This window comes from Streptomyces sp. NPDC027663, assembly GCF_055566415.1.
This window is the reverse complement of the sequence record NZ_JBVHSK010000017.1, coordinates 1-111,433: the sequence shown is the minus strand read 5'-3', so window position 1 is coordinate 111,433 and position 111,433 is coordinate 1. Positions and strand designations below refer to the sequence as shown.

The window sequence follows — 111,433 nt, the reverse complement described above, 5'->3', positions numbered from 1 at the left end:
GCCCGCGACCTCAACCGCTTCTTCACCGCCCTGGTCAACGGACGGCTGCTGAAGCCCGCCGAGCTCGCTGCCATGCGGACCACAGTCCCGGTGCCGCAGGACAGCGGCCACCCGGCAGGCACCCGGGACGGCCTGGGCCTGTTCTTCACCCCCCTGTCCTGCGGCGGCGGTTACCTCGGGCACGGAGGAAGCGGCTTCGGCTATGTCATCCGGGCAGCGACAACCACGGACGGACGGCGCACGATCACCGTCTCTGCGCACAGCCGCTCCGCGGACCCGCAGATCGCGGCCCTTCAGGAGGACGCACTTCGCAACCTCATCGACCACGCTCTGTGCCGCACCACCTGACCATGCACTCGGCGCCGGCCTCAGACCGTTCGTGCCGCACGCGTGACTGCGGCGCACTCTTCGGGAGCTCCGACCACCGCTCCAATCACAAGTAGCGCCACAGGTGTTGCACACGATACTGTCGTCCGCACCGGCGCTGAGCTGCACAAAGTGGTCTCCACTCGCCTCGCGCCACACGGTTACCCCCAGAGAAGACGGCGGACGGCCTGGGCGTCCTCAGTTGTCATTCCGAGTCTTCGTGCCGCCGTGGAGAGAGCGATCTGTTCGTGGCGGTTGGGCCGATGAAGCCGTTCGATGTCGATGCTCGCCGGGTCCGGTCCGGGCAGGTGGAGCGAGCCGAGCAGGGCCAGATGCGGGTGCCGGGTGGTGGGCTCGTCGGTGATGCCGCTGCGCAAAGGGGATAAGGGTGTGGGGCATGGGACGGCACGCTGGAACTTCACCAACCCCCGGTGGACCGCACCGACGAACGACATCACCCTGAGCCAGCCGTCTGTTCGATGCGACAACGCCCTGCCCGGCACCTCCAAGATCGGCTGCGTGATGCCGTACATCCCGGAGATGGTGTACGCCAAGAGGGGGGAGTACCCGGATCGAGCTGAGCGTTCGACCTGCAGGGCAGTGCCACCAAGTATTCAGCCGCGAGTCAGTAGAACCAGACGACCAGGCGTACGTTCTCGGCTCCATGGACCTCGCTGAGGATGCGCATGACGCTCCAGACGCGGCCCATAACTCCGCGCCTTGGCCTGGCCCTCGCATGGGACCAGGCCAAAAGGCCGTTATCCGCTACCGCTCCCGGGCCTGTCTCCGAAGAACCTCCGCCATGACCGTCCCAGCACCCCGTCCTTCCCGGCTTGAAGAAGTGCTCTCAACAGCGCGAGTCCGGTCTTCCGGAGCCCTCGCCACCTACCTTCCGGCCGGCTATTCCACGCTCGGCCAAGGCCTGGATCTCACGCACGTGCTGGCCGCCAGCGCTGATTCGATCGAGATGGGCGTGCCGTACACCTTTCCCGAGCGCCCCATTGTCCGGGTCGCGGGCGACCTGCGATGACGTATGGCATACATGTACGTGACGCGGTGGACTGCCAAGGCGTCGCACCGCGAGCCGAGTTGGAGAATGCACGGCCCACGCCTGGTGCCTTCTCGGTGGCTGGCTATCCGGATCTGCGTAGCGGTGTCGAGACGTTCGCCGCCTTCACGCAGAGCGGCGCCACGGTGCTGGAGGTGGGCGCTCCCGCCGTTGATCCGTGGCTCGACGGCCCGGTTATTGCCGCCGCGCATCGCCGCGCGCTTCGTGGCGGCGACGGGGTGAGTAGCACGCTGGAGACGGTGCGGCAGATGTCCACCCTGTCGGACAGGCCCGTGATCACGACGATGTATTGGGCGACGGTGCTGACTTATGGGCCGGCGCGGATGGCTCCTGACCTCGCTTCGCAGGGGCTGCCAGATGCCTCGTTCCCGACGTGCCACCCTCGTACGCGGCGGCCTGGGCCATGGTGGCTGCCGAGGCCGGGATTACCGCGCCCCTCTTGCCCGGTCGCGGGGCTTCGCCCAGCGAGATGGGCGCCACGTGCCGGGCCGCGACCGGCTTCGTCTATGCGCCCGCGGGGGCGGGGCAGCGGACGGGCTACTCGACCGGGATCGATCTCGACGATCTGGTCTCGTTCGTCGGGGCAGCTCGTCGCCTCGCGTCGGCGACTGCGGTCCTCACCGGCATCGGCATCTCCACCCCTGAGCTGGCCGCATCGGCCGTTGGGCAGTGCAGTGTCGCCGGGGTGGTGATCGGTTCACCGCTGGTGAGTGCGCTCGCTGACGGAGGGCTTGATCGAGCGATCCGGGTGCTGGGACGGTTCGCCACCTTGATCAGCCAGGCCCGGGGGGGTGACCCGTGCGCGACAGCCCGTCGTAGCGGTCGGGGCGGTAGCCGTCGGCGACCATGCAAACGGGGCACGCCACCTGCATCCCCGATAGGCCACGTGAGTCGGGCACACTGGCCGGGTCGGGTCCGCCCTTCTATATCCAACCTGTGTTGTTCCTAGAATGGCCTGGTGGAGGACATTGACGCGATCGCGGCGTTGCAGGATCCGGTGCGGCGTCGCCTGTACGAGTACGTGGCGGCGCAGGGCCGCGAGATCGGGCGCAACGAGGCCGCCGAGGCGGCCGGGGTTGCGCGCACGCTCGCTGCGCACCATCTGGACAGGCTGGTCGAGGTCGGGCTGCTGGAGAGCGGCAGCCGCCGTCTGTCGGGCCGCTCGGGGCCGGGGGCGGGCCGTCCCGCCAAGGTGTACACGCGGGCGCAGGCGGAGTTGTCGGTGTCGCTGCCCGTCCGCGACTACCGCACTGCCGCCGAGCTGCTCGCCGAGGCGGCCGAGCAGGCCGGGCTGGATGCCGGACTGTGTGCGGCGGCGCGCCGCCGGGGTGAGGTCCTGCGTGGCTCGGCGGCGCCCTGCGGCGGTCTTGAAGAGGCCATGGAGATGCTGGCCGCCCGCGGCTACGAACCACACCTGGAAAGCCCCGAAGACGCCAAAGGGGTGTCGGGGGCGGCCGCCAGTGTCGTGCGTATGCGCAACTGCCCCTTCCATGCCGTCGCCGAACGCTTCCCGCCATTGGTCTGCGGCATGAATCTCGCTTTGCTGGAGGGGCTGTTCGGCACGGACGGCCCCGTCCGCGCCCGCATGGACCCCCGACCGGGCGAGTGCTGCGTGGTGGTCGACAATTCTAAAAACAACATTGATTGACATAGAAATGTGGGCCATGCTGGGATGAGGACATGACCGCATCCGTGCATGCCGCCCACCTCGCCCACCTCAACGTCGCCACGCTCCGACACCCCCTTGACGACCCGCGCACGGCGCCGTTCGTCAAGATGCTCGACCCGGTCAACGCCTCCGCCGACGCCGCGCCCGGCTTCGTGTGGCGGCTCGTGGAGGAGGGGGCGGCCGACGCCACCGGCCTGCGCCCGGCGGGCGACGACGTCATCGTCACTCTGTCGGTGTGGGAGACCCAGGAAGCCCTGTGGGACTTCACCTACCGCAGCGGGCACCTGGAGGCCATGCAGCGGCGCCGCGAATGGTTTGAACGGCATGTCGAAGCGCACCTGGTGCTCTGGTGGGTCCCCGTCGGCCACCTCCCGACCGTCGACGAGGCCCTGGAGCGGCTGGCGGACCTGCGGGCGCACGGGCCGTCCCCCCGCGCGTTCACCTTCGCCTCCTCCTACACCGCAGCCGAGGCCGTCCAGCACCTTGAGGTCGCGCCGCCAAACGCAAGCTGAAGCAATTGCCTGATCCACAGGTCGACTACGTCCAGGCCCCCCAAGCCTGAGCTGCAGGCCTGGCCCGCTCCTCGCCGGCAGACGGCGAGAAGCGGCCGCAGCGGTGTGATTGCCGCTGATCATCACAGACGTGTTGGCTCGAGCCGCGTGATCGGCCGCCCCTTGTCGAGGGCCGGTGCGGCGTATGCGCCCGGGCGTGAGGGGAACCCGGGGACCGGCAACCAGACCGTGCCGACCTCAGACGGGCTGCGCCCGCCGGACAGGAACCGGTATGACAGCCTTCGACGACGCCATCGACCTCCACTTCATCGGCAACGCCACGGTTCTGCTGCGGTTCGGCGGACTGACCCTGCTGACGGACCCCAATCTCCTCCACCGCGGCGAGCGCGCCCACCTGGGATACGGACTGGTCAGCCGCAGGCTCACCGAACCCGCCCTCGACGCCGCGGACCTGCCCCGCCTGGACGGCGTCGTCCTCTCGCACCTGCACGGTGACCACTGGGACCGCCGCGCCAGGAGCCACCTGGACCACTCGCTCCCGATCGTCACGACACCGCACGCCGCACGCCGGCTGCGCACCCTGCAGGGATTTCACCGGGCAGGAGACCTGCGCACCTGGGAGAGCTGCACGCTGCGGCGCGGCACCGCGCAGGTCCGTGTGACCTCGCTGCCCGGACGGCACGCCCTGCACCCGGTGCTGCGCCGCCTGCTGCCGCCCGTCATGGGCAGCATGCTGGAATTCGGCCCGGCCGCCGGGCCGGTGCTGCTGCGCCTGTACGTCTCGGGCGACACCCTGCTGTTCGACGGCCTGGAGGAGATCGCCCGCCGCTTCCCCGCCACCGACCTGGCCGTCCTCCACCTGGGCGGCACGCAACTGCCCGGCGGCTTCGTGGTGACCATGGACGGCGCACAGGGAGCTGAACTCGCCCGGCGCCTTGCCCCCGGCCGAGTGCTTCCCGTGCACTACGACGACTACACCGTCTTCCGCTCACCGCTCGAGGACTTCCTCACCGAGGCGCACCGGCTGGGATTGGACGAACGACTGCTGTCCTGCCCCCGGGGCCGGCACGCACGTCTGGTCCCGGGCGGCGACCGGCCTACCGTCGGCTGAGAGGCGGCGCTCCCCCTCAGCGCCCTGCCATGCGATCGCGCCGGGGGGCGAGGACCCCAGCCGCCCGCCGGGGGCTTGTTGACGCCTTCCCAGCACAGGGCCTTCACAGCACTCCCTCCCCACCGGCGCGGCGGCTGAGCAGCCCCACCAGCTTGCCGCCCGGGGTGTTGTGCGTGATCGGCGGTGCATGGGAGTGGTCGAAGGCCCGGGTGTGGGCCAAGCTCCACCGCCTGGTCCTCGACGAGTTGGGTGCCCGCGGTGAGCTGGACTGGTCCCGTTGCGCGATCGACTCCGTGAACATGAGGGCTGAAAAGGGGGAGCTGACAGGCCCGAATCCTGTGGACTGAGGCAAGTACGGCTCGAAGGTCCACCTGATCACCGAGCGCACCGGTCTGCCCCTGTCCGTCGGCATCTCCGGTGCCGACGTCCACGAACAGCCAGGCCCTCATTCCGCTGGTACAGGGCATCCCGCCGGTCCCGTCGCGTCGCGGCCGACGGCGGCGCCGGCCGGGCAAGCTCCACGGCCACAAGGGCTGCGACACACCCTCATCTGCTACCGAAGACTCACACCGCGGACTCGGCCTATGGCCAGGAATGGCGGCTGGGAGTACCAGCCGCTGAACTCCTGCGGTCGGCGTCCGGCCGGGCGCCGGTGTCCGGTCAGGCCGTGGAGACCGCGCACTGGCCGCGGTCGGCCGTCGTGGGGCCGGCGGAGGTGGGCCGGACGTCGAAATCGAAGATGGCGGTGGGGAGGTACAGCGAGCAGCAGGCGTTGGGAATGTCCACGATCCCGCTGATGCGTCCCTCGATGGGGGCGGCGCCGAGGATCAGGTAGGCCTGCTCTCCTGAGTAACCGAACCTCTTCAGGTACTCGACGGCGTTGAGGCAGGCGCGGCGGAAGGCAACCGTCGCGTCCATGTAGTAATTGGTGTCGGTGTCGTGGTCCACGGAGATCCCGATGAAGGACATGAACTCCGAGTACCGCGGCTCGACGTTGCCCGGCATGAAGACGGGGTTGGTGTTGATGCCGTACTTCTCCATGCCGCCCTTGATCAGGTCGACGTGGAAGTCGATGTAGCCGCCCATCTCGATGGCGCCGCAGAAGGTGATTTCCCCGTCTCCCTGGCTGAAGTGCAGGTCACCGCCCGACAGCTTGGCGTCGTTGACGTGTACGGGGTAGAAGACCCGGGCACCGCGCGTGAAGTTCTTGATGTCGTGGTTGCCGCCGTTCTCCCGTGCGGGAACGGTGCGTGCTCCTTCCTCGAGGATGCGCTGGGCATCGGATCCGGTCGCCTTTCCCGCGAGTCCCCCGTCGGCATCGGGCGCGAGCCCCAGCGGGGGGATCCGGTCGGGGTCGGTGTCGATCAGCGCCTGCTCGCGCCTGTTCCAGCTCGCCAGTAGGTCCGCGGAGGGGGCGGTGCCGAAGAGACCGGGGTGGGTGATGCCGGTGAAGCGGACACCAGGCAGGTGCCTGGACACCGCCTGCTGACCGTGGAAGTCCCAGATCGCCTTGTAGGCGTCCGGGAAGTAGTCGGTCAGGAATCCTCCGCCGTTGGCCTTGGCGAAGACGCCGGTGTATCCCCAGCCCTGACCGGGTGCGTCCCCGACCTGCTGCGGTACGGGCCCCAGGTCGAGGATGTCCACGACGAGCAGGTCGCCCGGCTCCGCGCCTTCGACGCCTATCGGCCCGCTCAGCATGTGCGTGGCCTTCAGGTCGACATCGCGTACGTCGTTGGCGGAGTCGTTGTTGCCTATCTGCGCGTCGGTCCATTCGCGGCATTCGAGGCGGAACTCGTCCCCCGGGCGGACCATGGCGGCGACCGGAACATCCGGATGCCACCTGTTGTGTCCCGGGACGGTCTGATCGCGCATGGACTTGCTCTGGTCCACAGTGAACTTGACTTCGGGCATGACGGCTTCCTTGGTCCTTCTGAATCGGTCACACGGATGCACCCGGGCCGGCCGGCGTCGTGGTGGCGGGCGCCGGTTGCCGCGATGCACGGGTGAGCGGCCACAGCGCCGCGAAGACGACGACGGCGAAGACGCCCAGTGCGATGGCGGTCTCGTCGGGGTGTTTCCAGTAGCCGGAGAGCAGCAGAGCGGCGGGGATCACGCCGGTGACCCAGCCCTCGATCGCCGTGACCCAGCCGACGTAGCTGCCGAGCCTGTCCAACTTGAGGCCGAGCAGCAGGAAGAACAGGAACCACAGGAACGCCCAGTAGAGCCAGATCACCCCGAACGGGTTGTCCTTGACAAGGTGGAAATTGACGAACGAATACCCCAGGGCGGCGACTGCCACAAAGAGCGAATAATAGCCGACACCATCGGTTTCTATACCGGCCAGGAGACAGATTCCCACATAGAGGTAGGTGAATCCGAAGAGATAAATCCCGGACGCCGCCAAAATCTTCTTGGGGTCGCTGTCGGCGGCAAAGATGAGGTACGTCGGCGTCAGCACCTGGAGTGCACCGACGAAAAGGTTGAAAACCGCTGCCGAGCGGGGATCGACCTTCTTGAGGAGGAGCAGTCCGTTCAGGAAGAGCACCGCACCGACGAAGAGCAGTCCCACGTTCGCCACAGGACGCACCTCCCAAGTCCTTCAGGGGCGCGGCAACTCGGAGGGCGCGGGGTGCGATTGCCTGCGCACTCTCCTGCCGGGCGGCACTTCGGAGACCACCTCCGGGGCCTCACGGGACTGCTCCTCGCGGGCATAGACGGCGGCGACCTCCTTCGAGGTCCGCGCGAGAGAGGGGGCCGAATACACACGCCGTGCGGCGCCCCCGCAATCGGGACAGCCCGAGGACTTGGGTGCCGCGCCGATCGGCAACTTCACATCGAAAGTTCCGCAGCGGATGCATCGATATTCGTAGGTTGCCATCAGCAGCCTCCGACGCGTTCCTTTGTCCTTTCCAGGAGACGTCTCGTAAATCTCCGTGTCAAGTGGATGATGAACGGAGGAAGATCCATCTCACCCACACTTCCTGTGAGCCGACTCACCCTCCAAGCCCTGGACTGGCGCAACCCGGGTCTTTAATGTCCTTAAATAAGGTTTTCCCTTCTCGGAGGTGGATCAGTGAGCAGCATGGACGCCGTATGGGTCCGTGGCGTGAACGGCATTCAGATGCATCACGTGACCGACCTCCAGGACGCGAGCAGGTTTCTCGGCAACGCCGCGATGGCGCTGCGGGCCGCACACGTGAGGACCGGCACCGACCACTACGCCGGCATCGCCGCCGATCTCAAGAGCCTGGCGGAGCGCGTGCGGCAGCTGGAGGACGAGGCGCGGTCGAAGATGCACGACCTGCACTCCACCGATCCCGAGCGGTTCGCCCGCTGCAGGGACGGCCACGAGCCGTGGCCCGGCGAGATCCCCGCGGGGTTCATTCCGCGGCACACCTGCAAGGACGAGTGCCTCTACCACGACCGCGGGGTCGTCGACGCCCTCATGCAGTGCACCTGCGGCCAGCCCCCGTGCCGCGCGTGCGAGATCGGCGGGAAGCTCTAACGAGTTGGTGCGTGATAGCGGGCGAGCCGTGTTTGGCCTGGTCGTGGCCGGTTTTCAGGTGGTGGTGCGGTCGGAGACGAGGCCGGCGATGGCTCGGTAGGTGTCGGGCAGGTGGTCGCGGCGGTGGGCCCAGCTCGTCAGTCGCTTCCAGCGTTTGTGGTCGGCGAGGGCGTGTTCGACGGTGATGCGGTCGGAGGAGTGTCCGTGGCGGTCGCGTTCCCACTGCTGGACTCTGCCGGGCAGTGCTCCAGGACGCGGTTTTCTTGGCGGTGTGATCGCTTGCCCGCGGTGGTCGCGGCTCAGGCCGAGGTAGCCGCCGTCCAGAAGGACCTCGACGTCGGGGAAGTGCTGGAAGCAGACGGCGATGCCCTCGTTGCGTGCAGCCGTGGCATCGTGCATACGACCAGGCCGCAGGGTGTCGGTCCATAACGTGCGGCCCCGCCAGTCAGCGATGACGGTGGCCTTCATGGTGTTCTGTTTCTTCTTCCCGGAAACGAATGTGCGCCGTCCGCCGCGGCCGGCCGGTGGTCGGCGGACCTGGATCTCGGTGGCATCCAGCCGCAGCTCGATGCCTTCGGCCTGGGCGTAGGCGAACACGTCGGCCATGGTCCGTAACCGCAGGCCGGGACGGTCGGGGACCGCGCACCCCCGCTCGGCCAGAAGCGTACGTATCTCTGCGATCGCACGGGTGATGGTGGAGCGGTCGACACCGAACAGCAGCCCCAGTACCGAGTGCGGCAGGTCGTGCCGCAGATGGATCAGCGTGGCCACCAGCCGGTCGACGAAGACCAGCTGGTGGCGGGCGCCGGCTCCCGCGGCCCGCTTCCTGGCCCCACCTCGTGCAGCATGGCGACGGCCCTCGACCCCGGCTTGCCACGGCACCGCCAACTCTTCGACCAGACGCGCGAGATGACGTCGAGAGATCCCCGTGAACAGCCGATGCGCCGACACCGCCCGATTGACCATGATCGCCACAGACGGATCATGCCACCGGCCAGGCACAATGCCTCAACCCGCTATCACGCACCAACTCGTAACAAGCCTTCTCGATTGGCGAGTCCTCGGTAGCAGATGAGGGTGCAGGCGATGCTGGTGAAGGCCAGGAAGTGACTGGCTTGGCGCTCGTAGCGGCGGTGCAGGCGTCGGCATCCCGAGAGCCAGGCCATGGTGCGTGCGATGTGTGGTGTGATGCCGCGGCCGCGTATCCATCGCCGAAGGTGGTCGTAGTCGCAGCCCTTGTCGCGGTGGAGCTTGCCCGGCCTGCGCCGCCGTCGGCCGCGACGCGACCGGACCGGCGGGATGCCCTGTACCAACGGCCGGCCGCCATGGCAGGCAGCCCGGTCGCTACTCCTCCTGGACGTCCTCGGGACGGACCCCGGCTGCGTCCAGGGCTTCGCCCATGTCCCAGCTCTTCGCACCGTGAGTGGACTCCTTGCCGGCGTCCTGCTCGTCGCGCTGGTCGATGATGTCGTCCGTCGTCGTGATCTAGGGAGCGGCCGACTTGTCGGGCGCGACCGCAGCCCGACCCTCGACTACCTCCACCAGCGGGAACGGGCCCTGAAGCAGGTGGTGCAGCTGGTCTTCAGCCATGCCTTCGCGGAAGAGACGGTGCTGTGACCCGCCGTACGAGCCTCGGTCCCGGACGGCGAAGAACTGACGGACCGTGGTCGAGGAAGAGCATCAGCAGATCGACGATCTCGTAGCGGACATCGAACGCCTACCTGCCGGCGATCCCGAGCGGGAGGAACACGCGGGCTGGGACCGCAGCCCGGTGACGGCAAGGACGGCGCCTTCGGCCTGCAGACGTCGGCGCAGGTGCACCAGGAGGTGCAGCCCGCTGGAGTCCATGAAGGACACGCCCGACAGGTCCAGATGCAGCGGCTGGCCGCCCACCGGACGCCGGAGGCGGACTGTGCCAGTTCAGGACAGGTCTGCAGGTCCATTCGCCGCACACGGTGATCACAGTGCCCCGGATTGCGGATGCACCTTTTGCGCCGTACGACAGGACCCCTTCGCGACCGGCTGGGCAAGGCCGTGACCAAGGACGCCCTCACGGTCGTCGGCCACCCGTGGATGCCCGCGCTGTTCGTGCTCGTCTCCGCCCTGACGGGCGCCGCGGTGCTGCGCGCGGGCATGCGGCGCTCGCCTTCACCGACCGCACCGCCTACGTCGCACAGGTCCTCTCCGGCTCCGCGCCGCTACTCCCCGCCGTATGCCTTCGCACCGACTGGACCGCCTCGGATGTCGGCCTCGCCATGCTGTCCGGCGCCCTCGCCGGTGTCGTTGCCTGCCTGGCGGTCTGGCCGCCGCACTCGTCCGCCGCCCTCCAGACCCTGCTGCGCCCGGGCGCGGCGGTGCCGGCGGCCCGCCGCCTGCACCAGGACATGTCGGGGAGGACGTCGCCTGGCTGGCGGTGGGTGTCGTCGCGCTTGCCGCACTGGTGGGCCTGCCGCTGACCTTTTCGTGAAACAGTCCCTGCGCCTTCAGTGGCGTCGGGGTCGCGGAAAGGGCTCAGGCCCCGGCCAGGCCCCCCGGCCTCGATGCTGAACAGGTAACGGCCCAGGAAGTTGACGCGCCGGTCCTTGAGCGGGGAGAGACGGGGGACCTCCTCGTCCTTGATGTCGTTCCCCTCGGCCCGGAGCAGGGCGACGGCGGCGTCGGCGGGTGCCCGCAGCACACGGCGTCGAGGACGAGACGCCAGCGCGGCGAGCGGGGCGTCGGGCAACCGACACAGCCGCCTGCTACTCAGCACACATCCCAGGCGGGAAGGGCGTGACCGGCCTGGCAGGATTTATCGCGCAGCGCCCCACAGCCAGTTGAACCACTGGCCGCTCGGCTCCCCGAGTGGCGAGCGACAATCGAGGTCCCGGGGCAGGGACAGCACATACCGCCGCACTATTACCCCAGACCCTGCCCGGATTCGGGCAGGATTCTTGAGCTTTCTCAGTCGTGACCCCTATCGTCTGTGCCGCCGCTCGTTCAGCATCAGTCAGTTGTTCGGCACCTTCCGGAAGCCAGCCGCCGCGTCAGTGCAAGTCACGCGGACCGTGAAATGGGAGCGTCACGATCGATGGGCTGCACCTCAGCGCCAGCTGGGTCGGAGAGTCCACCTTCGACGGTCAGGGTCGCTACCGCACCGCCGCGGACCCTACTGACCGGCGACGGAAGCCGTTCCGCCCACGGGGAGCACACCGCCGCCAGCACCGACGGTGTGCCCGCGTCCTCACGCTCCCGTATCCCCACCACCGTCATCCCCTCCACGGCATGTGACCGGGGATGCGGTCGCTTCGGCGTCGGGGCACGGCCGACCCGGAAGCCAACTGACCACAACCCCTGAAGGCGGTATCCCATCAAGTCCACCGGCGGTGAGCTGTTGAGCGCGGTCGCCATCGATGCCCGGGGCCTCGCCGGCGACAGGCTCTACGCGGTGCGGGACACCGAGGGGAAGTTCGGTTCGGGCAAGACCACGCGCCGGTTCCGGCGGATGCCGGGGCTGATGCGGCTGCGGTCCCGGTACCCCGGAGGAGTGGTCACGGAGGTGCCCGAATTGCTGGGCCCGGACAGCGTCCCGGTAGCCGATCCCACCGACTACGTGCGGCGCTACCTGGACCGGAACGACGTCGAAGTGGCTCGCGAGGGCACGGTCTCGCACTTCGACCAGCTTCCGCTGAGCCTCCTGACCACTGCCACACTCGACTGGGTCCGCGCGGCCGTTCCGGGCGTGCCGGTCGATGAACGCCGGTTCCGGCCGAACCTGCTGGTGCGGACACCGCCGGGCACACCTCCGTTCGTGGAGGACGAGTGGCTCGGCAGCACCGCCCGGATAGGCGACGCCCTGCGCATCAGGTTCGAGCGCTCCAGCGAGCGATGCGTGATGACCAACGAGGCCCAGCAGGACCTGCCGCACTCCCCGCTGATCCTCCAAGCCATCGCGCGGGCCCACGACATGAGACTGGACGCCCTGGCCACGATCACGCACTCCGGACGTGCACGACTCGGCGACACGATCGAATTGATCTGAGAGGACATCTGCGTTCTGCCGGGGCGTCGGGTTGTGCCAGGAGACGGTGCTCTCGCCCGGTGAGACGGCGGCCCATGCAGTGGGTCAGGGAGAGCTGAATACCGCGAGCGCCATGCGGTCGAGCGCGGGATCAACCGACTGAGACCGTGTCCTACATGGTCGTTGGCCGTTGAGCTAGGCATGGGGCGGGGTCCATGACGCCGGCCGGACGTCGGCTGTCGCTGACTGCGCCGGCGTGTCCTGTCCCACTCTTTCTGGCTGTCGTGACCTGGTGGGGTGTTGGCTGACCGCTTTCCTCGGGGTGGGACAGACCTGCTCGCCGAGACTCCCACCCACCCGTCGCCGTCACGCACGCCCCCCTCATGCGGTCCTGACCGGTGCGGCACAATCGCAGTCAACTGGGCGGACAACGGTGGGGGTGGGAACGTGGGGCGTTTTGGCTCGCGAAGCCGACGTAAGGGAATACCGAACGAGCCGGCGCTACGGGCTGCGGCTGCTGAGAATCCCGGTGGCAGCGTCGCCGAGATCGACCCGACGTATATCGACGACCCGAACGGCTACGTACCTCCCGAGGCGATCCGCGGCGCCTGGTTGGTGGACAGCAGCGGGAAACTGACCGGTGAGTACCAGGAGAATCCCCGTCACGGGGTGCCACAGGACGACTTCGGAAAGCTCACTGACCCTGATCACTGGCTTGGCTGGCTCGGCGATGATCCCGCGACCGCCGTCCGCAAGGGCATCGAAGAGTCCTTGCGCGCCCAGGTGGCAGACGCAGTGGTCGAGTGGGTCAAGATCCTTGAAACACCCCGGTTTCTCACCGGTGGGCGTCGAGATTCCGAGGACGAACAGCTCATGCTGGTCACCCGGGCGGCACTCGCCGCGCCGTTTGCGTTGTCCGTGCGCACAGCGCAGCACGGGCGTTCCATACTCCTGGGGGTGTTCTCCTGGGCGGCGGTGAACCTCTCACCACCCGGAGTCCGCAAGGACCGGCACTGGTTCGACCTGGGCGTCGACCTGGACTGGGCCGGTGAACGACTTCAAGGGCGGATCTACGAGGTTGACGGTGGGGACGGCACCGCCGAGCGGTAGAGCGGCAATGCCACGCCGTACCGGTGGTCATGACGCCGTCGCGGCCGACCTTACGCAGGGCGGTGGCGGGGCGCCGGCTCCGTCCCACGGCCGGCAACGGAGCGGGCGTTGCAGCTTCCCGCTCCCGGCTTCATGAGCCTGAGATGAGGGGACGTACTGCGTCCCGGAGGCCGGCCTTGTGATGTCACCAGTTGCCTGGGCAGATGCAAACGCCGGTCCGCCCTCGGCCTGGGGCCGGCAGGGGCATCCCGCTGCGGCCCCGGCCCCTTCAGAAGGGTTCGGCGGCCTGAAGGAGATCCTGCGGAAGGTAAGGGGACTCGACGCGGATGGCCCAGCCGCGGCGGCGGCCGTGGCAGGCCAGGGCGAGGATGTCGAGGTTGACGGAAGCATCCGGATCGTCGGCGCGGTCGGCGACCTGGTAGTAGTCACGGTGGGCCTCGAGCGCGTCGGCCAGGGCCAGGTTGAAGCTCTCTTCGTCACCCTCCACGAGTTGTGACAGCAGTACGGCCGGCGGCATGGCGAAGCCCCAGTCCTTGGCTTTCTCGGCCTGCTCCAGCGCCCGCTGCGCGGCCGGTTCGGGATCGGTGCCCTTGAGGTAGGCGTGGAGGGCTTCGCGGTACGCGCTGAAGGCGGAGCCGTCCGGGCGGGCGAAGGCGGGGCCGGTGAGGACCAGCGGGGCGAGGTCCTCGCGTGCGCCGGTGATGAGGGCGAGGGCGGTGGCCGTCTGCCAGTTGCCGGCGCCGGCCTCCTCGCCCCGCGCGGCCGGGTAGCGCAACGTGCGGCCAGCGATGGTCACCTCGGCTTCGGTGCCTGGTTCCGCGAGGGCGATACGGAAGAGGGCCGCCCCCATCTGGGAGGCCAGCCGGAGATTCTCGAGCAGGGCGTCCGTGACCGAGGAGTCCCCCGCACGCCACTTGAAGAGACGCTCCTGATCACCGAGGACCCTGCCGAGCCGCCAGACGGCTAGGGGGCCTCCGTCTACAGGCGTGAACGCCTTCTGGATGTGTTCGTCGTACATGGCCTCGGTCTGCGAGTTCACCGTCCGCTCGCAGATCGGCCGTTTCACCACCAGCGTGCCCGCGGCGAGTGCGGCGACCGCGTCCGGGCGCCGGTTCCGGCCGAACCCGCCGACCCGGGGGCCTCGGGCCTCGAAGCCGGTGATCAGCGCGTGCGGGAGGTAGTCGGTGCGGACAGCCGGGGCCCAGCCCAGGGTCCGGTACGCGAGCGCGGCGAGGGCGATGGGGACAAGCGGGAGAAGGCTGCTCGGGGAGGCCGCGGGGCCGTGCAGGGTGGCGTGCCTGGCCAGGAGGTCGGCCAGAGCGGCATCGAAGGCCGCCCGGTCCTCGGCGGCCAGGGCGCGCAGCGTGAGCAGCGCCGCACTGTCCGTCCGGTCCAGGAGCGGCTCGCCGGTCTCCCGGGCGCGGGTTCGGACGCGGTCCAGGGCCGCGTCGACGGCAGTGAGCTTGGCCTGCGCGCTGGGCGGGTACTCCTCGTCGTCGCCGGTGTCGTCCAGGACCACGGCCGTCAATCCGGTGGCGACCTCCCCGATGGGCGTCCCCTGCGCCTTCTCGGCGAACTTCTCCCGGGCGAAGTGAAAAGCCTCACCGTGCCACTTGGCCTTGTCCCTGAGGACCGCCAGGCAGAGAGCATCGATCCACTCCCCGGGCGTGACGCTCTCCTCGGGGGCATCCTCACCGGGGTCGTAGCTCATGCCGAAGTTCACGTACTCCAGGAAGACCTGGAAGCTGCAGTGCGGGTGGTAGGCGGCGTAGGCGACGGCGCCGGCCGCTGCTTCGGATGCGTCCTTGAGGGCTGCCTTGGCCTCCGGGGTGTCGAGGTCGGGTGTCTCGACGGAGAGGGCGCCCAGGTAGTCGAGGAACTCGTCTGCGATCGACTGCCATTCGTAGGTGGCCATCCGGCCGCCCCTCGACATGGATCGCACCTGCCCCCCGATGCGGTTCGTGAAGTCCTCGCGTGCTGCCGACACGGCGGCCCCGCCCACCTGGTGACGCTCTATTCGCACTGCCCTGCTCCTTGATCGATCTCTGCGACAGCCAGCCTAGGTGCGGGATCTGACAGGCCGGCGACCGACTGCTGTGACCGGGGCCCTGGCCGGGCCGCGGGGTCCGTGGCAGGTGTGTCAGCGGCGGTGCGTACCGTGCCGCCGCTGGAAACCTCGTGAGCCGCCGGGATGGCCCGAGACTTCCCGCGCCCGTGCTCCGCCGAGGCCGGGCCGACCGACCACCTCCCGCGCGTAGTCCTGCGCTGCTGGTCAGCCGGGGCAGCGCGGCGGGAGGGCGGGCCGGGTGCGAAAGGCGTAGGAGAGAAAGAGTGCACCTCTCACCGCCGGTCGAGCCGATGCCGGCCCGATCCGTGACAACGCTGCCACCAGCCGGGACAAGGCTCATGCTGTTCGAGCAGAAGGTCGCCGGGTTCCGTGTCCTCGTGTTCACCGGTCCGGAGCCGTACCTTCAGTCCAGGCGCGGCGCCGGCCCTGGAACTCCTGACGGAATGCGTCGTGTGCAGCGTGGCTGGGTCCTTCGTGGCCCATACCGAGGTGTCCTAGAGTCGCCGCATGCGGCGAAGGACTGGACTGGCGATAGCTGGGGTTGCAGCCCTGGCCTGGGACGAGTGGTTGAACTGGCGCTGGTCTCGAGCGCTCGTGGGGAGTAGCGGGGGCGCCTCCGCGGCCGTGGTGGTGTTGGGGTACCGGAATCCCCAAGCGATGCCGAACGTGATCCCGGTGGCGAGTCCGTGCTGGAATCCGCTCCATCACCGTTGACGGTGTGCACGGGACCTGCGTGATCTTCAGCGGCGGTGCGACCAGCAGCGGCGCCACAGAGGCCCAGCTGATGGCTGACTATGCGAAGTCGGTGCTTGAGTTCGACGGCACGGTGCTCCTCGAAGACCAGAGCACGACGACGTGGGAGAACGTCACGAACGTGATCCCACTGCTTGAAGACGTGGATCACATCAAGATCGCCTCCCAGCCAGCCCATGCGCTCAAGGCCCGTGCCTACGTGCGGCGACAGCGCCCCGATCTTGCAGAGAGGCTGGTGCGCGCGGATGACTACCGTCCTGGCGAGTGGATGGTCGTCAAACCGTTGATGGCTCTGTACGGACTTTGAACACTCCGCGGCCTCAAGGCCGACGAGCGGAAGGTCTCGCTGTAGGCAGCCGCTGTCGCTTGGCCTCACGCATGGTGGTTCTTGAGCCGGCGCCAGCAGATGATGCTGCACTCCAAAGCGAGGAGGGCTTCGTGGATGTCGTCGCGGATCTCCCAGCGGATCCGCAGGCGGCGGGACCAGTGCAGGTGGGCGAACGCGCGCTCCACGACCCAGCGTCGGGTGCCCAAGCCGAAGCCGTGCTCGGTGCCGCGGCAGGCGATCAGCGGTTTCACGCCGAGATCCCAGACGAGACGGCGGTACTTGTCGTGGTCGTAGCTGCGGTCGGCCAGTAGCACGTCCGGGCGGCGCCGAGGCCGGCCGCGGTTGCCCCGCACCGGCGGCACAGGGTGCAGAAGCGGGATGAGCTGGGTGACGTCGTTATGGTTGCCGCCGGTCAGGTTAACGGCGAGTGGGATGCCGGTGGCATCGGTGATCAGGTGGTGCTTGCTGCCCGTCCTGCCCCGGTCGACAGGGCTTCGTCCGGTCTTGGCTCCCCTTCAACGCTCGGATACGAGAGCCGTCGACCCTCGCCCGGCAGAAGTCCAGGGCGTTCGCGCTGCGGAGCTTGGCCAGGAGAACCACGTGCAGTCGGCGCCATACCCCGGCCTCGGTCCACGCGGCCAGGTGGCGCCGACAGGTCATACCCGAGCCGAAGCCGAGCTCCTGCGGTAGGTGTTCCCAGGCGATCCCGGTGTGCAGCACGAACAGGATGTCCTGGAACACCAACCGGTCCGGATGCCGCTTGCGCCCGGCATGCCGGGCCCGACGCTCCACCTTCGGCAACAGCGGCTCGATCACCGCCCACAGCTCGTCGTCAACTTCCCACGGCTCCAGCCGCGCCACCCCGCACCCCCAGATCACCAGCTGCGGAGTGACCCAACCACCTCAGAGATCATTTCGTCAGGAGTTCTTGGGGAGTGGTCAGAGCTCGGGTGCCAGCAGGGTCAGCCGAAGCCGCGCAGCGACAGCCAACACCACTGGGATGGCGTACCACCACTTGTGCAGCCACTCCGCCTTGACGAACACCCACGTCAGCAGCGCCATCACAGCGGAGAAGGCAAGGCCGATGCTGGACGCGATGCCGGAGTTGGTAACGGCCTGCTGGTCCCAGGAGCCATCCGGCTCGACCACGTAGCCCGTGAGCACGACATAGCCCGTCACCAGCGCTCCTAGAGCCAGAACAACGGCGCACAGGCCACTACCGACCCAGCCGAAGGACCTCGGTCGTCGGCTCTGACGAAGATCGGTCGCCGATCCCACACCTGGGCTCACCCCAGTACCTCCTTCGCGTCGTCCAGCTTCCGGTCGAGGCCCCGACCGTATCCCTGGGCGTTCGGGTCCTGGTAGGAGGGGCCGCCGTTGCAGCGGGCGGCCAGTTCCTGCATCTGTTCCGGTGGTACGTCGGCGAACCCGCTCTCGGCCTTCAGCTGGGCCAGGTATTCCGAGGCGATGAAGATGTTCTTCGCAGGGTCCTTGATCGCGCTCACGACCTGGTCTCGTTGTATGTCGGTCAGGTGATGCGGGTCGTAGCCGAGCACCTCGGCAGCGCGGCGGACCTGGACGGACAGCGGACCCATCGACGTTTTATCGGGATCCTCCAGGCCGGGCAGTAGCTTTCGCCCTTCGTAACCCGCGTCGTCAATCCAGCCAGGGTCGCCCTCGACCTCCTGCCAGGCGATGCCGGCAACCATCTCAGGCGGCAGGCCCGCATCCTTTGCGGCCTTGATGAGCTCCCTGTTGGCAGAGATGTACTCCCGTCGACCGTCGTCCGAGTTTGACCACAACCAGTAGTTGTTCCCCTGGGCCTCGGGCAGCCCGTCGATATGGGTCTCGGTCCGCGAGAGGATTTCGTTGGCCACGACATTCCGGCCCGTGGTCGGAATGTCGTCCATCTTCGGGCCCGCTCCCGGAAGCTGGGCATAAGGGTTGTCGTTCGTCTGCCGAGCCTCGGCCTGCAACGGCCCCAGGTTCTTCAGGAACTGTCCCGGATCTGCAATGGGGCTCTTGAAGTCGGGCAGGGACCGGTAGGCCGCCTTGACCTCGGCGATGCAGTTTTCGCGCGCCTCGGACTCCACGCGCAAGGCGTCGCCGTAGTGGTCCTTGGTCTGGTGGTAGTAGCGCTCGGCGTCCTCTCGGATCGCGTCGACGTCGACGTCGACGGTGAGTTCCGCGAACCAGTCCAGCACGCCGGTGCTGTCCCGCGGATCCTCCCACTGCCGCAGGGGCCCGGCGGCGCGCGGTCGGGGTGATGGCCGTGGCTTCCTTGGGCATCACCTCCGACGGTTTCGTCTCTGTGTGCTTGCCGCTCTTGTAGTGGCTCTTGGCCGTGGTGACCGCCTCAGCGTAGGAGGTGAGAGCATCTGCCACCTTGCGGAAGGCGCGCGAGAGAGCATCGGTGAGGTCCTTCGCCTCGCTCAAGCGTTTGGCGTAGAGCTCGCGCGCCTCGCTCTGCCAGTCCCCTTTGACCGCCTTGCGAAAGGCGTCGTCTGCAGTGTCGATCAACTTGTGTAGACGCGTGAACTCGGCGGCGCTGAGGCCGATGAGCGCCGGGTTGGCGTCCTCCAGGAACTCGGCGTCCTTGCGGTAGGTCACAGCAGATCAACGGTCCCCGGCTTCGATGTAGCGTCCCGACACCAAGACGGGGTTCAACTGCCTGCGCACCGCGTCGTCGTACTGTGCGTATGTGTTGTTCGCCGACTTGAGCTTGCTGGACAACGCTGCCAGCGCACGACCGCGTCGGTGTACTGGTCCTTGGCGTAGCGGGCAAAGGTCTCGACGTTCGAGGCAACGTCGGGATGAGACCGAGGGGCACGGCACATGGTCGCGTTCTTGCCGTCCATCCCCCCCTCGTACAGGACTCCGGCGATCTCCACCAGCAGATGCGAGCTTCCGTCGATGGAGTCCGCACTCACGGAGAACCGTCTCCGTAGCCACCCGAACCAGTGGACGCGCCACCGCCTCCGTCAGGCACCGCCTGGTTCAGTTGCATGTGCGCCGACTGCTGTTGCCGGGCAAGTGCGTCTGCCTTGAGCTGGATCCATTCCTCTTCCCACGACACCATGCCCGTCCCCCGTCCGGTTGCCGCAATTGCTCGAGCACACGTGCTTCTCACCCACAGGTGTGCCATGAACAGGCAAAGAACGATCAGGGTGAAGCGGACTGCTGGCCGTCAACTCGCGCGACTGCCAAGCGATTCACCAGCTCTAGCGTCTGAAGTCAGGAATCTTGGACGTCAGGCCGCAGGAACTCGTATGCGACTACTGGATCCTAGGCCCCTTGTGTACGGGTTCGGCCTCCACATCGGCACAGCGGTTAGAGCCTGTCAGTTGCTCGAATCGTTGCCCCGGTGGATGGGACAGGGGCACCGGGCGGGCGAGCAGGTCGCGGGCGTGACGTACCTGTTCGTCGGTCATGGCCGGCGGGCGGCCGAGTCGGGCGCCGCGGGCGCGGGCGGCGTCCAGGCCCTCGTTGGTGCCCTGTACGATGAGTTCGCGGATGAACTCCGCCAGAGCCGCGAAGACGTGGAAGACCAGGCGCCCGCCGGGCGTGGTGGTGTCGAGCGCCTCGTGCAGCGAGGTGAAGCCGATGCTGGCTTGCGCAGGCCGGACACTATGGCGATGAGGTCCTGGATGGAGCGGCCGAGCCGGTCCATCGACGGGACGACGAGGGTGTCACCTTCGCGGAGGTAGTCGAGGGCCTTCCACAGTTCCTCGCGTTCGGCGTTCTTGCCGGACTGCTTGTCGGCGAAGATCCGGATGCACCCTGCTTCGGTGAGTGCGTGGATCTGTCGGTCGAGTAACTGTCCCTTGGTGGACATGCGTGCGTATCCCACGAGGCCGCCGGTCCGTGCGGCCGGAACGGGTGCGAGGAGATCGGCGGTGTCGTCGTCCTGGGTGGCTGCACCGCCAGATCGTACAGAAAAGGGTGCTCCTCAAGTTGTTGAGCACATCGACTTTCTGACGCCGTTTCATGGGCATGATCCGGCGTCGATCCGACCGCGCGCCGCCGCTTGTCGATCTCGCTCCTCAATCGGTCGGTTCTTGAGCGTGCCCAATTTGCTCATCTAAACCTTTTCCCCTCAATAGTGTGAAGGATGGATAAATAGTCTTCCGGGGCGATGGCACTGGCTGAACCTGAGGGGGCGGCGGAGTTCTCGCTGCTGTTACTCGACCGCTCGTTTGGGAGTTCCGTGTGTCCTGACCATGATCTCGACGTCGACACACCCTCCGCCCTCTCCTCCACACCTGCTGCGCGCTCTCTCGCCGTGGACCGGGCGGTGCCGCAGTCGGTTGTCCGTGTCCGGGTGCACCGGGAACGGTGCCGTCGGGTGCTGGAGCAGCGCCACTGTGCGGTGCTGGGGCTGTCCCCGTTCAATTCCTTCTTCACCCCGCAGGCCATCCGGTCTTTGGTGGCCTGGGCCGATGCGCGGTTCGAGCATGTGGAGGTGATGCTGCCGGGTTTCGAGGCGGCGTTCGGGCCGATCGCTGGCGGGATGGAGCCGCGTGCCGCGGTCCGCCGCACGCTGCACTCGGTCAGGACCCTGCGCGGGGCGGCCAAGACGGCGTTTGCCCGGGTGGGCCGCGAGCCGCGGGTCCACACTTGGACGAGCAAGGCCGCCGATCCGCATTACCGGGCGCTGTACCGTGCCGGCGCCGATGCCTTCCACCACTCGGCCCTCTTTCGCGACCTGTGCGAACAGACTGTCCGCGCCTATCTCCGCACGGCAACCGGCCGCGCCCCCAGCGCCGACGCCATGGCCCGCAACCTCGACTATGTGCTGGCCGAGGTGCCCTACCTTCTGGATGCCGCGGGCATCGTCGGCGCTGACAGTGCGGTCTTCTGCTACCCCAGACCCTGGCCCTTGCAATTTGCCCTCTTCGACGGCCGGGTGCCCCAGCTCATCCCGGCCCATCGCCACGGCTTCGTCCAGGTCACCCTGGAGACAGTCCCGCAGCACCAGGAGAGTTCCGATGACGATGTCCGGTGACGTCCTCGACTGGCCCTTTCCCCCCGGTCCGCACGGCACGCCCCCGGCGCTGTATGCCACGCTGCGCAGAGACCGTCCCGTCTGCCCGGTGCGCATGCCTTCTGGTGAGGTCATGTGGCTGCTGACCCGCCGCGAGGAAATCTGCGCCATCGCCAGCGACCACCGCCGCTTCACACGCAACCTCACCTACCCCGGCGCCCCCCGCATCGCGGGCGAGGACTTCAACAGTGTCCCCGGCGGCATCTTCAACCTCGACCCGCCCGACCACACCCGCATCCGCACCATCCTGGCCCCCTACTACACACGGAGCGCCGTCACCCGCTATGCGGAGGTGATCCGCAGGCTGGCCCGCGGCCTGCTGGACGAGTTGGCCGCAGGGCCCAACCCGGTGGATCTGATGACCGGCTTCGCCGAGCCGCTGGCTCTGCGTTTCAATTGCGACATACTGCGCATCCCCCTGGAACTGCGGTCCCGCTACCTGGAGTGCTTCCGCACCCAGACCTCCCAGACCGCCGACGGTGCCACCATCGCGGACGCTACCGCGCAGATCAGCGCCCTGGCCCGCACCGTGGTCGACACCCACGACGGCACGGTCACGGCCGAGCACCCCATCGGTGCCCTGCTAGCCGCCCGCAGAGAGGGGACCATCAGCGAGGAGGAGCTGATCGGCACCATCGACTACCTCATGGTCACCGGCGTCGACCCGCTCATCTCCCCGACCGGCACCTTTGTGGTGACCGTGCTGCGCCACCCGGGCCACCGCCACGGCTTGGCCACCGACCCCGAGCGTTGGCCCGCCACGATCGAGGAACTGCTGCGCTACCACCACAACGGCTACCTCTCCAACCCCCGCGTCGCCACCCAGGACGTCATCCTGCACGGCCAGACCATCCGCGCCGGACAGGCCGTCATCACCCCATTCCTGGCGGCGTGCTGGGACCCGGCAACCTACCCCAAGCCGGCCAAGTTCGACCCCGGCCGTAAGACCGACGGCTCCCTGACCTTCGGCCACGGCGCCCACTACTGCCTCGGCTCCAGCCTTGCCCGCCTCTACCTGAACATTGCCCTGCGGGAGCTCTTCACCCGCCTGCCCACCCTGGCCCTGGCCATCGCCATCGACGACATCCCCTGGGACGAGGACATCCTCTTCACCCGCCCCGCACTGCTGCCCGTCACCTGGTGAAATAGGCAAGGAGGCCCCGTGGCCAGCCCCTTCGACGCCCTCGCCGAAGCCTACGAACGCACCGCTCAGCAACTGCCGTTCCGCGAGCACATCGAGGCCCACAGCCTCCTGGCCGTCATCGGCGACGTCGACGGTCAGGCCGTGCTCGACCTGGGCTGCGGCTCCGGCCTCTACACACGCCGCATCAAACAGCTCGGAGCCGCCCGCGCGGTTGGCGTCGACAGCTCCCACGGCATGCTCGACTACGCCCGCCGCCTCGAACAGCAAACCCCCCTGGGCGTGACCTATCTGCACCACGACGCTGCCCACCAGGGCCCAGCCCCGCAGACCGATCACGCCTTCGACCTCGTCGTCGCTGTCTACCTGACCCCCTATGCCGCCAGCCACGACGACCTCACCGCCATCTGCCGGACCGCATACCGTGCTCTGCGCCCCGACGGCCGTTTCGTGGCAGCCTGCCTCAACCCCGACTTCAACACCACGCCCGGCTGGTACCGCCCCTACGGCTTCGACCTGACCTGCACCAGCACGGCCGACGGCGCCCCCGTCACCCTCCACGGCCACATCCTCGGCCACGAGTTCGACCTCACCGGATACCGCTGGTCCACCGTCGCCCACGAAACCGCCCTCACGGCCGCCGGCTTCCGCCACACCAACTGGCACCACCCCAGCGTCTCCACCCAAGGGCTCCGTCTCCACGGTGATATCTACTGGAAGGCCTACCTCGATTTCCCCCACACCCTTATCACCGAAAGCACCGTCCAACCGGCACCATGACCCGTCGCAGGCGGTCCCCCCTGGGACGCGCACGGGAGCTCATATACGCGGCACGAGTGGCTCATCAGGCCCGGGGCGGCTGACCGGCAACGAAGGGGTGGTCACGCTCAATCGGGCCGAGCTTCGAGGCGCCGCCGGGCGAGTCGAGCTCGGCGAAGAACTCGCCGTTCGCCTCGTGGTAGCCCTTCCACTGAGGCTCATGAGAAAACGCAACATGCCGAAAACGCGCAACACATCAAGAGTCTTCCCTGAGTTGCTCGTGGACGACGCCGGACAGTTACTGGAACCCAAGGGCAGTTGCCCGTGCACGACCATCGCTCTGCGGCAAAGGGAAATGAGCTCTGCCATGCGCGGCGGTGGTGTCCCGAAGCGATTCGGGATCGAAATTTGTCAGTGATGGGACAGGGCGATGGGAGTGGCAATCAGCATGGCAACCGTTGACTTTGACGTAGTCGTGGTCGGTGGCGGTCCGGGTGGGAGTACAGCGGCCACCCTCACCGCCCTGGACGGCCACAGGGTGCTCCTTCTGGAGAAGGAGACCTTCCCCCGGTACCAGATCGGCGAGTCGCTACTGCCGTCCACCATCCACGGTATCTTTCCGCTGCTCGGCGTGAGCGAGGACATCGAGAAGGCGGGATTCACGCACAAGCGGGGCGGTACGTTCCGATGGGGTGCCAGCCCGGACCCGTGGACGTTCGCCTTCAGTTCCTCGCCGCGGCTCTCCGAGTTCGGATCGTTCGCCTACCAGGTGGAACGCGCGAAGTTCGATCAGATCCTGTTGAAGAACGCGGCACGCGTCGGCGTCCAGGTCCATCAGGGAGCGCGCGTGACCGAAGTGCTCCGCTCCGGCGAACGCGTCACCGGCGTGCGCTACTGCGACGCCGACGGTGAGCACGAGGCCACCGCCACATACGTGGTCGACGCCTCGGGCAACACAGGCCGGCTGCACAACGCAGTGGGCGGCCGCCGTGAGTACTCGCCGTTCTTCCGCAACGTGGCAGCGTTCGGCTACTTCGAGGGCGGCGGACGGATGCCCGAACCCAACTCCGGCAACATCCTCGCGGCCGCCTTCGACCGGGGCTGGTTCTGGTACATCCCGCTGACCGACCAACTCACCAGCGTCGGCGCGGTGGTGAGGCACGAAGAGGCCGCCACAATCCAGGGAGACCCCGAGGCCGCGCTGCACAGCCTGATCGACGAGTGCCCCATCGTCCGTGACCTGCTCGGTGACGCGAAGCGGTGCCGCCGGGAGCCGTACGACAAGGTACGGGTGCGCCGGGACTACTCCTACGACCGGACCGCACTGTGGTGCCCGGGCATGGTCGTGGTCGGCGACGCCGCCTGCTTCATCGACCCGGTCTTCTCCTCCGGAGTCCACCTGGCCACCTACAGCGCGCTCCAAGCGGCACGGTCCATCAACGCCGTACTGGCCGGAATCGCCGACGAGGAGCGGTGCTTCCAGGAGTTCGAGACGCGCTACCGGCATGAGTTCGCGCTGTTCCGGGACTTCCTGATCTCCTTCTACAAGATGAACGTGGTCGAGGACTCCTATTTCTGGGAGGCCAAAAAGGTAATGGAGCACGAGGGCAGCGCCTTGGAGGCATTCGCCGAACTGGTCGGCGGCGTCGCATCGGAGATTGACTTCTCCCGGGTCGGATTTCCCGAGGAGACAAAGCCGAACCCGATTCCGGTCGAGGTATTCGACGCCATGGCCATCGGAATGGCGGCAGGCATCAAGGAAATGCGTGGCGACGCATCTGCGCGGCTTGAGAAGCCCGCCCCCGGGGCCCTCATCACGTCGCCCGACGGCAGGCGTTGGGCCATCGCGGAGTACTGAGGTTGAACTCGCAGTGGCGGGCCAGCCGATCATCCGGAACACATGATCAGTCCGGTCTCGGTGAGGCAGCCGTCGATCAGCTCTGCCCGGTTACGGCAGCTGTAGATAGCCGTCGGTGTCCTTCTCTGGTCATGGGGTGGTGTGTCGGCGTCACCGTCCCCGCGTCGGCCGCGCGGGCCAGCAGGTGTTCGACGGGCTTGCTGGTGGCGTAGGGCCGCAGCCGGGAGCGGAGGTTCTTCAGGGCCGTGGTGGCGCGGGCCAAGCTGAAGTGCGGGTACCCGAGCCGAAGCCGAGCGGGCGCGAACAAGTAACCGTGCCGATGGAGCGATGGACGCCGGCCAGCCACGCAGCAGGAGCGCTGATGCCCCGGGCCACGGCCTCCGGGCACGACCGGCGTAACAGCGGAGCGCCGTTCTGGGCGGCAGCCGGCAGGTCAGCGCCTGGACCTGACCTGGGCCGCCTGCAGCGGTGCGGACGTCCGCGGACGGCCGCCGCGTTGACGGACCTTGAGCCCAGGCAGGCGCCCTCGGAGAACCGGCCCCGCCCGCGGCGCACGGTCTCCAGGTGCAGTCCCGCCTCCCCGGCGATGCGCGCGTTGGAGTGTCCGTGCGCCGCGTGCAGCGCCACCTGCGCGCGCACCCGCAGCCGGTGCTCGGCCCTGTGGCCGTGGGCCGACTTCTTCAGCCGCCGCCTCTGCGAGGCGGTCAGCGATATCGGCCGGGCGGTGACAACGGGCGCGGCAGGCAGACCGATCAGGGGAAGCGGACCGCGACGTCATGAGGGTGACTTGGTCATGCGGTTGGGTGGTGGAGGGAGTCCAGGACGGCCAGTTCGTCCTCGGAAAGGCGCAGAGAGCCGGCCGCCACGTTCTGGGCGAGGTGGCCGAGGTCGCCGGTGCCGGGAATGGCCAGGACGTGAGGGCCGCGGTGCAGCGTCCACGCCAGCCGGACCTGGGCTGTGCTCATCCCGCGGAGGCGGGCGACGGCGTGGAGCCTGCTGCTGTCGTCGGCAGGCGCGCCGGCCGTGCGTCCGCTGCCGGCGATCGAGTAGAACGGCACGAACGCGATGCGTTGTTCACCGCAAACTCGCAGGAACTCCTCCTGTTCGGGCGAGGCGCCGATGCCGTACATGTTCTGGACGCAGACCACCGGTGCGATGGCCTGAGCCTCGGCGAGGTGGTGGGGGCGGACGTTGGACAGGCCCAGGTGGCGGATGAGTCCGGCGTCGCGCAGTTCGGCGAGCGCGCCGAAGCGGTCGGCGATGGAATCGGTGCCGACGATGCGCAGGTTCACCACGTCGAGGTGGTCGCGTCCGAGCTGGCGCAGGTTCTCCTCGACCTGGCCGCGAAGCTGCTGGGGGGTGGCGTGCGGCAGCCAGTTGCCTGAGGGATCTCGGCCGGGTCCGACCTTGGTGACGATGACGAGGTCGTCCGAATAGGGCGCGAGGGCACGGTTGATCAGCTCGTTGGCCGAGCGCAGCGGCGAGAAATAGAACGCGGCGGTGTCGATGTGGTTCACGCCGAGTTCGACCGCCCGGCGCAGCACCTTGATCGTCTGGTCGCGGTCGCGCGGGACGGCGTCGGGTGTGAGCGCCTCGCCGTGCTGGGGCAGGCGCATGGTGCCGAAGCCGACCCGGTTGACCGTGCGGTCGCCGAGCTTCCAGGTGCCCGATGCCGCTGCGGTGATCGTGTGTGAGGTCATGGCGGGATGATCGGTGGACGGTAGCCTGGCGGGCCATTGTTTAAGGCATGCCTGAATCCATTGAGGGGCGACTGTCGTGGCAGAGCTGGCGTTCTCAGCGAACGATCTCGCGAAAGTGCGGTTCGCCGTCTCGCCGATGTGGGAGGTCGCGCCCAGCTTCCGGCTGCTGACGTCGAACACGGCGCATCCGGTCCACCGGCCCTGGGCCGAGCAAGTGCGGCCACGCGTGATGGCCGCCGGCCTGGACAGAGGATGGCTTGCCGAGCTGATCGGGCCCGCCGGGTACGTGCCCGACTTCCTCAACCCGGCTCCCGCACAACCGGCCCCCACACCGGAGGCAGAATGGGACGCGATCCGGGCCTCCTCCGCCGACCGGGTACGCCAGGACCTCGACCACCTCGCCCGCCATCAAGGACATCTCGGCCCCCGACTGCGGATCCTGCATGCCGACCCGTCCGCTCGCCTGACCAAGGTCGTACGAGAGATCGAAATGTACTGGGAGCTGGCGCTCGCCCCTTACTGGGCACGGATCAGGGCCGTACTGGACGCCGACATCTTCCACCGGGCCCGAACGGTCGCCGAGCACGGCGCGGGCCACCTTTTCAACGACCTGCACAGCTCCGTGAGTTGGGGCGACAACACGCTCACACTGGTCCGCCGGAAACGGAACATGCCCCGGCAGTCCGCGGGCGCGGGACTCCTGCTGATCCCGTCCGTGTTCACCGGGCCCGGTCTGCGCACCCGGGTGCGACCGCCGGACCCGCCACAACTCGCCTATCCAGCACGTGGTGTCGGCACACTATGGGAGACGCGGTCTGCCATCGGCGCCTCTGCCCTCGCCCCCGTCCTCGGCCGCTCACGAACTCTGCTGCTGAGCGAACTGGAGACCCCGGCCTCCACCACCGAACTGGCCCACCGAACCGGACTGTCGCCAGCCGGGGTATCCCAATACCTCACGGCGCTGCGCAACGCGGGTCTGGTCAGCGCCCATCGCGCCGGCCGTTCCGTCCTCTACGCCCGCACCGCTGCCGCCGATACCCTCCTCGCAGCCGCCTCCTGCTGAAGATCCGGACGTCACTCCCCGAAGAACTTCCGGAGCCAGCCAAATGGCCGTTCCGCTCGGGTGGTCGGGGGCGAACAAAGTGGGCCCTGGTGCGGGATCTGCTGCCGGTCACGGGATGGCCGGTCGGGGCGGGCGGAGGGCTACTGCCACCGGCAGCGCCCGTCGATCGGGCACGGCGGGGCATGCATTCCTGCGACTGTCAGGCAGCGGTGCGACTGGAGCGCATGGGCCCGCACGGGGGACCGCGCAATCCGGATCAGCACCCGCTCACGTGCACAGAATTTGAACATGTTCAATAATGCTGCCAAGATGACGCGCACCGGTTCGAGGACTGGTCGAACCCAGGTAGTGGGTGAAGCTTGCGGAAAGTGTGGGGGTGGCGTGAGTTGCGTTGCTATCGGGCAGTCCTGGTCTTTGTTCCCGTCGCGTTCGCCCTCGTCGCATGTGGCAGGTTCGCTTCTCCCCCGGTCCCTGGCGGCAAGCCGGCCGAGCTACCCCGATCGCAGACCGCGACCGTGTGGGGTGACGGCACGGGCGGCAGGCTGGAGCTGAAGCCGGATGGAACGTTCACAGCCGATGATGTCTGCGGTGATTACGACATCGACGCCTACGGGCCGGAGAACGAGCCGCGGTCGGGATCGGGTACCTGGGACGAGGAGGACTCGGAGGGACAGAGCAGCGTCACGGTGTCGTTCGAAGCCGATCGCGTGACCTCCACCTATGAGGCCCTGCGAGACGGCAGGACACTGAAGCTCTGGACATATGTCGGAGATCCCGACGACGGCCATTCCCTCTGCATCCTGACCCTGCGGTAGCTGAACCCCTGACCACTACTACCGTGTCAGATCCGTCATCCGAAGCAGAGATCAACGTTCTTGTCGATGCACACACGAAGCACCGCTGAAAGCCGCTGGGCGTCCTCGATGTGTCTCTCCATGCCGGCATCGAGAGGTTCCGACACCCACTGTCCGAGGATCGCCTCCAACCTGGGGCGAACAGCGGCGCACTCCTGAGGGGACAGATCCTTGCTGTGATCGTCTGGATGATCGAGGAACGGTTCCAGCTCGGTCGAGACCTCTGCCCATGGCCGGTCTCCGCCGAAGCCGATCATCTCGCCGAGGTCGAAGCCTTCAACATGAGCCAGCTGGCGACGGAACTGAGCGAAGCCTCCATACGAGAAGCAAGCGTCCAGTCCATCGAGGTCATCACCGTCACCGGGGAACAGACACAGCCCCATGGCTCCCCTTCTCTCGGATGCACATGATCGGGGCCTTCGGGCATCGATGGCAACGGAGTATCGGGCGGCCTGCCGCACTGCCGTCAGCTCGCCGTACATAGGGCAGGTATCTCCGTACTCGGTGAGCACTCACCGGAAGTACGCCGGTGACCCGGAGTTCGGGCTCATCGATCCGCGGCGAACAGCCTTCCCGGAGCGGGAACAAGCAGCTCAAGCGGGCCTTGTTCCGATCGGCGTTCGCGGCGCTCGGTGACCCGGCCTCCCCGGCCTACTACGACAGGAAGATCACCCAGGGCAAGCACCACACCCAGGCCCTGCTCCGCCTCGCCAGCCGAGCCGACGTCCTCTTCGCCATGCTCCGCGACGGCACCTTCCACGAACCGCGGCCGTCAGCCCCAGTCACCTGACCTGCGGGTCTGCAAGGAGAACGACTCGGTCAGCCTCGACGTCGAAGCCGAGCACCGGATGGCCGTACTCGCTCTCCGGGTCCATGAGTACCGGCTTGCCCAACCGCCGCCCGATCTCACGAAGGAAGCCGCAGAACACATCAAGTCGATCCTGGCCCTGCAACTCCCGCAGGTCGACGTCGACTTCGTCCTCGGCATGGAAACTGAAGATCGCCAGCACATCGGCCGTCGGCCAGACCCGCAGGGCCGGGCACTCGGCATCCGCCGCACGGGACAGCACGGCCTCCGCCCGGGGCACCGGAAGCACCGTCTCGCCCTCGGAGTACCGGCACTCCCAGCCCTTCTCCGCGACAAGGCCGAGGACCACCTGCCAGTCCTCCACCGACGCATTCGGGACACACACATCCGGCAACGACCCCATCAGGTCCAGGTCGAAAAAGCACTCACGTCATCCCGCACAAGGTCACTCACCCCGCCATGCTGCCCGGACCGCCATCCCGACGCACCCCGTGTCCCTTGACCAAGGACAGAGGGGAATCCCAGGCCACCACCATCGTCCCCCCCCTCGGAGGCACATGACGGTCCCTGGCTGCCGCACCGCCGAGCTCTAGCCCCGACGGGTCGACCACGAGACGAGGGAGCGCCGGGCCGGGGGGATCTTGGCGCGCTGGCCCTGGTAGAACATGGTCGATGGGTATCCAGGAGCGCGAGCGGAAGGTGTACCGGCCGCTGCGGCGGGCCGGCCTCGAGGTGATCCCGGACGCCGTGCCGGACGGCACGATGCCGTTGGTGTGGGGATACGGCCGCGATGACATCGTCGACGGTTTCTCGCACCGGTACGAGACCCCACGGCTCATCGAGCGTCTCAACGAGGATTGGTATGACCTGGCGGTTTCCTCGGGCCTTCTCGACCACCGGCGCGAGTTCCTCGTCCTGCTTCCCCACGGCACCCACACGCACCAGGCCGTCCTGCATGAGCAGAACCAGCACTATGGCCGCCGTGCCGCACCGGCGGTCTGGACCCGGGTCCGGCTCCTGGACCGCTGGGACATCATGGGCCGGGGTGCGGCATCAGCGTTCCTCGGCATACGTGCGGGCCACCCGGGCTTCGGCATGATGGCGCTCGACAGCAGCGTGTACATCAGCTGCTCGACGGGCGAGATCGGTGTCGACGTAAGTGCGGTGGCCCACCCGGCCCGCTCTGAGAACATCCTGCAATACCTGGAATGGTACGCACATTGGGACTATCCCCGCGCCGACAAAGAGTTGCAGAAGCGGATCGCCGTCTGGCTCGCAGGCCGCGCACCGGGGACCGTCAGCTGTTCCGACCGATGACCACGCGGTCCCCCGCGGCGACGTCGGCAAGATTGTCGCCCTCCAGCTGATCATGTGACTGCTCGTTTGCCGAATCGTTCACGTGGTCATGGGGCGGGGTGACCTGACGGATGCCGGATGGGAGCGGCTTCGGCCATTCCTGCCGGTCAGTAACGGACGTTGCGGCCGGTGGCGGGATCACCGGAAGGTGCTCAACGGGATTCTGCACCGGGTGGGGGCCGGCGTGCATTGGCGTGACCTGCCTGAACGGTTTCGGCCCTTGGCAGACGGTCTGTGAGCTTGGCCTGGTCGAAGCACACGCACTCGTCCCGGCAGGAAGCGCGCCCCACAGATGCCGGGTCCGATGTATCGCCCCACCGGTTCACAGAGAGTCCCGGCTCTCCCGCTTCCACCATGTGGCCAAGATACGGATCTCCATCGGGCCGACCCAATGCTTGATGGCCAGTGGAACCCGTTCCCCGAGCCGCCTCCAACGGTGGGCAGGCGGCCGGGTTCGTCGTCACACCAGTCCCGGAACCCGCGAACCCGCGCGTTTCAGCCACACCCCCAGCCCAAGAAGGGCTCCCCGGCACTCGGCCACCATGCCAGCGACAACGACATCGACGCCGCCTTACGCATACTCACCGCCTCCCTCGAACCGCACACTCCAATAGACCTCCACGGCGCGGACCTGTCCCGCGTGAACCTGCGCGGCGCGCACTGGTCGGTGTGAAGCACTCGACACCTGCGAACGATCCCGGCGTTCATCGGCTGGAGTAGGTCTGGGGCTGGCAGGCTGCCGGGCATGGATGCAAGCGGCCCGCGCGGCGGGGTGTACGGGGCAGACCATGACAGCCCGGACCCGGGTCCTGAGGAAGGTCACGAGTACATCAAGTTGGTGGGCGGTCCTCCGGCGGGCTCCTGCTGGATGTCACCGGCATCCTGCCGAGGGACCGCTACGGGGCGGCACTGATCGCGGAGGCTGCCTCGTACGGGCCCGGTGGGCGAGCCTCGCTGCTCAACCTCTGCGCCGAGCAGCGGCGATCCCGACGAGGACCTCGCCTCCCAGGCCTGGAGCGTTTCCCTCGCCGACGAGGCGGAGCGTCCCGGACGGCTGTTGGTTACCCGAGCGGGGAGCCGGCGCGTCATCTCTGACACGGTCCACCGGCAGTCGGTCCTTGACGATCTGATCGCGGCTGTGGAGCAGACCCGGCCGTGCAATCGCCGGGAAGGTGTTCCGCACCCGGGGCATCTCGCCGACCCTGATCCGGACTGTGTACAAAACGCGATCACAGAGTCGAAGGGTGTCCGGCAGTTGGGCACGCTTCGGTCTTTTTCCCTGCAGAAGCCGAGCGGCGGCTCGGGCGCGCCTGCCGACAACTGTCCGCGTTCACAGACCTCACGCGAACCCGATCTCCAGGCACGCCAGGCCCGCGCCGCAGAGCAGGACGAGCGAGGCATCCTGCCGCTCGATGCCCAGGAGGGCGCGGACCTGGCCGTCCGTCGCCAGTGGGTGCCCCACGGCCGCTCCGGTGGCCGTGTCCCACAACCTCACCCTGCCGTCCCCACCGCCCATCAGAGTGAGGACGGTCCCTTCCGGACCGGGAAGTGTGACGGTCGTCAGCGCGCGGCCCGGGCCGGGAGCCGGGACGCAGGTGCCGACCGGGCGGCCGCCGGTCAGGTCATGGACGCGTACGAGGTCGTCCCTGCCCGCGCTCACAACGACGACCCGGCCTTCGGGCAGACGCGCAGTGCACAGCGCATCCACGGCGGCGCTGTGCGCGGGGAGAGGGTCCGCCACCGGGTCGAGCGTGGCGGGGTCGAGCAGGTTCAGTGTGCCGTCGGACCGTCCCACGACGGCGATCGGCCGCCCGTCTGGCAGGGTCGCCGTGGCGAGCGGGCTGCCGGAAACAGGTCCTGCCAGCAGGTCACCGGTGAGCGGATCCCATGCGCCGACCAAGCCGTCGCCGCTCGTGACGACGACCGCCCGCCCGTCCAGGAGGACCGTGGCGAGGAACTGCACGCCGAAGGGATGCCGCGTGTCGAGGATGCCGGCCGACCGATTCTCCGTCAGGTCCCAGACCTGGACTCTCGGGTTGAACCCGCTGCAGACGAACGCCACGACACGCCCGTCCGGGAGTGCGGCGGCGGTAATGGCGCTGATCCCGGAGACATGGCCGGCCGGCAGTTCATCGATCAGGGCTCCGCTGGTCAGGTCCCACACGCGAACCTGATCGCGGTGGCCGGTGAGCACCACCGTCCGGCCGGTGGGGAGGACTGCTGTGGCCACCGCGCGGATTCCGAAGTCCCCGTCGCTGTCCCACCGGTCATCGCTGCTGGTGGCCAGGGCCGCCAAGTCCCACAGGCGTACGGTGCCGTCCTCGTTGCCCGTGATGGCTACGACCCGTTCGCCGCTGAGCACGGTGGTCCGTACCGTGCGGACGCGGCTGGTCCGGCTGGTCACCGCGGCCGACAATCCCTGGCCGGTCGGCAAATCCCACACCCGTAGCTTGCCGTCGTTGCCCGCGGTGACCGCCACCTGCCGCCCGTCGGGCAGCACCGCCGTATCCGCGGTGTTCACCGTGTAGTTGTGACCGGTCATCGGCCAGCCGGTGCGCTCACCCGTCGCCAGGTCGATCATATGGACGCTTCCGTCGTCGGCTCCAACGACGGCGACCGGCTGTCCGTGCCGGAGCCGTGTGGTGGCGAGCGCGTACAGGGCCCCCGTTTCACGCGTCAGGTCCGGCGGCCCGCCGATCTGTCGTCCGTCCGTGATGTCCCAGACCCGGGCCGCCCGGTCCGCGGTGCAGCACGTGACCAGGACGGCGCGCCCGTCCGGCAGTTGGGTCGCCGCGAGCGCAGTGACGCCTGACGGGTGCCTGCCGCTGGCGTCGCAGGCCCTTGCTCCAGTGGTCAGGTCCCAGGCCTGGACCGGCTCTTGGTACGAGGAGTCGCCGATCAGGGCGAGCACCTGCCCGTCGCGCAGAGTCGCCGTGGCCACCTGGCGCACGCCCTGGTCCAGAGCGCCGACCAGCAGTTCGTGCAGCGGCTCGCCGGTCGACAGGTCCCACACGCGGACCGCGGAGTCGGAACTGCCGGTGACCACCACCACGCGGCCGTCCGGCAGTACCGCCGTGGCCACGGCCCGCACGCTGTCCGAGTGCCCGGTGAGGGGTTCTCCCACGAGGGCCCCGGTGATCAGGTCCCATACCCGGACCGTCCCGTCCTCACCGCCGGTCACCGCCACCACCTGCCCGTGTGGCAGCACCGCCGTGTCCATGGACCACAGACTGCCGGGGTGTCGGGCCACGATCTCGCAGTGCTCGACGGGCCACCGCACCCAGTGCGGCCGCCACACCGACCCCGGATGAGCGACACGGTCGGCCGACCGGCCCGCGGCGGCAAGCCTGAAGCGCAGCGCGTCGGCGTTCGCCGCCGGATCCTCCCACTGGCAGGCGTGTGCCACCTGCCGCCACAGGCCGAGCACTGCGTTGTCGACGGGCCGCGTCTCCGCCAGGACCGCTCGCAGGCGCCCGGCGTCCGCGTAGGGCAGGAACTCCGCGGGCAGCAGCCGGTCGCCCAGCACCCCGCCCGCTGCCGCGTGCTCCGCCAGGTGCCGGCGTACGTAGGCCAGCGGGGCGGAAGCGGGCTTGGGCCGGGGCAGAGCCGCCAGGCACGCGGCGATCCGCCGCTCCACGTCCCGTACCTCGCCTTCGGGCTCGGGCCTGGATTGCTCGGAACCTGCCACCTGGCCTTCTCGGTCCTCCTGGCCTTCTCGGTGGTGACTTCGCACGCGACCGGTTCTCCCGCCGACGAGGGTTGTCCTGTGCCGCGTCACTCTGCCCGCCGACTGCCGCCTCGGCAACGGCTTCTGCGATTCCGGTGCTCTTTTCCGGCAAACTCCACATCAGAGGTGACGGCCTCCTACAGTGGCCTACGCCGTGGTGCCGGGGAGGCCGGCGGTGTCGATTCGCTCTCGGAGAGCCGGGTCCGCCGCGTCGCCCCGGTCGGTGGAGCCGGTCGGCCAAGGAGGGGGCGTTGTCCCTGATCGTCGGGGTGCACGGAATCGGGCAGCAGCAACTGGGGCGGCGGCAACTGCTGCAGACATGGCTGCCGGCCCTGGGAGACGGCCTCGAACTCGCCTGTGGGCGGCTGCTGCCCGCCGTACCACTCGGTATGGCGTTCTACGGGGACGTGTTCCTCCCCGAGCGGCCCGCGGCGGCGAGCAAGGGCGCGCAGGAGGAGGCGCTCGCGGGACTCGGCGAAGAGGAACTGGACGACTTGGTGGCCGCCGCGAGGGAAGCGGTCGGCGACGAGGCGTGGCACGCGGTCGCCGGCCTGGGCACCAAGGGAAGGCTCCCTCGGGGCGGCCAGACGGTGCTGCGGGCGGTGAACTGGCGGTTCGGTCCCGGAGCGGGACTGCTGTTCGTGGGTGCGTTCCGGCAGGTGCGCCGCTATCTGCGGGACACGGCCGTCAAGGAGCGGGTCGACCGCGCGGTTGCGACGGCGGTCGGGGACAACTGCCGGGTCCTGCTCGCGCATTCCCTGGGATCGGTCGTAGCCTTCGAGCACCTGCGCCGCCATCCCGGCCGCACGCTCGAGCTCCTGGTGACGCTCGGCTCGCCGCTCGGCGCCCGGTTCGTCCGCGCCCTCATGCCGGACCCGGGTCACGGGGCAGGCGGCCTGCCACCGGGCGTGCGAACCTGGGTGAACGTCCGCGACGCCCGGGATCCGGTGGCCGTGGCGCCACTCGAGCACCACTGGAAGGGGGTTGAGGAGGCTCCGCTGGTCGACAACGGTGCCAACGCCCACGCGGTCACGCGCTACCTCGGCAAACGCGTCACCGGCGAGGTCATCCTGCGCGCCCTTCCGGAGCTGCTGCCGTGACCGCCGAATCGGCTGACGCCGGCATCTTGCGCCGGCACTTCGTCGCCATCGCCACCTCCCGTTACGACGACTACCCGCCCCTGCCCCGGGTCGTCGACGAGGTGGAGGCCATGAAGGCGTGGCTGTGCTCCCCGGCGCTGGGCCCCCGGGCTTTCACCCATGTGCATCCAGAGCTGTCCGATGATCCGAGTGACGCGGCGATCCGCGAGGCCCTGCAAGACCCACCCGAAGAGCGGGCATGGCGTGACTCACACGCCGCGGTGGTGTTCGTCACCGGGCACGGGGAGACGGGCGACCAACGGCACTGGACGGTGGTCAGGTCCACCAGACGCGGAAAGCTGAAGAGCACCGCGCTGGAGACGGCGCTGCTGCTCGGCTGGCTGATGGACAGCGAGGTCCGCCACCTCTTCGTGGTCCTCGACATGTGCTTCGCCGGGAAGACCGCCGAGGAAGTGATCAGATTCGACGTCCCGCTCCCCGAGACCTGGCTGGTGCTGCCCAGTGTGACCAAGGAGCAGGAAGCCGTCTCCGGCGCCCTGACCGGTGCCGTCTCAGCCTTTCTGGCGGACCTGGGCTCCCCGGTCGGCGCCCGCTGGCGCGGCGAAGAGGTGCCGTTCCTGGACGTCCAGGACTTCCTGACGGGAGTACGGGAGAAGCTCGGACCGGGACAGCAACTGATCCCGCTGTACGGTTCCCGCCAGACAGGACCCCACCCCTGCCTGCCCAACCCGCACTACCGGGACGAGGAGCGGACGCCGGTCGCCGTCGGCCGCAGCGACCTGGCCCTGCCGCAGCGGGACCTGGACGCCCATTGGCAGCCGCGGTCGCGGGGAGTGGCCCACCAGGGGGAGAACGGATGGCTGTTCTCCGGCCGGGCGAGGCTGATGAAGGACCTGATCGCAGCGGCCACGCGTGCCCCCGGCGTCTGGGTGGTCACCGGCGGTGCGGGAAGCGGAAAGTCCGCCGCGCTCGCGCGCCTGGTCACCTTCGGCGACCCCAGCTTCCGCAAGCGATATGCGGCACAGGTCGAGGCCGTGCCGGAAGCCGTACGGCCCCCCGAGGGAGCGGTCGACGTTGCCGTGCTAGCCACCGGCAAGAACGTCCACGACGTCATCGTTCAGATCAGCACCGCCATGGAGGTGCCCGTCCCCGCCGAGGCCCACTCCCTGGACGCCTGGGTCACCGCCTGGCAGGAGTGGCTGTCTCGGCGCGACCGACCGCTGACGGTGGTCGTTGACGCCCTGGACGAGGCCACCGACCCGCACGCCGTGCTCGCCAGCGTCCTCGCCCGCCTCGATCCCGGGCACGCCCGGCTGCGTCTCGTCGTCGGCATCCGCTCCCCGGGCGGTGACGAGGCCGACCCCGCCGCGCAGGCCCGCGGCATGCCCGTGGCCGACCTCGCCGAACGACTGCTGGGGGCGACGCGAATCCGCGTCGACAAGGCCCCATGGTGGGAGCCGGCCGACCTGGTGCACTATGCCGCGTCCGTCCTCGCCACCTCGCCCGGCACGCCCTACGCCGACCCCGCTGTCGTCCGTCCCGTCGCGGCCGCACTGGCCCGGCACGCCGGGACCTCCTTCCTGGTCACCAGGATCGCCGCGACCTCCCTGTCCCGTCGTCCGGCGCCGGTGGACGCCACCGACGCGGCCTGGCTCGCCACCGTCGATGACGGAGTGCTCGGCGTCTTCCGTGCCGATCTGCGAGCCCTGTGTCACACGGCCGAGCAGCGGTTGCGCGCCGTTCACCTGCTCCGTGCAGTGGCCTTCGCCCGGGGCAGGGGCCTGCCCTGGCTGGGGCTGTGGCCGACGCTGGCCAACGTCATCGCCGACGACCCAGAACGCACCTACGGCGACTCCGACATCGCCGAGCTGCTCGCCTCGCCCCTGGGCGGCTACCTCGTCACCGATACCGCCGACGGCACCACCGTCTATCGCCTCTTCCACGACGCCCTGCGCGGGATGCTGCGGAAGAACTGGCGTGACCTCGTGGCCTGAGCGCAGTCCGGCGCGGGGACTCGCCCGATTCCACACACGGCCGATTTCCTCCCTCCGCACTGCGACGGGCCGGGCCGGGCCGGGCAGGATACGACTGGCAGTTCCCCACGGGCTGCGGCCACTGCGAGCCACCGAGCGTTTTCAGCGTTGCCTCTCCAAGGTGAGGACGGCTTTGGTGATGACAGTCATGTGGTTGGGGCTGATGCGCGATCTGCGGAGGATCTGCGGCCACTGAGGAATGTGTCGCCCGATGGGGCCACGTTTCCTGCTCGATGGGGTCCGCATCACAGCCAGCCGCGGAAGGACTCTCACATGGCAACGTTTGACGAACTCACTGCCTGGGCCGGCGCCGGGAACGTTACAAGGGCAGACCCGGCAGTCGTGTCGGGCTGGCAGATCCCCGAGGAACAGAAGGCACTACTTGTTGATGTCGGGATTCCTATCGTTGATCAGTTGATCGAGTACGTCTCGTTCCAGGTGGAGGCGGCTCCAACACTCCAGACGTCAGGTGACAGATCGCTCTACGTCCTCACCCAGAATCACCATGGCGACCTCGTGCCGGGACTGCAATGGTCGTTCGGTGTCGAACCCGGCACAGGGACGGTCTACTACGTCCTTCCTCAAGGCGAGGCATGGTTCGCCAACTCGTCCATCGAGCTGTGGCTGCGAACCCTGCACCACTACGGGCTGCACGTCAGCGAGTCCGAGATCCTCAGCGATCCGGATGACCGCGAGGACGAAGCCCTGGCCGAGCTCAGCATGCTCGCTGACGAACTCAAGAAGATCGATCCACCTGCCTTCGACGGCTACCACGGGTTCATCTGGGCCGAGTTCCTCGACCGCTGGCTCTGGTAGTTGCCCGTGGCCGCCACGATCCCCAAGCGATCACTCACCGTGCCCAGCGCGTCGAGCGGCTCGCGAATACGCGACACCTCGACATGCGAGCCCACCAGCCCCGAGGCCGGATGAGCACCTGGCAGGAGTGGCAGGACACCCCCTGGGCCGACTGCACTGCTCGATCGCCGAGGCAAACCTGCTCCGCCGCCTCGACGACCTGGGCGGCGAATCGCTGCGGATACTCGACCTGGCCGGCGGCGACGGCGGAGACGCCATCCGCCTCGCGGCCCGCGGGCACCATGTCACCCTCGTTGACTACGTGCCCGCCATGCTCGCCGCGGCCGCCGAGCGAGCCGTGGCAGAAGGCGTGACGGAGCTGATCACCTGCGTCCAGGCCGACGCGACCGATCTGCCCCGCGACCTCGCCGACGGGAATTCGATGTCGTGCTCTGCCATAACCTCCTGCAGTACATGGACGACGTCCCAGGCACTCTCCCCCCTGAAGGCCGGGGCCTGGTCTCCGTCATGGCGGTCAACCGGCATTCGGCACCCTTGAACATCGCCGTCCGGGAGGTGGACCCCGCGGCCGCGCTCGCCGCACTCGACACCGATGAGGATCGGACGCAGATGTTCAACTCGCGCTGACACTCCACACAGCCGACGAGATCATCCCCATCCTGCGGGAGCTCGGATGCCGGGACATCGCCCACTACGGCATCCGCAGCTTCTGCGACTACGTCACCGACGACGCACGCAAGCACGAACCGGGCTTCTACGCAGACCTCGAACGCCTCGAACTCGCCACCACCCCGCGGCCGCCTTACATGCACACTGCCCGGCTCTTCCAGCTCACCGCCTGGAAGCCGAGCTAGGGAACGCCCCTCAGCGGTGTCCGTTCTCATCGGCATTTCGGGGCTCTGTGATCGACAAGTGCTGCCCGAACTCGCCGACATGTGGTGTCCGCTCTCGGTTACGAAGCCAGGAGGTTCACGCTTGGCTGCAGTCGTAACGGATTCTGTGTCATCGACTTGAACCATTGGGGTCGGCGAACGGCCCGAATCCGACACACGGAGGGAGAACACCATGCGGGCGATCGAGTGTCAGCACCACGGTGGCGCCTGACAGGAACCGCCGCTCGTGAACCGTGCCGCTCAAGGAGAGCCGGAGCCGGTGGATGCGCCCGCGAACGCACGGCTCCCGTGGTGACGGTCCGGGATGCCGGGCACGTCGGTTGCCGACCCGGGCTTTCGCTGCGGGGTCGGTCAGGGTGCCGGGGCTGCGTCGCCGTCCTTGTCGCTGCCGGCGCCCCGGGGACGGTTGAGGAGCAAGTCCGCGGCGCGGGAGAGGACTTGAGCCCGGGTACGGTCGCCGTGGTCGGCGACGAGGTAGTGGTTGCCGATGGCGACACAGAAAGCGAGGAGGCTGCGCGCCTCGACCTCGTCGGCGTCGGAACAGAAGGTGCCTATCATGTCGCGCAGCAGTGCCATACGCCGGTTGTCGACGCGTTGCAGGCGCTGGGCGACTGCCTCGTCGCGTCGGGCCCAGTCCCGGATCGCGAGGTCGATGGGCAGCAGGTGATCGCTGGAGAAGGTGAGCACACCCGCACGCTGGATCTTGGTTCTGGGGTCGCCGCCTTCCTGCTCGATGCGTTCGATCACCTCGTCGGTGCTTTGTCTCTCCCAGGTGTCCAGCATCGCTGCCAGCAGCGCGTCGCGGTCGGCGAAGTATCCGTAGAAGCCGCCTTTGGTGACGCCGAGCTTCTTCGCCAGCGCCTCGATGCGGACGGCGGCCGGGCCGCCGGTGGCCAGTGCCTGCAGCCCCTCCTCGATCCATCTGTCCCGTGGTGTGCGCGTCGCGCCCATGATGTGTTCCACCTCACCTTGCCCTCGATGTATACGCCAGCGTACAGAAGAGCTAGCCTGCCACCTATACGCCACCGTATAGATGACTGGAGTCAGTGAGATGACTGTCGGGTTCGTCGCCTTCCACTACCCGCGGCCGGAGCACTTCGAGAAGTTCATCGAGCGCGCGCACCGTGTGCGTGAGGCGCTGTGCTCCAGTGCGGGATGTCTGTCGGTCGAGGTCTGGGCCACCTCGGACGACGCAGAAGTCGTCACCACGGGCCGGTTCGAGTCCACAGACGCCTTACAGGCGGCCTTCGCCTCCCGCGGCCTGGGCGCGGCCAGCGGCTTCGACGAACGGGAACACAAGCCTCGCCAGATCTACATGCTCCGGTCGAAGTAGGCCCGAGCAATCATGGCTATGAAGCTCCCCAGAACCGCGCACACCTCGCTGCCGTGGCGGATCCACGAGATCACCGACGACTTCCGGCTCGAGGACGTATGGGTGATCCGCACCCCCGATGCACACCCGGACGACTTCCGCGCAGTACTCGCCGCGATACAGGCGCCCACGAGGAATCCTGCGCTCCTGCGGCTTCTGCTTGCCGTTCGCTGGAAGATCGGTGGACTCCTCGGTCGGGACCGGCCCGAGCGGGGCATCGGAGCGCGGGTTGCGTCGCTGCGCGGCCGCCTGCCGGCTGACCTCCGCGACACCCCGGCCCCGTCACGAGCCGCGCTGGGACCGTTCACCGCGGTGTATGAACTCCCTGACGAGTGCGCCCTCGAACTAGCCGACAAGACCGTCCACACGGTCATGCACCTGGGCTGGAACCCGGCGCCGGGCGATCGGCACGAACTACGCATGGCGGTCCTGGTAAAGCCCAACGGTCCGGGCGGACGGCTCTACATGGCTGCCACAGCCCCCTTCCGGCTCGTTGTCGTTCCGGCATTCATCCGCAGGCTGGAACGTGCATGGCGAGACCACGCCCGCTCAGGTCCGGCCGGCAGCACCGCCGCGGCCGTCACCTCTTCAGTGGGAACGCATCAGGCCCCCGAGACGATCCGCGCTCTCAGCTCGTTGCCCGACGCGGATTACGCCGACCTCTTCACCCTCGCCGCCGGCATCGAAGCAACGCCCGAGCGGTGGGCCAGGACGATGTTCGGCGATGTCCCCAGCGCTGCGGAGCGCCTGATCTGGCGCAGCTTCCTCGGCCTGCGCCTCACCCGGGGGCCCTCACCGGACACCGTGGCCGGTTGGCAGATCGCCGAGCGTGGTGAGGACTGGATCCGGCTCGAGGCTTCATCCTGGTTTCTGACCGGCAACCTTCTTGTTCAGGCCACCGGCGGCGGAGTGTCGCTGGGAACCCTCCTGCGTTACGACAGGCCTCTGGGCCGCGCCCTCTGGCCGCCGCTGTCCGCTGTCCATCGCCGTCTGGCACCGGGGCTGCTGCGCGGCGCCGCGGCGAGGCTCCAAGGACCTCGATGAGGGTGGAGAAGGCGCTGTCAGCCGAGCGAAGAGGGGGACGCGTGGGCGTCTACAACGTGCACGAGCGCCTGCTGCCGGCGACACAGGACGAGGTCGGTGAACTGATCGACTCTCTGGCGGCGGGCGACGAGGACCGACTGTGGCCCGGGCGCCCATGGCCACCGATGAGGTTCGACCGCCCGCTGCAGACCGGAGCCGTGGGTGGGCACGGCCCCGTGCGCTATGTCGTCTCCGGGTACGTGCCCGGCCGCTGGATCCGCTTCGACTTCACCAGCCCACGAGGATTCCAGGGCTTCCATGAACTCGCCGCACTACCCGTCGGACCTGAGCGGACACTGCTGCACCACACCCTCGCCATGGCGACCAGCGGCCTGGCCCGGCTCACCTGGCCGACGGCTTGGCGGCCACTACACGACGCCTGCATCGAGGACTGCCTCGACCGCGCCGAACACGCCTGCACAGGAACGATCACCCGTCCGGCCCGCCGAACACCGTACGTCCGCCTCCTCCTTCGCCTCATCACCTACGCCACCACACGCAACTGGCGCAGACAGTCCGGCGCCGCGCGGGAACGATGAACACCGCTGGGGGCGTGGCCCGGCGGAGCGGGCCCGCGCGCGTGGTGTCTTGCGCTGGCCGAGCGGGTGCTGCTGGTAGCCGTTACCGCACGCACCTCACCATGCGGCAGCTCGCACCGCTCTTCGGCTGCTCACCTGCCACCATCTGCCGGGTCATCCAGCGCCTGCGACCGCTGCTTGCGCTGGAACCGGCGCCCAGTCCCCGTACCGGGCGCCGACCGGTTATGGATCGTGGAAGTCACCCTGACCCCGGTCCGTGACCGGCAGGTCGCCGCCACCTCACGCAACTGCCGCTCTCGGCGAATGTGCGAGTCATCGTCGACGCCGACACCCGCCTGATGGTGGCATCCGCCCGGCCGGCACCCGGCCACAAGGCAGACGGACATGTCTGGCGCGAGTCGTGCCTGTCGGCCGTGCCGGCAGGCACGAGCGTGATCGCAGACGCCGCCCACCTGGGCACCGACCTGATCGTCCCCGCACGGCAGACGGGCCGGACGTCCTCTCCTGCGCGGCCAGGAGGAAGACAACTCCGAACACCGGCGCGTCCGTGCCCGCGTCGAGCACACCTTCGCCCGGATGAAGAACTGGAAGATCCACCGCGACTGCCGCCAGAGGGGCACGGCCGGCCGCGTGCGTGGGTGCGGATCCGGTAGGTTCCGGGGCCGTCGAATGCGAGGTTGGTGTCAGGTTTTCGCGGAGCTCGGTGGGGAGCTCGGCCTTCGGACGCGTAGCGCCATGGTGTTCTCCTTGGACGTTTGCCTGTTGGGCATGAAGACACCGCCGGGACCACGAATGTGACAACCACCATCACCACTGCGCATGGACCGCCAGCACGTGCAGACCGACCCTCGGCCGCGCTCAGACGGCAGTGACCGGAAGGTCATTCCTCCGTGCCGACGCGTCCGGGGCAGCGGCTGCCTCGTCCCTGGGAACGGTTGAGAGGTCGTTTTCTCCCGGAGTTTTGCCCCGCTATGCGGATTAGATCCGGTGATGTAGGGTCCCGCCAGGAGATGGCGGCTTCGCCGGTGAGGCGGCGGGCCATCGGGGCGGTCATCGCCAGGTGAATCACGGTGCGCGTCGATCACGCAGGCCGACGGCTCCGCATTCCGGCCCCTCCTTTTGCTCATCAACTCCCGCAGCAGGCCGTTGAGCTGGGCAAACACTCCTTCCTTCTGCCGCTTCGCACAGTAGCCGTAGACCGTCTCCCAGGGCGGGAAGTCGTGTGGCAGGCAGCGCCACCGGATCCCGGTGCGGTCCACGTACCAGATCGCGTGCAGGATCTCCCGCAGGTCGTGCCGGGGCGGGCGGCCGAAGTCCAGGGCCCGGCCGCGGCGTTCCAAGCGCCAGGCCGCCAGGACGGGCTCGATCAACTCCCAGCGGGCGCCGGGCAAGTCGCTCGGATACGCGCGTCGTTCACTCATGTCCTGCGGCCAAGGAGTGGGCAGCCCACCGGATCACCACCGGCTGGAAGTTCACCACGGCTGTCTCGGCCTGCACGCTCCTGCTCTGGTTCTCCCGGTTTCTCGCCCAAGAACACCCGTAGGTGATGGGGCCGCAGGACTTCACCCGGGCGCTGCTGCTCGATTGCACTGCAGGGGTGAGGCGCCCAGCCGAACATCGCCACGTCCCAGCGCCAGGACATCGTCAGTGCCGTCCGGGTCCTGATCGAAGACCACCGGCTCACCGGTTGGTCGCCCCGTATCCCCGAAGCGGCGATCCTGCGCTACGGAGAACCTCCCAAGAGGGCCGAGAACCTCCCGAAGCCTCTACCGCCGTTCATTCACCGGCAGATCATCTCTCCCGACAACCCGGCCCTCGCCAGCTCCGCGCTACGGACCCGGTTGCTGATTCCCGACGGACACGGCTTCCGTCTCGGCACCTCGTGGAGTTGTCCACCGACTGCCTCGGCGAGGACGCGGGCGGCTTCCCGGCCATCCGCTACCGCAACACCAAGCGCGAGCGCGAACGCCTTCACCCCGTCCGCGATCCGCAGATCGTGGACGCGGTCCAGGAGCAACGGCAACACGCCCTCGCCAAACACCCTGCGACGCCGTGGCTGTTCCCTGCGTACAACCACAACGCCCGTGGCCAGCAGCACGCGACCACCTCCGCGATCCGCCCCGCCATCAGCCGCTGAGTGAAGGCCGTCGACATCCGGGACCGAGACGGGAACCTTGCGCGGATCACCCCGCATCAGTTCCGGCACACCTTCGGAAGCCGCGAACTCAACAACGGTGCTCCGCAGGAGATGGTCCAGGAACTGCCTGCGTGACCACGACGACCCCGCAGTGACGCGCGGTTGCGCGCGACTCGCCGGCGAGCGGTTGAAGCAGGAGTTCCTCTCCGCGGCCAGGTTCATCGCCGCAGGTGAACGGCTCCAGTCGTTTTACGCCGGACAGCGCGCCGGCCGATGTGGCGTGGATGAAGGAGCGGATGAACCGCGTCAAGGGCTCCCTTCCGAGCAGCTACTGCGCGCTGGCGTTGCAGCAGACCGCGAAGTCCAGAACGCCTGCTTGGACTGCCACGACTACTTCGCCACCGGAGGAACTGGCCAGAGCACTGGGGCTGCTGCAGGATTCACCCGAAGACGCTCGGAGATGGCGCAGACAGCCGCAGTGGCGCCGAAGCAACGGAACTAGCGCAGGACTCTGGCGGCCATCGGATTGTCACGACCCGTAGTCATGAATGTGGGAGCCGCTCTCAGTGCACCTCCTACTCGACGGCTACCGCCGCCTGCCACGCACCCGGGCGCATGCCTGTCGCCTTGCGGAAGAACACCGAGAAGTTCGATGCGTCGGGGAAGCCGAGCGTGGCGGCACAGCGAGCCGCGGTGAGGCGGTCGTGCGCGAGGAGTCGTTTGGCCTCCAGGGCGATCCGGTCGACGATGTACGCCTTCGCGGTGCGGCCGGTGACCTGCTGCACCGCTCGTGAAAGGGTGCGGGGCGCGTATCCCAAGGTACGGGCGTAGTAGCCGGCGGCGTGGTGTTCCCGGAAGTGCGCTTCGACGCTGGAGCGGAACAACAGGAACACCGGGTGAGCCGACCGTGCTTGGGCGTGCGGTGGCCGCAGCCGGGCAATGAGCGCGGAGAGCAGGATCTGGGGCAGCTCCGTCGGGGCGTTCTCGGGTGGGGCGGACGCCTCCAGGAGGAGATGGTCGCGCGCCGTTTCGACGAAGGGCCAGTCGGCGTCGGGGACGCTCCAGTGCGCGACGAGGTCCGGGGACGCAACGAGCTCCCGGGTGGCGTGGGTGACCGGCGCGGTCGGCACGAACAGCACGAGGTGCCCCGCCACACTGGCGATGTCGTCCCACCGGTGTACCGCGCCGGGTGGAATCCATGCTGCGGACCGCTCCTTGAGCGGGTGGTGGAGGAAGTCCACCGTGACCGTGCCGTGCCCGGCGTCGACGACGGCGAGGACATGGAAGTCGGCGCGCTGTGTGCCGCCGTCGTTCAGCTCGCGGAGGCGGTCGAACGTCATCGTCTCGACCGCGGCGGCGCGGTGCCCCGCGGGCTGGTAGGTCATCTGCCGGATCACGCTCACGAGTCCATTTTTCACCATCGGGCGACCAGTCGCGCCGATGCCCCGCCCGGGTACTGAGAGTGCAATGAACACAAGGGGCAATCGCCCAGCATGTCGACCGGAAGAGCCCACTGTGAACACGACGCAGCAGACGCACCTGCCCGCTTACGACCACCGGCCCGGGACCGGGCCGACCCTGGTGTTCTTGCACTACTGGGGTGGTTCCGCCCGCACCTGGGACCTCGTCGTCGACCGCCTCGCGGACCGTGACACGCTCACGGTCGACTTCCGCGGGTGGAGCCGGTCGAGCGGTCTGCCCGGCCCCTACACGCTCGGTCAGCTCGCCGACGACACGCTCGCCGTGCTGGCCGACGCGGGGGTCACCGACTACGTCCTGGTGGGGCACTCGATGGGCGGCAAGGTCGCACAGATGGTCGCGGCCACCAGGCCCACCGGTCTGCGCGGCATCGTCCTGGTCGGCTCCGGCCCGGCGAAGCCCGTCGCACAGATCACTGACGAGTACCGGGAAGCCCTTTCCCACGCCTACGACTCCGCCGAGTCCGTCGCCGGGGCACGGGACCACATCCTCACCGCGACCGAGTTGCCCGCGTCGGTCAAGGCGCAGATCGTGACGGACTCGCGGACCGTCACCGAAGCCGCCCGCACCGAGTGGCCGCTGCGCGGCATCGCGCAGGACATCACCGAGCACACGCGCATGATCAGCGTTCCCGCCCTCGTGACCGCTGGAGAGAACGATCAGGTCGAGCCTGTCGATGTGCTCCGCTGCAACCTGGTGCCCTATCTCTCCCAAGCCGACTTCATGGTGATCCCGCACACCGGTCACCTGATCCCGCTGGAAGTCCCGGCCGAACTCGTCGAGGCCATCACGGCCTTCGCGCCAGCAGCCTCACCATCCGCGCGGCCCGACGACAGGCTCCGCCCCTGATCACTCGCCTGACTCCCCACATGGCAGGCCATGCCCTCATCCCGTCACTGGACTTGCACTACATGGACATGTCCACAAAGAGCGTCGGGCGCGGATACGGCGTGTCAAAGGCGGCGGCTACGGATAACCCGGTCGGCGTCGATCCAGTGCCTGATCTTGGTGCGCTCGTATCCGGTGCGGTCCTCGGTGCGGGACCGGCAGCTGGGCGAGGGCATCGTGTACGGGCAGGGTGACGACGTCACCCGGCGCGGCAGCCGGGGCGGCATGGGCGGTTGCGGGGAGGAGCAGGGCGGCGAACACGGCGGCCGCGGCGGCAGTACGAGCGAAGCGCACGGAATCCTGGATCGGCACGGTGACCTTCTTTGAGCTGAGACCGACCGAGGAGGGGCATTGCGCTCCTTGACTGCATGAGGGGAGCTTCAGCGTGCGCGCACCCCGTCGATAGCCAGGTTGAGCAGTCGGTCGGCCTCGCCTGGGCCGTCGGGTTCCTCCTCGGTGGCCAAAGCGATGGCGCTGACGAGCTTGAGCAGTTGGGTGATGGTGACGTCGGGGCGTACGGCATTCATGTGGCGGGCACGGTCGAGGAGTTCGCCGCCGGCGCTGGTGATCATTGCGTGGCAGGTGCTTCCCAGCGTCGGGTCGCCGTCACGTGCGCCGTGCATGAGTGATGCTCCCAGACCCCGATTGGCGACAGCGTGTGCGCCGACGGCGCGGAGCCAGGTAACGAGTGCAGCTCCGGGATCGGGCGCGGGCAGCAGGTCATGAGCCTTGGCACAGAGAGCCTCGACCCGGCCCCTGAAGACGGCCTCCAGGAGCAACTGCCGTGAGGGAAAGTGCCGGTGGAGTGTGGCCGAGCCGACGCCGGCGTGCCGGGCGATCTCCTCCAGCGAGGCCTCGGCCCCGTGCTCGGCGACCAGGCTCTCGGCAGCGGCCACGATCCGGTCGTAGTTGCGGCGCGCGTCGGCACGCATCGGCCGCGGAGCAGGGCCGGCTGCACTTTCGGGCACGGGGAACTCCTGACGGCTTGCTAACTGGGGTGGCCCTCCATATTGTATCGCCCCATAACCGGAGGGCCACCCCAGTTATGGGGGCCCCTCGTTGGCATGCGATACGGGGAGATCCGTGGAACCGACAGGAAAGACCGTCGTCGTGGTGGGGGCGACCGGCCTGCAGGGCAGGGCCGTGACGCACCACCTGCTCCTGGACGGCTGGCAGGTGCGGGCACTGACGCGCGACCCGCACGAGGCTCAGGCCACAGCACTCGCGCAGGCAGGAGCGCAGGTGGTGCGGGCACAGATGGAGGACGTCGACTCCTTGATCGTCGCAGCCGAGGGCGCCTGGGGCCTGTTCAGCGTCCAGCCCACCGTCGGCTCGCCCGGCACCCCGCCGGACTTCAGTGCCGAGGACGAGGTGCGCTGGGGTGTGAACGTCGCCGAGGCCGCGCACGCCGCAGGCATCGGGCACTTCGTCTTCACGTCGGTCGCCGAGGCGGACCGGCACCTTGAGGAGAAGGTTCCGGTGAACCTCGTCAGCAAATGGCGGATCGAGCAGCACATCGCCGCGCTGGGCCTGCCCGCGACGATCCTGAGGCCGGTGTCCTTCATGGAGAACTTCACAGGCGGATACGCGCTGCGGAACGGAAATCTGTCCACCGGGCTCGCGCCGGAGGTCCCGCAGCAGATCATGGCCGTCGACGATGTCGGCGCCGTCGCCGCACTGGCGTTCTCCCGGCCGAAGGAGTGGATCGGCCGGGCGGTCTCCCTGGCCGGGGACGAGCTCACGCCGGTTCAGATCGCCGCGGCCATCGGGAAGGCGCTCGGCACACCGATGCCCTACGTCCAGATCCCGATCGACGCGATCCGGGCCCTGAACGAAGACTTCGCCTACGCCAACGAGTGGCTCAACACACTCGGCTACCGCGCCGACGTTCCCGCCACCCGGAAGATCCATCCCACCGCGATGGACTTCGGCACCTGGCTGGAGCGCACGGGCGCGTCCCAGATCGCCGCTTTTCTGGATGCCACGCGCACCGCAGGGCAGGACGCGTGAGCGCCCGCACTCACGGCCTCGGACGCATCGGGATCTGGGCGGGGGACTTCGACCACCTTCCCGCATCCGAGGTCTGCAGAGCTGCGGCCGCGATCGAGGACCTCGGCTACGGCACCCTGTGGTTCCCCGAGACCACGGGACGGGAGGCCATGGCGCAGGCCGCGATTCTCCTGTCGGCCACCCGGCACATGATCGTGGCCGCCGGCATGACCGACATCTACGCCCGCGACCCCGTCACGGCAGCCGCCGCGCAGCGCACCCTGGACGAGGCATTCTCCGGACGGTTCCTGCTCGGCCTGTGGGACAGCCACCCCAGCCTCGCCGAGAACATCCGCGGCCACCGCTTCGGTCCGCCCCTTGCCACCATGCGCTCCTACCTCGACGCGCTGGACACCGCCCCGTTCGGGCCACCCGGGACGGCCGCATCACCGCACCGCCTACTCGCGGCCCTGCGTTCCGACATGCTCGTCCTTTCCGCCGAACGCGCCCGGGGCGCGACGGTGCTGGGCATGCCCATCGAGTACACCCGCACCGCCAGGACCATCCTGGGAAACGACGCCCTGTTGGCCATCACCCAGATGTGCGTGCTCAGCCACGACCCTGCGGAAACCGCCGACCTGGCCCGTACCACGGCCGCGGCCGCCCTGCCGAACCGACGCGAACTGCTACGAGGACTTGGACATGAGAACCCGGACGCGCTCGACGGCCGACTGGTCGACGCACTGGTGGCCCACGGCAGCGCCGAGGACATCGCCCACCGCGTCCAAAAACACTTCGACGCCGGAGCCGACCACGTCAGCCTCCACCTCCTGACCCCCACACCGGGCGTCGCCCCCATCCACCAGTGGGAACACCTGGCCACCCACCTGCTGCCCTGACCGGATCCGCCCAAGTGGGCCGACTTCGTCGGTGACAGCGGAACCCACACTCTCGGCCGTGATCATGCGGCGGGGCCCGGCAGCAGGCCGGCAGGAGCCAACACGTTGGGAATTCTCGAGTGAGATCGGCTGTGGACGTGCGTCCGGCCAGGTCGGCGGACGTGGGCATGCCGAGGTCGATGGTGCGCTGACGATTCTCCGCCACGTCAAGCTGGGCGAGTTGGTCCTGGGCGCCGGCACGGCTGACTTCGAGTCCCTCCATCTCGCCGAGCCAGCCTTCGCGCTTTCAAGCACACGCGTGCCGACAGTCTGGGTTAACAACGGCTGACACAACGAGGTGGATTGGCGCTGGTTGGCTCTGGGTGGCGGGAGTTGAGCGTTCGGCTCGGTGTGGGGACGTCGCCGTGGATCGCGTCGGATGAGCTGTCGGACAGCCTGGAGCCGCTGCAGCGTGAGCGCCGCTTCCGGCATCCCGGCCGCAAGGCGTTACCGGGCCGGGAGGTGCTGTGCGGGATCCTGTACGTGCTGCACACCGGCATCCCGTGGGAGTACCTCCCAAAGGAGCTGGGATTCGGCTCGGGCATGACCTGCTGGCGACGCCTGCGGGACTGGAACGGGCCGGCGTGTGGCAACGGCTCCCCGAGGTCCCGCTGGCCGAACTGAACGCAGCCTCCCGGCCGGACTGGTCCCGCTGCGTGGTCGACTCTTCCACGTCAGAGCGCTGGAAGCGGGAACGCCCTTCGCCGGTTGACCGGGGCCGGGCCGGCTCGAAACACCACCTCATCACCGATGGACACTGCACCCCTCTCGCCGTTCTGCTGACCGGCGGCAACCGCAATGACGTCACCCAGCGCCTGCACACGAGTTGCAGCGCCCCGACCCCGACACCGCTTCGGTGTCAGCCGCCGACCGTGGACGCCCGGCGGCCGGCCGCCGGGCACGATGATGCGCGGGATGCGCCACATCACTCTCGACGAATCCCCGGGCGCCAACGGATATGCGCCGTCTGGGGTGTTCAGCCGCTGTTGTTGGCACGATGGCTCCATGGAGAAGTGCGATGACAGCGAAACGCCATCTGCAGGCTGCACCTTGAGGATGCAGGTATCGGCCGAGCCGGGAATGGAGACAGAGACGCATCTGGTGTCGCTGCGGGACTGGCTGGCCGCGGAAGAGGCGCTGCGCGGCCGGGTGGAGCTGCTGGCCCGGACGCCGCAGCCGGGCCAGATGGGGGCCGCGCTGGACGTGCTGGCGGTGGCACTGGGCACCGGCGGAGCGGGAGCCGTGCTGGCCCGGTCCGTGTCGACCTGGCTGGTGCAACGGCGTGCGGACGTCACCGTACGGCTGAGCCGCAGCGACGGGCAGAAGGTCACCGTGGAGGTCCGCCGGACAAGCGATCCGCAGGCGGTGATCGGTGCGGTCGGCCAACTACTGGAAGGCGAGCAGGAGTGAGGCAGAGCGCGCCGCGCTTCCCCGACGGCGCCACCTCCCGGGCCGTCCTCATCGGGTGCAGCGACTTCGACGACATCGATCTGCCCGCGATTCCCGCCATGAAGTCCAACCTTGCGGACCTTCACTCCGCGCTCACCGATGAGACGCACGGCATCCTGCCGGCAGAACACTGCCGGGTGCTGGCCGATCCGGCCGACCACCGCAGCGTCGGCATGGCACTTGCCCAAGCGGCACGCGAGGCCGAGGACCTGCTGCTCGTCTACTACTCCGGACACGGTCTGCTGGACGAGGACGGGCTGCTCCACCTCGCCCTGTCCTCCACGGATCCCGGTCACGTCGGCTTCACCGGTGTCCCGGCCGACCTGGTCAAGCGCCACCTCGGCCGGGCCCGGGCACGCCTGCGGGTCCTGGTGCTGGACTGCTGCTTCTCAGGCCGCGCAGTGGCCGCCATGACCGAATCGGGCAGCCTGCTGTCGGCCCAACTCGACGTCAGCGGCACCTACACCCTCACCTCCACCACGGCCACCGCACCCTCCCACGCACCGCCCGGCCAGCGTCACACCGCCTTCACCGCCGCCCTGCTGGATGCGCTGAACCAGCCGGAACCACTCACCCTGGACCACATCCACCAGCACATCGACACCGTGCTGCAGGGGGCAGGGCTGCCGCGGCCGCAGCGGCGCTCCGTCAACGCCGCCGGGGACCTCGCCCTCGTCCGTGGCCCCGTCCAGCCCCACGCAGGGCCGCCGGCCAGCAGCGAGGGAGAGATCCGTTTCCGTCAGCAGCAGCCCGACCCGCCGGCTCATCGCGGCCGCGACACCGTCATGTACGTCCTGGGGCTCGCTGTCCTCGGCGCGGTGGGCGCGCTGTTCGCGGGGTGGTTCGCGACCTTGGTTGCCTCTGCCGGTATAGCCCTGTTCCTCGGCCTGGTCCTCCTCCTGCTCTTCCTTCGAAGAAACGTCCAATACAACCTTGTCGTCAACGGTGACGGGTTGGGCACCGAGCACGGGACGCATTCGGCTCACGTGCCGTGGAAGGATGTCGAGTGCGTGGGCGTGCTGCGCAGGGCGCCGGGGACTCTGCTGGTCCCCAACGTGCTCATCGTGCGGCTGAAAGCCGACGCGCCGCGCCCGCCAGGGTTCCACAAGAGGCTCAACCAACGTCTCCCGGACCGGCGCTACGTCATCGCGGGAATGCTGGGTACCTACGGCGCCGACCCCATGCGCCTGCGCTCGGCGATCGAACGCTTCGCCGGCGGCATCTACCGCACCGACCAACAGCTGCTGGAGATGGACCCACGGCTGCGCTGACCGGCCTGACCGACGCGGCGTGGTCGACGAGGGCGCTCCCCCACAGCTGTTGAGTCGGGAACGTTCACCGTCTCCGGCAGCGCTGCCTCAGCGGCCGGGCGGGTCGGGGCAGGGCTGGCGGCGTCGGTCCGGGTCGTCGACGCCGGTCTCGTACCAGGGCTCGCCGCGCTGGAGGCGGGGCAGGGTGTTCCCCCAGACCGCGATGGTGATGCCCTCCACGTCGGCGGCGCGCGCCTGGAGGCGGTTGTCGAGCAGGTGCTCCTCCTTGCCCGCCAGGACCATACGTGTGCGTCCTGTGATCGCTCCCGAGGAAAGCCTCACGTTCGGTGACGCTTCGGATGGCGTTTGATGGCGGCGGCGGTGATGCTCGGGGTAGGGGCTGTTCGCTGAACCGAAAGGAGCCGCTATGCCGGTCTGCACTACGCGAGACGGTGTGGAGATCTTCTACAAGGACTGGGGGGCGCGGCCGTCCGGTCGTGTTCTTCACGGCTGGCCGCTCAACGGTGACGCGTGGCAGGACCAGCTGAAGGCGGTCGCTGACGCCGGTTACCGGGGGATCGCGCACGACCGGCGCGGTCATGGCCGTTCGACGCCGGTGTACGACGGTTACGACTTCGACACCTTCGCCGACGACCTGAACGACCTGATCACCAGCCTCGACCTGCGGGACGTGACCCTCGTGGCGCACTCGATGGGCGGTGGCGAACTCGCCCGCTACATCGGCCGCCACGGCACCGGGCGGATCCGCTCCGCGGTGCTGCTGTCCGCAATCCCGCCGCTGATGCTCCAAGGTCCGGACAACCCCGAGGGCGTCCCGGAGTCTGTCTTCGACGACATAAAAGCGGGCATCCTCCGGGAGCGGTCGCAGTTCTGGAAGGACACCACGGTCGGCTTCTTCTCCGCCAACCGCGACGGCAGCAAGGTCACCCAGGGCAACAAGGACGCCTTCTGGTACATGGCCATGGCACAGACCATCGAAGGCGGCGTCGACTGTGTCGACGCCTTCGGCACCACGGACTTCCACGAGGACCTCAAGAAGTTCGACGTCCCGACGCTCATCGTGCACGGCGACGACGACCAGGTCGTGCCGATCGATGCCACCGCCCGCAAGTCCGCCAGACTCATCGCGGGCGCCGAACTGAAGGTCTACGAGGGCGGCTCGCACGGCATCGCCCTGGTGCCGGGCGACAAGGAACGCTTCAACAAGGATCTTTTGGAGTTCCTCAAGAATTGACCCGCGTGTCTTGGTGAGGCGCGGCCCGGCGGCCCGGCGGCCCGGCGGCCCGGCGGCCCGGCGGCCCGGCGGCCCGGCGGCCCGGCGGCCCGGCGGCCCGGCGGCCCGGCGGCCCGGCCGGGGACAGGTAGGGGCGGGGATCAGGCGGTCTTGATCGTGAGGTTGAGATGGCGTTGGGCCCAGGCCACAAGATTGCCGGCATGTGCGCGGTCGGCCCGGACGATGGTGAGGTCGGGGTGCTTCAGCGGCAGGCGGAACAAGACTTCCTTCGCCGCTTGAGAGTCGTGCAGGTCGGCCGGGGTGACCATGACCCTCAGCGGAAGGCCGCGGGTGTCGACCACGAGATGCCGTGTGGGGCCGTTGATCTCCCGACCGCCCGCAGCGGGAGGTCTCGGAGGTCGGCGGCGGCAGCAGCGGGGCGATCAGGTCCCACTCGGCATCGGTCATGTCCGAGGCATAGCGGTGGCGGCGCATCTTCGTCCGTCTGACCTGACGCCCCACCGGGGCACGTCAGGAGCTGGTAGTCGCACCCTCCGGTCGAGGACTGTGCTCGATCACAGTCGGGTGGCCAGCCAGAAGGTTACGGCCGCGGTGACGGTGAGCCCGGCGTTGAGTGCGATCCGGCGGTCTTCGCCCAAGAGGTGCACGGCGATCGCGCCGGTCTGCAGGAGGACGAAGCCGATGGCCGCGGCCGGCGCCAGCGAAGTAGCGATGCCAGTCAGCGGCGGCAGGATCAGGCCGGCCGCGCCGAGTATTTCGACCGTCCCCAGCGCCCTGAGGGCAGGCAGGGATATGTGGTCGACCCAGGCCATCATCGGTCGGAGTTGATCGCGGCTGCGGATCACCTTGAGCGTGCCTGCCCAGACGTAGAAAACGGCGAGCAGTCCGGCGACGATCCAGTAGGCGATGTTCATTGGTTCCCGTTCATGGGCCGCCGGTTCACGGGGACCCGTCGATCGCGTCGATTACCAGAAAAGCCCTGGTGAAGGCCCGGCCCATCGCCCGATGGACCCGGTCTCCGAAAGGCTGCAGCGTCACCGCCCTGCCGGTCGAGAGGAGGGGTGGGTGGCCGGGCCGTGCTGTGCCTTCGGCTTCAGCCGGGGTCGGTGGCGGGCTCGGTCGCGTAGCGGCTCATCGCGTCGATGTTGGCCTGTGGCGTCAGCGGCCGGCCGTCGGCGAGTACTTGCTGGAGGTCCCGGAAGTACTGCACGTACAGGTCGGGGGTGAATGTGCTGAGCATGACGGCGGGTTGGTCGGTCAGGTTGGCGAAGGTGTGGGGGGTGCCGGGCGGAACCATGACGAGCGTGCCCGTGGTGGCGTCGTAGTCCTCGTCCCCGACGGTGAACCGCACGGTGCCGGAGAGGATGTAGAAGCCCTCGTCGTGTCGGGCGTGGCGGTGCTGCGGCGGTCCCTGGGTGTGCGGGGCGAGGACGGACTCGGCGATCGCGAGGCGGTGCCCGGTGTGGCTGCCGTCCTCCAGAACGCGCATGCGCGTGGTACCCAGAGCGATCATCTCGCCTTCGCCGGGACCCGTCACCGATACAGCGGGGTGGGTCTGCGGCTCGCTGGTCTTGGGTTCTTCGGTCATGCTCACGAGTGCACCGCCGGGGACATGCCGGTGTCCAAGACCCATCCTGCGGTGCCGATACCTCGTGGGTATTGTTGCAGCGTGGAGCTGCGGACCTTGCGCTACTTCGTGGCGGTCGCCGAGGACCTGCACTTCGGCCGGGCCGCCACCCGGCTGCACATGAGTCAGCCGCCGCTGAGCCGGGCGATCAAGCAGTTGGAGGCCGATGTCGGGGCCCTGCTCTTCGCTCGCTCGCCTGCCGGCGTCACGCTCACTTCGGTGGGCTCGGTGCTGCTCGACGAGGCGCGGGCCCTGCTCGACCATGCCGACCGCGTCCGTGTGCGCGTGAGCGCGGCGGCTGGTGTCGCGACCCTCACCGTCGGCATCCTGGGTGACGGCACCGACCCGGGAGTGGCCAGACTGGCCGCCGCCTACCGCCGAAACCACCCCGGCATCGACATTCGCATTCGCGACACCGATCTGACCGATCCGACGTGCGGGCTGCGTGCCGGACTGGTCGACGTCGCCCTCACCCGGGCACCGTTCGACGAGACCGCCCTGACGGTTCGTACGCTGCGGACCGACCCGGTCGGCGTGGTCCTGCGCGCCGACGATCCGCTGGCCCGCCGCGACGAGCTGCGGCTGGCCGAGCTGAGCGATCGGCGCTGGTTCCAGTTCCCGCAGGGCACCGACCCCATCTGGCAGTCGTACTGGAACGGCGGCAGGCCGCGCGAGGGACCGGTGGTGTGCGCCGTCCAGGAATGCCTGCAGGCCGTGCTGTGGAACGGCACGGTCGGCCTGGCCCCGCTCGGACACGACGTGCCTGCGGAGCTGGCCGTGGTGCCGCTGATCGACATGCCGCCGAGCCGAGTGGTGGCGGTGTGGAACGAGGGTGACACCAACCCGTTGATCCGATCCTTCATCGAGATCGCGACAACCGCGTACGGTCACTGAGCACCGGCAACCGGTGCTGCCACAACTCGTACAGCACGGCTGCCGGTTGTGACTGAGCGTCGTACTCGGTTCTGGCCGGCCTTCCGTGATGAGTACGCCCGGCAGGGGATCCGGCGATGCCGAGTCGAACAGGTGACGGGTCTGACCGAGCCACGGCTCCGTTCTTCGACCGCGGCGCGGTCAGCCGGTTTCGGAGCCGGTGCCGTTCCTTTCCGGGGCCGGCGGCGCCCGTTCAGCGCCTCCATCGTGCCCCTCCGGTAGGGCTTGCAGGCAGGCAGATGATCCACCGGGACGGCGAAACCGCCCAGAGCCTGCGACACCGACTTCGACAGGAAGTCCTTGCCCCGGTCCACCCGCACCCGGCAAACCCCCGAACGGCCCGTATAGCTCCGACGGCTGATCCCCGCCCGCAGCGCAGCCGGCACCGCGTCCCTCGCCGCCTGATGCGGCGTGACCGCCACCCCCACAACCACCTTCGACGCGACATCGATGAACCATGTCACCCACGGGCACACCGCCACGCCGTCCAGACCGGCCCGGACCGGGATCCGCTTGTGATACCCCTCCCAGCACGCGTTCCGGTGCGTGGGCGGACGCTTGCCGTACACGTCGTAGCGACGACGCGCTGCCTCACCGCCCTTCAACGCCGCCCGCTCCCCCACCGACAGATCCTGGCGCACGGCGCGCTGCAGGGAACGAAGAGAAGGAACCGAGTCCGGGGTGCGGCCGCAGCTCTCTCAGCGACCAGCTCACGGTGAACCGAGGCTACGTTCCCACCCCACACCGCAAGACGCTCGCGGACATCCGCGCTCACGCCGACCCGCGCGGGCGCCAGGGCCGCCAGACGCCCCTCACGCCAGGCCACCGACAGCCAGTTCCACACCGTCCGCTCAGGGCCGGAGCCGTACACGCGGGGACCGCCCAGGACGGTGCCGCGCTCGTACGCGGAAAGGACCCGGCGGTGACCGATGTCGACGCAGGCGGCCGTGACCGGCTGGCGCTGGTCGTGCTGACGCTGTACGTACCGGGTAGGCACTACCGAAGGTACCTCGTGCGGTCGAGATCGCCGCCTGCCCGAAGGCAGCGGACCCGGATGACGTCAGCGGCTCGCACTGCTGCGCCACCGCGAGCGCCGGTCAGGTTCGTCGGCCCACGCGGAAGAACAGCAGCTCGGGTCACCGCCGACGCCGACGACCGCGGGTCAGGGAATAGCTGGATGCTGTCGACCGACCTGAATCAGTCTCGGGACAGCCCTCAGACCTCGACGTACGCCACGACCACCACCGTGCGCAGCGCCGTGACGAAGTACAGGACACGCACGTGCTCGACTTCGTCGGCGTACTGGCGCAGCTGAGGGCCGACTGTGTCGCTGGGGACCGGTTCGCCGATGTCAGGGTCCATGGAGATGACGACCAGGGTGCGGTCCAGGGCATGAAGGTCCGTCTCGCTGGTGATGTTCTCCAGCTGCTTCGCGGCGGAGTCGGAGAAAGCGATGCGGGCGCGGCGAGGGTTGTGCGGGGCCATCAGGCGACGGCCGGGCGCTGGCGAACGAGGCGGGCGAGGTGGGCTTCGCGCAGTTCCTCCCAAGGCGTGCAGTTCTCCACGGAAGGCAGCCCATTGGTGGCGATGTCCTCGAGGACGGCGGCGAGCCGGTCCGCGTCGGCTCGGATCTTGGCTGCGTACGCGCGCACCGCGTCGGCGGCCGCAGGCTCCAGCTGCTGGCGGGCCACGGTGTCGGTGGAAGCCGGCTGATCGCTCATCGAGGCTCCTCAGGGCAGACCTGGCGTGTGTCACCACGGTATCGCCGGCCGCACTGGTCCGGGGACCGCTCCGAACGAATCGCGCAGGAGGCGGCGTACGGCGGGGTACAGGGCAAGGGCGCGAGCGAGGTGGGCGAGGACATAGATGCCGAGGCCTGCAGAAGGACGCCGCCCACCAGGGGCCCGCGCCGAACACAAAGTTGCGATCCTCGGTCGCCCGGAGGGCGACCGCCGGGGGGCCATGACCGGTTTCCGTCACGCAAGGGGCTGGTTGTCAAGGGTGTCGACGCGCTGCTGGAGGAAGGCGCCGCGAACTGTGGCCTCGTCGTGGGTGAGGGAGTCCTCGAGGAGGATCAGGGCGCATTGGCGTGGGCAGTAGGTGTAGTGCTCCAGGGCGAAGAGGGAGACTTGGCCTGGTCTGCCTCTCAGCCCTGGCGGGAGGGGACGGTCATCCGATCAGGGTGGTGAGAGAAACACCCTCGGGCAGGCCGGCATGGTGGACGTCCACCTGGTAGTCGACTCAACCTCCGAGGCCTGTACGCCTTCAGCCACGACGACGCATTCGGCGAGGCCTCCGCCCGCCAACTCCTCGACCGCGCAACCGTCAAGGGACTCGGTGACGCCACCGCACGCGCACCAGACAGTGCGCGCGGTCAGGGCCTCACCGCGAACACCATGCCGATGTCGCCGGCCCGCTGCACCGGGTTCTGCTCGACGCTGACCGTGAAGCCGCGTGTGAGGAAGACCTCGCAGACCGTGTCGCGGTTCTGCAGCCAGCGCTCCACCTCGACGACTGCCTGGCGGACCAGCGGCCAATGCCGTTCCTCGATGCCTGTGAGCACATCGAGTTCGGCGCCTTCCACATCGACCTTGAGCAGGTCGATGTGTTCGATGCCCTGCTCGTCGAGCACCGACGACAGGGGCCTGACCTTCACCCGGTGCGTCTCAAGCCTCCGCATCACCCGCAGCTTGCGGCCGACGAGAAGAGTGAGGATGGGGGCGGGTACGCGGCGCAGGGCCGGTCCCAGGCCGCCCTGGCGGATCATCTCGACAACGCTGGCGGTGACCCGCCGCCGCTCAGCCTCGATGTTCCCCTGGTCCCGCAAAGAGGACGACAAGATCGTGGCGGCCGGAACGTAGCTGAAGTCGACCTCGTCGTCACCGGACGCCAGGCCGTAAGGGAGCACGGTCAGACGTCCGTTGAAGAACTCGCGAGCATTGCGTTCGAGCGTCGCACGAAGTGGCGGCACCGGCTCGAAGGCGTAGATCCGCACATCCCCGTCCAGCCGCTCATAGACGGCCGCCGAGAACACACCGATGTTGGCACCCACGTCGAGTACCGTCACGCCCGGCGCGCACTCGACGCCGTGGGTGAAGTAGCCGCCCACCTCCTCACGCAGGAAGGACGCCTCCCAACGATTGATACTGTGCAGTTCAATCGCATTCATGGCCATGACAAGGCGATTTATCAGGTTTGGAGCCAACAATCCAGCCCGCACGCTTCACTTCGGCCGCCTCCCTGATGCCCTGCGCGTGTGGCGCGCCAGGTGGCTCGCCCGCATCGACCGCACAATCGAACTGCTCCTCGAGCGGCAGGCCGAACAGAACCACGGTCGACGTAACCCGAGCCGCCCGAGTGGAAATCGGGGCGCCGCGAACTCGATACAGGGATTTCAGTGACGATGTGCGGATAATGCCTTCTCGTACGGATTGATGGCTGTGAAGGTGGATAGAGGCATATATGCGCGCAACGGTTGGAGACCGGCTCCATATCCATTCCCGGTCGGTGGGGCTGAAAGATCGACAGGGCGAGATTGTGGAGGTGCGCGGCCCAGACGGTGCACCGCCGTACGTCATCCGGTTCGCTGATGGCCATGAATCGCTGGTTTACCCGGGGCCAGACTGCATCGTCGAGCCAAGAGTGCCAGAAGACATGTGACTGGGCCGTTCATCGATCAGCGTGCCGATCAGAGAAAGATGCCCGCGCCGCCCCCTTCAGGACGGCACCGGGCGACAGCGGCACCGCCCCTGGCCCTCCCGGCCAGGGGGTCCGGCCCCGCCCCTCTCCACGTTGATGGCAGTGGCCCGGCGCTCGTAGCAGCGGGCAAGGGGAGCGCGACCAGGCTGGGCAGGCCACCGAGCCACTCCAGCAGTCCCCCTGGGTGAGGCTGCGGTACCACACCACGCGCGACGGCTGGCATCAGCTGGCCGTTCAAGTCCGTCGGCTCCAGCTGGGCTTTGACGGCCCCGAACGGATCTTCGTGGTGGTGCGCGACGACACCACGCAGGAGAAGCGGAAGCAGAAGGCGCAGGCCGCGCTGACTGCCGAGCGACAGCGCGCCAAGGACACTGCCGACTTCTCCTCCGCCTTGATCACCGCAGCCTCGGAGCAGGAACTGCAGCAGGTCGTCCTGACCCGGCTCGCCGCGACCTCCGGCGCCAGCGGCACCGTGCTCGCACTCGTCGACGACAGCCGCCTGTGCATCTCCACCGATGCCAGGACAGACATGCGCGAGGTCGAGGCCTTGCACGGCCTGCGGCTGGACCAGCCGACCCCGCTGTCCGAGGCGATCCGTACCGGCACGCCGCAGTTCATCACCGACCGGGAGGACTTCACCCGCCACTGGCCGCACGCCCCACATCTGCGGCTCCTCCAGCTCGGCTCGGACTACGCCACTCTCTATCACCCCTCTCAGCGAACCCGGCGATCAGCCACTCGGGGCCTGGGCGATGCTCTACCCCCGCGGATACCTGTCGCCCCCGGACGAGCGGATTCTCGTGGGCACGCTGGCCGACCTAGCCGGCCAGGCACTCAAGCGGTTCAGGTTGCAACAGGCACACGTCGAGCTGGCCACGGCGCTGCAGCAGACCATGCTCCCCGCGCCTCCCGAGCACCTCCCGGGTCTGGAGGTCGCCGCCCGCTACCGCCCCAGCCGGGTCGGGCTGGACATCGGCGGAGACTGGTACGACGCCTTCATGATGCCCGACGGTGCGATCGCACTGGAGATCGGTGACGTCCAGGGGCACGACGTCGACGCCGCCGCCGTAACGGGACAGGTCCGCTTGTCCCTACGCGCGATCGCCGCCCAGGAACCGGATCCCGGAACCGTGCTGACCCGCACCAACGAGCTACTCGTCACGACCGCCCCCGCACGATTCGCCAGCTGCACCATGCTGCACATCGATCCGCACGATGGACAGGTCACCGGCACCAGCGCCGGCCACGTGCCACTGCTGTGCGCACACAGCGACGGCAGCTACAAGGTCCGCGAGCTGCCGGGGGCGGGCCGGTCCTGGGCGTCCCGCCCGGCGTCCACGACGGACTGAATGCCGAAGAGACCGCTGACCGCATCCTCGACGCCGCGATCGCGGTCGACCACCTCGACGACGTGGCCGTGCTGGTCATTCGACGTGCATAACGACCTCCCGCAGCAGGTCGGCGACGCTGTCGGCCTGACGCGGTGCCCGGCCCTGGGCAGTTCCCGCGCAAGCGCAAAGGGTTTTGGCTTCATCTCCCCGGAGGGCGGAGGTCGGACGTCTTCGCGTACTACTCCGCGATCCAGGGCTACGGGCTACGGCTTCCGCGAGTTGAACGAGGGCGAGAAAGTCTCGTTCGAGATCACGCAGGGCCAGAAGGGTTCCCGGGCGGAGAACATCGTCCGCGCCTGACACTGCAGCCGCAGTTGCTGTGGCCGGTGGTTCGACTGGTCGTTGATCACGTGTCGAGGGCGAACGAAGCGACCAGCGCAATTCATCTCGGGGCGGAGTTCTCGATCCGCAGTGACCACTCCGTCATCGACCCCCACTTCAACTCCGGCCCCTCAACCGAGAGCACGCCACTCACGTCGGGTACGACGACCACGTCGTCAAACCTGTGGCCACGCCCGCGAGGACCCGGATGCACCGCCCCTTCTCGTTGTAGATGCCCAGCCGGCCCCCGGCATCACCGAACTCCACGGCGAGCCGGGTGCCCGGCGCCGGGCACTGGAAGAACCGCGAGGCGCCACCCCTGACCTTCTGCGGCAGCGGCCCCACAGCCATCGCGTGCAAGAACCGGATCTGCCACCGCCCCGTCATCTTCCAGCCCCGCATGATCCGCACCGATTCGCACTGCCCGGGCTCGAGGAGGATGTGCGCCCTCTCCCGTCCGATCCCCGACGAGCCGGCGAACTTCTCCGTGTACCGCCCCCGGCGCTCGGTCACGCCGACAATTTCGAAACCCAAGCTGGCGATCCAGCCCCACGCCTCGATCACCACGGGTCGCCCGCGCAAGCCCTTCGGCAGCTCGATGACCCGCGACCCATACCCCGAGAAGCAGTTTTCGGCACCTGACCTGTTGAGCATTCCGTCCCATCCCCCCATCAGGGCAGCCACGATAAGGCAGCGGAGTTCCGGAGGTCGGTGGCCGCGACGACGGTAATGGCTGGGGCGGGCTCGGTGTTGATGGCGTCGTCGCCGGCGTGACCGGTGCAGGATGTACTCGGGCTCGTGGTGGACAGCGTGTCGTAGGTGCCCGCGCATGCTTGTCGTAGGTGAAGTAGCAGGCGGAACGCCATCTCCAAGGAGGCGGCGTGGCCACGCCGCCGTCGGTGGAGAGCACCGTGGACCGCGGTGTGCGCCCTGGCCGCGGTGGCCGCGGGCGCCCATCTGGCAGCGGGCAGGCTGGACGCCGGCCGCGCGGCACCGGCTCGGGGTCGCGCGCCGCGCGGCCGTGGGCCCACCGGAACGCCTGCTCAAGACCGGAGGTACTCGCTCCGCTCCAGGCAAACGGAATCTGAACTCTTTGTTTGATTCAGGTGTACAACTCTTCTCTCTCTTCCCCTGTCGAAGGGGTGAACAGCGGCGTCTGCCGCAGCGTGCGACGCCACCAGAAGAGAGACCTTGCTCATGACGATCCGTCGGTTGTGCGGAATCCTGCGCGTACGCGGGACTACCGACCTGTTCCTCGTACTCCTGCTCGGCGCCGGCTTCGCCGCGCTGCCGTTCTTCGCCCTACTCCCCTCCCTGTGGGGCTTTTTTGCGGCGACAGTCGTGACGTACGTGGTGGACGAGATCTTGCATGTACGGGCTCCGAATTTCGTACGCCGGCTGGCAGCGCTCCATCTCGACCGCACCATGCGGTTCGCGGTGCGAACGGTGATGCTGCTGGCACTGGCCAGCCGACTGCGGGCACCGGACGCGGTGCTCATCGCCGCACTCGCCGTCTTCAGCGCGCATTTCGCGATGATGATGTGTTATACGGCCGTGCACCACGCCATCCGGCGCCGCCGAATCCTGCCATTGGTCGTGCGCAATCTGGACATGAGTGACCTGCCTGTCCCGCCGCAGCCGCCCACGCTCCTCTACCGGCGTCACCTGCGCAAGCTGCTGCACCTGGACCTGCCGGCCCACGCCGGACTCCTGGTCGCGGCGGCCTCGGGAAGCGCGTCGGCCGCCTACTCCGGTTTCGCGCTGACCGTCATGGTGACCATGGCGGCCGTGGTCGCCCTGCTGGCGCAGTACCGCAGGACGCGCCGCATGCCCGACCGTGAGGGGGTGTTCGCCGCCGTCAACCGGCAACTGGCCGCTCACCGCCCGGAGGTGGCCCTGTACTTCAGCTTCGCCTCCGTCTCGCGTGACTTCATGTACCAGGTCAACATGTGGATCGACACGCTGGAGCAGCTGGACCTGCGCCCGGTGATCATCCTGCGTGAGCGGGCATCGTTCCGGTATCTCAGCCGGACCCGGATCCCGGTGGTCTGCGTCCCGAAGGCCGACGACCTCGCCGCACTGGAGCTCTCCACCGTCCGTGTCGTCCTCTATCCCGGCAACGCGGGCAAGAACGTCCACATGCTGCGCGTAGCCGAGGCGAAGCACGTCTTCATCGGGCACGGCGACAGCGACAAACTGGCCAGCAGCAACCGGGTCAGCAAGGTGTACGACGAGATCTGGGTCGCCGGCCGTGCCGGCCGCGACCGGTACCAGCGCGTCCGGCACGCTATCAGCGACAGCGCCATCGTGGAGGTGGGACGTCCCCAGCTCGCCCCCATCCGCCTGCACGCCGACCACGCCCCCGGCCCCCTGCCCGTCGTCCTCTACGCCCCCACCTGGGAGGGCTGGAGCGACGACGACTGCCACACCTCCCTGATCCCTATGGGTGTGCCCCTCATCGAGAAGCTCCTCGCGGAGAACGTCAGGATCGTCTACAAGCCCCATCCCCTCACCGGTAAGCGGTCTGCCGAGGCGGCAGCGGCCGACCGAACCATCCGGGAACTGCTGCGCGCCGACAACGAGCGGCGCGGCGCCTCGGAGGCCGAAGCGGCCATCGCCGCGGCCCGCCCCCAGTTGAAGGAAATCAAGGCCCGCCTCGACGAACTGGCCGGCCGGCACGGGGGCGACGACGCGGCGCAGCTGCGCGAGTCCCGGATACCCGACCATGCGGCTGCTGCCGCCTGGCAGGAACTGCGCGCGGAGTGGCACCGCGTGTTCTGGGACAGCCACGGCCCGCTCCGCCACAACGTGGTCGTCGGGCAACTGCCCTCTCTGTACGACTGCTTCAACCAGGCCGATATGTTGATCAGCGACGTCTCCTCGGTCGTCGCCGATTTCGTGGCGAGCCTGAAGCCGTACGTGCTGACCAACGCCCAGGACCTGCCCGACGACGCGTTCCGGGCCGCCTACACCACGGCCGGCGGGGCCTACCTGCTGGACCGCGACTGCACCCGCCTGCCGGAGATCCTCGCGTCGATCCGCGCCCCGCTCACGGATCCGATGGCCGCGTCCCGCCGCACCCTCAAGGAATATGTACTGGGGCCCGACCATCCGACGTCCATGGAGCGCTTCAAGGCAGCCGTGCGCGCCCTGGCGGCCCAGGCGGAGGCGGAACACACCCAGCGTACGACCGACCTGGCAGCCTGACGCCGGGCCCTGTTCAACGAGGTGGGCCGCTCATGAGCGGTCCTGGAAGATCCGCGAGTGCCGCACGGCAGGCTCCAGCGTCCATCGCGCCATGCTCGCCACCGCCCGCCTCCACAACCTCGCCCTCGGACGAGTTGACGGACGGCATCGGGATCGGTGGCATCCAGCGGTCACCAACCTTCAGCGAGATCCTTCAGCCCGGGTCGGAGCTCGGGATCCGTGAGATGGCCCGTCACCACACCACTCCGAAGAAGGGGCTGACCCGGCGCCTCCATGGCGCCCGCAAACGAGCGCCATGGAAGCCGGGGGACCTCTTGAACACTCACCCCGAAAGGTCGGCGCGCCACGGCCGCGGCCACTCCCCCGACGGCGGCGGATCTCCCGCAATGCCGAGGTCGCGTCGCGCGCTCTCGTAGAAGGCATCACGCGCCGCACTTGCCAACCGATGGGCCCTGGTCCACATCTCCGCTTCGACCGAACCCTCCCGTATGAGCAGCTCGATGGTCCAGATCGCCTCGTGCCAGCGCCTCGCCACCGCGATCGTCGCCGCGTCCCCGACGAGCAGGACAGACTCCCACTCCGTCGCACGGCGCGACTCCGCGTCGGCGAGGAGGGGCAGACCGTCGGCCGGCTGCAACGGATCGGCCACGTCCGCGAATCCGAGGGCAGCGCCGATGCGCTGGGCGATGCGAAGCTGCGCTTTCAGGGCATTGGCGTAACGGCCGTACGTCTCGAAGCGTTTCTCGTCCCACCGCTCCTCCCGCTGCCGTTTCCACCGCCGACGCTCGGTCAAGCTCTGCACGGCGTACGAGCCGAGCGAACCCACCACGACGCCCATCAGAGCCGGCAGTTGATCCAAGACCGCCACAGCCCCTCCCCCCTGTCCCCTCATGCCACACGCTCATCGCTCTACGACGGGGACCCCCTACCCACCTTCGCCAGGGAGCACCTCTGGGAAGCCGGACACCGAACGGCGTGGGCTCCGTCAGGTGGCTTCGTTGATTCCAGGAACAGCGTTCGGAGAACAGTTCCGGAGACAGTTGGTGATCACCTGGCTCACAGATCTCGATGAGGAACGACGGCACTGTCGGGTCCACGTACGTGGGACGGCCAGATTCTCGTCAGAGGGGCTGGCTGTCGACGGGGTCGCCGGAGCCGGGCCTGAGCGTCGCGCCGAGGTCGTACAACCCCACGCAACCAGCCCCTTGCCGCCCGGCGTGTAGAACGCATGGGGGTCGAAGGCAGAGACGTCTGCGGCACTGGTCGGCCCTCGGAGGGGTCGGCTTGCCCTGGTGTCTCTGCGGCGAGGCGGATCCTCTTCAGGGGTCGAGGAGCCGCCACACGGTCAGCGCGATCCTGGCCCGAGTCAGGCCCGCGGGTTCGGCGAGTTCGATGTGCAGGGTCTTGGCGATCTGCTCGAGGCGGCGGGCGATGCTGCTGTGGTGCAGGTGGAGCAGATCGGCGGCCCGACGGAGGGAGCCGGTGGCGCAGTAGGCGTCCAGCGTCTCCAGGTCTTCCGGGTTGCCGGCGATGCGGGCGATGGCGGCCACGTCGGCGTTCTCCCGCGCGGCCTGCTGGGGCACCTCGGCCAGGAGCGCCAGCGCGCCCAGGTCGGCGTGGCGGATGACGGGTTCGCGCGGGGTCGTGAAGCGAAGGGCGGTGCGCGCCTCCCGCCAGCACCGGGCGGGGCTGTCGGCGGCGCCGATTCCCGCGCGCACGCCTGCCGGGAACCGGGCCGGGTCCACGAAGGTCGCCAGGATGACACCGACATCGGCGAGCGGCGCCGCTTTCACCGGGCGGCCCGGGCAGATCAGGCCGCCGATCCGGTCGAGCGGCAGCTGCGAGCGTACGGCGACGACGTGCAGGGGCAGTTCGGCGGCGAAACCCAGGAGCCGCAGGGCACGGGCTCTGGCCGCGTCGTCGCCGTCCGAGCTGATCGCCAGTTCTACGAGGGCAGGGTCGGCCATGGTGGTGTGGGCGGGGCCGTAGCGCTCGGCGGCGGCCGCCGCGGCAATGGCGAGCCTGTCGAGGAGCACTTCGTCGAGTGGATTCGGCGGGCCGGGGCGTTCCAGCCACACCCTGCCGATCTGCTCCTCGTCTAGCGTGATCGGCGCCGTGGTGGACGCGGGTGCCGGCGGGGCGGACGCCGGCCTGCCGTCGGGCTGGACGCGGGTCGCCCGGACCGTGCCGTGGAGTTGTATGCCGGTCACGCACTCGGCCAGGCCGGCCGAGGCCCGGGCGAGTGCCGGAAGGTCCACCCGTCGGCGCATCAGCGTGTCGTAGAACGCGACGATGCGCATCGCTCCGTCGACGTACGGATCCAGTCCCGACAGCCGAACGGCCAGTGCCTCCATGACGGAAGGATAGAAGGACGGGGGTGCGCCGATCGGTGCGTGATCGGGGCGGGATGCGCGACGGATGGCGGGTGACCCCGTGGTGGGCGACCGTGAGGATGGTCGTCATGGATCCCGAACTCGAAGCATTCATCCCGTTCCTCCCGCAACTCGACATGAACTCCCCGGTCGCCGCACGCAAAGACTTCGCCGAGCGTGCGGCTGCGGTGCCGGCACCGGACACCTCGGACATGGATGTCGAGGACCGCACGGTGTCCGCCGATCCGGACGTGGCGGTCCGGGTCTACCGCCCGCACCGGGCACAGGGCGCCGTCGTCTGGCTGCACGGCGGCGGCGGAGTCTTCGGGGACCTGGACACCGAGCATCCGTGGGCCGCCCGGGTCGCGTCCGCTTCCGGGGCGGTGGTGATCTCGGTGGGCTACCGCCTGGCGCCCGAAGATCCGTTCCCGGCCGCCTTCGACGACGCCTACGCCGCACTGACCTGGACGGCCGAGCACGCCGGCGAACTCGGCATCGACCCGGAGCGGATCGCGGTCGGCGGTCACAGTGCCGGCGCGAACCTCGCGGCCGCGGTGGCGTTGCGGTCGCGTGACGAGCAGGGACCGGCGATCCGCTTCCAACTGCTCAACCAGCCGGGACTGGACGACCGGCAGGAGACGTGGTCGGCGCGGAACTTCACCGACACGCCGTGGTTCGACCGCGACAAGCTCACCGCGGCGTGGCGGCACTACCTGGGCTCCCGGCCCGCCACACCGTATGCGGCCCCCGCGCGGGCCGCCGATCTGTCCGGGCTGCCACCGGCCTACATCGCCACCGCGGAGTTCTGTCCCAACCGCGACGAGGGCATCGCCTACGCGCTGCGCCTGATGCAGGCGGGCGTGTCGGTCGAGCTCCACCAGTGGCCCGGCACCTTCCACGGATCACAGGCGCTGCTGTTCGCCGAGGTCTCGCAGCGCCAGAACGCCGAACTCGGCGCCGCCCTGCGCCGCGCCCTGGCCGATTGAGCCGTGCACGCCGAGAGGTACGGGGAGCGTCCCCGTCGCCTGTACTCATGGATCACGAAAGGACGGCTGCTTTGAAGATTCGACTGGCGGTGTGTGGAAGTGTGGCCGCGCTGAGTGTCTGCGCGGGAACGGTGGCGGCAGCGCCCTCGCCCGACGAGGCACATTCCGTGGCGGCCTACGGCACGGGCCCGTCGACCCCCTTCCGTCCCGCGGAGCTGAAGTCCGCCCTGGAGGGTGTCCACCGCGCGGGGATACCGGGGGTGTACGCCGAGGTGCGCCAGGGCGGCCGGACATGGCGCGGTGCTTCCGGGGTCGCCGATGTCACCACCGGCCGTCCCGTCACTCCCGACATGCGGCAGCGCGTCGGCAGCATCACCAAGACCTTCACCGCCGCCGCGATCATGCAGCAGGTCGAGCAGGGCCGGATCCGGCTCGATGCGCCGATCGGCGACTACCTGCCGCACCTGGTGCCGGGAGAACGCGGCCGGAAGATCACGGTGCGGATGCTGCTCAACAACACCAGCGGCATCCCCGATTACATCCGATACGCGTTCCCGTCCCTCCAGACTGCCTCGCCCCAGAGCCTGGACGACAACCGGTTCAGGCAGTTCCGCCCGGACGAGCTGATCGAGCTGGGACTCGACGCGCCTCCCGCCGGCGAGCCCGGAGGCACCCCAGGGGTGTACTCCAACACCAATTACCTGCTCCTCGGCCAACTCCTGGAACACGTGACCGGTATTCCGGCCGAGGAGTACATCACCCGGAACGTCATCGAGCGTGCCGGCCTCCGGCACACCGGGTTTCCGACCGGAACCCGGATCGAGGGGCCGCACTCCCGGATGTACGAGGCCCTGTGGGGCGCGCTCGACCCACCGCGCGACTACAGCGTCTACAACATGTCCTGGACGGGGACGGGAGCCGCTCTGGTGTCGACCACGGACGATCTCAACCGCTTCTACCGCAAGCTGCTCGACGGCAGGATCGTGAACCGGTCGTCGCTGGAGCAGATGCAGCGCACGGTCCCGGTCACCGCGCTGGACGGATCGACGATCCAGTACGGCCTCGGCCTGCACAAGGTGGACATCCCTGGCTGCGGCACCTTCTGGGGGCACGACGGCACGGTCTGGGGGGCCGGAACGATCTCCCTGACCCGGGCCGACGGCACACGCCAGATGTCGGTCGCGGTCAACCTCCAGAGGTGGAACACGCCCGACTCCTCCGGCAAGCCGCAGCCCCACCCCATCGACGACGCGCTGAAGACGCTGTACGGGCAGGCGATGTGCGGTGACGGTCAGGCAGCCCGGCCGTAGCGGTCCGGGGCGAGTTCGAGCATGATCGTGGGGCCTGGTCCGACCCGGACGTCGGCACCGAGGCGACCGAGGCGAGAGAGCGCCTGACCCTGAAGACCTCCCCGGGAGGGCACCGCGAGGACCGGGAAGCCCATCGGCAAGGCCGTGGACTTGTCCCGTGCGTCCGATCCCGCCAGTTCCTTCCCAGCTCGGGGCGTGCACGGCGCACAGAGCGCTGGCTCCGTGCTCCCAGCGAGGGAAGAAATCTGCTCGGTTCACTGAATGGGGTGGGAGCGGGCGCTGTCGGATCTGGCGCCGACATGCTGTGGGTAATTTCCGCCGGGGCGTGGGTTCCACATGTCATCAGCAGAATCAAAGGAGGACCTTCATGCAGCAGGACGACGTGTACGAACCGCCTGCCATGGTGGAAGTGGGTGACTTCGCCGAGCTGACCCGGGGCGAGGCCCTGGGCGCGCACTACGAGGGCGGGCTGCCGCCCTACGAGTGGTATCTCGGCCCCAACTGACCGGAGAACGACAGCACATGACGGGTGACGTGCCATGAGCGGTGATGTGTGGTTAGCCGTCCTCCCGGACGGTGAGTCCGGCGTGGCCGCGGCGCGGATCCTGCGCCCCTGGGCCACCGGGACCATCCCTCACCACTCCGGTCGGCCGTGGCTGCTGGGCAGTTGGCCGGACGGACACGTGACGGTCGGTGCGGCAGGGGTACGGCGAGTGGCGGTGATCGGGCGTTGCCCGGTCACCGTCGAGGCGCTGTCCGAGCGGGCGGGACGGCAGGACGGTGTGCCTGCGGTGCGCTCGGCACTGACCGCCGCGGTGGACGCCTGCACGGCCGGCGGGGGCACGGTGAGCGCGGACCTGTCCGGAGGCCTGGACTCCACCAGCCTGTGCTTCTTGGCCGCACGAGAGCAGGAGCAGAGCCGGCTGGCCGGAGCGAGGCTGGTGACGCTGCGCTGGCAGAGCCTCTACCTGGAGAATGACGACGCGGCCTGGGCCGTGCGTGCCGCGGCCCGCCTTCCCCACAGCGAGCACGTCGTACCCACTTCTGATCAAGGGCCGTTCTGGTACAGCGACTTGACATGGCTTACCGGCGACGCCGTGCCCACCGACGAGCCGGGACCGTGGGTGCGCGACGGTGCCAGGATGGTGGCGCTGTGTCGCCTGATGACGGGCCGGGGATCCCGTCTGCACCTGATGGGCGGCGGCGGAGACGAACTGTTCAGCACGTTTCCACCGCACCAGCATGATTACGTACGACGTCATCCCCTGGCCGCCTGGTCCCGAATCCGTACGCAACGGGCCTCACGGCATTGGCCGCTTGGGGCGCTGCTGCGTCAGCTTGCGGACAGCAGGACGTTGGGCCAGTGGCTGAGCGCATGGGCGGAGAGTCTCATCTCGCCACCACCGCCGTCGCCGGCCCTGGTCCGCAGCGCCCCCTCGACGGCGTGGGGGGGTGAACCTGCGCATGCCGCCGTGGGCGACCCAGGACGCGGCCGAGGCCGTGCGGGACCTGCTCCGGGAAGCCGCAGCCACCGCCGAGCCCCTCGCGCCTGAGCGTGGACAGCACACGGCCCTCGCGTGCGTACGGACCGGTGGGCGCGGCTTGCGGCAACTGGACCAGGTGACGTCCCGCCGAGGGCTGGGGTATGCCGCGCCTTACCTCGACGACAGGGTGATCGAGGCGGTCCTCGCCATCCGCGTGGCCGAGCACAGCACGCCCGGCCGGTACAAGCCGGTGCTCGCCGAAGCGGTGCGTGGCATCGTGCCCGATGACGTCCTGCGACGGAACACTCAAGGCGAGTACCGCACGGACTTCCACGCCAGCCTGCGCCGGCAACCGCTCTGCGCTGGTCGAGTTCTTCGACAGCTCGTGGCTCGCCCGTGCCGGACTGATCGACGACGCCGCGGTCCGTGCGTCCCTGCTGGGAGTGCACCCTACCCCGGAGGCTCTGCGCTCCCTCAGCTCCATTCTGGGCACCGAGATCTGGCTGCGCGCTCGCGTCGCACCCACCTGCCCACCAAGCACCGCGATCACCGAAGGAGCACCGTGAGTCTGACCCTGCGACCCGACGTCTGCGCGACGGACACAGTGGCCGGCATGGTGCTCCTCGACGAAGTCACCGGCCGCTATTGGCAGCTCAACCGCACGGCGGCGCTCGTCCTGCGCAGCCTGACCGACGGCGCCGAACCACAGGAGGCGGCCCGCGCGCTCCGTGAGGCCTACCCCCGGCTCACCGCAGAGCGCGCCGACACCGACACGGCCTCGATCACGCCCGCGCTGACCGAGTCCCGGCTGGTGGTGCCCGCATGAGCCAACCCATGGTGCCCGCCCCCCGCAACCGCCTGCCCTTGCGGCAGCGTCCACCCGTCCTCATCGCCACGGGAGCCGCCCGGCTGATCGCCGCACTCAAGCCGCACCGCATCCGCCGCGTCCTGTCCGCACTCCGGCGCGGGGCCGCCCCCGCCACCGCCTCTCAGGCGCTCGCCGCACGCGAGGCCGTCGTCGCGCCCGGCGCGCGCTGTGCCGGGGAGGGCTGCCTTCAGCGTTCCGTGGCCCCAGCGTTGCTGTGCCGGATGCGCGGGCCTGGCCGGACTGGTGCACGGGGGTGCGCACGGCGCCGTTCCGCGCGCACGCCTGGGTGGAGGTTGACGGACTTCCGGCGGGCGAACCGCACCGGCCGGGGGCGTACCACCGCATGATGGTGGTACCGGTCCTGCCGCAAAGGAGGCTGCCGGAAGCGCAGTCCTGAGGCCCGGCGGTCCGATGGCGGAAGAGGGTCGATCGGTCACCGGTCCTGGCCAGCCGGTACGGCTCGGGTAAGAGTCCACCGCGTGCCATCAGGGTCTCGAAGTCACCCCTCTTCACGGACCCGGCCCCGGTGGAGGACGACGATGCGATCCGCGAGCCGGGCGTTCTGCAGAAGCGACCTGAGGTCACATGGTGTTTCCGGGGGCACGGCTTCCCCGTCCGTGTGGCGGCGCCTCGCCCCGGCCACCGGCAGGCTGCAAGGCCGCGGGATGACCCGTGACTGGCGCGTGGGCTACCCCACCGGGTCGGGAGTCGTAGAGCACGCAGTGGAAGCGCCCCGCTTCCTCCCGCCCCGACGGGTCACCGCCAAGGGCCCGTACCGCCTCGACCGCGTACCGCTGCTCCCTCTCATCCGTGAACCTCCGCTGCGGGTAGGTCCGGGACGGATCCACCGTGGTGCACAGCCCGTACGCGGCCAGCCTCCGCACGACAGGCTCGTAGGACACGGTACGCAGCACGAACGAGCTGACCCATACGGGATGCCGGGCACCGTCCAGCAGCGCGGCGAACGTCCGCTCGGTGATGTAGCTACCGCCGCCCGTCAGCGTGATGAGCCCGACCTTCGGCAGGGCGCCGCGCAGCTCCGGCCCTGGCGGCACCCGTTCCAGGTCGTCGGTGAAACCGGCGTCCAGCAGGCCGGCTTGCCGGGCATAGCGCACCGCCGGGGCGGCGATATCCAGGCCGTACACGCGCAGCGCGTCCGGCCGACGCCGCTCGGCGTAGAACTCCCGGTCCCACGCGGCCAGTTCCTCGGGCGACATGCGCCGAGCCGTGTCGGACGTGTAGCGCTCGTACAGCTCCGCGAGTGTCACCTCGTGATTGAGCAGGGCGGCGTTGATGCCGTACGAACAGCACAGGTCCAGCACCACCGGCCCGCCGGGCGGGCTGTCACCGTACGCGGCCCGTTCCGCGGCCCGCTGCCGGAACACCGGCTGGGCGTGGTGCGGGATCTCGTACCCCAGCGGGGCCAGCCGCGTGAAGTAGGCACGCGGATCCGGCTGGACGTAAATGTCGTCGAACCGAGACTTGCCGCACGCCGCACCACCAGAGCCCGACCCGCTCACACCGCACTCCTCCTCGCATCGCATCCGTCCCCCCATCATGTCCCTCCTACACGGCCCCACGGACATCCGCCACGCACGGCGAGTAGGCCGCCCAGTCCTCATTTACCGGACATGAGCCATCGCACCGCCGCCGGTCTCATCACCGGCGGTCTCATCCGCCGCCGGTCTCATCACCGCCGCTCTGGGCGCCACGCTTGCGTCCGCCGCGGCCGGGGCATCGGCAACTTCCTCTCGCCCGCCTTCGGTACCGCCTGCGCCAACCGAGGACGCGGCACGGGCTGCCGTCGGACGACGACGCTTCGCATGACCCTTTCGCGCCGTATCCGATCCACGTGTCCGGACGGCTGGGGGCTGATCCCCTGGGGCACCTCGCGTGCGGCCGGCATGTTCTTCTGGCAGGTCACTGACGGCGCGGTAGACCGACCCCGAGGTCCGTTGACGCTCGTTTGTCACGGCTCGATCGACGGCGAGAACCTGCGCTCCGCGCGAGCCGTGTCCGAACGGGGCGGCGGCCGGTGCGTGGGCCGGTCCGTACCGTCCATGCGCGTGGAAATCATCCCGGCCGACGCCGGACCGATCGCCGACTGATCCGAGGCCGAGCTGCTGCCCGCGAGCACGATCGGCGAGATCACCGTACGCGGCCCGCTTGTCAGCCGGACGCGCGCCATGCCCGTGTGGAGACCGGCGGACCGCGGCGCGGCGCCGAACGGAGCCGGATCGTCGCGGACCTGCGCCACACCTCGCCGGGCTGGAGCGAGGTGCTCAGGTCACGGAACGCGGCGGCCTGTGACGGAACGGAACCGGCTCGTGTCCGGTGTGGTCGGGCCCCACCGGCGCTGAGCTGCACTGAGTTGCCGGACGCCGCCTCACGCCACGCTGCTTGCCCCAGAGCACTTCTGACGGTCAGGTGGTGCTGCGCCGGGCGGAGTACGGCACCACCCTGCGGCCTTCGAGAACAGTGCCCCCATTGGTGTCGGCCGGTCCCCCGCCGGAGGCTTGTGTCCAACTCCAGCTCTCCCTTACCCGTGCGGAAAGGAGGTCAGCGGCCTGGCGACCGGTTGATCCGATGCCGGCGAGCCGCTCGCCGGAAGGTGATCCTCTGCCCACAGGAACAGAACGGCCAGGGGGATGAGGAAGGCTTTGCCGTGCGGAGAGAGTGCGTAACGGGTTTCCGACGACAGCCCCGGGCGGGCGTCCTGGGCGATCAGGTCGATCGCGATCAGTGCCTGGAGGCGCTGGGCGAGCATGCGGTCGCTGATGCCAGGGACGCGCTCGCGAATCTGCGCGAAGTCGGCCGGGCCTTTGGCCAGAGCCATGAGGATCAGGCCGTTCCAGCGTCTGCGAGAAGTGTCAGCACGCGGTGCCGCGAGCGTGCCAGGCCGCGAGCCATCGCGACGAACGCCCCGATCAGGATGCCGCAGATCGTGAGCGGGAAGACCGATGAGCTGAACACCACACCCCGAGGGCCCTCTGCGGCGACGGGCACCACGTCGACCGCCTTCACGAGGATCTTCACAGAGGAATCAGCACCGGCGGCTCCCTGCCGGGCAGCGCCCCGCCGGCCGGCTGCCTGCTGGTGGGCCTTCGCCGGGGCACGCGCGCCGGCGGCCTTCTGCTGGGTGATCTGCTAGGTGGTCTTGTCGGCCAGCTGTTTTCCGACATCAGTGACTTCGGCGGGGATCGCCGGTTCCGGGTCCGTCGAAGGCGAGGTTGGTCGTGAACGCTTCGTCGTAGCCGGTGATGAAGGCCTGGCCCCGGGTGAGGACGGCGGAGATGTCGAGGACGTCGTCCCAGCCCTCCGTGTCCGGCGCGGGCTGTTCGGCGTGCATCTCCACGGTGACGCGGACGTGGCCGCGTTCGAAGCCGGTCAGGATGGTGCCGAAGTCCTGGTGGAATGCGATGAGGCCGTTGGTGACGCAGGAGTGTTCAGGGAACTCCATGACCCCATGGAGCATGGGAGCGATGAGCAGATCATGGTCTTCGACGTAGAGGTCCTTGGTCTCGCGGGTCACGCCGGCTTCCACTCCGTCTGGTCCTCCCCGTGTACGGCGCGGGGAGCCGCTCCCGACGGTCGAGAGCAAAACCCAGATGATCGATGAGCTGCGGTGGGCCTACTCTGGGCGATCAGGCCTCCGAGCTGCATGTTTTCATATACATCACAAGATCGTCACGGGTGCTGCACAATGCGCGACCCTTCTGCGACACTCGCTGCTCACCACCTTGCGGCGCGGAGCTGTGCCTCAACCGCGAATTCAGCAACCGAGGATGAACCGCGTCGACAGGATTGCTTGCAAGGCCCCTGGCGCACCCGGTGCGCGTCAGTGGCCTGAAAAAAGGAGAGACATCACATGGGCAAGCGCGTTGCGCTGTCTATTGCCGCTGCGCTCGGAGTCGTCGGCTTCGTGGCTCCAGCGGCGTATGCCGACGGCGGTTCGGGCGACACCGAGATCTCGGGTGTGACCGTCAACAACGGTTCGGATGTCGTCATAGGCACCACATACGCAAAGACGTTCGAAGTGACGATCTATGCCTACGACGACTCGGGCCTGCTGTCGGCGGACACCACTCTCGAGGGGCCCGGCTTCGGATTCGCCGACGACAAGACCATCTGCGAGACCGACAGCGAGTGCACGCACTCGTTCACCTTCGACCCCCAGATCGACTTGGACAACAGCCAGGCGGGTACCTGGTATGCCGGCTCCTGGGTGGACGCTCTCGACGGCGACTACCGGTGGGACGAGCGCATCGACAACTTCCGCCTCAAGCGGGCGAGCACGCTGACGACGAACGCATCCCCGGAGCCGGTGACCAAGGGCAAGACCCTCACCGTCACGGGTACGCTCAAGCGCGCGAGCTGGGACGACTACCGATACCACGGCTACACCAGCCAGCCGGTCAAACTCCAGTTCCGCAAGAAGGGCACCAGCACCTACACCACCATGAAAACGGTGAACACTGACAGCGCCGGCGCCCTGAAGACCACGGTCACGGCCTCCACCGACGGGTACTGGCGGTGGAATTTCGCCGGCACCACGACCACTGGCGCCAAGACCTCCACCGGCGACTACGTCGACGTGCGGTAGGTCCGTCCAACCCCGGGACCAGCGGACTGGACGGCCTGCGGAAGTTCAACCATCGTCACCACTGCATATGTGGCGGCGGTCAGCCCTGCGGGTGGCCGGCGTCGACGATCACGCCACCCGCAAGGGCCGCCACTACGGCACGGTCCTCATCCATCATGAAGAGGAGTGGGACGCCTTCCTCGCCCACTTCGAGGAGCGCAGCTCTCTTCGGGACCTGCGCTCGGGCCTTCGGAACAGCCTGCATCCACGAGCACGCCTGCGTCCGGTGTTCACTCCTGCGGCCCGAGCCGTCCCAGCGAGGCCGCCTGATCGAGATCCGTTCTTCGCTCATGGCCAGGGCATCCCACATCACCCACGCTCGGTCAGCATCCTGGCATGCTCCGCACCCGACTTGTGCTTCCCGCCTCTCCATCAGGAGCCGAAGGCGTTCTCGGTCGCAGGCTCACATGCCGCCCTCTCACAACGGCAGACGGACTGAACCGGCGCGATTCAACTTCAATGCTCCAGGTCACACCGGTAGTTCGGAGAAGGGCTGCTCCGTGGGCTGTGCAAACGTGTGATGGATGAGTGCCCGGACATCACCGGCTGTCCCCTGGCCGGCTACTTGCTCACCCCGTCGGCGGCCGGGCCGAACCTGAAGTACCCGGCCGGTCAGCAATGGCGGCCCGTAGGCTCCGGGTGTGCCGTCCTGGTGCCGGGCCGCAATCGGTGCGTCACTCGGCGCGGGTGGTGAGGCGTCCGGCGGCATCGAGCCGTGCGAGGCGGTCGTGTTCCTTCTCGGCCCACCGTCGCACCCGGTCCGGGTCGAGCGGGGTGCCATGGCCGACGTGAAGGGTGGTGGGGTTGAGGGCGAGCATCTCGCGCAGGCTGGCGAGGTTCTCTCGAGGGTCGTCGTGGAAGGGCGGGTTGGCGGGCCTGCCGGGGATGAGGCCCATGAAGGAGTTGGCTATCAGGTCGCCGGCGACGAGGTCGCCGGCGTCGGTGAGGACCGAGACCGATCCGGCGGTGTGGCCGGGGGTGGGCATGATGCGCGCCGCGAGCCCGAAGTCCTCCAGGCTCGTCTCGCCGCGGATCAGCACGTCGGGTTCGAAGGGTTCGGCCTGGACGTGGAGGTTCTTGTTCCGGTCCATGAGGCGGCCCATCGGGCCGGTGGGCAGGTACGGTTCGCGGACCCGGCCGGAGCGGTAGGGCCCTAGGTCGGCGACGTGTCCGGCGACGGGCGCGCCGGTGAGCCGGTGCAGTTCGGCAGCGGAGCCGAAGTGGTCGATGTGGCCGTGGGTGATGACGATCATTGAGATGTCGGTGGGGTCGACGCCGTGGGCGGTGATCTGGTCGTGGATCTTCTGGCCGCTGCCGGGGGTGCCGGCGTCGACGATGACGGGCCGGCGGCCGAGCAGAAGGTAGGCGTTGATGTTGTGCCGGCCCACGACCGGGATCGGGACGACCTTCGTGCGGAGCATGGCTTTCCTCCAAAGTGTGCTGGTCGATGCCAGGCCGTGCGGGCATGGCGGAGCTCGGCCGGTGCGGCAGACCGCCCCGTGGCTGGCAAGTGATGTGGTGGTGTGGGTCAGAAGCGGCGGCGGTATTCGGCCGGGGTGGTGCCCAGCCGCCGCCGGAAGACGCGATGCAGCGTCTCCACGGAGCCGAGGCCGCTGGCAGCGGCGACCTCCGGCAGGCTTCGATTGCTCTCCTCCAGCAGTCGCCGGGCGGCCTCCAGCCTGGCCGCCTCCACATAGGCGGCCGGTGTCGTGGAGGTGCGCTGCTGGAACAGGCGGGTGAAGTGGCGCACGCTCAGGTGAGTCCGGGCCGCCAGGGCTTCGAGGGAGAGGTCATCGTTGAGGTGCTCGGCGATCCACATCCGCACCTCGTCGATCCGATCGTCCTCGGAGCTCTGGACGGACAGCGGCACGCTGAACTGACTCTGCCCGCCGGAGCGTTTGACGTACATCACCATCATCCGGGCCGTCGCGAGCGCGAGGTCCTGGCCGTGGTCCTCGGCGACCATGGCCAGCGCCATGTCCATTCCCGAGGTGACGCCGGCGCACGTCCATACCTGCCCGTCCCGGATGAAGATCGGATCCGGGTCGACCCGGACGCTGGGGTGTTCGGCGGCCAGTCTCGCTGCGGTGAGCCAGTGCGTGGTGGCGGTTCGGCCGTCGAGCAGCCCGGCGGCGGCCAGCAGGTGCGCTCCCGCGCAGATCGATCCGATCCGCCGGGCCCGAGGTGCCGTACGGCGCAGCCAGTGGGTGACCTCGTGGTCGATCACCGGCTCCACGCCGTCGTCGACGAGCTCGATCGCTCCCGCCACCAGCAGGGTGTCGACCGGGCCGGTCACGTCGTCGAGGGGCAGGTCGGCCATCAGCCGGACGCCGCTGGAGGTGGCTGCCGGGCCGCCGTCGGCCGTCGCGATCTGCACGGAGTAGGCGGGCCGGTCGGCTCCGGCGATCCGGGAGGCGACGGAGAACACCTCGGCAGGGCCGGTGACGTCCAGCAGCTCGATGCCGGGGAAGGCGACGATCACGACGCGGTGCGGTGGGGGCATGCTCTGATCATTCCGCCCGGCGGACATGGCCGCAATGACCAGGATCTGTCACATCAGGCCATCGAGGAAAGGATGGGCGGTCCGCACCAGCGCCGGAGCTCCCGGTGGGGTGGACTCGGTCCGGGCGACTCCTGCTCGTTGGGCCGCGACGTCGGCATCGACCACCGCCGGTCGCCGTCAGGCCCGAGTCGTACCGGTCACCGCGTCGATAGCAGCCCCGAGCGTTGCGTGCAGCTGCCGTGCGTCGGCCCCGGCCCGGGAGCGCAGGTTCATGCCGTGCGCCAGGAGGGCCAGGACGTCGGCCGCGGTGTCCGGGTCGGTGCCGTCGGCGAGTTGGTGCTGCCGCTGGGCCGAGAGGAGAGCGGTGTGGAGGGCGTCGCGCAGTCGCTGGTGCTGCCGGTCGAGAACGGCACGGACCTCGGGGTCGCTGTTTTCTGCGCCCGCGTGGGCGTTGGAGACCATGCAGCCACTGGGCGTACTCGCCGATGCAGCAGGTTTCGATCAGTCCGGTGAAGAACTCCGAGATGGCCGGCAGTCCCCGGCCGTCCTCCTCGAGCTCGCCGAGAGCCGGCCGCGAACGGCTGACGACGTAGCGTTCGAGGGCGGCGCGATACAGCTCCTGCTTGCCGCCGAACGTCGCGTACAGGCTGGAGCGGTTGAGCCGTTCCAAGATCCAAGATCTAGGGAGGAAGACCCGATGAGTGTCAATGCCAAGCTGCGAGCGTTCTTCGACGGCCGCCAGGAAGAGATCCCCCGCGGACGTCCGCGCTGTCATGCAGCGCGCGGCTCAGGAGTTGGCCGAGTCCGGGCAGGCGCGTAGCGCCTTGGCCGAGGGGGTCAAAGCCCATCCTTCACCCTGCCCTCTGCCGCCGGACGGTCCGTCGCCCTGGACGAGCTCCTAGCCGAGGGCCCGGTGGTGCTGACCTTCTACCGCGGTTCCTGGTGCCCGTACTGCAGCATCGCCCTGCGTTCCCTGCAGCAGCCCCTCGATGACATCGCCGCCCGCGGCGCCCGCCTGGTCGCCGTCTCCCCGTCAGATCCGCGACGAATCGCTGTCCTTCGCGGAGAAAAACGCACTGGCCTTCGACGTGCTCAGCGACGCCGGCTGCGACACCGCCAAGCAGTATGGGCTCGCCTTCGACCTGCCGAACGACCTCGCAGTCGTCTACGTCATCGCTCAGGACGGTCTCATCCGCTGGGTCTTCGTCAACACCGACCACACCAGCCGCGCCGAGCCGGCCGATGTCCTCACCGCACTCGACAACCTCTCCTGAAGGGATGCCGGCCACAGGGCGGCCGCTTGCCGGATCTCCGGTAAAGGTTCCGGTCGGGTCCGCCCCACGGTGGGAGACCGCACCATGACTGCTCGCAGGTCGGCGCGAAGGGCCATTAGCCAATCTGTTCGGCCAGGGCGAGGATGATGCCCGAGGGGCCGCGGAGGTAGCAGAGGCGGTAGATGTCCTTGTACTGCGCCACCTCACCGATCAGTTCGGCGCCATGGGGGCGCAGACGGGCGATGGTGTCGTCGATGTCGTCGACGGCGAACATGACCCGGTGCAGGCCCAGCGTGTTCGGCGGCGGGTTGAGTGATCCGTCGCCGATGGCCGCGGGGGTGTGGTACTGCGCGAGCTCCAGCTTGCCCTGACCGTCCGGGGTCCGCATCATCGCGATGTCGCTGCGGACTCCGTCGAGTCCGACGGCCTGATCCGCGAAGAGGCCTTCGATCTGCGCCTTGCCTTCGACCTCCATGCCCAGTTCGGTGAAGAAGGCGACGGCGGCGTCCAGGTCTTCGACGACGATGCCGACGTTGTCCATCCGCTGAAGCGTCATTCCGGTTCTCCCTCTGCGTTGCGCGGCCCTTTGAGGCCACCGGTATACCGAGGACGGAGCCGGCGGCCCGTTCTCGACACCCGCAAACGGGCCGAGTCAGCGAGCCGGTAGGAGTCGGTACCGGTCTCGATGATGTTGCCGCCGAAGAGAGGCGGTCGCCGATTCCAGCGCCACGGCGGGGGGAGGTGAAGGTCTTGGCCCGTCATCACCCGGACCTGCGATCTCGCTCAGGTGTTCGCCGACCTGGTCCGCCCCCAGAGGTGCCGAGAGCCGGGCATACAGTCAGGACCCATGAAGTCGCGACAGCCCACGGATCCGCAAGCCGAGACCGCACAAGGCCGTATCCCTCTATGGCTCGCCCCGGAGGACCTGCGCTGGCTGGCACAGCACTGCTGTTGCGCCGACAGCGCAACGGACGAAGACAAGGATCGCTGCGGACGACTCCGCTTCCGGGCCAGCACAGCCCTGCACAAGCATCAGCACTCGACATGAGGACGCAGCCCGTCACTGAACTGGAGCAATGCTCATGACTTGTGGATCGTCCCTCGGGAGGGCACGCGAAGGGCGTACCTTCCCGATGATCCTGTGATGGTCACCAAGTCAGAGCCCGCGTTGCACCGCAGGTCCGGAAGGCACGCCCATGCTCAGCGTAGTCAATGAAGACGGCTCCACGTCCACCGGATCTCTGATCGACGAGATCGTGCGGGAAGGGGCCCGACGGATGCTCGCCGCTGCCCTTGAGGCAGAAGTCGACCAGTACATAGCCGAGTTGACGGCCGAGCGGGACGAACGCGGCCGCCGCCTGGTGGTGCGCAACGGCCATCACCGTCCCCGCACCGTGACCACGGCCGCCGGCTCTGTTGAGGTACGGGCGCCACGGGTCAACGATCGTCGCGTCGACGAGAAGACCGGCGAGCGTCACCGGTTCACCTCCAAGATCCTGCCGCCCTGGTGCCGCAAGTCCCCGAAGATCAGCGAAGTCCTCCCGCCCCTCTACCTGCACGGATTGTCCAGCGGCGACTTCATGCCCGCACTCGAGCAGTTCCTCGGCAGCTCGGCCGGCCTGTCTGCGGCGACGGTCACCCGGCTCACCGGGCAGTGGCAGGACGACCACGCCGCCTTCCAGAACCGCGACCTGTCCGCCACCGATTGCGTCTACGTGTGGGCCGACGGCGTCCACCCCAAGGTCCGCCTCGGCCAGGCCCACTCCTGCGTCCTGGTCCTGATGGGCGTCCGCCTTGATGGCACCAAGGAACTGATCGCGCTCGCGGAGGGTCTGCGGGAGTCCACCGAATCATGGGCCGACCTGCTGCGCGACTGCCGGCGGCGGGGAATGAAGGACCCGGCCCTGGTGGTCGGGGACGGGGCGATGGGGCTCTGGCGGAGGTGTTTCCGCAGACCAGACATCAAAGGTGCTGGGTTCACAAAACCAGGAACGTGATCAACTCCCTGCCGAAGTCCGTGCATAACGGGGCCCGCAAGGCCCTGCGGGAGATCTACAACGCCGAGGACCGCACACATGCCGAGCAGGCGGCCCGCGCGTTCACGAAGTACTACGGCACCAAATGGCCCAAAGCCGCCGCGAAGATCACCGACGACCTTAACGAGCTGCTGGTGTTCTACGACTTCCCCGCCGAGCACTGGGTCCATCTGCGGACCACGAACCCGATTGAGTCGACGTTCTCCACGGTCAAGCTACGGACCAAGGTCACCCGCGGGGCCGGAAGCGCGGCCGCCGCCCTCGCGATGGTATTCAAGCTCGTCGAGTCCGCCCAGGCCCGCTGGCGGGCGATCACCGGATCTCACCTTGTGCCCCTGGTCCGTGCGGGCGCCAGGTTCGAGAATGGCATCCTCGTCGAACGTACTGAAACGCGGGCTGCGTGAGGCCGTGGGGCTGGGGAGGCAGAAGAACCGTGGCGATCTGTTTCGAGCTCGTGGTGAACTTCGGTGACGACGCCGAGGCAGCACGGGCTGCCGCCCGCATCGACCCCAAGCCATGGGTGCTTCGCGCGGGCGCCCACCGCATCCCTCTCCACCGGCCGATGCTGGCGAAGGTGAGCTCATACATCGAGCTCTCGATACTGCCCGTGGCCGTCAGCTGGGGTTGTGGCCTGGACGGCAGCCTCCCCAGATTCGAGCTCACCGCAGCAGAGCTGAGCGAACTGGGACACCAGCTCTACGGACTGCTCGCGCAGTTCCACGGGTATACCGCCGCGAAGGTCGGCTGGGATCCGGAACCACTCGTGGGCCCTGCTGAGCTCAGGTGCGAGTGGTCAGATGAACTGAACGACGGCAGCATCCACGGGCTCGTGCTCTGCGAAAAGCTGCACGCGGAACTTGACCTGGGCAGCGACTACGAAGTGTTCCAGCCTGGATACCGATGGATACCGTATCGCGGGGAGGGTTGAGCAACCTGAAGGCCAGCTAACGAAAAAAGTCCCACGCAGGCCAGCTCATCCACACATATTGACAATTACTCACTGAACTGCGGACAGAGCCGGATTCACATGGTCCCATGAGCGGTGGGCAGCGCAAGGGGGTCGCCTCCTGGCGCTGTTGGACGCCCTCGACAGGGGTACCGAGCAGGCCAGGACGCGGAGTTCGTCTGCCTCATTCTCATCGACCCGCACACCGGTTCACGATGGGCCGCTGTTTCGGCACCCTGACGGGAGGCCGGCCGGCCCACGTTCCCGACCTCGACAGTGTCGTCACTTCTCTTCGACATCACGAGCCGGCTGATCGGTTCTTTCACGGGCGACCGTTTGTGAGAGGAGGTCAGCGTCTCGGGGCGCGTCGGCCTCCGGTCAGGTGTCGCGCGTCGTCGTCAGCCGCCGTCGAGGGCGGTAGCGATCTGATCGATGATGCGCTGCCAGTGCGCCCGTTGCCGTTCGCGCTCTTCGGCACTTGCCAGGTGCTCCTGGTGGAAGCGGAGCATCGTGCGGGCCCCGTCGGCTGCAGGGGTGAGTGCCACCTGGACCGTGGTAGTGCCGTGGGTGACGCGAATCTTCTTCCCGCAGTGGTAGGCGCGCACCTCGCCGGTGACTCCCCCTGTCGTCCCGTAGCGAGTGCCGCGTTCGGGGGTGAGGGTTACTCCGGAGCCGAGCCAGCGGGCGAGTCCTGCGGGGCTGCTGATGAAGTCCCAGACGATGGGCATGGCATGGGGCAGCGTGCGCGACACCCCGATCTGCCAGCCTGCGTCCTTGGTGAGTCCTGTAGGCATGGGGGTCACCCTTCCTCGGTGTGGCGGGCACGCAGCGCCCTGACCTTGTGGCGGTTGCCGCAGTGCTCCATCGAGCACCAGCGGCGGCGTCCGGGGCGTGAGGTGTCGACGTAAATGAGGTGGCAGTCCTCGGCGGTGCACGTGCGGATGCGGTGCGCGAAGGGCCCGGTCAAGAGCTCGACGGCGTCCCGGGCAACGGTGGCCGCCAGGTGGGTGCCAGTGGGGGTTCCGGCCCATTGCCGCTTCCCGGTCGGTGTGATGGTGGGGGCCAGGGCCGGACGGGCGGCTGCCTCGTTGATGTCCCCCAGGTCGCCGGGCGGGTAAGGCTTGCCGCGCGTGTGGGCGATGACCACCCGGAACAGCGCGTCGCGCAGCCTTCGCATTGCGGTCACCTCGTCCGCTGAGATCTCCAGCACGGGCGTCGGGGTCAGCCGCGACCGACCCGCCCAGGCGGCCAGGTCGGCAGGCTCGTGCAGAACCTCGTACCGGCGATAGGGACCGGGGCCGCCGGTGGTCAGCAGCTCCAGGCACAGCGCACCGGGGTCGAAGCGGTAGGCGACGCCTGTGCGGGAGCGCAGCGTCAGACCCTTGCTTGCGGACGACTCCATGTAACCAATATAACCGGTTACGCATCATCGAGCTGGGAGCCGGTCATCTCGGCCTGCGCGTGCTTGGTGCGGCACCACTGCCCCCGCCCACGCCTGGCGAACCTGCGGGCTCAGCCGGCACTGCCAGGGCGTCACGGGGCCCGGCGGCGGCGCTCATCTCGATTGCGGGATGGCGGTGTCGCACCGCCCTAGGCGGCTTTACGGAAGGGCGAGGAGGAGGGCGACGCCGAGCATCGCCAGTGGCTGACCGCGTGAAGTACGTCAGCGGCCGCATGAAGAACTGAACGCTTTTCGCGTGGTCGGCAAGAGCCGATCCCGAGGCGGACTGGTCACGAAAAGTCCACGGGGGCTTACGGCTGTTTCGCCGCAAACTGGGCGAGCATCGCTCCGAAACTGGTGCACCGACCCCGCAGAGATAGGAGGCGCAGGGTTCCACTGCTGCTTCTGCTGGGCCGGTGCATAGCACACGTACCCACTGATGCGCCCGATACGCCCTATCCATCCCGCCGCCTGAGCGGGTTGTGCCTTCACACGCGGAAGTGGGGCCCGACCGTCCCCGGCCGGGCCCCTCTTCAAGGCCCTTCACCAACAGTGCGCCTCACATTGAGGACCCGTGGCTACCAGCGGTACCAGCGGCCCTTGCGGCCTCCGCTGTCCGCGGAACGGACGACGAAGCCGAGCAGCCACACGATGAGCACGATCACCGCGATCCACCACAGTGCCTTCAGCGCGAAGCCCGCGCCGAAAAGGATCAGGGCCAGCAGAAGAACCAGAAGCAGGGGAACCATCGTTATCAACCTCCTGGCCATCGGATGCCCTTAGCTCGCCCCTACAAGCCCACAAAATATGAGTTACTTCCGCAGGATGAAGGGCACGCGCACCCACCCGTTCCCCTTCTCTGGCATCTGATGCACCGCAGTCATGCAGTGCCGATCACTCGATGCACTGCTCAGGCCTAAGGTTTGCCGGCTTCGTGCGGGGACATGGGCACAGTCAGCACCTGGAACCGGCAATGAGGAGGGTGAGCAGCATGGCCGCGAGCGAGAAGGCCCGAGCCAAGGCCGAGCAGGCCGTGGGCAAGGCCGCCCAGGCAGCCGGACGCGCCATGGGCAACGAGAAGCTGATCGCCAAGGGCCGGGCGGCCGAGGCCGCGGGCGATGCCCGCAAGGCCAAGGAGTCGCTCAAGGACGCCGGTCGGCACTGACCGCCCGAAAGCACCCGCGCACGAGGGGCGTCCCCGGGACCGGGGCCGCCCCTCGCGTCTGCGCCGAGCGGGCAAACACCCGCTGCCGGGCTCGTCGTCACATGCCGCAGCATGTTGGGGCAGTGAGGGTGTCCGCCACGAATCAAACGGGTTGGCTCAGAGGGTAGCCCGTAACATCAGCGCTCTCTTGGGGGCGTGCGATGCAGATATCAGAGGGCCGACTCGGCTTTGGTCTGACTGACGTCAGGGCCCGTGCTCAACGAACCCGCCACCACGACTGCGATCGGATGGTCTCCGAGGCCGTTGAGGCCGCGGCAGGGACGCCCGCGACCTCACGCCATATATCCGCTCGTCTGGCTCTCCCAGCCCAAGTTCGAGCAGATCCTGCGCGACCGGCTCACCGAACTCGGCGGAACCATCGAGTGGGGCACCACGGTGGCCGGGCTCCGGCAGGACGAGAACGGCGTCACCGCCACCGTGCGGACGGCGGCCGGACAAGCGACCCTGCGCGCTCGGTACGCCGTCGGCACGGACGGCGGATTTCGTGAATCGAACCCTGACGGGCCCGACGCCCCGCTGCGTCACCAGCTCAGATGGTGACTGCACCGTTGCAGCCCTGCGCGTCACCAGTCAAGGAACTGCTGTACTGAGCGAGTTGGCGCTGGATCTGGAGTCACATCGCACCCCATGAACGAATTCATCACCTGTTTGACTGGTGACGAAGTCTCGTGCGAGAGTCTGTCATCGCATGAGCCGGTCCACCTGAAGGCGCGGAGGGATTCGCATGATCAACAGGCGTGGCTTCAGCAAGGCCCTGACGCTGGGCACGGGTGCGGCTGCCGCTTCACTGGCCGGCCTGCACACCGCTTCCGCCGTCACCCGGCGCCCGTCCGGCGCGTCAACCGTGCCCGCGGTCAGCCCCGGCGCACACACCGCCTTTCGGCATCTGAAGCAGATCAGGGCCGGCCTGCTGAACGTCGGCTACGCCGAACTGGGCCCCGCCCACGGCCCCGCGGTCATCTGCCTGCACGGCTGGCCGTACGACATCCACAGCTACGTCGACGTCGCCCCGCTGCTGGCCGAGGAGGGCTACCGGGTGATCGTGCCGTATCTGCGCGGTCACGGCACGACGGGCTTCCTCTCCGACCGAACGCTCCGCAACGCCCAGCAGTCGGCCATCGCCCTCGACGTCATCGCGCTGATGGACGCCTTGGAGATCAAGAAGGCCGTGCTGGCCGGCTTCGACTGGGGCTCGCGCACCGCCGACATCATCGCCGCACTCCGGCCCGAGCGCTGCAGGGCCCTCGTGTCGGTGGGCGGATACCTCATCACCAACCGCGAGGCCAACCTGAAGCCGCTGACACCCAAAGCCGAATACGCCTGGTGGTACCAGTACTACTTCTCCACCGAGCGTGGCCGACTCGCCATGGAGGACAAGGCCCTGCGCCATGACCTGACCAGGCTCGTCTGGGAAACCGTCTCCCCGACGTGGGACTTCGACGACGCTACGTTCGATCGCACCGCGGCAGCCTTCGACAACCCCGACCACGCGGCCATCGTCATCCACAACTACCGCTGGCGGTTGGGCCTCGCCGACGGTGAGCGCCGTTACGACGGACTCGAGAAGCGGCTCGCCATGCGGCCGGTCATCAAGGTGCCCACCATCACCCTCGACGCCGAGCGCGATCCCTTCACGGCTCCGGGCAATGGCGCCGCCTACCGGGACAGGTTCACGGGCCCGTACGAGCACCGGACCCTGACGGGGATCGGCCACAACCTGCCGCAGGAGGCACCCGCCGCCTTCGCCCAGGCCGTCGTCGACGTGGACCATCTCTGACGAGGAATTGATCAGCTTTCGGTCACCACATGGACAGGTGACCGAGGTGAGAAGAAGGGATGGTGACCATGGAAGGCCAGAACATCACGGACGGTGCCGCGGCAGCACGGCGAGCGCGGTTCGGACAGTTGCCCGAGCGCATCCGCTTCGAGGACATGATCGAGGAGATGGCTGCTGCGCCGAACGATCCAAGGCGGGACGCCTACGCTCCCGAGGGATCCTGGATGTCCTTCTCCTGCCTCGCCGCCGACCTGGGGCTGTGAGCCGGAGTGACCGACCGGTCATCGATTCGGCGATGACGACGAAGGTTGGCCCGACCCGCAGTCACCTGCCAGAATGGTGATGTGAACCTCGACCATGTCTTTGTTTGCGGAAATCCGGCACTCGACTTCGCCGCAACCCTCCGAGCGCGCCGATCGCTCCGCTTCGAGATGTTCGCCGCGCCTGACAGGCTGAACGCATGGTACGTGGAGTCCGGCATCGTCGACGCGGTCTCCCCCAGTCAGGAGGCTGATGTCGAACAGGCGAGGACCGTACGAGAGGCCATCTACCAGCTGGTCACCGCCCGTCGGCTCGCGGAGGAGTACGACGGGGCAGCGCTGACCGTGGTGAACAACGCGGCACGCAAGCCACCCGCGGTGCCGCAGCTCACTCCGGCGGGACGGTGGACCCAGGCAACGCCGGAAGAAGCCCTCTCCATGGTGGCGCGCCACGCCATCGACCTGCTGAGCGGGCCGGACGTGCCCCTGCTCAAGGAATGCGGCAACCCGGAGTGCACCCGCACCTACATCGACCGCTCGCGGGGCATGCGCCGGCAGTGGTGCGGGATGGAGTCCTGCGGCAACAAGATCAAGGCAGCCGCGTACCGTGCCCGGAAGAAGACCGCACCCGCGGTGACTCGGTGACACGCCGACTGCAGCTCAGCGTCGTCACCATGACCCTCGACCCTCCACTGCCTTGCTCGACGTCCCGCAGCGCCACCACCCACTCCGTCGTCCTGATGATCTGATCACACGCTCCAGGTCAGGGCACCGGACTCGGTGCCCCGTACCGGACCGGAACGCCGGCCTGCGCCGCGCGGTCGGCGATCGTGGGCGTGGCGCGTTCGGCGAGGGCGGCGATGGTGAGTGACGGGTTGACGGTGAGGGAGGTGGGGACCGCGGAGCCGTCGGTGACGAAGAGGCCGGGATGGCCACGCAGTTCGTTGCTGTCGGTGAGGGCGCTCGTGTCGGGGCTGTCGCCCATGCGGGCCGAGCCGAGGGGATGGGCGGTCACACTCCCGGTGACGGCCGTGCTCCAGGGCCGGACGCGGGCCAGGCCGTCCTTTTCGAGGATGTTCCGCAGTGCGATGTCCGCCTTCTGCCAGCCGCCCAGTGTGCGGGCGGTGGGGTGGTAGGTCATGGTGCCCAGGCCGAGCCCGGGAGCCAGGCGGGTGAAGCTGCCGGTGAGCGGCGGTAGGCCGAAAGTGCCTTCGTTGTCGTCCTCGGTCATCGCGAGCAGCGTGAGCCAGGACCTCCAGCGAGAGCGGAGATCACGTCCGGGGATTCCGAACCAGTGGGGTGGGTCGGCGGCCTGGGCGAGCACATTGGTCACGGAGGGGAAGTAGATCTGCTGGAGCATGAAGCGGCTGTACTCGGGGGCCGTCGCGTCCAGGAAGTCGTACGTCGCCGCCGTGATGGGGCGGCCGATGGGCAGCCCTTCGTACGGGACGCCGTCGGGGCGGGACAGGCCGAGCAGCGAGCGCACCTTGGTCTCGTCCACGTCGGCGACGCTGACGCGGTCGCCGTTTCCGGAGAAGTACCGTCCCACGGCTGAGGGGATGCCGCCGAGCGGCAGGGCCGAGCGCTGGAGGATGACGGGGGTGCCGACGGCTCCGGCGGCCAGGACGACCACTTTGGCGTGGATGGTGCCGGTCTGCAGGGTGCACGTGTAGTCGTCCGGGTCGAGGACCGTGTACGTGACGGCGTACCGGTAGCCGGGGACGGGCGAAGGCCCGACGGTCTGGACCTCGTGGAGCGGCCGGATCGTGGCGCCGTGCGCCTCGGCCGCAGGCAGGTAGTTGAGCAGCATGGAGCGTTTGGCGTCGAAGCGGCAACCGGACAGCATCCAGTTGCAGTTGGTGCAGCGCTCGGTGTCGACGGCCACGGGCACCGGGTTGCAGGTGTGCCCGGCCCGCGCGCAGGCAGCAGCGAGGACGCCGCCCGCGTACGAGACGTCCGGCCAGCCCGTACGGGTGACCGGGATCGCCTCTTCGACGCGGTCGTACCAGGGGTCGAGTGCGGCGCGGGTGAGGGAGGCGGGCCAGATGCGTCGGCCCAGGCTGCCGCGGCGTTCGAAGACGAAGGCGGGGGCCCGGAGGGAAGCGGCGAAGTACACGACGCTGCCGCCGCCCACGCAGTTGCCGGCGACCACGGCGATGCCGTCGCCGCGAATGACGTCGACGATCCGGTTGTACGTGCCGAGTCGCAACGAGTGGGTGAAGTCGGCCGCGGCCAGGCGCGGGCCGCGTTCCAGGACGGTGACGCGGGCGCCCCCGGCGGCGAGATGGTAGGCGGGGATCGCACCGCCGAAGCCGCTTCCGATGACGAGGACGTCCGTGGTCTGCGCGCTCATGCGGGGCTCCCCGAGCCGGTGGTGGCGGGGTGCGGAGTGGCGAGGGCCCTGCCGTAGGAGTAGTCGGTGAAACGCCACAGCCCGTCGGTGCCGGGCGGGGGGAAGCCCAGCCAGCTCAGGCCGGGATGGCCGGTGGCCACGGCCTGGCGGGTGTCGAGGTGGGCGGCGGTGTCGAAGGCGAGGCCGGTCAGGAGGCTGAGCACCTGCCAGATGGCACGGTCCGGGTCTTCAGGGCCGAACAGTCCTTGGACGAGTGCGGTGCGGTGGCGGAAGGACAGGCCGACGAAGGCGGGCACGGTGATCGGAAGGAGGATGAGATGGCTGGTGGCATAGACGACGGCCCGGGCGTTCAGCAGAGCCGCGATCTCCGGCAGCAAGGGGGCGAGGGGAAGTTCGGGCGAGGTAAGCGTCGTGATCACGCCGGCCTGTACGGCGCCCGGGCCGCTGACGGCGCCTGCGACGGCGAGGTCACCGGCGAAGCGCCGCTTGCCGGGGATCAGGGTGTCGGCGAACGCCTCCAGCGTCTGCACCGTCCACCCCGAGGGCCCGGCCTCTGCGGCCGCCGCCCGAGAGGCGGCGGCCGGGAGTTGACCGGCGGACAGGACGGCGGCAGTGGCGGCAAGGGCTTTGATGACCGCCCTGCGGCCGGGCGAGGACATGATGCTCACCCGGCCAGGGAGCAACGCAGATCGAACGGGAGGGGCGCGGTCAGACCCGTCTCGCCGGCGTCCTTGCCGTACTCGTCCAGTACGTCGGCGAGCTCCGGGAAGGCGGGGCGCAGCGCGGCGACGGCGTCGCCTATGCCGACGCTCGTGCCGTGGATGCGGAAGTTGCTCAGCCGTGCGCCGGCCCGCTGCCCGGTCTTGTCCCACCAGTACTGGCCGTCCCAGGTCACCAAGGGCGTCGCGCCAGTGGTGGTCTGCACGCTCCAGTGGTCCTTCTGGTAGTAGCGGCAGGTCACCATCGCGAGGGCGAAGCGCGAGGGCTCGGCGACGAGGAAGCGCAGGGCGCCGCCGTTGTCGAAGGTGATGTCGCGCTTGCTGTACTCCACGCACAGCGGATCACGGAACATCAGCCACCATGGCGGGATCTCACCCTCGCCGAAGTGGTGCCAGGCGCAGGTGGCGGCAAAGGCGGGCTCGGTGAACGGGCCCGCCTCGGACGCCTTGACGGTTTCCGCCGTCGCGGAGCGCGGAGCTGCGGCAGCGGCTCCTGGTATGAGGGCGGCGGTGAACACCCCCCAAGCGATTGCCAGAGACATGACAGCTCTCATCGTGCGACGCGAACCGAACAAGGCGATCTCCTGCCTTCCTCGACGAGCGACCAGGCCGACTGCGCGGGGGTCGCTCCTGGGTGCGGACAGCCGTTTCCGGGCAAAGCACGGACGCGTGCGGGCATGGCGAATTCCTGACGATCAGTCAGGGGACGCCCGGCACACCCACAGAATGAGCCATGACTACCGGTCAGTAAAGAGGCGGGTCAGTGACTCATCCACTGAGACTCTGCACCAGTGTGGGGGCCCCGAACGTCCCCGGGGGGCCGAACAGGCCCTCCGAGGCACGGCGCGGGCATCAGCACGGACGCGGATCGGGTCGCTGGCTGCGGCAGGAACGAGCTGAGCACCAGCAGGCCGGGAAAATGAGTAGGGCAACTCAGGCCGGACGCACCCTCCCCCTCCGACGATGAAGACCACTGTCGTCGAGATCTGGAGACCGCTCCCATGCTCAGCCGCATCGCCGACATGCTGGTGCCCGCCTTCGGCCGCCTGTCGGTGACCATCGACCCTGGCGCCGCCCTGGCGCCGGGCAGCATCATCGCCGCCAACCACACCTCGCTCGCCGACCCCGCCATCGTGATCGCCGCCCTGCACCGCCTGGGCGTCGAACCGGTCATCATGGCCACCGCCGGCCTGTGGCGCCTGCCCGTACTCGGCCGTTCCCTCACCCGCGAAGGGCACATCCCTGTACACCGCGGTGACCGACGAGCCTCGGCCGCGCTCGACCTGGCCACCCACGCCCTGGAGCAGGGCAGATGCCTGCTCATCTACGCCGAGGGCGGCCTGCCCCGCCGCAAGGACGCCGCAGAGGCACCTCCCGGCGACTTCCGCACCGGCCTGGCCCGCCTCGCCGAACGCACCGGTGCCGCTGTTGTGCCCGTCGGCCAGGCCGGTGCCCGCCGCGTCACCTCGGGCAGCATGCTCAAGCAGATCGCCGGCCTCGCCACAGCGCCGCTACGCCGACCCGAGCTGCACGTCCATGTCGGCACCCCCATCGTTCTGACCGGCGACAGCGCCGTACGCACGGCGCGGGCCCGAACGGCCGTGACCAGCGCGTGGCGTACGGCGGCCGCGCACCTCGCCGAGCCCGCCGCGCTCGCCGCGTAGCTCCACCCCGTCGGTCCGCGCCCGGCGGCTGCCGAGATTGCCCACTCATGGCAGCACCGGCTGCTCGGCTGCCCGTGGTTCACCGGTGGAGATGCGGCTCTCCTTCGGTGTCCATGGCATTGCAGGTGTGTCCGACGTATGTAATCGGCTTCACCGCTGCTGCCCGGCACACGTACTGGCTGTGGACCGTTTGTCGTCATGCTGTCATCGGGGCGGGGGTGGCATGGGGGCTGTGGGCGGAGTCGGGCTCATGGTGGTTGATGGAGCCATGGGCGCGGCTTTCCTGCCATCAGTCCTCTACGGGATCAACCGCTGCTACGGTCAGACACTCCTCAAGTCTGACGGCATGGTCTTCCACACCTCACCCTGTGCTTCGCAGCCACTGCCACGCTCTGCGCAGCACCGCCGGCATCGGCGAGCGCAACCACATCAACTGCCATCGGAAGCGCGGCCAGTACCGCCTCTTGGTCCGTCAGTGATTGCCGGCTGGAGCGGACCGATGGGCAGTCGCCTACGCTCCACTCTTCGGTGACAATCAAGAACCTGGATCCCAACAACACACACAGCTTCTACGTACAGGTGGTTTGGGGGACCGGCAGTGACCGTTACGGGGACAGCGGCAGTTGGTACGTCGGAACCGTAGAGCCGCTGGCTACGGCAACCGACGAGCCATCAGACAATGACCCGTCAGCGTCGGTGAGCAGCCTTCCCGACGGCCCCGTCGCCTGCCGGATCGCCTCCGTAGTGGATGAAAACGGCGACTCTGCTCAGAAGGGATGAGCCACAGCGAGTTCGGTGCCCGCTACGGGGCGGGCTGGGGGCAGGCCGCCCGTAGTTGGTACGGCGCCGAGCGACAGAGAGGATCGACCGATCGCGCCGACCTGACTGCGAAGCGTTTCTGCCTTGCCGGTTGTCTGCTGCCTGCCGGTGCCGGTGCCGGTGCCGGTGTCGGAGTAACCGGCGGCACCCAGGCCCTGGCCGACGAGGGTCTGAGACCGGCGCTGGGTGAACGCCATACCCAGTTCTGGCGGCCGACCGGTATCCAGAGCCTCGCGCAGCGCTGCAGGATGTCCTTTCGCTGGCGCACCTGCTCCTCCTCGGCCTCGATGATGCTCACAGCAACACCCACGGGTGCCGGAGGAACTCCACATACGTACGCAGATGAAAGTGAGCTTCTGGAGCACGTTTTCGAGCTTGGTAGGGTCCTTGATGCTTGATGCCCCAACCCACCAGCCAGCCGGGGACACATGCCCGATCTGCCGAGCTCAGCCAGCCGCGCCGTACACCGCCCGAAAGCGGGCGCACTTCGCACGGCGTGGCGTGCAGGAGTTCGTCGCTCGTCTGCCCGCGGTGGAGGAGACATCGTAGGCGCCGTGCGCTTGAGCGCGGTTCCTTTGGGGCTGCGGGCCGCCGCGGCCGTGCTGGGCCTGGCCTTGCTGGCCGCAGGTTGCGACAGCGCCCCGGACCCGTTGGACCGGCCGGTCAAACCGAAAGGTGAGGGGGGCGCGTGGCAGATCGACTACCGCAGCCCGGTGCCGGATTCCGGTCTCAACGGCCTGGTCGCTGTCTCTGCCGACGAAGCGTGGGCCGTCGGACGCACGGGCAAGCCTCCCCACCAGCGCGGCAGTCTGCTGCATTACACCGCCGGTCGCTGGAGCCCCGTGCCGCTGCCCGTCGAACTCCGCGGCGACCCCGAGCTGAAAGCTGCGGCGTCGGGTCCGCAGGACGTATGGATCTACCGTCGCGAGCCCACACCACTTCCGCCGGTCGCGGGAGAGGCAGGGGGACAGTACCCGTCGCCCTCGGAAGGCTCGGAGCAACCGGACGACTTGCGGGCCAGCCCGGTGATGCGCTGGGACGGCAAGCGCTGGCACCGGATACCCGCCCCTTTCCCGATCACCACCCTGCGCGTGCTGTCCCCGCGCAACGCCTGGGCTGTCGACCGCCAGGGTGCCCTGCGGCACTGGGACGGCCGCCGCTGGGAGCGAACGAGGCTGCCGGTCTGGGTCCGCGATGTCGACGCCTCGTCCCCGGACAACGTCTGGGCCGTGGGCATCCGCATGCCCCTCGCTCAGTTCGCGGCGATGCACTACGACGGACACAGCTGGCACCAGACGCGGCTGCCCGAGCATCGATTCACCCGTAACGGCATGCTGCCCGGAGAGGCCAGCAGCCTCGGCTACGTGCATGTCCTCGCCGCAGACGATGTCTGGGCGCTCGGTGCGCACACCTGGGAGCCGGAGGACGAGGCGCCGACCGACCCGCCCTTCGAACACTTCTTCCTGCACTGGGACGGGCGCCGGTGGAAGAGCACCGCCTACCCGCCCAGAGCCGCGCACGACGCCGCAATACAGCCGGTGACGCCCGACGGCTCCGGGGGTCTGCTGCTGGGCGCCTGGCTGCGCCGCACTCCCACGGGCCGGTACCTGGGCATCGACGCACCGCCAGGGGTCGAGGGCTGGACGAACGCGGAGGTGAAGCCCTCGAAGCGGCAATGGCTTTCGCTCTCGGACCTGGCGGCAGCGCCCGGCACGCACACGCTGTTCGGGGCCGGTGCCCTTACCGGCGGGACCGCTGACAGGACGACCCGGGCGGTCATCGTCCGATACCAGGCAGGGGCTAGGTAAGTCCGCGAAGTCCGGACGTCGACTGGTCTGACGTATGCGGCGTTCGGCGTCTGTCGGCTTCGTTGCGGAGAGCTTGCAACGCCCGGCTTTCCGCATCCGTGCCGGCTACGGTGCGCCGGTGTCCCACTGCATCCCGCTGGGATGAGGCCTTCACGACGCAGCTCGTCCGTAGGCGTGCTCCGACGGTAGCCGGAGACACTCCGGGCCGTCGGGCCCCGGCTACAGCGATGCCTGTCTGTCTTGAACGTGAGCGTGCAGGTCACCGGCAGTGTTGCGGCTGCGGCGAAGGCGTGCCGCGAGGCGGGTTAGAGGGAAGACGGCGAGTGGCACCGCGAGTGCCATCGCCGAGAGGGCGAGCGAGAACGGAACGGTGGCCTCGGACGGCACGGTGACGAGCTTGAAGGTGTCGATAGCGGTATGGACCAGCGCGGGCGCCCAGACACTGCGGCCCGCCTGCTCGTAGAGATGGGCCAGTGGCCAGGTGGTCACGGCGGCGACCGTCATGGCGGCGATGCCTACGGCCGGGCCGGTGGTGAGGAGCACGGGCAGGTGGGTCAGGGCCAGAAGGGGCATCGAGGCCAGGACGGCGCGGTTGAACGAGCGCTTGTGGCGCAGGCGGGCGTAGGTATAGCCGCGCCAGGCGAGTTCTTCGGCCAGGCCGTGGTAGAGGAAGACGCTCATCAGGAGCCAGGCGGCGTCGTCGCGGAGTGTGATGCTGTGGCCTGTCAGGGCGGTGAACACGGGGTAGACGGAAAGGCATCCGGCTGCCGCGACGGCGGCGACGGCCAGGGCACGGGGATGAGGCCGGGTAAGGCCCAGGGCTGCTGGAAGTTCCCGCGACGGTGTGCCTTGGAGTACGGCCACGAGGGCTGCGCACGCCGCTGTGGCGGCCAGGGCTGCGAGGGCTGCCCCCGGGGTCGGCACGGCCGGCGCGGTCATGTACAGCACCAGCCAGATCAGGGCGAATCCCGTGATGAACCTCATCATGCGCGCAGGAGTCTCCTCGGGTGACGGCGGTCGTTGGTACCGGTCTTCGTGGACGTCGACGGCCATCAGCACCTTGGCGGTGCGCTGGGACAGCAGCAGCCGCAGCACCTCGATCGCCGGTGGCGACAGCAGATGCGCGGCGTCGATCGACGGTACGGCGGGTGCTGCCGAAGCCATGGAGATCAACCTCGTGTGTGTGTGGGGGGAGAGAAAGGCGTGCGTGAATCGGTCCATCTGTTCGCCTACAGGGATAGCGGCCCCTGGCGGCCCACGGCATTGGGGAACGACCCCAGGGAGGCACCCCAGGAATTCACGTCGCCCGTCCCGGCACTGGCCGACGGGCGGCCGGTGCGCATGAGTCGGGAAGTGTGACCGCCACGGCCCGGCGCCCCTCTGTGCCCCGAGGCATCCGCCGGTCCCCGGAACTGGTCGTGATCATGGTCCCTGGGCCCCTCGTGGATCCGGCTGAACACAGGCTGCCGTGGAGGGCGCCCCCTCTACGGCTCACGGCAGCGGAAGGGCGACCTTGACGGCGTACACGGCCACGAGGCCGTACCCCACTCGAAACGTCCAGGCCCGGGCGCGCGTGCCGATGCGCGCCCCGGCGAACCCGCTCACCGCGACGAGTGACTGCTGCCATACGAGCGACGCGAGGAACACTCCGGCCACGAAAACGGCCCCTGCCATACCTCCGCTGAGGGCCGCGCCCTGGGCGGTGGTGAGTGCCGCGAAGTACAGCGCGGTGGTGGGGTTCACCAAGGTCAGCGCCGCGAAGCGGGTGAAGGTCCGCACCGCCCCGCCGGGCGGCGTTCCCGCCGACGTGGCCGATCCGGCGGCGGCAGGCCGGGCCGAGGCCCACAGCCCCCGGACCGCGATGACCGCCAGCACGGTCGCCGACACCAGCCGCACCCATGCCTCGACCCCCGAGAGCACCGACGCCACCAGCGGGCCGAGAGCCGTCGCCATCGCGGCGTAGGCCATGTCGACCACCGCCACTGCGCCGGCGGCGGCGACGGCTCCACGGCGCTCGCGCATCCCCTCCTGGATCAGCAGGACGCCCATCGCGCCCAGCGGCATCGCCACACCGAGGCCGGCGGCTGCGCCGTGGACCGCGACCCTCCACATTTCGTTCATGCCGCATACGATGGGGCCTCGCCGAGATCAGCGCGGCCGGCCCCCGGCCCGTACCGCGATAATCGCGGCATGGACGCACTCGACAGTGAAATTCTCGGCGTGCTGCAGGAGGATGCGCGGATCTCGTTCCGGGATCTGGGTGTACGGGTCGGGCTGAGCGCGAACGCGGCGGCCGACCGGGTTCGGCGGATGCGCCGCGAGGGCGTCATCCGCGGCTTCACGACGTTGGTCGACCCAGCGGCATCCGGAACCCGCGAAGGCCTCCTCGTCTTCATCGACATCACTCTGCGCCAGGACACGACGAACGAAGAATTCGAAGACGCGGTGCGCCACCTCCCCGGTATCACAGAAGTTGTCCACGTCACAGGTGCCCACGACTACCTCGTTCGTGCCCGCGCCGCCGACCCTGCGGCGCTCGACAGCCTCCTGCGCCGCCTCAAAGGCGAAGCGGGCGTCGCCCAGTCCAACACACGCCTCGCCCTACGCGCGGCCCGTTAGAGCCGTGACCGGCCTGGTTCACCGGGCCGGTGAGGCTGATTGGGCGGGATCACCCTTCCGCAGCCGGGCGTCGGACGGCCGAGCACCGAACTCGTCCCGGCGAGGGGGCACCACGACCACAGCCACTGTTCCAGCGCCGAGCGCGGTCCGTTCAGGTGGTCCGGGAGGACTGTTCAGGCCCGGCAGGGTCGCAGTGTGCGCGGTCCGCGGGCCGGGGCTCGGGGCTGGGGGCGGGCTGGGGAGCGGGCGCGGGGCCGGTCAGCAGTTGCGCTGCGGCCCCGCGCACCGCGGCGAAGGTCTGGCCGGACAGTCGTGGCCGGAGTTCCAGCCGCCTGGTGACGAAGAGGCCGAAGAGCAGCGCCCCGGATGCGGCGAGACCGGTCACCGCCCAGGCACCGGCAAGGCCGGCGTCGCCGCGGGCGTCGAAGTACATGATCGAGCGGATGCCGCCGATGATGTGCCGTGCGGGCTCGAAGAAGGAGAGGAACCGGAAGAACGACGGGAGCGCCTGCAGCGGGACCGTGCCGCCGGAAGAGGGCAGTGCGAGCGCCATGAAGATGAAGGTGCCCAGCAGCGAAGCGAGTGACCCGAAAGCGGCGACCAGCGCCTGCTGGCCGATGCCTACGGCGGCGATGGCGACGCTGGTGAACACCCCACAGAAGTCCTCCGTGGGGGGTGTCGACACCGAGCAGGGCACAGGCGGACGCGATCACGGTTGCGGCGACGGGGCCCAGGGCGGCGGAAGTGGCGCACTTGGCGAGGAAGAGTCGGGTGCGACTGACGGCAACCGGCGGACGGTACGTCAGGGATGCGTGTGCTTCGCCGAAGGCGTGACCGACGGCGGTGTCGAAGATGCCGCTGATGACGGAGGCGCCCGGATATCCGGCGAGCAGTATCAGCACGGTGTAGTAGAAGGCGGACAGGCCTATTCCGGAGTTGGCCGGGAGTGGACGGTGGGGGGGGGACGGTGACCTTCACCGGATCGGCGAGCAGCAGGCGAGCCGCCGGCGCGGCCGATTGGGCGGCGGGCTGGGCGAGCAGGTCGTGCCCGATCCGGTGGGAGACGGCTGCCAACGCTGGTTGGAGGCTGCCGCTGGTGAAGGACACACCGAGGCTGCCTGCACGAGGGTTGGTCAGCAGGGTCACTTCCGGTTGCTCGGGTGCGGTGGCAACGCGCTGCCCGAGCAGGTTGTGAAGGCGGGTGCTGAAGTCCGGTGGGATGACCAGCGCTCCGTACACGCTGCCGGAGTCGAGCCGGTCGGTGGCCTCGGCCATGCTCATGGGCTGAAGGCGCAGCCGTTGGTCCTTGTCGGCGCGGGCGATCAGGGCGTCGGTGATCTGTGCGCCCTTGCCGGCGGTGGTCGCGGTCGAAAAGCGGTCCTGGTTCACCACGGCCACCGGCAAGTGCCGCAGTTTTTCGCCCGGGTTGACGATGCCGCCGAAGTAGGCCAGGGAGAGCAGGAAGATCACCACAGCGGCGACAGCGGTGGCTCCTCCCCATAGCTGCGGTCGGCGCAGCAAAAGGGCGGCGGCTCCCCGCCGTGCACGGTTGGGAGCTTCGGGGGTCATACGGTTCCTTCTGTTGCCTGTTCTGTGCCCGCCAGGCTTTCGGGCTGGAAAACTGGGCGTGGAGCCCATTCGGAATGAACCGACCGGATCTGCGACGTCCTGGTCGGCGGCCAAGGGGCATCTGTGGCGCCTTGCACCGGTTGGTGGAGCGATGGCGGCGGGCGTGGGACGAGGGCGGACCTGGTGACCCCGCAACCTCCAGCCGTTGTCACGCCGCAGAGGCAGCCGGTGCGGTCAACGGGCTCTCACCGTTCAGGACTGCTGCTCGCCGCCCGGCGAACGACAGCCGGCGCGTCCTCGTACGACACCTGGTCGGTCGTGGTGGTCACGGTGAAACATCCCTCTCTGCTCAGCGAGACGTCGTCGTGCCCGGCCGCTTCAGCCGGCGTTAGGCACTCGGTCGGTGCGCTCACAGCGAGGGAGCCTCCTCGATCAGCGGGTGCCCCCACTTTTCCACGAAGGCGGCCTCGACGGCGGCGCCCACCTTGTACAGCCGGTCGTCCTTCATCACCGGGGCGATGATCTGCAGACCGACCGGGAGGTTGTCCTCCGGGGCGAGACCGCAGGGCAGGGACATGGCCGCGTTGCCCGCCAGGTTCGTCGGGATCGTCAGCAGGTCGTAGCTGTACATCGCCATCGGGTCGTCGGCGCGCTCGCCGATCGCGAAGGCCGTGGTCGGGGTCGTCGGGGAGACGATCACGTCGACCTGCTCGAACGCCTTGTCGAAGTCCTGCTTGATCAGCGTACGGACCTTCTGCGCGCTGCCGTAGTACGCGTCGTAGTAGCCGGAGCTGAGGGCGTACGTGCCGAGCATGATGCGGCGCTTGACCTCGGGGCCGAAGTCGGCCTCACGGGTGAGGGAGGTGACCTCCTCGGCCGAGTGGCCGCCGTCGTCACCGGCGCGCAGGCCGTAGCGCAGGCCGTCGAAGCGGGCGAGGTTGGAGGAGCACTCGGACGGCGCGATCACGTAGTACGCCGACAGGGCGAGGTCGAAGGACGGGCAGGTCCGGCATGGATTCGGGATCCGACATGGATTCTCCCGAATACTCCCGGAAAGTGTTTCCCAGGATTACATTCTTCCACCCCTCCCCCTAGAGTAGCCTTTACTCGAAATAGGCAAGGGGTGTGGTTGATATTCCACGGCGGCCCCCACCCTTGTTTCATCTTGCCGATCGATACCGGGCAGTGAGCCTTTTCGGCGTTGCCGCTCCGCGGTGATGACCGCCTGGGCTGCGGGAGGCATTCGAGCCGGGCTGCACCGGACCCTGCCTGTGCGCGGTCGGCGAGCACCGAACGCCCCGGCGCCCGCAGCTCGTTACCGCCGGGTCGTGACGGGTCCACCGGTACGGTTGAGTACCGATCACTCTCGAGAATGGCCGGGAGGATGGAAACACTTGGATGGCACAGTGCACACGCCATCCATAGAAAGAAGTGCTCATGGCTGAAATTCATGGTCGGCCCGGCAAGCGCGGTCGCCGCATGGTCATCGGGGTGCTGAGTGCCGCGCTGGTGGCAGCGATGGTTCCGGCAATGACCCACGCGGCCGATGCCGGGCCAGCCGGCCAGGCCCACGAGAAGAACAATCCGGGGCGGGGCTGGGTCGAGGAGTCATTCTTCGCCGAGGTCCCCCGGGACGGCGTGTTCGAGACGCATCGCGGCGACCTGCCGCTGGCTGTCTTCCCCGAGGGAATAGCGAAGTTCACCGAGCCGCGCCTGCAGAAGGCCTTCGCGCTGGGCAGCAAGATCCGCGACAAGAACGGCGAGGTCGTCGGATTCGCGACCGAGATCGAGGAAGTACTCCCCGAGACCGACTTCGAGACAGGGAAGATGCTCACGCACACCGTGTGGACGCTGTTCTTCCCCGGCAGGGGCACCATCGTGCTCGACCAGATCGAGGACTCCTCCGAAGTTGCAACCAAGGTCTTCAAGCCCGCCTTCGACAGCGGCGAACCGTGGACCGGCCGCCTCAACGCGGTGACCACGGCGGGGCCGCGCGCGGACGGCAAGGGACAAATCATCAGCGGCACGGGAGAGTTCGCCGGAATCCGCGGAACCGGTATCGAGATCGCCGATATCCGGCGCTTCGACCCGTCGAACGGTTCCCTCGAAGGCACCTTCGAGCTCCGCTTCCGCTATCACCGGACCGGCCGCTGACACCGCCGGCTGGAAAAAGGGTGTGGGAGGACCGGCGACCGCCGGTCCTCCCACACCCTTTCCCGCACTCCCTGCACGCCGAGATGCGGGCATGCCCCCGCGAACCTCCCGGAAGCTGTCGCCACCTCCGGTCACGGCTGCTGCTGCGACAACGGCCCGCGGGGAGCCGGCGATTGGCGGTCTTCGAGAATGAACTCCTGCTCCTGAGGGAGCAGGAGTTCGATTCCACCGAGGAGCAGATTCGTTCTTCAGACGGCAGTCCGTCGGGACAGGGCGTCACGTCGATGCCCGGGCCGAGAGGCCGGAGCGGGGTGGGACGTCCGGCTGGGCACCGGCACAGGAACGGATCGAGCGACCCGGGAAGGTGAATCCGACAAGCCGCGAGTCTTCACGCGTGGTGGGCGGGTTGGCGACCAGCCCGGCCTTCACCGCGGCAAGCTGCTCCAGATACCGCGCGTTCGGAGGCGGGGAGAAGAACAAGGGCTCGCCGTCCAGGGCGGACGGGTTCGCGGCCATCGCCGAGCTGGTTGAGATCAGGGTCAGCGAGCGCATCCGGGGGCGGTGGTCCAGAGCCATCAGCAGGCCGATGTATCCGCCCATGGAGAGCCCGACGACGTGGGCGGTGTCCACGCCGTAGGGGTGAACTCGATCGAGCGCGGAATCTTGTAGCGGACCAGACGCTCCCCCAGATGGGCGGGGAGATCCTCGGCACGGATGTCGGCGGTGGTCTGCACGACGGCGTGGACCCGCTGACCGAGGTCGTCGTCGGGCAGGCCGACGACGACACTGGAAAGCACCGCGGGGTGCTCGCTCAAGGCCGCCTCGACCTCGGCAGGGTAGACGTTGGCGCCCCCGGAGACGATCAGGTCGGTGCGGCGGTCGCTGAGGTAGAGATAGCCGTCCTCGTCCATCCAGCCGAGGTCGCCCAGCGACTCCCACTCGCCGTGCGAGCGGGCCTCGGCCCCGACGTAGCGGTAGGCGGGGTGGTCCTGGGGGGAGCGCATGAATATCTCACCGACCACCCGTGGCGGGACCGGTATGCCGTCGGCGTCCAGGACGGTCATCTCGCCGACCCTCGGACGTCCCACCGAGCCTCGGTGTTCCAGCCACTCGGTGCCGTCGAGCGCGGCGATCGCCTGGGACTCGGTGCCGGAGTACATCTCCCACAGCCGCTCAAGGCCGATCAGACCGATCCATGCCTCCTTCACCCACTCCGGGCAGGCCGCCGCGGCGTGCAACACCACCCGCAGGGAGGAGGGATCGAACCGTTCGGGCTCCTCCTGTACCGCTCGCCAGATGCGCTGCATCATCGTGGGCACCACCATCATCCATCCGACGCGGTGGGTGCGGATCGCGTCGATCGCCGCCGCGGTGTCGAAGCGGGGCAGTACGACCAGGTGGTGGCCCATGAACAGTCCCAGGCCGGAGAAGGTGAACGGCACGTTGTGGTAGAGCGGGCCGCAGACCAGCTGGCACTCGTCCGGTTCCATGAGCATCCCGCGGGCCTGGTCGAGGTCGATGTCACCGCTGTGGCCGTCGACGATGAGCTTGGGCCGCCCGGTGCTGCCACCCGAGGTCGGCGCCTTCCAGGACGGGGAGATCCGGTCGGGCAGCGGGCCGTCGTCCAGGCCCACGGCGGGCTCGAAGCCGGCCGGAATGCTGGTGACGCCGGGGTGGTCGGAGGGGTCCGGGACGCCGACGACCAGGACGGAGCCGGCCAGCTCCACGATCGCCTGCCGCTCGCGGAGCGGCAGCCGCCAGGAGACCGGTTGCGGGATGGCACCGAGTTTCCAGACGGCGACGGTGGCGAGGTAGAACTCGGCCGAGTTCGGCAGCGCGATGGTGACGAAGGCGCCCTGCTCGACGCCGAGCCGGGCGTAGGCGCGGGCGAGCCGGTTGCTCTGCCGCTCGAGCTGCTCGCGGCTGATGGTCTGCATGCCACAGGTCACTGCGGGGCGCTGGGGGTCCCGCTCGGCAAGCTCCCTGATGATGCGGCCGATGGGTTGCGTCTTGGGCATCCGACTTCCTTGTTCGCTGCTGGACAGGCTTTGATTGCTCGAACGGTCGCGTCGTGGCCGCGCGCAGTCCGGTGTGCCGCGCCCGGCATCCGACGGTGGCACGTCGGCGGTGTCGCCCCGTTCGCCGCCGGCCGCGGAGCCGTCCTCTCAGGATTGCCAGGCATGGGGCCTTGCGGGTCTCGGTGGTGTGCCGGTTCGGGTGGGAGCGGCCACGGATGAAGTCCGGTTGCGTGCGCGTCTCGCCGGGCGGGTGGGAAGCGGGACCTCGGCCGGGCGCCCGTCCCTCACATGTTCCGCCCCGCGGCCGACCCTCAGGTGAGTAGTCGATGCCCCATCACATGCGGTCCTCCTGTTCGTGGGTGCCCCTGCAGTGCGCACAGGGAAAGGGAGATGCTTTTACCGTTGAAACCGACAGCACCGCCGTCACCCTGGCTGCACCGTTGGCATCCCCGCCATCAAAAGGCGACGGGCCGGTGAAGCGCATCCGTAGGGCCACTGGGCCGGTCACGGTTGCCGCAGGGTCCGGGGCGCGGGGTGACGGCCGTGAGGACTTCGAGACGTCGCAGCGCAAGGCAGCCAGGGACGGGCACCGTCAGGTGCCGGCCTCCGGAGCGCTGTCCGACGCCGGGCTGCCGGTCGAGGCGCTCATCGCTCGGGGACACGAGCACGGGGTGCGCAAGCAGCTTGTCCTGCGCCAGGCCGCGCGCCTGTTCATGGAGCACGGCTGTGCGGCAACGGGCATGGCGGAGATCGGCGGGGCCGCGGGCATCACCGGGCCCGCCGGCTACCGGCACTTCCCGAGCAGGCAGGCGGCGCCCGGGGCACAGTGCCACGGGCAGCGGGCGCTGTGACCATGGCCACGACTGCTCCCTGCTGGACACTCCGCCAGGCGTGGAATCCCTGCCGCGCCCGCGAAGGGCGTCACGGGCTGCCGCGCCACGCAAGGAGGCGAACCACGGGGCCGCTGACCGGTCTGAAGGGTGTGCAGACAGGTGCTCGGGGCCAAGTCCGCGAACGGCCGGCGGCCTTCCACGAGGCCGGGGGCACCATGCTCAACCTCGCACCCGCGGGGCCCGATCCACTCGCCACCGTGCGCCGGCTGCGCGAACTCCTCCGGAAAGTACGCCCGTCCATCCCGCCCCACGGCGCAGCACGCGGGGCCCACCATCCTCACCCGCCGGCCCCCCGGGCCGTCCGGAGCAAGGAATAGTTGTGACCACCGAAGCATTCATCTACGACGCGATCCGCACCCCTCGCGGCCGCGGCAATAACACCGGCTCGCTGCACGGCACCAAACCGGTCTCCCTGCTGATCGGCCTCATCGACGAACTGCGCAGGCGCAGTCCCGGCCTGGACCCGGCCCGGATCAACGACATCATCCTCGGTACGGTCATGCCGGTCGGCGACCAGGCCGGCAACATCGCGAAGACCGCGGCCCTGGCGGCCGCGCTGCCCGACGACGTCTGCGGTGTGCAGCTCAACCGGTACTGCTCATCCGGTCTGGAAGCGGTCAACACGGTCGCCGCCCGCATCCGCTCCGGTTGGGACCAGCTGATCATCGCCGGCGGTGTGGAGTCGATGTCGCGGGTGCCGATGGGCGCCGACGGCGGACCGCTCGCGTACGACCCCGACACCTCCCTGCACGGCCGGCTCGTCCCGCAGGGCGTCGGCGCCGACCTCATCGCCACCGTCGAGGGCTTCAGCCGCGAGGACGTCGACGACTACGCCCTGATGTCCCAGCAGCGGGCCGAGGCCGCCTGGGCCGGCGGGTACTTCGCCAAGTCTGTCGTCCCGGTGGTCGACCGCAGTGGCGTCCCGGTCCTGGACCACGACGAGCACATGCGCCCCGAGAACACTGCGGAAGGGCTGGCCAAGCTCCCTGCATCCTTCACTCTGCACGGTCAGCTGTTCGATGACATCGTCCGGCAGAAGTACCACTGGGTCGAGAAGATCGAGACGTCCACACCGCCGGCAACTCCTCCGGCATCATCGACGGCGCCGCGATGGTCCTCATCGGAAGCGAGCAGGCCGGTCATGAGCTGGGCCTGACGCCCCGGGCGCGGCTCGTCGCCGCCACGGTCGTCGGCAGCGAGCCGGTCATCATGCTCACCGGCCCCACGCCCGCCGCCCGCAGGGCGCTCGACATGGCCGGCCTGACCGTGGACGACATCGACATCTTCGAGCTCAACGAGGCTTTCGCCTCCGTGGTCCTGATGTTCGTCAAGGATCTCGACCTGCCGATCGAGAAGGTCAATGTCGACGGCGGCGCCATCGCGATGGGCCACCCCATGGGTGCCACCGGCGCCATGCTCGTCGGCACCGTGGTCGACGAGCTCGAGCGCCGCGACGTCCGTCGCGCCCTGGTGACGCTGTGCGTCGGCGGCGGCATGGGCATCGCCACCATCATCGAGCGGCTGTGACCGTCCCCCTCCCCCGCAGACCCCCCGAACGCACCGACGCGGAACAGGACACCTCTCATGACCGACACCACCATGATCCGCTGGGAGCAGGACGCCAACGGCGTCGTCCTCCTGACGATTGACAACGCCGACGCCTCCGTCAACCTGCTGAGTCCCCTCTTCGAGCGTTCGCTGGCCGCGACCGTGGGCCGGCTGGAGGCCGAACGCGACGACATCACCGGCGTCGTCCTCACCTCCGCCAAGAAGACCTTCTTCGCCGGCGCCGACCTGGCCGTCCTGGGCCGGACCGCGCCCGAGCGTGCCGCGGAGCTGGCTGCGGGCGGTGATCTCCTGAAAAGCCTGCTGCGGCGGCTGGAGATGTTCGGCCGGCCGGTGGTCGCCGCGCTCAACGGATCCGCGATCGGCGGCGGCCTGGAGATCGCGCTGGCCTGCCACCACCGCATCGCCCTGGACGTCGAGGGCAGCCGGATCGGACTGCCCGAGGTCACCCTCGGGCTGCTGCCCGGCGTGGGCGGTCTGACCCGCACCGTGCGGATGCTCGGACTGCAGGAGGCCGTGAGCAAGGTCCTGCTGACCGGACGGCTGTTCACACCGGCCGAGGCCCTGGCCCAGGGTCTGGTCGACGACCTGGTCACGGTTCCCGAGGAGCTTGTGGTCCGCGCCCGGCAGTGGATCGCCGCCCATCCCGACGCCGCCCAGCCCTGGGACCTCCACGGCTACCGCATCCCCGGCGGGCACTCCCCCTCCAAGTCCCACAACACCTTCCAGGCTTCGGTCGTGCTGCCCCTCTCGGCCACCGTGCGCAAGCTGGGCCACGGCACCCCCGTGATCGCCCCGCACCGCATCGTCGCCGCAGCGGTCGAAGGCACCCAGGTCGACATCGACACCGCCTTCAAGATCGAGTCCCGCTACTTCGCCGAGCTGGCCTGCGGCCAGATCTCCTCGAACATGATCAAGGCCTTCCACTTCGACACCCGGCACATCACCGAGGGCGGCAGCCGGCCCACGGGCTTCCCCCAGCACCATGCCAAAAAGGCCGTCGTGCTCGGTGCCGGAATGATGGGCGCGGGCATCGCCTACGTCTGTGCCAGGGCCGGAATCGAGGTCGTCCTGAAGGACGTCAGCGTGGAGGCCGCCGAGCGCGGCAAGGGCTACTCCGCGAAGATCCTCGACAAGGCCGCCGCGGCGGGCACGATCACCGTGGCCGACCGCGACGAGGTGCTGGCCCGGATCACCACCAGCGAGCGCCCCGAGGACGCGGCCGGCGCCGACCTGGTGATCGAGGCGGTCTTCGAGGACACCGAGCTGAAGAAGAACGTCTTCGCCGAGATCGAGCCCCATCTTGCCCCCGGCGCGGTGCTCGGGTCCAACACCTCCACCCTGCCGATAGCCTGGCGGAGGGGGTTGAGCACCCCGAGGACTCCATCGGCCTGCACTTCTTCTCACCCGTCGACAAGATGGCCCTGCTGGAGATCATCGTCGGCGAGAAGACCTCCGACGCCACCCTGGCCAAGGCCTTCGACATCGCCCAGCAGATCGGCAAGACCCCGATCGTGGTCGGCGACAGCCGCGGTTTTTTCACCAGCCGCGTCATCGGCACCTTCCTCACCGAGGCCGTCGAGATGATCGCCGAGGGCGCCCACCCCGCCTCGGTGGAGCAGGCGGGCCTCCAGGCGGGCTACCCACGGCCCCGCTCGCGCTCAACGACGAACTGAACATGAGGCTCGCCGTGAAGGTCCGCGCGGAGACCAGGGCCGCCTGGACAGCCGAGGGCCGGCCGCTGGTGGAGATGGCGTCCTTCGGCGTCGTAGACCGCATGGTGGACGAGTTCGGCCGCCCGGGCCGCGTGGAGGGCGCCGGCTTCTACGACTACGCCGACGGCAAGCGCGTCGGGCTGTGGCCGGGGCTGGCGGAGGCCTTCGGTACCGGCACCGCCGAGATCCCGTTCGCGGACATGGTCGAGCGGATGCTCTTCGCCGAGGCGATCGAGTCGGTCAAATGCCTCGATGAGAACGTGCTGCGTTCGGTCCCGGACGCCAACGTCGGTTTCCCTCCTGGGAATCGGCTTCCCCGCCTGGACCGGCGGCGTCCTGCAGTACGTCAACCAGTACGACGGTGGCCCGGCCGGCTTCGTCGCCCGCGCCCGCCAGCTCGCCGAACGCTACGGCGACCGCTTCACGCCACCCGCCTCCCTCGTCACCATGGCCGAGAACGGCGGGACCTACCAGTAATCACGGACGGCACACGAGACCCCTCGCCCTGCCCCAGCGGCGAGGGGTCCCCCGGCCATCCCTGGCACTTCGCGGCGGTCGGTGATGCCGAACCCGAAGTGGGTCATCCCCATGTGCAACGACGAAGCGCGGTGTGAGTGCGTCCTCACACCGCGCCAGGTCTCCCCTCACGGGGTGGTCATCGCTCGTCGGACCCTCGTCGGACCCTCGTCGGGCGCCATGGTCCAGGGTGTGGGCGCGGCCGGCTCGGACACGCGCACACGGGGAATCGGTCGGGCCGCGGCTTACGGGCGACCGGCCTTGGCGGCACGGTTGCTGCCGAAGAACAGCAGCGCCAGGCCACAAGTCGCCCATGTGAGGAGCGTGATGAGTGGACCGGCCGAAGCAGCGCCGTCGAAGAAGGTGACCGAGCGCAGAAGGCTCGCGCCGGCACCCGGCGGCAGCAGCTGTCCGAAGGCACCCCAGGGCTGCGGCAGCATCTCCGGCGCGCTCGCCACACCCGACAGGGGATTGCCGAGCAGCAGCACAGTGACGACGCCCAGCCCGAGTCCCGCATGGCCCAGAGCGGTCCCCAGCCCGCCGATGGTGATGCTGATGGTGAAGACGATCAGACTGACGACCGAGGCCTCGGCGAGGTAGTTCCCGTCGAAGGCTCCGATCCAGCCGTGCACCACCGCGGTCGTGCACAGTCCGGCGAACACCGCAAAGGCCGCGGCGGCCAGGAGGCGCTCGCGCCTGCCCGGCAGTTTGAGGGCGACGAGGATGCCACCAATCATGCCCGTGAGCACCAGCGGCAGCATCGACGAAGCGAAGGCAGCGCCCCGGGCGTCCTTCTTCGGTGCGGGGCGAACGTCCTCCAGGGTGACCGGCTTGCCGCTCTGCTTCTCGATCTCTCCTGCCACGTGTGTGAAGGCGGCTGCCACGGCCCCGCTGGCCGCCGAGGATATGAGCACCTTGGGGCCCTGGGGATCGGCGACGATCGCCGCGTAGGCATCGCGGTCGAGGATCGCGTCGCGGGCGGCCTTCTCTTCGGACTTCACCGCGATGTCGAACGCTCCCGGCTCGCCCTTCTCCAGATGGTCCTTCACGGGCCCGGCCATCTGGCTCGTCCCGGCGACCACGATGGGGACGTCATGAGGCTCGCTGCGGGCAGCGGGCCAGGCGAAGGCGATCACGACCACGAGCTGCACCATGGTCAGGACCGTGGCCATCACCACCGCGAGTTTGGGGCCGGTGGGTCCGTGACCGCCCGGCGAGGCTGTTCTGCCTGCGGACTCGGTCCCGGCCGACGAGGACTCGGCGGAAGGGCGGTCGCCCAGTGAGTCGATGGGGTAGGGGGGCACTGCTCCTCCAGAGAGGTGTCATAGGCCTCCGGAAACCGGAGGTCGGTGAGGGATGGCGGTGCCGCGCGGCGCTGCTCACCGCCGCGCGGCATCACCGGCGCGTACAGCACATCGCCTTCAGGCGCCCGCAGCCTCAGGGGTCACCCCCTACGTTTTGCACCGGTGCCCTTAGATCACCGGCCGCACGGCGTCGCGTCGCATCGAATCCAGGACAGACATGCCCTCTTGGTGTGCCATGTGGCTCCGTGCGGTCCGTCGAACCGGCGGACGATGTGCGCGACGAGCGTTTCGTGGCCGGAGCGGTCGCGTGGATTGGCACGCTGAGGCGTTCCTCGTAGCGCATGGCACTTTCCGGGCTTGCAGGTCGGAGCCGGCCGCCGTGTTGGTGGCCGCTGCTCCATCACCGTGACGCTGAACAAGCGTCACGGTGTCGCCCCCGGCTCGTCTGCCCCATGAGTAATTTCTACTCAAGGAGAATTGCAAAGGGTCCGTGGATGATTAATCAAGGCCGGTTCGGTTCATTCGCGCCCTAGGATGCCATCATTCGCTGCCGGTCTGCGGGCGACCGGACCGACACAGTTCTTCTCGACCGGAATTGCCGGACAACGGAGGCGACCGACATCCACGCGCATTCCACCCTGTACGGCCGCGAGGTTGAGCAGGCGAAGATCGATGATGTATTGCACGAGGCTGCAGCATCGCACAGTGGCCTGCTTCTGCTGCATGGTGAGCCCGGAGCCGGAAAAAGTGCGCTGCTCGACTATGCACGGCAACGTGCCGTCACAACAGGGATGACCGTCGTCAAGGCGAGCGGGGCACGGCCGGAATCGGGATATCCGTTCGCCGGACTGCACCAGCTCCTTCACCCGCTGAGGCATCACCTGCCTGCGCTTCCACCAGCGCAGGCGGAAGTCCTCACCGGGGTGCTGCGTCTCGGTTCCGGACGGCCTGACGACATGTTTCTCGTGTCCGTCGCCGTGCTGGCGCTCATGACCGAGGCGGCAGGGGAACGAGGACTCGTATGTCTCCTGGACAACGCGCAGTGGTTGGACCATGCCACGGTGAACACCTTGCTGTTCGTGGCGCGCCGCCTGCGACGGGAGGATGTGGCGCTGCTGGTCGCCCAGCGCGACCCCGGGTTGGACGCGTTGGCCGATCCCGTGCTTAGAGGTCATCTCATGAGGATGTGCCGCTGCTGGTCGCCCAGCGCGACCCCGGGTTGGACGCGTTGGCCGATCCCGTGCTTAGAGGTCATCTCATTTGGTTAGTCTGCGGTAGCAGATGAGGGTGCAGGCGATGCTGGTGAAGGCGAGGAAGTGCTCGGCTTTGCGCTCGTAGCGGCGGTGCAGTCGTCGGCATCCGGCGAGCCAGGACATCGTGCGTTCCACGGTC

105 protein-coding genes and 22 pseudogenes (1 of these 127 cut by a window edge) are annotated in these 111,433 nt (G+C 68.8%); 72 read left to right on the top strand and 55 right to left on the bottom strand.

What is annotated here, in order from left to right:
• On the top strand, positions 1-348 hold the 3' portion of the coding sequence (locus ACZ4SF_RS32425; RefSeq protein ID WP_468391586.1) for a serine hydrolase domain-containing protein. Its footprint begins 828 nt before the window's first position; only the last 348 of its 1,176 coding nucleotides appear in the window; the start codon falls outside the window, past its left edge; the stop codon is at positions 346-348.
• Between the two features lie 179 nt (positions 349-527).
• On the opposite strand, the gene ACZ4SF_RS32420 is transcribed toward ACZ4SF_RS32425, so the two are convergent.
• Positions 528-899 (bottom strand): hypothetical protein, encoded by a 372-nt coding sequence (locus ACZ4SF_RS32420; protein WP_468391583.1) that lies wholly within the window; start codon positions 897-899, stop codon positions 528-530.
• Positions 900-1,168: 269 nt separating this feature from the next.
• On the opposite strand from ACZ4SF_RS32420, the gene ACZ4SF_RS32415 reads away from it, so the two are divergent.
• The 6 genes and pseudogenes from ACZ4SF_RS32415 to ACZ4SF_RS32390 form a co-directional block, all read left to right on the top strand.
• Positions 1,169-1,396, top strand: a complete 228-nt coding sequence (locus tag ACZ4SF_RS32415) for a hypothetical protein (RefSeq protein WP_468391581.1) — start codon at positions 1,169-1,171, stop codon at positions 1,394-1,396.
• A pseudogene (locus ACZ4SF_RS32410) lies at positions 1,393-2,384 on the top strand (tryptophan synthase subunit alpha). Before ACZ4SF_RS32415 ends, ACZ4SF_RS32410 begins: the two are co-directional and overlap by 4 nt.
• 9 nt (positions 2,385-2,393) lie before the next feature.
• A complete protein-coding gene (locus ACZ4SF_RS32405) occupies positions 2,394-3,083 on the top strand; it encodes a helix-turn-helix transcriptional regulator (protein ID WP_468391578.1) in 690 nt (229 codons plus the stop codon).
• A gap of 32 nt (positions 3,084-3,115) precedes the next feature.
• Positions 3,116-3,616 (top strand): DUF3291 domain-containing protein, encoded by a 501-nt coding sequence (locus ACZ4SF_RS32400; RefSeq protein WP_468391575.1) that lies wholly within the window; start codon positions 3,116-3,118, stop codon positions 3,614-3,616.
• Positions 3,617-3,887: 271 nt separating this feature from the next.
• Positions 3,888-4,727 carry an MBL fold metallo-hydrolase gene (locus ACZ4SF_RS32395; protein ID WP_468391572.1) on the top strand — a complete coding sequence of 280 codons (840 nt, stop codon included), beginning with the start codon at positions 3,888-3,890 and terminating at the stop codon, positions 4,725-4,727.
• A pseudogene (locus tag ACZ4SF_RS32390) lies at positions 4,646-5,267 on the top strand (transposase); the annotation flags it as partial. The gene ACZ4SF_RS32395 and the pseudogene ACZ4SF_RS32390, both read left to right, overlap by 82 nt.
• Positions 5,268-5,387: 120 nt before the next feature.
• Here ACZ4SF_RS32390 and fmdA read toward each other — a convergent pair.
• Genes fmdA through ACZ4SF_RS32375 form a run of 3 tightly spaced genes read right to left on the bottom strand, consistent with a single transcriptional unit; the run spans position 5,388 to position 7,605 of the window.
• On the bottom strand, positions 5,388-6,638 hold the full coding sequence (gene fmdA / locus ACZ4SF_RS32385; RefSeq protein ID WP_468391569.1) for a formamidase: 1,251 nt from the start codon (positions 6,636-6,638) through the stop codon (positions 5,388-5,390).
• A 28-nt stretch (positions 6,639-6,666) separates the two neighbouring features.
• Positions 6,667-7,305: an AmiS/UreI family transporter gene (locus ACZ4SF_RS32380; RefSeq protein WP_468391567.1), complete on the bottom strand. Its 639-nt coding sequence runs from the start codon at positions 7,303-7,305 to the stop codon at positions 6,667-6,669.
• A gap of 21 nt (positions 7,306-7,326) precedes the next feature.
• Entirely contained in the window at positions 7,327-7,605 is a 279-nt protein-coding gene (locus ACZ4SF_RS32375) for an FmdB family zinc ribbon protein (protein ID WP_468391565.1), read from the bottom strand.
• A 204-nt stretch (positions 7,606-7,809) separates the two neighbouring features.
• Here ACZ4SF_RS32375 and ACZ4SF_RS32370 point away from each other — a divergent pair, with 204 nt between their 5' ends.
• Positions 7,810-8,232 (top strand): hypothetical protein, encoded by a 423-nt coding sequence (locus ACZ4SF_RS32370; protein ID WP_468391682.1) that lies wholly within the window; start codon positions 7,810-7,812, stop codon positions 8,230-8,232.
• Positions 8,233-8,286: 54 nt separating this feature from the next.
• On the opposite strand, the gene ACZ4SF_RS32365 is transcribed toward ACZ4SF_RS32370, so the two are convergent.
• Together ACZ4SF_RS32365 and ACZ4SF_RS32360 are read right to left on the bottom strand one after the other, a co-directional pair.
• On the bottom strand, positions 8,287-9,198 hold the full coding sequence (locus ACZ4SF_RS32365) for a transposase (RefSeq protein ID WP_468391679.1): 912 nt from the start codon (positions 9,196-9,198) through the stop codon (positions 8,287-8,289).
• 221 nt (positions 9,199-9,419) lie between these two features.
• Positions 9,420-9,548: pseudogene (locus ACZ4SF_RS32360) on the bottom strand (IS5/IS1182 family transposase); the annotation flags it as partial.
• Positions 9,549-9,651: 103 nt separating this feature from the next.
• Between ACZ4SF_RS32360 and ACZ4SF_RS32355 the strand changes: the two are divergent.
• Positions 9,652-9,849, top strand: a complete 198-nt coding sequence (locus tag ACZ4SF_RS32355; protein WP_468391562.1) for a hypothetical protein — start codon at positions 9,652-9,654, stop codon at positions 9,847-9,849.
• Positions 9,850-9,912: 63 nt separating this feature from the next.
• On the opposite strand, the gene ACZ4SF_RS32350 is transcribed toward ACZ4SF_RS32355, so the two are convergent.
• Positions 9,913-10,125: an STAS domain-containing protein gene (locus ACZ4SF_RS32350; protein ID WP_468391559.1), complete on the bottom strand. Its 213-nt coding sequence runs from the start codon at positions 10,123-10,125 to the stop codon at positions 9,913-9,915.
• 1,456 nt (positions 10,126-11,581) lie between these two features.
• Here ACZ4SF_RS32350 and ACZ4SF_RS32345 point away from each other — a divergent pair.
• Both ACZ4SF_RS32345 and ACZ4SF_RS32340 read left to right on the top strand, forming a co-directional pair.
• Positions 11,582-12,253 carry an MOSC domain-containing protein gene (locus tag ACZ4SF_RS32345; protein WP_468391676.1) on the top strand — a complete coding sequence of 224 codons (672 nt, stop codon included), beginning with the start codon at positions 11,582-11,584 and terminating at the stop codon, positions 12,251-12,253.
• Between the two features lie 426 nt (positions 12,254-12,679).
• Complete coding sequence (locus tag ACZ4SF_RS32340; protein ID WP_468391556.1) at positions 12,680-13,342, top strand: hypothetical protein; 663 nt, start codon at positions 12,680-12,682, stop codon at positions 13,340-13,342.
• Between the two features lie 268 nt (positions 13,343-13,610).
• Here the strand turns inward: ACZ4SF_RS32340 and ACZ4SF_RS32335 are convergent, their stop codons facing one another.
• Positions 13,611-15,344 (bottom strand): immunity 49 family protein, encoded by a 1,734-nt coding sequence (locus tag ACZ4SF_RS32335; protein ID WP_468391673.1) that lies wholly within the window; start codon positions 15,342-15,344, stop codon positions 13,611-13,613.
• A 573-nt stretch (positions 15,345-15,917) separates the two neighbouring features.
• Between ACZ4SF_RS32335 and ACZ4SF_RS32330 the strand changes: the two are divergent.
• Positions 15,918-16,470: pseudogene (locus ACZ4SF_RS32330) on the top strand (YdcF family protein).
• A 65-nt stretch (positions 16,471-16,535) separates the two neighbouring features.
• On the opposite strand, the gene ACZ4SF_RS32325 reads toward ACZ4SF_RS32330, so the two are convergent.
• The 4 genes and pseudogenes from ACZ4SF_RS32325 to ACZ4SF_RS32310 form a co-directional block, all read right to left on the bottom strand.
• A protein-coding gene (locus tag ACZ4SF_RS32325) for an IS5 family transposase (RefSeq protein WP_468391553.1) occupies positions 16,536-17,352 on the bottom strand; the annotation gives its coding sequence in 2 pieces (ribosomal slippage) (positions 16,536-16,998 and positions 16,997-17,352; 819 coding nt in all).
• 78 nt (positions 17,353-17,430) lie between these two features.
• Positions 17,431-17,670: a hypothetical protein gene (locus ACZ4SF_RS32320; RefSeq protein WP_468391551.1), complete on the bottom strand. Its 240-nt coding sequence runs from the start codon at positions 17,668-17,670 to the stop codon at positions 17,431-17,433.
• 107 nt (positions 17,671-17,777) lie between these two features.
• Complete coding sequence (locus tag ACZ4SF_RS32315) at positions 17,778-18,695, bottom strand: hypothetical protein (protein ID WP_468391548.1); 918 nt, start codon at positions 18,693-18,695, stop codon at positions 17,778-17,780.
• Between the two features lie 1,071 nt (positions 18,696-19,766).
• Positions 19,767-20,341, bottom strand: a pseudogene (locus tag ACZ4SF_RS32310) (recombinase family protein).
• A 285-nt stretch (positions 20,342-20,626) separates the two neighbouring features.
• On the opposite strand from ACZ4SF_RS32310, the gene ACZ4SF_RS32305 reads away from it, so the two are divergent.
• The 3 genes from ACZ4SF_RS32305 to ACZ4SF_RS32295 are packed head-to-tail and all read left to right on the top strand — an operon-like array spanning position 20,627 to position 23,456.
• The gene (locus ACZ4SF_RS32305; RefSeq protein WP_468391545.1) at positions 20,627-21,496 is read left to right on the top strand and encodes a tRNA-dependent cyclodipeptide synthase; all 870 of its coding nucleotides are present in this window, start codon (positions 20,627-20,629) and stop codon (positions 21,494-21,496) included.
• On the top strand, positions 21,480-22,679 hold the full coding sequence (locus tag ACZ4SF_RS32300; RefSeq protein WP_468391542.1) for a cytochrome P450: 1,200 nt from the start codon (positions 21,480-21,482) through the stop codon (positions 22,677-22,679). The genes ACZ4SF_RS32305 and ACZ4SF_RS32300 overlap by 17 nt, the downstream gene beginning before the upstream one ends.
• A gap of 18 nt (positions 22,680-22,697) precedes the next feature.
• Entirely contained in the window at positions 22,698-23,456 is a 759-nt protein-coding gene (locus tag ACZ4SF_RS32295; RefSeq protein ID WP_468391539.1) for a class I SAM-dependent methyltransferase, read from the top strand.
• 64 nt (positions 23,457-23,520) lie between these two features.
• Here ACZ4SF_RS32295 and ACZ4SF_RS32290 read toward each other — a convergent pair.
• Positions 23,521-23,649: pseudogene (locus ACZ4SF_RS32290) on the bottom strand (ferredoxin); the annotation flags it as partial.
• A gap of 234 nt (positions 23,650-23,883) precedes the next feature.
• Between ACZ4SF_RS32290 and ACZ4SF_RS32285 the strand changes: the two are divergent.
• Complete coding sequence (locus ACZ4SF_RS32285; RefSeq protein WP_468391536.1) at positions 23,884-25,293, top strand: tryptophan 7-halogenase; 1,410 nt, start codon at positions 23,884-23,886, stop codon at positions 25,291-25,293.
• A gap of 76 nt (positions 25,294-25,369) precedes the next feature.
• Here the strand turns inward: ACZ4SF_RS32285 and ACZ4SF_RS32280 are convergent, their stop codons facing one another.
• Positions 25,370-25,555 (bottom strand): hypothetical protein, encoded by a 186-nt coding sequence (locus ACZ4SF_RS32280; RefSeq protein WP_468391533.1) that lies wholly within the window; start codon positions 25,553-25,555, stop codon positions 25,370-25,372.
• Between the two features lie 529 nt (positions 25,556-26,084).
• Positions 26,085-26,993: an oxidoreductase gene (locus ACZ4SF_RS32275; protein WP_468391530.1), complete on the bottom strand. Its 909-nt coding sequence runs from the start codon at positions 26,991-26,993 to the stop codon at positions 26,085-26,087.
• An 85-nt stretch (positions 26,994-27,078) separates the two neighbouring features.
• Here ACZ4SF_RS32275 and ACZ4SF_RS32270 point away from each other — a divergent pair, with 85 nt between their 5' ends.
• The gene (locus tag ACZ4SF_RS32270; RefSeq protein ID WP_468391670.1) at positions 27,079-28,056 is read left to right on the top strand and encodes an ArsR/SmtB family transcription factor; all 978 of its coding nucleotides are present in this window, start codon (positions 27,079-27,081) and stop codon (positions 28,054-28,056) included.
• A 515-nt stretch (positions 28,057-28,571) separates the two neighbouring features.
• The gene (locus ACZ4SF_RS32265; RefSeq protein WP_468391527.1) at positions 28,572-28,871 is read left to right on the top strand and encodes a hypothetical protein; all 300 of its coding nucleotides are present in this window, start codon (positions 28,572-28,574) and stop codon (positions 28,869-28,871) included.
• A gap of 35 nt (positions 28,872-28,906) precedes the next feature.
• Here ACZ4SF_RS32265 and ACZ4SF_RS32260 read toward each other — a convergent pair whose 3' ends face one another.
• Positions 28,907-29,293 carry a hypothetical protein gene (locus tag ACZ4SF_RS32260; RefSeq protein WP_468391524.1) on the bottom strand — a complete coding sequence of 129 codons (387 nt, stop codon included), beginning with the start codon at positions 29,291-29,293 and terminating at the stop codon, positions 28,907-28,909.
• A gap of 125 nt (positions 29,294-29,418) precedes the next feature.
• Between ACZ4SF_RS32260 and ACZ4SF_RS32255 the strand changes: the two are divergent.
• Positions 29,419-29,700: pseudogene (locus tag ACZ4SF_RS32255) on the top strand (transposase); the annotation flags it as partial.
• Here ACZ4SF_RS32255 and ACZ4SF_RS32250 read toward each other — a convergent pair.
• A pseudogene (locus tag ACZ4SF_RS32250) lies at positions 29,693-30,171 on the bottom strand (hypothetical protein). The pseudogenes ACZ4SF_RS32255 and ACZ4SF_RS32250 sit on opposite strands and share 8 nt — an antisense overlap.
• A 219-nt stretch (positions 30,172-30,390) precedes the next feature.
• Between ACZ4SF_RS32250 and ACZ4SF_RS32245 the strand changes: the two are divergent.
• Both ACZ4SF_RS32245 and ACZ4SF_RS32240 read left to right on the top strand, forming a co-directional pair.
• A complete protein-coding gene (locus tag ACZ4SF_RS32245) occupies positions 30,391-31,035 on the top strand; it encodes a hypothetical protein (RefSeq protein WP_468391521.1) in 645 nt (214 codons plus the stop codon).
• A gap of 88 nt (positions 31,036-31,123) precedes the next feature.
• Positions 31,124-31,307: pseudogene (locus tag ACZ4SF_RS32240) on the top strand (transposase); the annotation flags it as partial.
• Between the two features lie 1,106 nt (positions 31,308-32,413).
• Here ACZ4SF_RS32240 and ACZ4SF_RS32235 read toward each other — a convergent pair.
• Positions 32,414-34,762 carry a WD40 repeat domain-containing protein gene (locus ACZ4SF_RS32235; protein WP_468391519.1) on the bottom strand — a complete coding sequence of 783 codons (2,349 nt, stop codon included), beginning with the start codon at positions 34,760-34,762 and terminating at the stop codon, positions 32,414-32,416.
• A 290-nt stretch (positions 34,763-35,052) separates the two neighbouring features.
• Between ACZ4SF_RS32235 and ACZ4SF_RS32230 the strand changes: the two genes are divergently transcribed.
• Both ACZ4SF_RS32230 and ACZ4SF_RS32225 read left to right on the top strand, forming a co-directional pair.
• A complete protein-coding gene (locus ACZ4SF_RS32230; RefSeq protein ID WP_468391516.1) occupies positions 35,053-35,901 on the top strand; it encodes a hypothetical protein in 849 nt (282 codons plus the stop codon).
• Positions 35,898-37,895 (top strand): hypothetical protein, encoded by a 1,998-nt coding sequence (locus tag ACZ4SF_RS32225; RefSeq protein ID WP_468391513.1) that lies wholly within the window; start codon positions 35,898-35,900, stop codon positions 37,893-37,895. Before ACZ4SF_RS32230 ends, ACZ4SF_RS32225 begins: the two co-directional genes overlap by 4 nt.
• 141 nt (positions 37,896-38,036) lie before the next feature.
• Here the strand turns inward: ACZ4SF_RS32225 and ACZ4SF_RS32220 are convergent.
• Positions 38,037-38,120, bottom strand: a pseudogene (locus tag ACZ4SF_RS32220) (IS5/IS1182 family transposase); the annotation flags it as partial.
• A gap of 87 nt (positions 38,121-38,207) precedes the next feature.
• On the opposite strand from ACZ4SF_RS32220, the gene ACZ4SF_RS32215 reads away from it, so the two are divergent.
• A complete protein-coding gene (locus ACZ4SF_RS32215) occupies positions 38,208-38,750 on the top strand; it encodes an SUKH-4 family immunity protein (protein ID WP_468391510.1) in 543 nt (180 codons plus the stop codon).
• A gap of 127 nt (positions 38,751-38,877) precedes the next feature.
• The gene (locus ACZ4SF_RS32210) at positions 38,878-39,288 is read left to right on the top strand and encodes a class I SAM-dependent methyltransferase (RefSeq protein WP_468391507.1); all 411 of its coding nucleotides are present in this window, start codon (positions 38,878-38,880) and stop codon (positions 39,286-39,288) included.
• Positions 39,289-39,994: 706 nt separating this feature from the next.
• On the opposite strand, the gene ACZ4SF_RS32205 is transcribed toward ACZ4SF_RS32210, so the two are convergent.
• A complete protein-coding gene (locus tag ACZ4SF_RS32205) occupies positions 39,995-40,594 on the bottom strand; it encodes a TetR/AcrR family transcriptional regulator (protein WP_468391504.1) in 600 nt (199 codons plus the stop codon).
• A 100-nt stretch (positions 40,595-40,694) separates the two neighbouring features.
• Between ACZ4SF_RS32205 and ACZ4SF_RS32200 the strand changes: the two genes are divergently transcribed.
• The 4 genes and pseudogenes from ACZ4SF_RS32200 to ACZ4SF_RS32185 form a co-directional block, all read left to right on the top strand.
• Positions 40,695-40,976: an antibiotic biosynthesis monooxygenase gene (locus tag ACZ4SF_RS32200; protein WP_468391502.1), complete on the top strand. Its 282-nt coding sequence runs from the start codon at positions 40,695-40,697 to the stop codon at positions 40,974-40,976.
• Between the two features lie 12 nt (positions 40,977-40,988).
• Entirely contained in the window at positions 40,989-42,059 is a 1,071-nt protein-coding gene (locus ACZ4SF_RS32195; RefSeq protein WP_468391499.1) for a DUF2867 domain-containing protein, read from the top strand.
• 41 nt (positions 42,060-42,100) lie between these two features.
• Positions 42,101-42,637, top strand: coding sequence for an SRPBCC family protein (locus ACZ4SF_RS32190; protein ID WP_468391667.1), 537 nt, complete (start codon positions 42,101-42,103; stop codon positions 42,635-42,637).
• 21 nt (positions 42,638-42,658) lie between these two features.
• Positions 42,659-43,255, top strand: a pseudogene (locus ACZ4SF_RS32185) (transposase family protein); the annotation flags it as partial.
• Positions 43,256-43,710: 455 nt separating this feature from the next.
• On the opposite strand, the pseudogene ACZ4SF_RS32180 reads toward ACZ4SF_RS32185, so the two are convergent.
• Positions 43,711-44,058: pseudogene (locus ACZ4SF_RS32180) on the bottom strand (transposase); the annotation flags it as partial.
• Positions 44,059-44,519: 461 nt separating this feature from the next.
• On the opposite strand from ACZ4SF_RS32180, the gene ACZ4SF_RS32175 reads away from it, so the two are divergent.
• Together ACZ4SF_RS32175 and ACZ4SF_RS32170 are read left to right on the top strand one after the other, a co-directional pair.
• Positions 44,520-44,774: a hypothetical protein gene (locus ACZ4SF_RS32175; protein ID WP_468391496.1), complete on the top strand. Its 255-nt coding sequence runs from the start codon at positions 44,520-44,522 to the stop codon at positions 44,772-44,774.
• Complete coding sequence (locus tag ACZ4SF_RS32170) at positions 44,775-44,909, top strand: tyrosine-type recombinase/integrase (RefSeq protein WP_468391493.1); 135 nt, start codon at positions 44,775-44,777, stop codon at positions 44,907-44,909.
• Between the two features lie 440 nt (positions 44,910-45,349).
• Here ACZ4SF_RS32170 and ACZ4SF_RS32165 read toward each other — a convergent pair whose 3' ends face one another.
• Positions 45,350-46,177 carry a helix-turn-helix domain-containing protein gene (locus ACZ4SF_RS32165; protein ID WP_468391490.1) on the bottom strand — a complete coding sequence of 276 codons (828 nt, stop codon included), beginning with the start codon at positions 46,175-46,177 and terminating at the stop codon, positions 45,350-45,352.
• Positions 46,178-46,289: 112 nt separating this feature from the next.
• Between ACZ4SF_RS32165 and ACZ4SF_RS32160 the strand changes: the two genes are divergently transcribed.
• Together ACZ4SF_RS32160 and ACZ4SF_RS32155 are read left to right on the top strand one after the other, a co-directional pair.
• On the top strand, positions 46,290-47,102 hold the full coding sequence (locus ACZ4SF_RS32160) for an alpha/beta fold hydrolase (RefSeq protein ID WP_468391488.1): 813 nt from the start codon (positions 46,290-46,292) through the stop codon (positions 47,100-47,102).
• 156 nt (positions 47,103-47,258) lie between these two features.
• On the top strand, positions 47,259-47,468 hold the full coding sequence (locus ACZ4SF_RS32155; RefSeq protein WP_468391485.1) for a hypothetical protein: 210 nt from the start codon (positions 47,259-47,261) through the stop codon (positions 47,466-47,468).
• A gap of 53 nt (positions 47,469-47,521) precedes the next feature.
• Here ACZ4SF_RS32155 and ACZ4SF_RS32150 read toward each other — a convergent pair whose 3' ends face one another.
• Positions 47,522-48,109, bottom strand: a complete 588-nt coding sequence (locus ACZ4SF_RS32150) for a TetR/AcrR family transcriptional regulator (protein WP_468391483.1) — start codon at positions 48,107-48,109, stop codon at positions 47,522-47,524.
• A gap of 115 nt (positions 48,110-48,224) precedes the next feature.
• Here ACZ4SF_RS32150 and ACZ4SF_RS32145 point away from each other — a divergent pair, with 115 nt between their 5' ends.
• The 5 genes and pseudogenes from ACZ4SF_RS32145 (at position 48,225) to ACZ4SF_RS32125 (ending at position 52,788) form a co-directional block, all read left to right on the top strand.
• Positions 48,225-49,151 (top strand): NmrA/HSCARG family protein, encoded by a 927-nt coding sequence (locus tag ACZ4SF_RS32145; protein ID WP_468391480.1) that lies wholly within the window; start codon positions 48,225-48,227, stop codon positions 49,149-49,151.
• Entirely contained in the window at positions 49,148-50,029 is an 882-nt protein-coding gene (locus tag ACZ4SF_RS32140) for a TIGR03620 family F420-dependent LLM class oxidoreductase (RefSeq protein WP_468391477.1), read from the top strand. The genes ACZ4SF_RS32145 and ACZ4SF_RS32140 overlap by 4 nt, the downstream gene beginning before the upstream one ends.
• Before the next feature lie 348 nt (positions 50,030-50,377).
• Positions 50,378-51,078 (top strand): annotated as a pseudogene (locus ACZ4SF_RS32135) (IS5 family transposase); the annotation flags it as partial.
• A gap of 70 nt (positions 51,079-51,148) precedes the next feature.
• Entirely contained in the window at positions 51,149-51,478 is a 330-nt protein-coding gene (locus ACZ4SF_RS32130) for an effector-associated constant component EACC1 (RefSeq protein ID WP_468391475.1), read from the top strand.
• Complete coding sequence (locus tag ACZ4SF_RS32125) at positions 51,475-52,788, top strand: caspase family protein (RefSeq protein WP_468391473.1); 1,314 nt, start codon at positions 51,475-51,477, stop codon at positions 52,786-52,788. Before ACZ4SF_RS32130 ends, ACZ4SF_RS32125 begins: the two co-directional genes overlap by 4 nt.
• Positions 52,789-52,875: 87 nt before the next feature.
• On the opposite strand, the gene ACZ4SF_RS32120 is transcribed toward ACZ4SF_RS32125, so the two are convergent.
• Positions 52,876-53,070 carry a hypothetical protein gene (locus tag ACZ4SF_RS32120; RefSeq protein WP_468391470.1) on the bottom strand — a complete coding sequence of 65 codons (195 nt, stop codon included), beginning with the start codon at positions 53,068-53,070 and terminating at the stop codon, positions 52,876-52,878.
• 124 nt (positions 53,071-53,194) lie between these two features.
• On the opposite strand from ACZ4SF_RS32120, the gene ACZ4SF_RS32115 reads away from it, so the two are divergent.
• The gene (locus tag ACZ4SF_RS32115) at positions 53,195-54,022 is read left to right on the top strand and encodes an alpha/beta fold hydrolase (RefSeq protein ID WP_468391467.1); all 828 of its coding nucleotides are present in this window, start codon (positions 53,195-53,197) and stop codon (positions 54,020-54,022) included.
• 146 nt (positions 54,023-54,168) lie between these two features.
• Here the strand turns inward: ACZ4SF_RS32115 and ACZ4SF_RS32110 are convergent.
• The 3 genes and pseudogenes from ACZ4SF_RS32110 to ACZ4SF_RS32100 form a co-directional block, all read right to left on the bottom strand.
• A pseudogene (locus tag ACZ4SF_RS32110) lies at positions 54,169-54,399 on the bottom strand (transposase); the annotation flags it as partial.
• Between the two features lie 177 nt (positions 54,400-54,576).
• Positions 54,577-54,936 (bottom strand): DoxX family protein, encoded by a 360-nt coding sequence (locus ACZ4SF_RS32105; RefSeq protein ID WP_468391464.1) that lies wholly within the window; start codon positions 54,934-54,936, stop codon positions 54,577-54,579.
• Positions 54,937-55,115: 179 nt separating this feature from the next.
• Positions 55,116-55,610: a cupin domain-containing protein gene (locus ACZ4SF_RS32100; RefSeq protein ID WP_468391461.1), complete on the bottom strand. Its 495-nt coding sequence runs from the start codon at positions 55,608-55,610 to the stop codon at positions 55,116-55,118.
• Between the two features lie 96 nt (positions 55,611-55,706).
• On the opposite strand from ACZ4SF_RS32100, the gene ACZ4SF_RS32095 reads away from it, so the two are divergent.
• On the top strand, positions 55,707-56,543 hold the full coding sequence (locus ACZ4SF_RS32095; RefSeq protein ID WP_468391665.1) for a LysR family transcriptional regulator: 837 nt from the start codon (positions 55,707-55,709) through the stop codon (positions 56,541-56,543).
• 1,254 nt (positions 56,544-57,797) lie between these two features.
• Here the strand turns inward: ACZ4SF_RS32095 and ACZ4SF_RS32090 are convergent.
• From ACZ4SF_RS32090 to ACZ4SF_RS32080, 3 genes are all read right to left on the bottom strand, one after another.
• On the bottom strand, positions 57,798-58,067 hold the full coding sequence (locus ACZ4SF_RS32090; protein ID WP_468391458.1) for a hypothetical protein: 270 nt from the start codon (positions 58,065-58,067) through the stop codon (positions 57,798-57,800).
• On the bottom strand, positions 58,067-58,303 hold the full coding sequence (locus ACZ4SF_RS32085) for a hypothetical protein (RefSeq protein ID WP_468391455.1): 237 nt from the start codon (positions 58,301-58,303) through the stop codon (positions 58,067-58,069). Before ACZ4SF_RS32085 ends, ACZ4SF_RS32090 begins: the two co-directional genes overlap by 1 nt.
• 653 nt (positions 58,304-58,956) lie before the next feature.
• Entirely contained in the window at positions 58,957-59,757 is an 801-nt protein-coding gene (locus ACZ4SF_RS32080; RefSeq protein WP_468391452.1) for an FkbM family methyltransferase, read from the bottom strand.
• A gap of 287 nt (positions 59,758-60,044) precedes the next feature.
• Here ACZ4SF_RS32080 and ACZ4SF_RS32075 point away from each other — a divergent pair, with 287 nt between their 5' ends.
• The 3 genes from ACZ4SF_RS32075 (at position 60,045) to ACZ4SF_RS32065 (ending at position 61,972) form a co-directional block, all read left to right on the top strand.
• Positions 60,045-60,242 (top strand): DUF1918 domain-containing protein, encoded by a 198-nt coding sequence (locus ACZ4SF_RS32075; RefSeq protein ID WP_468391449.1) that lies wholly within the window; start codon positions 60,045-60,047, stop codon positions 60,240-60,242.
• A gap of 791 nt (positions 60,243-61,033) precedes the next feature.
• Complete coding sequence (locus ACZ4SF_RS32070; RefSeq protein WP_468391447.1) at positions 61,034-61,630, top strand: PP2C family protein-serine/threonine phosphatase; 597 nt, start codon at positions 61,034-61,036, stop codon at positions 61,628-61,630.
• 144 nt (positions 61,631-61,774) lie between these two features.
• Positions 61,775-61,972, top strand: a complete 198-nt coding sequence (locus ACZ4SF_RS32065) for a cold-shock protein (protein ID WP_468391663.1) — start codon at positions 61,775-61,777, stop codon at positions 61,970-61,972.
• 171 nt (positions 61,973-62,143) lie between these two features.
• Here ACZ4SF_RS32065 and ACZ4SF_RS32060 read toward each other — a convergent pair whose 3' ends face one another.
• A complete protein-coding gene (locus ACZ4SF_RS32060; RefSeq protein WP_468391444.1) occupies positions 62,144-62,677 on the bottom strand; it encodes a hypothetical protein in 534 nt (177 codons plus the stop codon).
• Between the two features lie 513 nt (positions 62,678-63,190).
• Between ACZ4SF_RS32060 and ACZ4SF_RS32055 the strand changes: the two genes are divergently transcribed.
• A complete protein-coding gene (locus tag ACZ4SF_RS32055; RefSeq protein ID WP_468391442.1) occupies positions 63,191-65,200 on the top strand; it encodes a hypothetical protein in 2,010 nt (669 codons plus the stop codon).
• A gap of 322 nt (positions 65,201-65,522) precedes the next feature.
• Here the strand turns inward: ACZ4SF_RS32055 and ACZ4SF_RS32050 are convergent, their stop codons facing one another.
• Both ACZ4SF_RS32050 and ACZ4SF_RS32045 read right to left on the bottom strand, forming a co-directional pair.
• Positions 65,523-66,068, bottom strand: a complete 546-nt coding sequence (locus tag ACZ4SF_RS32050) for a hypothetical protein (RefSeq protein ID WP_468391439.1) — start codon at positions 66,066-66,068, stop codon at positions 65,523-65,525.
• A gap of 451 nt (positions 66,069-66,519) precedes the next feature.
• A complete protein-coding gene (locus tag ACZ4SF_RS32045) occupies positions 66,520-67,554 on the bottom strand; it encodes a helix-turn-helix domain-containing protein (protein ID WP_468391436.1) in 1,035 nt (344 codons plus the stop codon).
• 107 nt (positions 67,555-67,661) lie between these two features.
• On the opposite strand from ACZ4SF_RS32045, the gene ACZ4SF_RS32040 reads away from it, so the two are divergent.
• The 7 genes and pseudogenes from ACZ4SF_RS32040 (at position 67,662) to ACZ4SF_RS32010 (ending at position 72,617) form a co-directional block, all read left to right on the top strand.
• A complete protein-coding gene (locus ACZ4SF_RS32040; protein WP_468391433.1) occupies positions 67,662-68,558 on the top strand; it encodes an alpha/beta hydrolase in 897 nt (298 codons plus the stop codon).
• 215 nt (positions 68,559-68,773) lie between these two features.
• Positions 68,774-69,868: a serine hydrolase domain-containing protein gene (locus ACZ4SF_RS32035; protein ID WP_468391660.1), complete on the top strand. Its 1,095-nt coding sequence runs from the start codon at positions 68,774-68,776 to the stop codon at positions 69,866-69,868.
• Between the two features lie 367 nt (positions 69,869-70,235).
• Positions 70,236-70,373, top strand: a complete 138-nt coding sequence (locus ACZ4SF_RS32030) for a lasso RiPP family leader peptide-containing protein (protein ID WP_468391430.1) — start codon at positions 70,236-70,238, stop codon at positions 70,371-70,373.
• A 34-nt stretch (positions 70,374-70,407) separates the two neighbouring features.
• A complete protein-coding gene (locus ACZ4SF_RS32025; protein ID WP_468391427.1) occupies positions 70,408-71,421 on the top strand; it encodes an asparagine synthase-related protein in 1,014 nt (337 codons plus the stop codon).
• Positions 71,333-71,701 (top strand): annotated as a pseudogene (locus ACZ4SF_RS32020) (asparagine synthase-related protein); the annotation flags it as partial. The gene ACZ4SF_RS32025 and the pseudogene ACZ4SF_RS32020, both read left to right, overlap by 89 nt.
• A gap of 213 nt (positions 71,702-71,914) precedes the next feature.
• On the top strand, positions 71,915-72,178 hold the full coding sequence (locus ACZ4SF_RS32015) for a lasso peptide biosynthesis PqqD family chaperone (protein WP_468391658.1): 264 nt from the start codon (positions 71,915-71,917) through the stop codon (positions 72,176-72,178).
• Positions 72,175-72,617 (top strand): annotated as a pseudogene (locus ACZ4SF_RS32010) (lasso peptide biosynthesis B2 protein). Before ACZ4SF_RS32015 ends, ACZ4SF_RS32010 begins: the two are co-directional and overlap by 4 nt.
• Positions 72,618-72,801: 184 nt before the next feature.
• Here ACZ4SF_RS32010 and ACZ4SF_RS32005 read toward each other — a convergent pair.
• On the bottom strand, positions 72,802-73,740 hold the full coding sequence (locus ACZ4SF_RS32005; RefSeq protein WP_468391424.1) for a hypothetical protein: 939 nt from the start codon (positions 73,738-73,740) through the stop codon (positions 72,802-72,804).
• A gap of 111 nt (positions 73,741-73,851) precedes the next feature.
• On the opposite strand from ACZ4SF_RS32005, the gene ACZ4SF_RS32000 reads away from it, so the two are divergent.
• Positions 73,852-74,328 (top strand): hypothetical protein, encoded by a 477-nt coding sequence (locus tag ACZ4SF_RS32000; protein ID WP_468391422.1) that lies wholly within the window; start codon positions 73,852-73,854, stop codon positions 74,326-74,328.
• A 431-nt stretch (positions 74,329-74,759) separates the two neighbouring features.
• On the opposite strand, the gene ACZ4SF_RS31995 is transcribed toward ACZ4SF_RS32000, so the two are convergent.
• The 3 genes from ACZ4SF_RS31995 to ACZ4SF_RS31985 all read right to left on the bottom strand — a co-directional run bounded on the left by ACZ4SF_RS31995 (position 74,760) and on the right by ACZ4SF_RS31985 (position 75,752).
• Entirely contained in the window at positions 74,760-75,056 is a 297-nt protein-coding gene (locus tag ACZ4SF_RS31995; RefSeq protein ID WP_468391420.1) for a winged helix-turn-helix transcriptional regulator, read from the bottom strand.
• Between the two features lie 5 nt (positions 75,057-75,061).
• Complete coding sequence (locus ACZ4SF_RS31990; protein WP_468391417.1) at positions 75,062-75,256, bottom strand: hypothetical protein; 195 nt, start codon at positions 75,254-75,256, stop codon at positions 75,062-75,064.
• Positions 75,257-75,401: 145 nt separating this feature from the next.
• Positions 75,402-75,752: a hypothetical protein gene (locus ACZ4SF_RS31985; RefSeq protein WP_468391414.1), complete on the bottom strand. Its 351-nt coding sequence runs from the start codon at positions 75,750-75,752 to the stop codon at positions 75,402-75,404.
• A 336-nt stretch (positions 75,753-76,088) separates the two neighbouring features.
• Between ACZ4SF_RS31985 and ACZ4SF_RS31980 the strand changes: the two genes are divergently transcribed.
• Complete coding sequence (locus ACZ4SF_RS31980; protein ID WP_468391411.1) at positions 76,089-76,823, top strand: calcium-binding protein; 735 nt, start codon at positions 76,089-76,091, stop codon at positions 76,821-76,823.
• A 713-nt stretch (positions 76,824-77,536) separates the two neighbouring features.
• On the opposite strand, the gene ACZ4SF_RS31975 is transcribed toward ACZ4SF_RS31980, so the two are convergent.
• From ACZ4SF_RS31975 to ACZ4SF_RS31965, 3 genes are all read right to left on the bottom strand, one after another.
• The gene (locus ACZ4SF_RS31975; RefSeq protein WP_468391408.1) at positions 77,537-78,283 is read right to left on the bottom strand and encodes an MBL fold metallo-hydrolase; all 747 of its coding nucleotides are present in this window, start codon (positions 78,281-78,283) and stop codon (positions 77,537-77,539) included.
• A 107-nt stretch (positions 78,284-78,390) separates the two neighbouring features.
• Entirely contained in the window at positions 78,391-79,365 is a 975-nt protein-coding gene (locus tag ACZ4SF_RS31970; protein WP_468391405.1) for a GlxA family transcriptional regulator, read from the bottom strand.
• 177 nt (positions 79,366-79,542) lie between these two features.
• The gene (locus tag ACZ4SF_RS31965; RefSeq protein ID WP_468391402.1) at positions 79,543-79,827 is read right to left on the bottom strand and encodes a TetR family transcriptional regulator C-terminal domain-containing protein; all 285 of its coding nucleotides are present in this window, start codon (positions 79,825-79,827) and stop codon (positions 79,543-79,545) included.
• A 394-nt stretch (positions 79,828-80,221) separates the two neighbouring features.
• Here ACZ4SF_RS31965 and ACZ4SF_RS31960 point away from each other — a divergent pair.
• Together ACZ4SF_RS31960 and ACZ4SF_RS31955 are read left to right on the top strand one after the other, a co-directional pair.
• Positions 80,222-80,353: pseudogene (locus ACZ4SF_RS31960) on the top strand (redoxin domain-containing protein); the annotation flags it as partial.
• A gap of 1 nt (position 80,354) precedes the next feature.
• Entirely contained in the window at positions 80,355-80,639 is a 285-nt protein-coding gene (locus ACZ4SF_RS31955) for a thioredoxin domain-containing protein (RefSeq protein ID WP_468391399.1), read from the top strand.
• A gap of 115 nt (positions 80,640-80,754) precedes the next feature.
• On the opposite strand, the gene ACZ4SF_RS31950 is transcribed toward ACZ4SF_RS31955, so the two are convergent.
• Entirely contained in the window at positions 80,755-81,195 is a 441-nt protein-coding gene (locus tag ACZ4SF_RS31950) for a VOC family protein (RefSeq protein ID WP_468391396.1), read from the bottom strand.
• Positions 81,196-81,835: 640 nt separating this feature from the next.
• Between ACZ4SF_RS31950 and ACZ4SF_RS31945 the strand changes: the two are divergent.
• Positions 81,836-83,079, top strand: a pseudogene (locus ACZ4SF_RS31945) (IS256 family transposase).
• 29 nt (positions 83,080-83,108) lie between these two features.
• Complete coding sequence (locus tag ACZ4SF_RS31940) at positions 83,109-83,603, top strand: hypothetical protein (protein ID WP_468391393.1); 495 nt, start codon at positions 83,109-83,111, stop codon at positions 83,601-83,603.
• A gap of 416 nt (positions 83,604-84,019) precedes the next feature.
• Here the strand turns inward: ACZ4SF_RS31940 and ACZ4SF_RS31935 are convergent, their stop codons facing one another.
• The 3 genes from ACZ4SF_RS31935 to ACZ4SF_RS31925 all read right to left on the bottom strand — a co-directional run bounded on the left by ACZ4SF_RS31935 (position 84,020) and on the right by ACZ4SF_RS31925 (position 85,811).
• Positions 84,020-84,415: an SRPBCC family protein gene (locus tag ACZ4SF_RS31935; protein ID WP_468391391.1), complete on the bottom strand. Its 396-nt coding sequence runs from the start codon at positions 84,413-84,415 to the stop codon at positions 84,020-84,022.
• 5 nt (positions 84,416-84,420) lie between these two features.
• On the bottom strand, positions 84,421-85,023 hold the full coding sequence (locus ACZ4SF_RS31930) for a CGNR zinc finger domain-containing protein (RefSeq protein WP_468391388.1): 603 nt from the start codon (positions 85,021-85,023) through the stop codon (positions 84,421-84,423).
• 617 nt (positions 85,024-85,640) lie between these two features.
• Complete coding sequence (locus ACZ4SF_RS31925; protein WP_037661814.1) at positions 85,641-85,811, bottom strand: DUF5670 family protein; 171 nt, start codon at positions 85,809-85,811, stop codon at positions 85,641-85,643.
• A gap of 242 nt (positions 85,812-86,053) precedes the next feature.
• Here ACZ4SF_RS31925 and ACZ4SF_RS31920 point away from each other — a divergent pair, with 242 nt between their 5' ends.
• From ACZ4SF_RS31920 to ACZ4SF_RS31900, 5 genes are all read left to right on the top strand, one after another.
• Positions 86,054-86,227, top strand: coding sequence for a CsbD family protein (locus ACZ4SF_RS31920; RefSeq protein ID WP_468391385.1), 174 nt, complete (start codon positions 86,054-86,056; stop codon positions 86,225-86,227).
• A 303-nt stretch (positions 86,228-86,530) separates the two neighbouring features.
• Positions 86,531-86,827, top strand: coding sequence for an FAD-dependent monooxygenase (locus ACZ4SF_RS31915; protein WP_468391382.1), 297 nt, complete (start codon positions 86,531-86,533; stop codon positions 86,825-86,827).
• Positions 86,828-87,011: 184 nt separating this feature from the next.
• Positions 87,012-88,064 (top strand): alpha/beta fold hydrolase, encoded by a 1,053-nt coding sequence (locus ACZ4SF_RS31910; protein WP_468391379.1) that lies wholly within the window; start codon positions 87,012-87,014, stop codon positions 88,062-88,064.
• A 68-nt stretch (positions 88,065-88,132) separates the two neighbouring features.
• The gene (locus ACZ4SF_RS31905; protein WP_468391655.1) at positions 88,133-88,327 is read left to right on the top strand and encodes a hypothetical protein; all 195 of its coding nucleotides are present in this window, start codon (positions 88,133-88,135) and stop codon (positions 88,325-88,327) included.
• A gap of 81 nt (positions 88,328-88,408) precedes the next feature.
• Positions 88,409-88,969, top strand: coding sequence for a CGNR zinc finger domain-containing protein (locus tag ACZ4SF_RS31900; protein ID WP_468391376.1), 561 nt, complete (start codon positions 88,409-88,411; stop codon positions 88,967-88,969).
• 118 nt (positions 88,970-89,087) lie between these two features.
• Here the strand turns inward: ACZ4SF_RS31900 and ACZ4SF_RS31895 are convergent, their stop codons facing one another.
• Genes ACZ4SF_RS31895 through ACZ4SF_RS31885 form a run of 3 tightly spaced genes read right to left on the bottom strand, consistent with a single transcriptional unit; the run spans position 89,088 to position 91,938 of the window.
• On the bottom strand, positions 89,088-90,677 hold the full coding sequence (locus tag ACZ4SF_RS31895) for an FAD-dependent oxidoreductase (protein WP_468391374.1): 1,590 nt from the start codon (positions 90,675-90,677) through the stop codon (positions 89,088-89,090).
• A complete protein-coding gene (locus ACZ4SF_RS31890; protein WP_468391371.1) occupies positions 90,674-91,336 on the bottom strand; it encodes a DUF5987 family protein in 663 nt (220 codons plus the stop codon). Before ACZ4SF_RS31890 ends, ACZ4SF_RS31895 begins: the two co-directional genes overlap by 4 nt.
• 5 nt (positions 91,337-91,341) lie before the next feature.
• Entirely contained in the window at positions 91,342-91,938 is a 597-nt protein-coding gene (locus tag ACZ4SF_RS31885; protein WP_468391368.1) for a hypothetical protein, read from the bottom strand.
• Between the two features lie 459 nt (positions 91,939-92,397).
• Here ACZ4SF_RS31885 and ACZ4SF_RS31880 point away from each other — a divergent pair, with 459 nt between their 5' ends.
• The 3 genes from ACZ4SF_RS31880 (at position 92,398) to ACZ4SF_RS31870 (ending at position 95,687) form a co-directional block, all read left to right on the top strand.
• Positions 92,398-93,060, top strand: coding sequence for a lysophospholipid acyltransferase family protein (locus tag ACZ4SF_RS31880; protein WP_468391365.1), 663 nt, complete (start codon positions 92,398-92,400; stop codon positions 93,058-93,060).
• A 528-nt stretch (positions 93,061-93,588) separates the two neighbouring features.
• Positions 93,589-93,840: a hypothetical protein gene (locus ACZ4SF_RS31875; protein WP_468391362.1), complete on the top strand. Its 252-nt coding sequence runs from the start codon at positions 93,589-93,591 to the stop codon at positions 93,838-93,840.
• 593 nt (positions 93,841-94,433) lie between these two features.
• A complete protein-coding gene (locus ACZ4SF_RS31870) occupies positions 94,434-95,687 on the top strand; it encodes a beta propeller repeat protein (protein ID WP_468391359.1) in 1,254 nt (417 codons plus the stop codon).
• Between the two features lie 219 nt (positions 95,688-95,906).
• On the opposite strand, the gene ACZ4SF_RS31865 is transcribed toward ACZ4SF_RS31870, so the two are convergent.
• Positions 95,907-96,851 (bottom strand): CPBP family intramembrane glutamic endopeptidase, encoded by a 945-nt coding sequence (locus ACZ4SF_RS31865; RefSeq protein WP_468391357.1) that lies wholly within the window; start codon positions 96,849-96,851, stop codon positions 95,907-95,909.
• Positions 96,852-97,178: 327 nt separating this feature from the next.
• The gene (locus ACZ4SF_RS31860; RefSeq protein WP_468391354.1) at positions 97,179-97,808 is read right to left on the bottom strand and encodes a LysE family transporter; all 630 of its coding nucleotides are present in this window, start codon (positions 97,806-97,808) and stop codon (positions 97,179-97,181) included.
• Positions 97,809-97,877: 69 nt separating this feature from the next.
• Between ACZ4SF_RS31860 and ACZ4SF_RS31855 the strand changes: the two genes are divergently transcribed.
• Entirely contained in the window at positions 97,878-98,306 is a 429-nt protein-coding gene (locus ACZ4SF_RS31855) for an Lrp/AsnC family transcriptional regulator (protein WP_468391351.1), read from the top strand.
• 151 nt (positions 98,307-98,457) lie between these two features.
• Here ACZ4SF_RS31855 and ACZ4SF_RS31850 read toward each other — a convergent pair whose 3' ends face one another.
• On the bottom strand, positions 98,458-98,958 hold the full coding sequence (locus ACZ4SF_RS31850; protein ID WP_468391348.1) for a DUF3533 domain-containing protein: 501 nt from the start codon (positions 98,956-98,958) through the stop codon (positions 98,458-98,460).
• Positions 98,959-99,350: 392 nt separating this feature from the next.
• On the opposite strand from ACZ4SF_RS31850, the gene ACZ4SF_RS31845 reads away from it, so the two are divergent.
• Positions 99,351-99,809, top strand: a complete 459-nt coding sequence (locus ACZ4SF_RS31845) for a hypothetical protein (RefSeq protein WP_468391345.1) — start codon at positions 99,351-99,353, stop codon at positions 99,807-99,809.
• Positions 99,810-100,284: 475 nt separating this feature from the next.
• Here ACZ4SF_RS31845 and ACZ4SF_RS31840 read toward each other — a convergent pair.
• Positions 100,285-100,878 (bottom strand): annotated as a pseudogene (locus tag ACZ4SF_RS31840) (amidase family protein); the annotation flags it as partial.
• A gap of 434 nt (positions 100,879-101,312) precedes the next feature.
• Here ACZ4SF_RS31840 and ACZ4SF_RS31835 point away from each other — a divergent pair.
• Positions 101,313-102,029, top strand: a complete 717-nt coding sequence (locus ACZ4SF_RS31835; protein WP_468391342.1) for a hypothetical protein — start codon at positions 101,313-101,315, stop codon at positions 102,027-102,029.
• A 276-nt stretch (positions 102,030-102,305) separates the two neighbouring features.
• Here the strand turns inward: ACZ4SF_RS31835 and ACZ4SF_RS31830 are convergent, their stop codons facing one another.
• Both ACZ4SF_RS31830 and ACZ4SF_RS31825 read right to left on the bottom strand, forming a co-directional pair.
• Positions 102,306-102,659, bottom strand: coding sequence for an alpha/beta fold hydrolase (locus ACZ4SF_RS31830; RefSeq protein WP_468391339.1), 354 nt, complete (start codon positions 102,657-102,659; stop codon positions 102,306-102,308).
• On the bottom strand, positions 102,605-104,047 hold the full coding sequence (locus tag ACZ4SF_RS31825) for an AMP-binding protein (protein ID WP_468391336.1): 1,443 nt from the start codon (positions 104,045-104,047) through the stop codon (positions 102,605-102,607). Before ACZ4SF_RS31825 ends, ACZ4SF_RS31830 begins: the two co-directional genes overlap by 55 nt.
• Before the next feature lie 473 nt (positions 104,048-104,520).
• Here ACZ4SF_RS31825 and ACZ4SF_RS31820 point away from each other — a divergent pair, with 473 nt between their 5' ends.
• The 3 genes and pseudogenes from ACZ4SF_RS31820 (at position 104,521) to ACZ4SF_RS31810 (ending at position 108,698) form a co-directional block, all read left to right on the top strand.
• Complete coding sequence (locus tag ACZ4SF_RS31820; RefSeq protein WP_468391333.1) at positions 104,521-104,898, top strand: TetR family transcriptional regulator; 378 nt, start codon at positions 104,521-104,523, stop codon at positions 104,896-104,898.
• A 361-nt stretch (positions 104,899-105,259) separates the two neighbouring features.
• Positions 105,260-106,467: pseudogene (locus ACZ4SF_RS31815) on the top strand (acetyl-CoA C-acetyltransferase).
• 57 nt (positions 106,468-106,524) lie between these two features.
• Positions 106,525-108,698, top strand: a pseudogene (locus tag ACZ4SF_RS31810) (3-hydroxyacyl-CoA dehydrogenase NAD-binding domain-containing protein).
• Between the two features lie 284 nt (positions 108,699-108,982).
• On the opposite strand, the gene ACZ4SF_RS31805 reads toward ACZ4SF_RS31810, so the two are convergent.
• Positions 108,983-110,041: an ABC transporter permease gene (locus tag ACZ4SF_RS31805; protein WP_468391330.1), complete on the bottom strand. Its 1,059-nt coding sequence runs from the start codon at positions 110,039-110,041 to the stop codon at positions 108,983-108,985.
• Positions 110,042-110,721: 680 nt separating this feature from the next.
• Between ACZ4SF_RS31805 and ACZ4SF_RS31800 the strand changes: the two genes are divergently transcribed.
• The gene (locus tag ACZ4SF_RS31800) at positions 110,722-111,309 is read left to right on the top strand and encodes an AAA family ATPase (protein ID WP_468391327.1); all 588 of its coding nucleotides are present in this window, start codon (positions 110,722-110,724) and stop codon (positions 111,307-111,309) included.
• Here the strand turns inward: ACZ4SF_RS31800 and ACZ4SF_RS31795 are convergent.
• Positions 111,298-111,433, bottom strand: a pseudogene (locus ACZ4SF_RS31795) (IS5/IS1182 family transposase); the annotation flags it as partial. The gene ACZ4SF_RS31800 and the pseudogene ACZ4SF_RS31795 overlap by 12 nt on opposite strands.

Coding starts and splice junctions, on each gene's coding strand:
- ACZ4SF_RS32415 (WP_468391581.1), top strand. CDS start 1,169: ATGACCGTCCCAGCACCCCGTCCTTCCCGGCTTGAAGAAGTGCTCTCA.
- ACZ4SF_RS32215 (WP_468391510.1), top strand. CDS start 38,208: ATGGCAACGTTTGACGAACTCACTGCCTGGGCCGGCGCCGGGAACGTT.
- ACZ4SF_RS31895 (WP_468391374.1), bottom strand. CDS start 90,677: ATGAGCGCGCAGACCACGGACGTCCTCGTCATCGGAAGCGGCTTCGGC.
- ACZ4SF_RS31835 (WP_468391342.1), top strand. CDS start 101,313: ATGGCTGAAATTCATGGTCGGCCCGGCAAGCGCGGTCGCCGCATGGTC.
- ACZ4SF_RS32370 (WP_468391682.1), top strand. CDS start 7,810: ATGGACGCCGTATGGGTCCGTGGCGTGAACGGCATTCAGATGCATCAC.
- ACZ4SF_RS32105 (WP_468391464.1), bottom strand. CDS start 54,936: ATGAACATCGCCTACTGGATCGTCGCCGGACTGCTCGCCGTTTTCTAC.
- ACZ4SF_RS32100 (WP_468391461.1), bottom strand. CDS start 55,610: ATGACCGAAGAACCCAAGACCAGCGAGCCGCAGACCCACCCCGCTGTA.
- ACZ4SF_RS32000 (WP_468391422.1), top strand. CDS start 73,852: ATGAGCCATCGCACCGCCGCCGGTCTCATCACCGGCGGTCTCATCCGC.
- ACZ4SF_RS32400 (WP_468391575.1), top strand. CDS start 3,116: ATGACCGCATCCGTGCATGCCGCCCACCTCGCCCACCTCAACGTCGCC.
- ACZ4SF_RS32375 (WP_468391565.1), bottom strand. CDS start 7,605: ATGGCAACCTACGAATATCGATGCATCCGCTGCGGAACTTTCGATGTG.
- ACZ4SF_RS31860 (WP_468391354.1), bottom strand. CDS start 97,808: ATGAACGAAATGTGGAGGGTCGCGGTCCACGGCGCAGCCGCCGGCCTC.
- ACZ4SF_RS32055 (WP_468391442.1), top strand. CDS start 63,191: ATGACGATCCGTCGGTTGTGCGGAATCCTGCGCGTACGCGGGACTACC.
- ACZ4SF_RS32300 (WP_468391542.1), top strand. CDS start 21,480: ATGACGATGTCCGGTGACGTCCTCGACTGGCCCTTTCCCCCCGGTCCG.
- ACZ4SF_RS31865 (WP_468391357.1), bottom strand. CDS start 96,851: ATGGCTTCGGCAGCACCCGCCGTACCGTCGATCGACGCCGCGCATCTG.
- ACZ4SF_RS31930 (WP_468391388.1), bottom strand. CDS start 85,023: ATGGAGTCGTCCGCAAGCAAGGGTCTGACGCTGCGCTCCCGCACAGGC.
- ACZ4SF_RS31950 (WP_468391396.1), bottom strand. CDS start 81,195: ATGACGCTTCAGCGGATGGACAACGTCGGCATCGTCGTCGAAGACCTG.
- ACZ4SF_RS32085 (WP_468391455.1), bottom strand. CDS start 58,303: ATGAGCGATCAGCCGGCTTCCACCGACACCGTGGCCCGCCAGCAGCTG.
- ACZ4SF_RS31955 (WP_468391399.1), top strand. CDS start 80,355: ATGACATCGCCGCCCGCGGCGCCCGCCTGGTCGCCGTCTCCCCGTCAG.
- ACZ4SF_RS32285 (WP_468391536.1), top strand. CDS start 23,884: ATGGCAACCGTTGACTTTGACGTAGTCGTGGTCGGTGGCGGTCCGGGT.
- ACZ4SF_RS32420 (WP_468391583.1), bottom strand. CDS start 899: ATGTACGGCATCACGCAGCCGATCTTGGAGGTGCCGGGCAGGGCGTTG.
- ACZ4SF_RS32025 (WP_468391427.1), top strand. CDS start 70,408: ATGAGCGGTGATGTGTGGTTAGCCGTCCTCCCGGACGGTGAGTCCGGC.
- ACZ4SF_RS32275 (WP_468391530.1), bottom strand. CDS start 26,993: ATGACCTCACACACGATCACCGCAGCGGCATCGGGCACCTGGAAGCTC.
- ACZ4SF_RS32080 (WP_468391452.1), bottom strand. CDS start 59,757: ATGGCCATGAATGCGATTGAACTGCACAGTATCAATCGTTGGGAGGCG.
- ACZ4SF_RS32200 (WP_468391502.1), top strand. CDS start 40,695: ATGACTGTCGGGTTCGTCGCCTTCCACTACCCGCGGCCGGAGCACTTC.
- ACZ4SF_RS32130 (WP_468391475.1), top strand. CDS start 51,149: ATGGAGACAGAGACGCATCTGGTGTCGCTGCGGGACTGGCTGGCCGCG.
- ACZ4SF_RS32260 (WP_468391524.1), bottom strand. CDS start 29,293: ATGGGGCTGTGTCTGTTCCCCGGTGACGGTGATGACCTCGATGGACTG.
- ACZ4SF_RS32205 (WP_468391504.1), bottom strand. CDS start 40,594: ATGGGCGCGACGCGCACACCACGGGACAGATGGATCGAGGAGGGGCTG.
- ACZ4SF_RS31825 (WP_468391336.1), bottom strand. CDS start 104,047: ATGCCCAAGACGCAACCCATCGGCCGCATCATCAGGGAGCTTGCCGAG.
- ACZ4SF_RS32365 (WP_468391679.1), bottom strand. CDS start 9,198: ATGGTCAATCGGGCGGTGTCGGCGCATCGGCTGTTCACGGGGATCTCT.
- ACZ4SF_RS32305 (WP_468391545.1), top strand. CDS start 20,627: ATGGCACTGGCTGAACCTGAGGGGGCGGCGGAGTTCTCGCTGCTGTTA.
- ACZ4SF_RS32070 (WP_468391447.1), top strand. CDS start 61,034: ATGCTCTACCCCCGCGGATACCTGTCGCCCCCGGACGAGCGGATTCTC.
- ACZ4SF_RS31910 (WP_468391379.1), top strand. CDS start 87,012: ATGATCAACAGGCGTGGCTTCAGCAAGGCCCTGACGCTGGGCACGGGT.
- ACZ4SF_RS32040 (WP_468391433.1), top strand. CDS start 67,662: ATGGATCCCGAACTCGAAGCATTCATCCCGTTCCTCCCGCAACTCGAC.
- ACZ4SF_RS32245 (WP_468391521.1), top strand. CDS start 30,391: ATGGGTATCCAGGAGCGCGAGCGGAAGGTGTACCGGCCGCTGCGGCGG.
- ACZ4SF_RS32090 (WP_468391458.1), bottom strand. CDS start 58,067: ATGGCCCCGCACAACCCTCGCCGCGCCCGCATCGCTTTCTCCGACTCC.
- fmdA (WP_468391569.1), bottom strand. CDS start 6,638: ATGCCCGAAGTCAAGTTCACTGTGGACCAGAGCAAGTCCATGCGCGAT.
- ACZ4SF_RS31920 (WP_468391385.1), top strand. CDS start 86,054: ATGGCCGCGAGCGAGAAGGCCCGAGCCAAGGCCGAGCAGGCCGTGGGC.
- ACZ4SF_RS32030 (WP_468391430.1), top strand. CDS start 70,236: ATGCAGCAGGACGACGTGTACGAACCGCCTGCCATGGTGGAAGTGGGT.
- ACZ4SF_RS31935 (WP_468391391.1), bottom strand. CDS start 84,415: ATGCCTACAGGACTCACCAAGGACGCAGGCTGGCAGATCGGGGTGTCG.
- ACZ4SF_RS31880 (WP_468391365.1), top strand. CDS start 92,398: ATGCTCAGCCGCATCGCCGACATGCTGGTGCCCGCCTTCGGCCGCCTG.
- ACZ4SF_RS31905 (WP_468391655.1), top strand. CDS start 88,133: ATGGAAGGCCAGAACATCACGGACGGTGCCGCGGCAGCACGGCGAGCG.
- ACZ4SF_RS31855 (WP_468391351.1), top strand. CDS start 97,878: ATGGACGCACTCGACAGTGAAATTCTCGGCGTGCTGCAGGAGGATGCG.
- ACZ4SF_RS31925 (WP_037661814.1), bottom strand. CDS start 85,811: ATGGTTCCCCTGCTTCTGGTTCTTCTGCTGGCCCTGATCCTTTTCGGC.
- ACZ4SF_RS32120 (WP_468391470.1), bottom strand. CDS start 53,070: ATGGTCCTGGCGGGCAAGGAGGAGCACCTGCTCGACAACCGCCTCCAG.
- ACZ4SF_RS32395 (WP_468391572.1), top strand. CDS start 3,888: ATGACAGCCTTCGACGACGCCATCGACCTCCACTTCATCGGCAACGCC.
- ACZ4SF_RS32195 (WP_468391499.1), top strand. CDS start 40,989: ATGGCTATGAAGCTCCCCAGAACCGCGCACACCTCGCTGCCGTGGCGG.
- ACZ4SF_RS31965 (WP_468391402.1), bottom strand. CDS start 79,827: ATGGTCTCCAACGCCCACGCGGGCGCAGAAAACAGCGACCCCGAGGTC.
- ACZ4SF_RS31975 (WP_468391408.1), bottom strand. CDS start 78,283: ATGCTCCGCACGAAGGTCGTCCCGATCCCGGTCGTGGGCCGGCACAAC.
- ACZ4SF_RS32045 (WP_468391436.1), bottom strand. CDS start 67,554: ATGGAGGCACTGGCCGTTCGGCTGTCGGGACTGGATCCGTACGTCGAC.
- ACZ4SF_RS31980 (WP_468391411.1), top strand. CDS start 76,089: ATGGGCAAGCGCGTTGCGCTGTCTATTGCCGCTGCGCTCGGAGTCGTC.
- ACZ4SF_RS31890 (WP_468391371.1), bottom strand. CDS start 91,336: ATGTCCTCGCCCGGCCGCAGGGCGGTCATCAAAGCCCTTGCCGCCACT.
- ACZ4SF_RS31995 (WP_468391420.1), bottom strand. CDS start 75,056: ATGGCTCTGGCCAAAGGCCCGGCCGACTTCGCGCAGATTCGCGAGCGC.
- ACZ4SF_RS31885 (WP_468391368.1), bottom strand. CDS start 91,938: ATGTCTCTGGCAATCGCTTGGGGGGTGTTCACCGCCGCCCTCATACCA.
- ACZ4SF_RS31970 (WP_468391405.1), bottom strand. CDS start 79,365: ATGCCCCCACCGCACCGCGTCGTGATCGTCGCCTTCCCCGGCATCGAG.
- ACZ4SF_RS32075 (WP_468391449.1), top strand. CDS start 60,045: ATGCGCGCAACGGTTGGAGACCGGCTCCATATCCATTCCCGGTCGGTG.
- ACZ4SF_RS32115 (WP_468391467.1), top strand. CDS start 53,195: ATGCCGGTCTGCACTACGCGAGACGGTGTGGAGATCTTCTACAAGGAC.